The sequence below is a fragment of the Psychroflexus salis genome, assembly GCF_014640175.1.
GTDB classification, from domain to species: Bacteria; Bacteroidota; Bacteroidia; order Flavobacteriales; family Flavobacteriaceae; genus Psychroflexus; species Psychroflexus salis.
Window position 1 is genome coordinate 1 of record NZ_BMGL01000001.1, and the last position, 115,343, is coordinate 115,343.

General features: G+C 33.1%; 97 protein-coding genes. 40 read left to right on the top strand and 57 right to left on the bottom strand.

What is annotated here, in order from left to right:
* Positions 1-2,666, bottom strand: a 2,666-nt coding sequence (locus IEV63_RS00005) for a choice-of-anchor L domain-containing protein (protein ID WP_188404702.1), incomplete at its 3' end; no start/stop codon positions are given.
* Between the two features lie 74 nt (positions 2,667-2,740).
* On the opposite strand from IEV63_RS00005, the gene IEV63_RS00010 reads away from it, so the two are divergent.
* Positions 2,741-3,652, top strand: coding sequence for a NifU family protein (locus tag IEV63_RS00010; RefSeq protein WP_188404703.1), 912 nt, complete (start codon positions 2,741-2,743; stop codon positions 3,650-3,652).
* Between the two features lie 10 nt (positions 3,653-3,662).
* Here the strand turns inward: IEV63_RS00010 and IEV63_RS00015 are convergent, their stop codons facing one another.
* Positions 3,663-3,830: a hypothetical protein gene (locus IEV63_RS00015; protein ID WP_188404704.1), complete on the bottom strand. Its 168-nt coding sequence runs from the start codon at positions 3,828-3,830 to the stop codon at positions 3,663-3,665.
* A gap of 290 nt (positions 3,831-4,120) precedes the next feature.
* Here IEV63_RS00015 and IEV63_RS00020 point away from each other — a divergent pair, with 290 nt between their 5' ends.
* The 3 genes from IEV63_RS00020 to mptB are packed head-to-tail and all read left to right on the top strand — an operon-like array spanning position 4,121 to position 7,719.
* The gene (locus tag IEV63_RS00020; protein ID WP_229737132.1) at positions 4,121-4,837 is read left to right on the top strand and encodes a glycosyltransferase family 2 protein; all 717 of its coding nucleotides are present in this window, start codon (positions 4,121-4,123) and stop codon (positions 4,835-4,837) included.
* A complete protein-coding gene (locus IEV63_RS00025; RefSeq protein ID WP_188404705.1) occupies positions 4,837-6,300 on the top strand; it encodes a cellulose synthase family protein in 1,464 nt (487 codons plus the stop codon). The genes IEV63_RS00020 and IEV63_RS00025 overlap by 1 nt, the downstream gene beginning before the upstream one ends.
* A 48-nt stretch (positions 6,301-6,348) precedes the next feature.
* A complete protein-coding gene (gene mptB / locus IEV63_RS00030) occupies positions 6,349-7,719 on the top strand; it encodes a polyprenol phosphomannose-dependent alpha 1,6 mannosyltransferase MptB (protein ID WP_188404706.1) in 1,371 nt (456 codons plus the stop codon).
* Here mptB and IEV63_RS00035 read toward each other — a convergent pair.
* Positions 7,671-7,922 carry a hypothetical protein gene (locus IEV63_RS00035; protein WP_188404707.1) on the bottom strand — a complete coding sequence of 84 codons (252 nt, stop codon included), beginning with the start codon at positions 7,920-7,922 and terminating at the stop codon, positions 7,671-7,673. The two genes, mptB and IEV63_RS00035, sit on opposite strands and share 49 nt — an antisense overlap.
* The gene (locus IEV63_RS00040) at positions 7,923-11,444 is read right to left on the bottom strand and encodes a T9SS type A sorting domain-containing protein (RefSeq protein WP_188404708.1); all 3,522 of its coding nucleotides are present in this window, start codon (positions 11,442-11,444) and stop codon (positions 7,923-7,925) included. It abuts the gene before it with no gap.
* Positions 11,445-11,711: 267 nt separating this feature from the next.
* Between IEV63_RS00040 and IEV63_RS00045 the strand changes: the two genes are divergently transcribed.
* The 3 genes from IEV63_RS00045 to IEV63_RS00055 all read left to right on the top strand — a co-directional run bounded on the left by IEV63_RS00045 (position 11,712) and on the right by IEV63_RS00055 (position 14,222).
* The gene (locus tag IEV63_RS00045; protein ID WP_188404709.1) at positions 11,712-12,290 is read left to right on the top strand and encodes a YceI family protein; all 579 of its coding nucleotides are present in this window, start codon (positions 11,712-11,714) and stop codon (positions 12,288-12,290) included.
* An 11-nt stretch (positions 12,291-12,301) separates the two neighbouring features.
* A complete protein-coding gene (locus tag IEV63_RS00050; RefSeq protein ID WP_188404710.1) occupies positions 12,302-13,561 on the top strand; it encodes a hypothetical protein in 1,260 nt (419 codons plus the stop codon).
* Between the two features lie 94 nt (positions 13,562-13,655).
* Positions 13,656-14,222 carry a YceI family protein gene (locus IEV63_RS00055; RefSeq protein ID WP_188404711.1) on the top strand — a complete coding sequence of 189 codons (567 nt, stop codon included), beginning with the start codon at positions 13,656-13,658 and terminating at the stop codon, positions 14,220-14,222.
* Here the strand turns inward: IEV63_RS00055 and dnaE are convergent.
* Complete coding sequence (gene dnaE / locus IEV63_RS00060) at positions 14,215-18,591, bottom strand: DNA polymerase III subunit alpha (RefSeq protein ID WP_188404712.1); 4,377 nt, start codon at positions 18,589-18,591, stop codon at positions 14,215-14,217. The genes IEV63_RS00055 and dnaE overlap by 8 nt on opposite strands.
* 247 nt (positions 18,592-18,838) lie before the next feature.
* On the opposite strand from dnaE, the gene IEV63_RS00065 reads away from it, so the two are divergent.
* Positions 18,839-20,017, top strand: coding sequence for a glycosyltransferase family 4 protein (locus IEV63_RS00065; protein WP_188404713.1), 1,179 nt, complete (start codon positions 18,839-18,841; stop codon positions 20,015-20,017).
* A gap of 1 nt (position 20,018) precedes the next feature.
* Here IEV63_RS00065 and IEV63_RS00070 read toward each other — a convergent pair whose 3' ends face one another.
* From IEV63_RS00070 to purN, 16 genes are all read right to left on the bottom strand, one after another.
* A complete protein-coding gene (locus IEV63_RS00070; protein ID WP_188404714.1) occupies positions 20,019-21,380 on the bottom strand; it encodes an exopolysaccharide biosynthesis polyprenyl glycosylphosphotransferase in 1,362 nt (453 codons plus the stop codon).
* 6 nt (positions 21,381-21,386) lie between these two features.
* Entirely contained in the window at positions 21,387-22,373 is a 987-nt protein-coding gene (locus IEV63_RS00075; RefSeq protein WP_188404715.1) for a UDP-glucuronic acid decarboxylase family protein, read from the bottom strand.
* 77 nt (positions 22,374-22,450) lie between these two features.
* Complete coding sequence (locus IEV63_RS00080; protein ID WP_188404716.1) at positions 22,451-23,758, bottom strand: UDP-glucose dehydrogenase family protein; 1,308 nt, start codon at positions 23,756-23,758, stop codon at positions 22,451-22,453.
* A gap of 113 nt (positions 23,759-23,871) precedes the next feature.
* Positions 23,872-24,624, bottom strand: coding sequence for a WecB/TagA/CpsF family glycosyltransferase (locus IEV63_RS00085; RefSeq protein WP_188404717.1), 753 nt, complete (start codon positions 24,622-24,624; stop codon positions 23,872-23,874).
* The gene (locus tag IEV63_RS00090; RefSeq protein ID WP_188404718.1) at positions 24,621-25,391 is read right to left on the bottom strand and encodes a hypothetical protein; all 771 of its coding nucleotides are present in this window, start codon (positions 25,389-25,391) and stop codon (positions 24,621-24,623) included. Before IEV63_RS00090 ends, IEV63_RS00085 begins: the two co-directional genes overlap by 4 nt.
* Before the next feature lie 370 nt (positions 25,392-25,761).
* On the bottom strand, positions 25,762-27,027 hold the full coding sequence (locus IEV63_RS00095; RefSeq protein WP_188404719.1) for an O-antigen ligase family protein: 1,266 nt from the start codon (positions 27,025-27,027) through the stop codon (positions 25,762-25,764).
* A complete protein-coding gene (locus IEV63_RS00100) occupies positions 27,014-28,258 on the bottom strand; it encodes an O-antigen ligase family protein (protein WP_229737133.1) in 1,245 nt (414 codons plus the stop codon). The genes IEV63_RS00095 and IEV63_RS00100 overlap by 14 nt, the downstream gene beginning before the upstream one ends.
* A 34-nt stretch (positions 28,259-28,292) precedes the next feature.
* Positions 28,293-29,084, bottom strand: a complete 792-nt coding sequence (locus IEV63_RS00105) for a heparin lyase I family protein (RefSeq protein WP_188404721.1) — start codon at positions 29,082-29,084, stop codon at positions 28,293-28,295.
* 46 nt (positions 29,085-29,130) lie between these two features.
* Positions 29,131-30,252 (bottom strand): glycosyltransferase family 4 protein, encoded by a 1,122-nt coding sequence (locus IEV63_RS00110; protein WP_188404722.1) that lies wholly within the window; start codon positions 30,250-30,252, stop codon positions 29,131-29,133.
* A 49-nt stretch (positions 30,253-30,301) separates the two neighbouring features.
* Complete coding sequence (locus IEV63_RS00115) at positions 30,302-31,243, bottom strand: sulfotransferase family protein (protein ID WP_188404723.1); 942 nt, start codon at positions 31,241-31,243, stop codon at positions 30,302-30,304.
* A 1-nt stretch (position 31,244) separates the two neighbouring features.
* Positions 31,245-32,564: a flippase gene (locus tag IEV63_RS00120; RefSeq protein WP_188404724.1), complete on the bottom strand. Its 1,320-nt coding sequence runs from the start codon at positions 32,562-32,564 to the stop codon at positions 31,245-31,247.
* Between the two features lie 30 nt (positions 32,565-32,594).
* Positions 32,595-33,560, bottom strand: coding sequence for a hypothetical protein (locus IEV63_RS00125; RefSeq protein ID WP_188404725.1), 966 nt, complete (start codon positions 33,558-33,560; stop codon positions 32,595-32,597).
* Between the two features lie 119 nt (positions 33,561-33,679).
* Positions 33,680-35,578: an amidophosphoribosyltransferase gene (locus IEV63_RS00130; RefSeq protein WP_188404726.1), complete on the bottom strand. Its 1,899-nt coding sequence runs from the start codon at positions 35,576-35,578 to the stop codon at positions 33,680-33,682.
* Between the two features lie 43 nt (positions 35,579-35,621).
* Positions 35,622-36,554: a PfkB family carbohydrate kinase gene (locus tag IEV63_RS00135; RefSeq protein ID WP_188404727.1), complete on the bottom strand. Its 933-nt coding sequence runs from the start codon at positions 36,552-36,554 to the stop codon at positions 35,622-35,624.
* A gap of 60 nt (positions 36,555-36,614) precedes the next feature.
* Positions 36,615-37,229, bottom strand: coding sequence for a ribonuclease H1 domain-containing protein (locus IEV63_RS00140; protein WP_188404728.1), 615 nt, complete (start codon positions 37,227-37,229; stop codon positions 36,615-36,617).
* Positions 37,230-37,232: 3 nt separating this feature from the next.
* A complete protein-coding gene (gene purN, locus IEV63_RS00145; protein ID WP_188404729.1) occupies positions 37,233-37,820 on the bottom strand; it encodes a phosphoribosylglycinamide formyltransferase in 588 nt (195 codons plus the stop codon).
* Positions 37,821-37,978: 158 nt separating this feature from the next.
* Between purN and IEV63_RS00150 the strand changes: the two genes are divergently transcribed.
* From IEV63_RS00150 to IEV63_RS00175, 6 genes are all read left to right on the top strand, one after another.
* Positions 37,979-38,215, top strand: coding sequence for an acyl carrier protein (locus IEV63_RS00150; RefSeq protein WP_188404730.1), 237 nt, complete (start codon positions 37,979-37,981; stop codon positions 38,213-38,215).
* A 15-nt stretch (positions 38,216-38,230) separates the two neighbouring features.
* Positions 38,231-39,484, top strand: a complete 1,254-nt coding sequence (gene fabF, locus IEV63_RS00155) for a beta-ketoacyl-ACP synthase II (RefSeq protein WP_188404731.1) — start codon at positions 38,231-38,233, stop codon at positions 39,482-39,484.
* A gap of 30 nt (positions 39,485-39,514) precedes the next feature.
* Entirely contained in the window at positions 39,515-40,225 is a 711-nt protein-coding gene (rnc, locus tag IEV63_RS00160) for a ribonuclease III (RefSeq protein WP_373283692.1), read from the top strand.
* Positions 40,226-40,282: 57 nt separating this feature from the next.
* A complete protein-coding gene (locus IEV63_RS00165; RefSeq protein WP_188404733.1) occupies positions 40,283-40,777 on the top strand; it encodes an IPExxxVDY family protein in 495 nt (164 codons plus the stop codon).
* Entirely contained in the window at positions 40,777-42,207 is a 1,431-nt protein-coding gene (gene pyk, locus IEV63_RS00170) for a pyruvate kinase (RefSeq protein WP_188404734.1), read from the top strand. Before IEV63_RS00165 ends, pyk begins: the two co-directional genes overlap by 1 nt.
* A 73-nt stretch (positions 42,208-42,280) precedes the next feature.
* The gene (locus IEV63_RS00175; protein WP_188404735.1) at positions 42,281-43,690 is read left to right on the top strand and encodes an alpha/beta hydrolase family protein; all 1,410 of its coding nucleotides are present in this window, start codon (positions 42,281-42,283) and stop codon (positions 43,688-43,690) included.
* A gap of 49 nt (positions 43,691-43,739) precedes the next feature.
* On the opposite strand, the gene IEV63_RS00180 is transcribed toward IEV63_RS00175, so the two are convergent.
* From IEV63_RS00180 to IEV63_RS00210, 7 genes are read right to left on the bottom strand one after another with little or no spacing between them, the layout of a single operon-like run.
* On the bottom strand, positions 43,740-44,951 hold the full coding sequence (locus IEV63_RS00180; protein ID WP_188404736.1) for a murein hydrolase activator EnvC family protein: 1,212 nt from the start codon (positions 44,949-44,951) through the stop codon (positions 43,740-43,742).
* Entirely contained in the window at positions 44,951-45,727 is a 777-nt protein-coding gene (gene lolB1, locus IEV63_RS00185) for a lipoprotein insertase outer membrane protein LolB1 (protein ID WP_188404737.1), read from the bottom strand. Before lolB1 ends, IEV63_RS00180 begins: the two co-directional genes overlap by 1 nt.
* Positions 45,714-47,093: a tetratricopeptide repeat protein gene (locus IEV63_RS00190; protein WP_188404738.1), complete on the bottom strand. Its 1,380-nt coding sequence runs from the start codon at positions 47,091-47,093 to the stop codon at positions 45,714-45,716. The genes lolB1 and IEV63_RS00190 overlap by 14 nt, the downstream gene beginning before the upstream one ends.
* Positions 47,094-47,098: 5 nt before the next feature.
* Positions 47,099-48,112: a sugar phosphate nucleotidyltransferase gene (locus IEV63_RS00195; protein ID WP_188404739.1), complete on the bottom strand. Its 1,014-nt coding sequence runs from the start codon at positions 48,110-48,112 to the stop codon at positions 47,099-47,101.
* 12 nt (positions 48,113-48,124) lie between these two features.
* Positions 48,125-48,757, bottom strand: a complete 633-nt coding sequence (locus IEV63_RS00200) for a hypothetical protein (protein ID WP_188404740.1) — start codon at positions 48,755-48,757, stop codon at positions 48,125-48,127.
* Between the two features lie 10 nt (positions 48,758-48,767).
* Positions 48,768-49,199, bottom strand: a complete 432-nt coding sequence (dut, locus tag IEV63_RS00205) for a dUTP diphosphatase (protein WP_188404741.1) — start codon at positions 49,197-49,199, stop codon at positions 48,768-48,770.
* Positions 49,189-50,655 carry an oligosaccharide flippase family protein gene (locus tag IEV63_RS00210; protein ID WP_188404742.1) on the bottom strand — a complete coding sequence of 489 codons (1,467 nt, stop codon included), beginning with the start codon at positions 50,653-50,655 and terminating at the stop codon, positions 49,189-49,191. Before IEV63_RS00210 ends, dut begins: the two co-directional genes overlap by 11 nt.
* A 345-nt stretch (positions 50,656-51,000) precedes the next feature.
* Between IEV63_RS00210 and amaB the strand changes: the two genes are divergently transcribed.
* The 4 genes from amaB (at position 51,001) to accC (ending at position 55,670) form a co-directional block, all read left to right on the top strand.
* Positions 51,001-52,554, top strand: coding sequence for an L-piperidine-6-carboxylate dehydrogenase (gene amaB, locus IEV63_RS00215; RefSeq protein WP_188404743.1), 1,554 nt, complete (start codon positions 51,001-51,003; stop codon positions 52,552-52,554).
* A gap of 190 nt (positions 52,555-52,744) precedes the next feature.
* Positions 52,745-53,749 carry a beta-ketoacyl-ACP synthase III gene (locus tag IEV63_RS00220; RefSeq protein ID WP_188404744.1) on the top strand — a complete coding sequence of 335 codons (1,005 nt, stop codon included), beginning with the start codon at positions 52,745-52,747 and terminating at the stop codon, positions 53,747-53,749.
* 11 nt (positions 53,750-53,760) lie between these two features.
* Entirely contained in the window at positions 53,761-54,267 is a 507-nt protein-coding gene (gene accB, locus IEV63_RS00225; protein ID WP_188404745.1) for an acetyl-CoA carboxylase biotin carboxyl carrier protein, read from the top strand.
* Between the two features lie 44 nt (positions 54,268-54,311).
* The gene (accC, locus tag IEV63_RS00230) at positions 54,312-55,670 is read left to right on the top strand and encodes an acetyl-CoA carboxylase biotin carboxylase subunit (protein ID WP_188404746.1); all 1,359 of its coding nucleotides are present in this window, start codon (positions 54,312-54,314) and stop codon (positions 55,668-55,670) included.
* Between the two features lie 128 nt (positions 55,671-55,798).
* Here accC and IEV63_RS00235 read toward each other — a convergent pair whose 3' ends face one another.
* The 4 genes from IEV63_RS00235 to IEV63_RS00250 all read right to left on the bottom strand — a co-directional run bounded on the left by IEV63_RS00235 (position 55,799) and on the right by IEV63_RS00250 (position 63,820).
* Positions 55,799-56,182 carry a TraR/DksA family transcriptional regulator gene (locus tag IEV63_RS00235; RefSeq protein ID WP_188404747.1) on the bottom strand — a complete coding sequence of 128 codons (384 nt, stop codon included), beginning with the start codon at positions 56,180-56,182 and terminating at the stop codon, positions 55,799-55,801.
* A 5-nt stretch (positions 56,183-56,187) separates the two neighbouring features.
* Positions 56,188-59,997, bottom strand: a complete 3,810-nt coding sequence (ileS, locus tag IEV63_RS00240; protein ID WP_188404748.1) for an isoleucine--tRNA ligase — start codon at positions 59,995-59,997, stop codon at positions 56,188-56,190.
* A gap of 573 nt (positions 59,998-60,570) precedes the next feature.
* A complete protein-coding gene (locus IEV63_RS00245) occupies positions 60,571-60,786 on the bottom strand; it encodes a hypothetical protein (protein WP_188404749.1) in 216 nt (71 codons plus the stop codon).
* Between the two features lie 52 nt (positions 60,787-60,838).
* Positions 60,839-63,820, bottom strand: a complete 2,982-nt coding sequence (locus IEV63_RS00250; RefSeq protein ID WP_229737134.1) for a T9SS type A sorting domain-containing protein — start codon at positions 63,818-63,820, stop codon at positions 60,839-60,841.
* 250 nt (positions 63,821-64,070) lie between these two features.
* On the opposite strand from IEV63_RS00250, the gene IEV63_RS00255 reads away from it, so the two are divergent.
* Positions 64,071-64,937, top strand: coding sequence for a ChaN family lipoprotein (locus tag IEV63_RS00255; RefSeq protein ID WP_188404751.1), 867 nt, complete (start codon positions 64,071-64,073; stop codon positions 64,935-64,937).
* 1 nt (position 64,938) lies between these two features.
* Positions 64,939-65,718 (top strand): amidohydrolase, encoded by a 780-nt coding sequence (locus IEV63_RS00260; protein WP_188404752.1) that lies wholly within the window; start codon positions 64,939-64,941, stop codon positions 65,716-65,718.
* A 12-nt stretch (positions 65,719-65,730) separates the two neighbouring features.
* Here IEV63_RS00260 and IEV63_RS00265 read toward each other — a convergent pair whose 3' ends face one another.
* The 8 genes from IEV63_RS00265 to IEV63_RS00300 form a co-directional block, all read right to left on the bottom strand.
* Positions 65,731-67,356, bottom strand: a complete 1,626-nt coding sequence (locus tag IEV63_RS00265; protein ID WP_188404753.1) for an Ig-like domain-containing domain — start codon at positions 67,354-67,356, stop codon at positions 65,731-65,733.
* Positions 67,356-68,627, bottom strand: a complete 1,272-nt coding sequence (gene serS / locus IEV63_RS00270) for a serine--tRNA ligase (protein ID WP_188404754.1) — start codon at positions 68,625-68,627, stop codon at positions 67,356-67,358. Before serS ends, IEV63_RS00265 begins: the two co-directional genes overlap by 1 nt.
* Positions 68,628-68,719: 92 nt before the next feature.
* Entirely contained in the window at positions 68,720-69,115 is a 396-nt protein-coding gene (locus IEV63_RS00275) for an HIT family protein (RefSeq protein WP_188404755.1), read from the bottom strand.
* Positions 69,116-69,118: 3 nt separating this feature from the next.
* Entirely contained in the window at positions 69,119-69,643 is a 525-nt protein-coding gene (locus tag IEV63_RS00280) for an outer membrane protein (protein WP_188404756.1), read from the bottom strand.
* 89 nt (positions 69,644-69,732) lie between these two features.
* The gene (locus tag IEV63_RS00285) at positions 69,733-70,242 is read right to left on the bottom strand and encodes a hypothetical protein (protein WP_188404757.1); all 510 of its coding nucleotides are present in this window, start codon (positions 70,240-70,242) and stop codon (positions 69,733-69,735) included.
* A gap of 12 nt (positions 70,243-70,254) precedes the next feature.
* A complete protein-coding gene (locus IEV63_RS00290; protein ID WP_188404758.1) occupies positions 70,255-73,065 on the bottom strand; it encodes a S9 family peptidase in 2,811 nt (936 codons plus the stop codon).
* A 2-nt stretch (positions 73,066-73,067) separates the two neighbouring features.
* Positions 73,068-73,544 carry a nuclear transport factor 2 family protein gene (locus IEV63_RS00295; protein ID WP_188404759.1) on the bottom strand — a complete coding sequence of 159 codons (477 nt, stop codon included), beginning with the start codon at positions 73,542-73,544 and terminating at the stop codon, positions 73,068-73,070.
* Between the two features lie 14 nt (positions 73,545-73,558).
* Complete coding sequence (locus IEV63_RS00300; RefSeq protein ID WP_188404760.1) at positions 73,559-74,050, bottom strand: hypothetical protein; 492 nt, start codon at positions 74,048-74,050, stop codon at positions 73,559-73,561.
* Between the two features lie 189 nt (positions 74,051-74,239).
* Here IEV63_RS00300 and IEV63_RS00305 point away from each other — a divergent pair, with 189 nt between their 5' ends.
* Together IEV63_RS00305 and IEV63_RS00310 are read left to right on the top strand one after the other, a co-directional pair.
* A complete protein-coding gene (locus IEV63_RS00305; protein ID WP_188404761.1) occupies positions 74,240-75,196 on the top strand; it encodes an NAD-dependent epimerase/dehydratase family protein in 957 nt (318 codons plus the stop codon).
* Positions 75,197-75,256: 60 nt separating this feature from the next.
* Complete coding sequence (locus tag IEV63_RS00310; protein ID WP_188404762.1) at positions 75,257-75,676, top strand: CBS domain-containing protein; 420 nt, start codon at positions 75,257-75,259, stop codon at positions 75,674-75,676.
* Positions 75,677-75,843: 167 nt separating this feature from the next.
* Here the strand turns inward: IEV63_RS00310 and IEV63_RS00315 are convergent, their stop codons facing one another.
* Positions 75,844-78,114 carry a T9SS type A sorting domain-containing protein gene (locus tag IEV63_RS00315; RefSeq protein WP_188404763.1) on the bottom strand — a complete coding sequence of 757 codons (2,271 nt, stop codon included), beginning with the start codon at positions 78,112-78,114 and terminating at the stop codon, positions 75,844-75,846.
* Between the two features lie 162 nt (positions 78,115-78,276).
* Between IEV63_RS00315 and IEV63_RS00320 the strand changes: the two genes are divergently transcribed.
* Genes IEV63_RS00320 through tsaB form a run of 6 tightly spaced genes read left to right on the top strand, consistent with a single transcriptional unit; the run spans position 78,277 to position 84,793 of the window.
* On the top strand, positions 78,277-78,978 hold the full coding sequence (locus tag IEV63_RS00320) for an ABC transporter ATP-binding protein (RefSeq protein ID WP_188404764.1): 702 nt from the start codon (positions 78,277-78,279) through the stop codon (positions 78,976-78,978).
* Positions 78,971-80,212 (top strand): ABC transporter permease, encoded by a 1,242-nt coding sequence (locus tag IEV63_RS00325; RefSeq protein ID WP_188404765.1) that lies wholly within the window; start codon positions 78,971-78,973, stop codon positions 80,210-80,212. Before IEV63_RS00320 ends, IEV63_RS00325 begins: the two co-directional genes overlap by 8 nt.
* Position 80,213: 1 nt before the next feature.
* Complete coding sequence (locus IEV63_RS00330) at positions 80,214-81,473, top strand: ABC transporter permease (protein WP_188404766.1); 1,260 nt, start codon at positions 80,214-80,216, stop codon at positions 81,471-81,473.
* Between the two features lie 30 nt (positions 81,474-81,503).
* A complete protein-coding gene (locus tag IEV63_RS00335) occupies positions 81,504-82,628 on the top strand; it encodes an efflux RND transporter periplasmic adaptor subunit (RefSeq protein WP_188404767.1) in 1,125 nt (374 codons plus the stop codon).
* A gap of 26 nt (positions 82,629-82,654) precedes the next feature.
* On the top strand, positions 82,655-84,100 hold the full coding sequence (locus tag IEV63_RS00340; RefSeq protein WP_188404768.1) for a TolC family protein: 1,446 nt from the start codon (positions 82,655-82,657) through the stop codon (positions 84,098-84,100).
* Between the two features lie 15 nt (positions 84,101-84,115).
* Positions 84,116-84,793 (top strand): tRNA (adenosine(37)-N6)-threonylcarbamoyltransferase complex dimerization subunit type 1 TsaB, encoded by a 678-nt coding sequence (gene tsaB, locus IEV63_RS00345; RefSeq protein WP_188404769.1) that lies wholly within the window; start codon positions 84,116-84,118, stop codon positions 84,791-84,793.
* 72 nt (positions 84,794-84,865) lie between these two features.
* Here the strand turns inward: tsaB and IEV63_RS00350 are convergent, their stop codons facing one another.
* Positions 84,866-85,705, bottom strand: coding sequence for a mechanosensitive ion channel family protein (locus tag IEV63_RS00350; protein WP_188404770.1), 840 nt, complete (start codon positions 85,703-85,705; stop codon positions 84,866-84,868).
* A 37-nt stretch (positions 85,706-85,742) separates the two neighbouring features.
* Positions 85,743-87,806, bottom strand: a complete 2,064-nt coding sequence (gene metG / locus IEV63_RS00355; protein ID WP_188404771.1) for a methionine--tRNA ligase — start codon at positions 87,804-87,806, stop codon at positions 85,743-85,745.
* Between the two features lie 213 nt (positions 87,807-88,019).
* Between metG and hemE the strand changes: the two genes are divergently transcribed.
* Genes hemE through IEV63_RS00370 form a run of 3 tightly spaced genes read left to right on the top strand, consistent with a single transcriptional unit; the run spans position 88,020 to position 90,367 of the window.
* A complete protein-coding gene (gene hemE, locus IEV63_RS00360; protein ID WP_188404772.1) occupies positions 88,020-89,045 on the top strand; it encodes a uroporphyrinogen decarboxylase in 1,026 nt (341 codons plus the stop codon).
* Between the two features lie 17 nt (positions 89,046-89,062).
* The gene (locus tag IEV63_RS00365) at positions 89,063-89,452 is read left to right on the top strand and encodes a hypothetical protein (RefSeq protein ID WP_188404773.1); all 390 of its coding nucleotides are present in this window, start codon (positions 89,063-89,065) and stop codon (positions 89,450-89,452) included.
* A 57-nt stretch (positions 89,453-89,509) separates the two neighbouring features.
* Positions 89,510-90,367, top strand: a complete 858-nt coding sequence (locus IEV63_RS00370) for an HAEPLYID family protein (RefSeq protein ID WP_188404774.1) — start codon at positions 89,510-89,512, stop codon at positions 90,365-90,367.
* Here IEV63_RS00370 and IEV63_RS00375 read toward each other — a convergent pair.
* Positions 90,364-91,722, bottom strand: coding sequence for a short-chain fatty acid transporter (locus tag IEV63_RS00375; protein WP_229737135.1), 1,359 nt, complete (start codon positions 91,720-91,722; stop codon positions 90,364-90,366). The two genes, IEV63_RS00370 and IEV63_RS00375, sit on opposite strands and share 4 nt — an antisense overlap.
* Before the next feature lie 123 nt (positions 91,723-91,845).
* Here IEV63_RS00375 and IEV63_RS00380 point away from each other — a divergent pair, with 123 nt between their 5' ends.
* The 6 genes from IEV63_RS00380 (at position 91,846) to gltX (ending at position 99,707) form a co-directional block, all read left to right on the top strand.
* The gene (locus tag IEV63_RS00380) at positions 91,846-93,627 is read left to right on the top strand and encodes a chloride channel protein (RefSeq protein WP_188404925.1); all 1,782 of its coding nucleotides are present in this window, start codon (positions 91,846-91,848) and stop codon (positions 93,625-93,627) included.
* Between the two features lie 3 nt (positions 93,628-93,630).
* The gene (locus IEV63_RS00385) at positions 93,631-93,873 is read left to right on the top strand and encodes a hypothetical protein (RefSeq protein WP_188404776.1); all 243 of its coding nucleotides are present in this window, start codon (positions 93,631-93,633) and stop codon (positions 93,871-93,873) included.
* Positions 93,874-94,173: 300 nt separating this feature from the next.
* Positions 94,174-94,371, top strand: coding sequence for a cold-shock protein (locus IEV63_RS00390; protein ID WP_188404777.1), 198 nt, complete (start codon positions 94,174-94,176; stop codon positions 94,369-94,371).
* 179 nt (positions 94,372-94,550) lie between these two features.
* Entirely contained in the window at positions 94,551-95,153 is a 603-nt protein-coding gene (locus IEV63_RS00395) for a DUF3109 family protein (protein ID WP_188404778.1), read from the top strand.
* A gap of 795 nt (positions 95,154-95,948) precedes the next feature.
* Positions 95,949-98,033, top strand: coding sequence for a peptidylprolyl isomerase (locus IEV63_RS00400; protein ID WP_188404779.1), 2,085 nt, complete (start codon positions 95,949-95,951; stop codon positions 98,031-98,033).
* A gap of 156 nt (positions 98,034-98,189) precedes the next feature.
* The gene (gene gltX / locus IEV63_RS00405) at positions 98,190-99,707 is read left to right on the top strand and encodes a glutamate--tRNA ligase (RefSeq protein ID WP_188404780.1); all 1,518 of its coding nucleotides are present in this window, start codon (positions 98,190-98,192) and stop codon (positions 99,705-99,707) included.
* Positions 99,708-99,935: 228 nt separating this feature from the next.
* Here the strand turns inward: gltX and atpG are convergent, their stop codons facing one another.
* From atpG to porW, 10 genes are all read right to left on the bottom strand, one after another.
* Entirely contained in the window at positions 99,936-100,808 is an 873-nt protein-coding gene (atpG, locus tag IEV63_RS00410) for an ATP synthase F1 subunit gamma (RefSeq protein ID WP_188404781.1), read from the bottom strand.
* 33 nt (positions 100,809-100,841) lie between these two features.
* Positions 100,842-102,422 (bottom strand): F0F1 ATP synthase subunit alpha, encoded by a 1,581-nt coding sequence (atpA, locus tag IEV63_RS00415; RefSeq protein WP_188404782.1) that lies wholly within the window; start codon positions 102,420-102,422, stop codon positions 100,842-100,844.
* A 36-nt stretch (positions 102,423-102,458) separates the two neighbouring features.
* Entirely contained in the window at positions 102,459-102,992 is a 534-nt protein-coding gene (gene atpH, locus IEV63_RS00420; protein WP_188404783.1) for an ATP synthase F1 subunit delta, read from the bottom strand.
* Between the two features lie 9 nt (positions 102,993-103,001).
* On the bottom strand, positions 103,002-103,496 hold the full coding sequence (locus tag IEV63_RS00425) for a F0F1 ATP synthase subunit B (protein ID WP_188404784.1): 495 nt from the start codon (positions 103,494-103,496) through the stop codon (positions 103,002-103,004).
* 76 nt (positions 103,497-103,572) lie between these two features.
* Positions 103,573-103,797: an ATP synthase F0 subunit C gene (gene atpE, locus IEV63_RS00430; RefSeq protein WP_188404785.1), complete on the bottom strand. Its 225-nt coding sequence runs from the start codon at positions 103,795-103,797 to the stop codon at positions 103,573-103,575.
* Between the two features lie 30 nt (positions 103,798-103,827).
* On the bottom strand, positions 103,828-104,928 hold the full coding sequence (gene atpB / locus IEV63_RS00435) for a F0F1 ATP synthase subunit A (protein WP_373283694.1): 1,101 nt from the start codon (positions 104,926-104,928) through the stop codon (positions 103,828-103,830).
* A 137-nt stretch (positions 104,929-105,065) separates the two neighbouring features.
* Positions 105,066-105,455, bottom strand: coding sequence for a hypothetical protein (locus IEV63_RS00440; RefSeq protein ID WP_188404786.1), 390 nt, complete (start codon positions 105,453-105,455; stop codon positions 105,066-105,068).
* A 1-nt stretch (position 105,456) separates the two neighbouring features.
* Entirely contained in the window at positions 105,457-105,699 is a 243-nt protein-coding gene (locus tag IEV63_RS13045) for an AtpZ/AtpI family protein (protein WP_188404787.1), read from the bottom strand.
* A complete protein-coding gene (locus tag IEV63_RS00450) occupies positions 105,647-106,069 on the bottom strand; it encodes a bactofilin family protein (RefSeq protein WP_188404788.1) in 423 nt (140 codons plus the stop codon). The genes IEV63_RS13045 and IEV63_RS00450 overlap by 53 nt, the downstream gene beginning before the upstream one ends.
* Positions 106,070-106,072: 3 nt before the next feature.
* A complete protein-coding gene (porW, locus tag IEV63_RS00455) occupies positions 106,073-108,634 on the bottom strand; it encodes a type IX secretion system periplasmic lipoprotein PorW/SprE (protein ID WP_444544426.1) in 2,562 nt (853 codons plus the stop codon).
* Between the two features lie 512 nt (positions 108,635-109,146).
* Here porW and IEV63_RS00460 point away from each other — a divergent pair.
* Complete coding sequence (locus IEV63_RS00460) at positions 109,147-111,171, top strand: thioredoxin domain-containing protein (protein ID WP_188404790.1); 2,025 nt, start codon at positions 109,147-109,149, stop codon at positions 111,169-111,171.
* A 212-nt stretch (positions 111,172-111,383) separates the two neighbouring features.
* Here IEV63_RS00460 and IEV63_RS00465 read toward each other — a convergent pair whose 3' ends face one another.
* Positions 111,384-112,448 (bottom strand): isoaspartyl peptidase/L-asparaginase family protein, encoded by a 1,065-nt coding sequence (locus IEV63_RS00465; RefSeq protein ID WP_188404791.1) that lies wholly within the window; start codon positions 112,446-112,448, stop codon positions 111,384-111,386.
* 141 nt (positions 112,449-112,589) lie between these two features.
* On the opposite strand from IEV63_RS00465, the gene IEV63_RS00470 reads away from it, so the two are divergent.
* Positions 112,590-113,162, top strand: coding sequence for a MarC family protein (locus IEV63_RS00470; protein ID WP_188404792.1), 573 nt, complete (start codon positions 112,590-112,592; stop codon positions 113,160-113,162).
* Between the two features lies 1 nt (position 113,163).
* A complete protein-coding gene (locus tag IEV63_RS00475; protein WP_188404793.1) occupies positions 113,164-113,373 on the top strand; it encodes a hypothetical protein in 210 nt (69 codons plus the stop codon).
* Positions 113,374-113,459: 86 nt separating this feature from the next.
* Here IEV63_RS00475 and IEV63_RS00480 read toward each other — a convergent pair whose 3' ends face one another.
* Positions 113,460-113,735, bottom strand: coding sequence for a F0F1 ATP synthase subunit delta/epsilon (locus IEV63_RS00480; protein ID WP_188404794.1), 276 nt, complete (start codon positions 113,733-113,735; stop codon positions 113,460-113,462).
* A 15-nt stretch (positions 113,736-113,750) separates the two neighbouring features.
* Positions 113,751-115,259 (bottom strand): F0F1 ATP synthase subunit beta, encoded by a 1,509-nt coding sequence (gene atpD / locus IEV63_RS00485; protein ID WP_188404795.1) that lies wholly within the window; start codon positions 115,257-115,259, stop codon positions 113,751-113,753.
* Between the last annotated feature and the right edge of the window lie 84 nt (positions 115,260-115,343).

Sequence of the window (115,343 nt, forward strand, 5' to 3'; positions counted from 1 at the left end):
AAGTAACTAATGCTGTAATCTGAAGCTTCTTGGTTGGCACCCAATACCAAGCCGTTTTGCTGGGTTAAGTTAAATACGCCTTCGCCAGTGTCACCGATTTCACATTCTTCGATTAGGGGGAGTGGGTTGGCAACAATAACGTTATACTGAAATATATTAAAACTAGCGATATCAAAACAATCTTCACTTCCTGTATTCTCAGCACGTAAATATATAGTCTGCTCATCAACTCCATTAGGCAAGGTGTAGTTGTTTGGAATTAAAATTGGGTTTTCTCCTGCTTCGGCATCTACTTCGGTTGAGTGGTAAGAAACATTAACAATATTGGGATCCTGAACTCCTATAGAAATTGCATCATTTTCAGTTAAATCGAAAATTTGAGTAGGTAGTGTAAAATCGCCACAATTGGTAAGATTAGTTAATTGATTGTCTTGTATTTCAGGTTCTTCAAAGAAGATGATTTCAAAACTATCTATAGCCGGGCCTTGTCTTTCTCCAGAAATGTTTTCATTTACTCTAACCCAAATTTCTTGCACAAAATTACCTGGTGGAATTGGAAATATTTCTGGGTTTTGAATTGGATCGACAAAATCGATAGCATCTTGTTCAGAATCAAAATAATGAGCTTCCATATTCAAATCAGCTAGCGATGAAGCATCATTTGGAATAGGTTGCCCTAAACCATTGTGGATTAAGTAATCAAAAGGGTCAATTTCTAATAAACCGTTTTCTAATTCTCCTCCTTCACCACAAAAAGTAATGTTTGGAAATGGAAATGGATCATCCGGATTAGCACTAGGTTCACCATAATTAGCAGTAGGTAGGAACTCTACAACAATTGAATCTTCATCATCACAACCGCCATCTCCACCAACAAAAACAGTATATGTTCCTGTTTCAGTAGCGTTATAAGAAGCATCATTAGCACCATCAATAAGGTTACCGTCTAAAAACCAATCGATTTCAATATCACAATTGGTGTCTAAAACTCCTCCAAAAACAGTTAACTCTTGTTCTTCACCATATGGCAATACAAAATCTGTTTCTACAGTAATATCATCACCTAAATCAGCACCAATATTAAACGAACCACCTTCAATAAACACAAAAGAATTCAATATTGAATCATTCCAATCGGCTATCATTAGTTTCATGGTGTAGGTTTGACAAGGAACTACATTAAAAGAAGCAGTTAATAAATTAGTTTCTCCATTTAAACTATGATATGGTGGATCTAATTGGTTGAAAAATTGTGAGTAAAAGGAACCTCCTAAAGAATTAGCACCACAATTAAAACTAGGTGGACCAGGATGAATATTAGTAGCTGTTGTAGGAACCAAAAAACCATCTGGCGAAAAAGTTGCCACATTTAAACCACCTAAGTCTTGACTTTGTATAGCCGTATTAGGATTAGCATCATGGTCATAATCATTTATATTGTTAATACCAGGACCTGAGACAATAAAAGCGAAGGGGTCAGCATACGTACAGGGATAGTTTGAAGTATATTCTTGCGAAGCATAAATATAGTTAAAACTTACTTCACTTTCAAAAGAACTAAATTCAAACTCTATAACTGTTGGATCATTTACGTTATTTGTAGGGTTACCTCCAACGGTAGCTAGAAGCTGTTCATTGGGTGCTCCACCAGGCTCACCCCATCCATTTTCAAATCCAAAGTCTCCAACTATTTCACCAATACCAGCGCTACCAATTACTAAACCTTCTTCAAAAGGAAAATTACTACAACCTCTTGTAAAATAGCCAATACTACTTCCATTAGGAGAGCTAACGGGTGATGTTATATTATTTACATTAGCACAGTCGCCACCGCCAACCATTACATCTTCAATTAATTCTTGAAGTGTAAACTGATCGTCCTGAACACTGACTGACAATTCATTGGTACCGATTATAAAGCTAAAACCAACGGGATCTGATTCACAGAAGAATTCATCTGTTACGATTAATGTACCTTGGTAAAGACCTGGCGTGTTAAATGCTTGAGATGGATCAATACCAGTTAGTGTAGTCGAACCATTATTAGGTTCTTCTATTTCCCAAGTAAATGTAAGCTCATCATTTGGAGTACCATTAGAAGCATTTGCATCTGCATTAAACGTAATGCCTTCGTTTTGTGGGAAAGTTAGAGCATCTGAACCTGGTTCTGAACAAATATTATCAGCTTCGATACTAACTACAATGGCTTCTATATCTTGGCATGGTTCACGACAATCTATTGTTGCTGTAAAATTCACATCAAAAGATGGTGGTACAAATCCAGCCTGATAAACAATGGTTATACAACCTGAAGTGTTGCTTTCGGTTGCAGAAACAAAGCCTCCGTTGGGTAAATTTCCTGGTAATGAATACAAAACTGGTGAACTAATATTATCTCCATCATAAATAGTGAATTCTTGGGTTAAGTTGCCCCCTGGGATATTAAATTCTGTAAAATCAATTGTACTCAATAATCCGTCTTCATCAGGACAAATAACCAATGTATGATTCATGTTTCCAATTTGGCCATCATCATTATTTACGGTGAGTGAACCCTCACAAGTAGTAATTGCATCTACTTGTTCTAATTCTAACCAATTGTAATCCTGACTGTAAACAGTTAGTGTAAAAAACACTATAAATAAAAGTGAAAATTTCTTTAACATAGACTTATTATTTCGTGCGTAAATATATTCAAAGTATTGAGTTTCTTTTCCTATTTTTGAAAAAAATTACTTGAATGAAGACCTATACATTTGAAATACAAACTACAAATAATCCATCCATTATAAAATTTGTAGCCAACGACTTCCTAGTGAACCACCAAAGTTTCGAATTCAATAATATTGAAGATGCAAAGCCTTCGCCTTTAGGACAAAAATTATTTCATTTACCATTTGTAAAAAGGGTTTATATTTCTCAAAATTTTATTGCTATAGATAAATACAATATTGTAGAATGGAGCGATGTACAAAAAGAAGTTTTAAAAACCATCCAAACTTTTATAAACAATGGTGGTCAAATTATTGAAGAAACTGAAGCGCCCAATAAAGTACCGGTTACTGTTTATGCAGAAAGTACGCCCAATCCTTCGGTTTTAAAATTTGTAGCTAATAAAAAGCTTGTTTTACAGTCTATTGAATTTAAAAGTATTGAAGAAGCTAAAATAGCTCCACTAGCAGAGCAATTATTTCATTTTCCATTTGTAAAAGAAGTATTTATGGACAGTAATTACGTTTCTGTACAGAAATATGATATTGTAGAGTGGGAAGATGTTACTACCGAAATTCGTGAATTTATAAAGAAATTTATTGAGTCTGGTAAAGAAGCTGTTAACCAGCAAGCAGTTCAAAAACAAGCAGAAAAAGCCCAAAGTAATTCAACTAACAACTCATCTTTTGAAGATTTAGACGATATATCTCAGCAGATTGTTAGCATTTTAGATGAGTATGTTAAGCCCGCCGTTGCTAGTGATGGTGGAAATATTGTATTTGAATCGTACAACGAAGAAGCTAAAGAAGTAAAAGTAATTTTACAAGGCGCTTGTAGCGGATGCCCATCATCGACAATGACTTTAAAAAACGGTATTGAAACCATGCTAAAAGATATGCTACATGGAAAAGTAAACCATGTGGTTGCAATTAATGGGTAAGTAACTTCCCTTAGTAAGTGTTTTTATCTACTCCACACTGTTCCAAGTATATATAAATTTCTGAGTTGAGCGTTTCGCTTGATCCTTCAGGTTCTAAAGTAATTTCAAATGCTTCTGAAGTTGGAATATTTTTAATTTCAAAAAGTTTAGTTTCAGACAAAGCAAAACCATCAATCACGCCAATACTTGAAAGAGTGGGCGGCTTTATTAACTAAGACCTAGTACTCCATCATGCGGTTCGGGCAAAGCTTGCAATTCTAAATAAGCAGTTTGCGATTTTTCACTTAAAAAACTTTCGCAAATGCATCATAAAACCAAAAAAACATTGTTTAGAATGACCTAGTTGTGTTTCTAATAGTTATGTAAAAAGAGTGAGATGGTTCATTTTGAAATGTAAATTTTATACAAATCATTCGACTGTACTGTTTAGTAAACTACTTTTGCAACACAAAGAACAATAGATTCATATTGAAAAAAGACTCCCAAAAAATCACTTCAGAAATAATAAATGTAATTATTCCTGCTTTTAACGAGGCAGGTTCAATAGCAAAAGTAATACATGCTATTCCTAATTTTGTTGAAGAAATTATTGTAGTAAATAATGGCTCCACTGATGCCACAGCCACTGTTGCTAAGCAAGCTGGAGCTAGCGTTCTTACTGAAAAACAAAAAGGCTATGGCTATGCTTGTTTAAAAGGAATGGAATATATAGCAAGTAAAACTAAACTTCCTGATATTATTGTTTTTTTAGATGGAGATTTTAGCGATTATCCAGAACAAATGCCTGAATTATTAGTACCTATTCTGAATAAAAACTACGATTTTGTGATTGGTGCAAGAAAAAAACAATTGCGTGAAAAAGGAAGCATGACTTTTCCTCAAATTTTTGGAAATTGGTTGGCTACTTTTTTAATGAAGCTATTGTATAAAGCAAAATTTACCGATTTGGGTCCATTTCGAGCAATTAAGTATGAAAAATTACTTTTGCTAAATATGCAAGACAAGACCTATGGATGGACTATTGAAATGCAACTAAAAGCTTTAAAACATCAATTAAAACACAGAGAAGTTCCTGTAAAATATCGGAACCGAATCGGTGTTTCTAAAGTTTCAGGAACGCTTAAAGGTGCTGTAATGGCCGGTGTAAAAATTTTAGGTTGGATTTTTAAATACCGTTTAAAATAATGGAGTTAATAATCATCATTCTTTACAGCTTTTTGTTGTTTATTATCTTTGCATATAGTTTGATACAATTAAATTTGCTTTTTAATTTTCTAAAATGGAAGAAAAGTAAAAAAGTAAAATCACCCAAGTTTGATTTTACAAAACCTGATGAAATTCCCGTTGTAAGCATTCAATTGCCTATCTACAACGAAAAACAAGTGGCAAGACGATTAATCACTCAAATTTGCCAATTAAACTATCCAAAAGACAAATTAGAAATTCAGGTTTTAGATGATTCTACCGATGCTTCTGCTCAAAAAAATAAAGCATTGGTTGAAGCTTTTCAGCAAAAAGGTATCGATATAATTTACCTTCATCGAAAAAACCGAGTTGGTTTTAAAGCTGGTGCACTAAAGGAAGGTCTCGCTGTAGCCAAAGGAGAATTCATCGCTATTTTTGATGCAGACTTTCTTCCTAAACAAGATTGGTTGTACAAGACTGTTCCTTATTTTAAGGATGAAAAAATTGGCGTTGTTCAAACCCGCTGGGGACACTTAAATAAAGATTATTCGTTACTAACAAAAATTCAAGCTTTTGCTTTAGATTTTCATTTTGTGTTAGAACAAGTGGGAAGAAATTTTAGAAATCACTTTATTAACTTCAATGGAACAGCAGGAATTTGGCGAAAAAAATGCATTTTGGATGCTGGAAATTGGCAAGGTGATACGTTAACCGAAGATTTAGACCTTAGTTACCGAGCCCAATTAAAAAATTGGAAGTTTAAATATTTGTTAGATGTGATAACTCCTGCTGAGTTGCCTGTTGTAATCCATGCCGCTCGTTCGCAACAATTTAGATGGAACAAAGGTGCAGCAGAAAATTTTCAGAAAAATTACAGCTATGTATTGAAACAAAAAGATGTAAAATGGGTAACCAAAATCCATGCTTTTTTTCATTTACTCAATAGTAGCTTATTTGCCGTGGTTTTGGCTTTAGCTTTATTAAGTGTTCCTATTTTGCTCATTAAAGCAAATTCAGCTGCATATCATGTTTTGTTTTATATCATTGCATTTTTCGGTTTAAGCACGCTAGTTTTTATTTTAGTCTATGCGTTCACATATCGAAAAATCGAAGGTAAAAAAGCTTCCGTTTGGAAATTTGCAGGCTTGTTTTTTAGTTTTTTTTCCATTGCTATGGGCATGTCGGTAAATAACACCAAAGCGGTTATAGAAGGTCATTTTGGAAAAAAATCTGGTTTTGTGCGTACCCCAAAATTCAACAGCGTTGAAAACAAAAAAATTCATATTAAAACAAAAAGAAATTTATCTTGGGAGAACGGAATTGAATTTATCTTGATGGTATATTTTGCTTTTGGAATTTATAGCGCATTTCAACTAAATGAATTTGGTTTACTGCCTTTTCATTTAATGTTGTTTTTTGGCTTTAGCTTTGTTTGGTACAAAAGTGTTTTTAAGATGAGTTAATTCGATTTCAAATAAGCGAAAAATTATTTTACACTGAGAATATATAAGATGCTAGCTAACAAAACTTTTAATTACCTGCTTGTTTTTATTTCCGCTTTGCTGTATTTGTATTTTGCTTATTTCTTAAATAGAAGCGATTTTTACCTGCTTCTAGGTTTGTACAGTGTTTTATTTCTAATTTTAACTAATTTATTAAAAAATGCGGATTTAAATTTTAAGCAGCTTACTTACATTTCAATTGTATTTTATGCTTTGTTTTTGTTTAGCACTCCTAATCTTTCTCAGGATTTTTATCGCTTTATTTGGGATGGTAGAATGCTCGCCAATGGAATAAGTCCTTATCTATTTACACCCAACGAAATTTTAAAGCAAAATCCAGAAATAATTCCACAAGCTCAAGATTTAGTAAATGGAATGCAGAATTTAAATGCAAGTCATTATTCTAATTATCCACCTGTTAGCCAGTGGATTTATGTGTTGGCTGCTGCAATCGCACCAAAATCTATTCTTGGAGCAACAATCGTAATGCGAATTATACTCATTTTGGCAAATGTTGGTATACTGTATTTTGGCAAAAAAATATTAGGCCATCTAAACTTACCACTTAACAACATTTTTTGGTTCAGCTTAAATCCCTTAATTATTTTAGAGCTTGTTGGAAATCTTCATTACGAAGGTTTAATGTTGCTTTTCTTATTGGCTGCTATCTACTTTATTCTAAAACAAAAAACAAGAATTGCAGCTTTATTTTTTGGACTTTCGGTCGCAACTAAATTGCTTCCGCTGGTATTACTTCCTATTTTTTATCGATTTTTTTCGCAGAACCATAAACCAACTTCTATTTTTAGAAATAAAAATTTGCTTCAATTTATCCAATTTACAGCGCTAAGTATATTTGTTTTTATACTTAGTTTTTGGGGTCTAATTGAAGAGCATTTTTTTAAAAATTTTTCAAGCAGCATCGCTTTATGGTTTGGTACATTTGAGTTTAATGCTAGTTTTTACTACCTGTTTAGATGGATTGGCTTCCAATTAGTAGGCTGGAATACCATTGCAACACTTTCAAAAATAGGTTCTGTTTCCATTTTTATTTACATTTTATATTTGGCTTTTTTAAAGAAAACTTCATCTCAAAAAGCAATTTTTCAGCTTTTATTATTTGGGGTAAGTTTTTATTTTTTGTTTTCAACTACTGTTCATCCTTGGTATATAGCCACACCTTTATTGTTGAGTGTTTTTACGCGTTTTAAATTTTTAATTGTTTGGTCCTTTACGGTAATATTGAGTTATGCAGCCTATCAAAATGAGATTTATACCGAAAAAATAGGTTTAATTGCTTTGGAATATACCTTAGTACTAGGGTATTTAATTTATGATTTGTTGTGCTTGAAAAAGAAAAAATCTGTTTTTTTAAAATAAAAATAAGCTAAGCTAATGCCCAATAAAATAAATAATAAAGAGTAATCTAAAGCCATTTCTGGAACATCTTTAACCAAGGCACCATCTCCTCCATCTCCAGGTGGTTCGGGTGGGTTAGCAGAACCCGGAGTCTGAAAAGAATAAGCAAAGCTACACAACAAAAAGCTTGCTAAAAACAAAAATATAAATCTGTTGTTTTTCACTTATTCTTTTATTAATTGATAATTAAAAACAGTTTTCTCGCTGCTAATTTGAAGTATAAATATTCCTGTAGAAAATGAACTTAAATCAATTTTAAAAGAATTTGAATTCACTTCTTTTTGTTTAGGCATTAGTGCTCTCCCTAACACATCGTATATTGTTACGTGAATATGTTCTCCATTTTGGAAATGATGTTGAACCCAAACTTCTTCATTTACAACTGGATTAGGATAAATTTTTATTTGCTTTTGAATTTCAGCAATACTTGACAATGGAATTTCTTCTAAAATAAGTTGAAACCGCTCAGTTGAAATACTTTCAGGAATACTGGCGTCTACACTGAAGTTATGCGTATAAACTTCATCATTTTCTACTTCATACATTTCATTCAAATAAGCATCTTTTAAATGAATCTGCTGTGTTTCTAGATTACTTAGGTTAATTGTTAGCTGGTAATCTTCTAATTGATAATTTCCAGTAAATAACTGAATTGTATCATTTTCAACCAAAGGTTTCTTTTCAATAGCCAACCAATTATTCGGTTTTTTTATCGCGATATATTCAGCATTGTTCCATAGTTTTTTCGCATCTTCAAAACTGACTTCATCGGTATAATTTTGACCAAATACAATTCGAGTTGCATCGATAATAGAAGGTGAATTTTCTTCAGCTAAGCGTATATAAATTTCAGATGTGTTTGAAATAGAAAAAGTTTCAACATTGGTTATGTCTTCTGTTTTATGACTTTCTTCAAAAGTTATGGAAGAAGTGGCTGCAGAAGTTTCCATAAAAAAAGCTTGCCCTGGTTGAAGCCGTTCATTTGCATTTGAAGCAGGCGTTGTTAATACAGGATTTTCGGTTAAATCGATAGTTGTGTAACCGCCGGTAGCTCCTATATTCGGATCCCAGATGTACATAAAATTTGTGTTTAAACCAGTTGTGTTTATGGTTTTTACATCTACCTGTGCTTGGTACGGATTGCCAATTAAAGCAAATTCTTCGGCAGCAGTTGGCATAGTTGAAGATTGAATTGTAAAAGTGCCTATTTCTGGGCCTCCAAAGTTTCTAAGAATTGTTGCTCCTCCTTGGGCTTCATTCGAATTTAAATTAGTTGACCGATCGCCTCGAACCATTAAAGCATATGCTTTTCCAGCTTCCAAATTAGTTGCATTGGTATTTGGAATGGCCGACCATTCTTGTGTTATGTTATTCCAAGTAAACATCGAAGGATTTCCAGTTAAGGTCGCATCAAAACCATTTGCCCCCGAAGTGGAGCCAGTTATATGTGTTCCATATCCAGAATTGGGGTTTTCATTATCTGTTGGATAATTGGTACCCAAATTATTTACCCCTTCTTGCCAATTAGCTCTAATATTATCGGTTGAATTTACAGGCGAAGAAACGTATCTAAACGAACGGTTTACATCAGAGAAATAGCGTTCAGTCCGAATATTTCCTGTAATACTACCACCCAAAACTTCTGGAATTATAGCTGTTTTTAATGCAGAACTTTTAAAAGTTAAATTTCCATTAGACGAAAAAGTCCCATTTTTTAAAATGAATTTATTGTGAATATTCAATGTGTCAGTAATTGTTATCCCTCCACTTCCATCCATTTCAAATTCAGCTAAAGCATTTGCATTGACAGGGCTTTGAAGAAACTTTAAAGTTCCTGCTGAAGCATTGGTGGAGTTAAAAACAATTCTAGAATCAACTGAAGCTTTTAGAGCAGAATTATTATTAAAAACCACACTTGTATTGGTTGAATTACCAATTTGCAATACATTTCCATTTAAATTTAGAATGGCTTCATCAGACATTTGTAAGCCATCTCCATTTCCCGAAATAATAATATCTTGGTTTAAAGTTACTTCTCCAGCTGTTTTAGCGATAATTAAAAAAGGAATTTCAAATTCAGTTGCTGTATTGAATTGTTGATTTTCACTTCCTTCAAAAAAAAGAGCACGGCCATTATCTTGAAATACGCCATTATTAGTAAAATCTCCGAATACTTTTAAGTCGCCACCTGATAAATTAGATAAAGAAATTTGTCCATTATTTAAAACATTTCCTCCAACAACCAGAGATCCAGTCATATCATCACTCCCAAAATCCATGAGCAAAAAACTACCTGCATTAATAGTTAAATTAGCTTTCATGATGGCATCAAACTCTTTCCGTTCAAAACCTAAATTTACCGCTGTATTATTTTGAAGTATTACATTACTTGGTGTCCCTTGACCTTGTGGGTCTTCAGGATCAACATTACTCCATTCAGAGCGTCTTTGATAAGGCGTGGTTGGACTGCTTCCCGAATTGTAAATTAAAGTAGAGTTCGCAGTATAAATTGGTGAATTGGTATTCACAAAACTACCAGAATTTAAAGTCAAGCTTCCGTTAATTGTACAAGTAGTTCCAAATGAAACACCGCCCGTATTTAGCACTACATCGTTTAAGCTAAGTGTTCCAAAAATAGAGCCATTGCCTAAAAAGTTTAAGGTTCCGTTGTTGGCATTAAAAGTTCCATTATTAATTAAACTGCCATTGTTTCGAATGTTTAAAGTTTCTGCATCCGAAAAATTTAAAGAAGCTCCAGATTCAATTTCAACATTACTCGCTTCTCGGTCATCGGTCAAATTTAAGTCATGCGCTACAATTACATCAGCGTCATTTGGTGGAACAACCCCAGCTCGCCATGAAGAAGCTGTGCCCCAATTAGTAGCACTAGATTTTGTTATGTATTCTGAACGAACAGTGTAAGAGTAATTTGAGCCTGTGTTGTTGTCTGAGTTTATAGTGTAAAAATCAGAATTACTTCCTGAAATTGAAAGTGGATTATTTGAAGCATCTGTGCCAGAAGTGAAAACATAGTAGTCAATTTCTGCACCAGCTATATTTATAGTTGAAGGAATGGTAGCTGTATAACTAGTTCCAGAACCTGTCATATTTACAACTGTTGAAGAATTAAAATTATCAGTAGAATAACGTAAATAAACAGCTTGACCAGCGTTTAAAGTGGCATTTAAACTAGCCGTAATGCTTACATCTTCTCCAAAAAAAATATCGCCATTGGCTTGTGACTGGCTAACACTTGAAACTGTTCTTATATCTCCTTGAACTTCAAAAAATATTAAGGCTAATGGACTGGGTGGATTTCCACCTGCTCTTGTTTTAAATACATAATTGTAATTAACATCTGCGTTTTCTATTTGAAATGCATTAAAGTCTCGCTTAGCATATGCTGTAAATTCTTGTCCAATTATCATAATTACACCGTCAACATCTGGACCCCATTGATCTTCGTTATTATCCCAACAAGTTACTAGTCTAAAAAACTTATCTCCATTTAAATTATTTGGCTGAAAAACACCAATTCTTGAACCGCCAGCTCCATCTGTAAAGCAAATTCTATTAGTAGGATTATTCCACCCATCAGTAAATCCATCACCCAGAATTGCATTTTGCCCATGCAAACCAAATTGCATACACATCATCATCCCGAAAAGCATCAAAATTAACTTCATCTAAACCAAATTGCTGGTTAAAGCTAATTATAATTTCATAAATAAAAAACAATACGAATAGTAAATCAGCATTGTTTTAGCAATAAAAATAAGTTATTAACAACTACATCGTTTTCGATTTCAATAATTCTCATTTTTCACATTTTCAATTTATTAGAAGACTTAAAGTAAACTCTAGAATATAGTTTATATTCCTGATGAATGTCATTTAAAAAACAGAATTCCCTAGGTAGTTTTGCTTCAACAAATCTTAATAAATTTTGTAATATGAAAAGTACATATCGGATACAGAAAACTTGGATCATCATCTTTTTTATGACTATTGGATTAGCTCTACAGGCACAAGAAAAATTCAATTTTACTAATCACAAAATTTTAATCGAAGGAACTTCAAATATCCACGATTGGGAAATGGAAGTAGAAGAAGCAGATGGCTTCATTGAAATGAAAATGGAAAATGACAAGCTTAATATTTCAAATATTTCATTAACAATTCCTATAAAATCTATGAAAAGTGGAAAAGGAAAAATGGATAGTAATACGTATGAAGCTTTAAAAGAAGAAAAAAATCCTAACATTACTTTTTCGTTTCTTGAAGCTACACAACTTGAAAAAACAGGGAATTTTACCTATACAGCAAACCTAAAAGGAAACTTAAGCATTGCAGGAAATACGCAAGTGGTAAGCATTCCTGTAGAAATCGATAATAACCAAACCAGCCTAGTAGCAAACTACACAATTACTATGACCGACTTTGGTGTAGACCCACCAACAGCTATGTTTGGTACAATTAAAACAGGTGATGCTGTAAACATCAACTTTAATCTAAACTACAATAAACAATAAACAACAAACACATGAAAACGATTTTAAAAACCTTCGTAATTATTTTAGCTCTTGGTTTATTTAATCAAGGATTTGCTCAAAAGAGAGATTTAGACAACTACCGTTTACCAGATAAACGAGGAATTAATGTTTTTGAAGCTCCAAAGGATACTGTTTCAACTTTTGATGGTTTGCAAGTGCGAATTGGTGGTGCATCTACTCTTCAATTTCAAGCTTTAGATCACTCCAATAGTGGTGGTGAGCCACTAGTTGAGTTAGAGAGTAACTTTAATTTAGCCACTGCAAACTTAGATTTAGATGTTGTACTTGCAGATGGTGTACGCATGCACTTAAGAACTTACTTGTCTTCAAGACACCACCCAGAACCTTATGTAAAAGGCGGTTACATTCAAATTGACAAATTAGATTTTGTTAAAGAAGGGTTTATGGAAGACCTAATGCAATACGTAACTGTAAAATTTGGACACATGGAAAACAACTATGGCGATGCGCACTTTAGAAGATCAGATAATGCTCAAGCTATGTATAATCCATTTATAGGAAACTACTTAATGGATTCCTTTACTACCGAAGTTGGTGGTGAGATTTACTATCGTAGAAATGGCTGGATAGGTATGATTGGTGCTACCAATGGTAAATTAAACCAAAGCGTTGTAGATGTACCCACAAGTCCTTCGGTAATTGCTAAAGTTGGCTTCGACAAACAACTAAATCAAGACTTAAGAACACGATTAACCGCTTCTATTTACAATTCTGCACGAAGTGCGAAAAACTTCTTATATGATGGCGACAGAGCAGGTTCTCGATACTATTTTGTAATGGAAGGCCCAGATGCGAGTTCGGCTGGAAACTTTAGATCAGGTAGAGTAAATCCTGGCTTCGGAACACAAGTTACCGCTATAATGGTTAACCCTTTTGTGAAATACAAAGGATTCGAACTCTTCGGACTTTATGAAAATTCTTCTGGTGAAGGATTTGGACCTAATCCAGAAAACAGAACCTACAACCATTATGCAGCAGAAACTATTTACAGATTTGGAGCTACAGAAGATTTCTACTTAGGTGCACGTTATAGCTATGTTAATGGAGAAGAAACAAGTGGAGACATAGAAATTGACCGTATACAATTGGGTGCAGGATGGTTTATGACTAAAAATATTTTAGCCAAAATAGAATATGTAAGCCAAAACTATTCAGGATACCCTACTGGCAGCATTTTAGATGATGGAAACTTTGATGGAATTAGCCTAGAAGCCGTAATTAGTTTCTAATATTTTAAAGAAAAGGCTTTATGGGTTTTATTTAACCTGTAAAGCCTTATTTTATGTAATAAAAATTAAACTAACAACCTATAAACTCAGGATTATGAAATCATATATTATGCTTCTTTTGAGTTTTTTAATGTTATCTGCTTTTTCAAAATTAGCTTATCGAACCATCAATTTAGAAATAAAAGATAAAAGTAAAATAAGCATTAAGGGCACTTCTAATGTAAATTCATTTGAGTGTTTTTACGAGAACCATATTGAACTAAAAAATAAGCGTATTGAATTATTAGCAAACAACAATAATTTTAAGTTAGTAAACGCTATGCTTCACCTTAAAGCAAATGCATTTGATTGTGGCGGTAAGAGAATTAATAGTGATTTTAAAAATTTATTAAAAACAGAACAATTCCCACAAATCAACATTAAAGTAAAATCTATTACTCAGCAGCAAAATACATATTTTGCCAATGTTGATGTTGAAATTGCAGGCCAAACCAAAGCTTATCAATTTAAGGTACTCAGTCCAGATCAATTTCATTACACTAGCGATTTAATAATTAACATCTCCGACTTTGAGCTAGAAAGCCCAAAGAAATTAATGGGATTAATTAAAGTAGATGAGCTTATCGATATCAACTTTGATTTATTTGTTAGCCTTAATTAAGTTTAAAAGCTACGTCTAGCTTTTTAAGTTCGTTTAATAAGTCTTTACAAATTTTAATTTTTTGATTTTTACTTGGCATGGATAACTCTAAACTTTGTTTTTTATCAACAATTTTAAATTGTAATCGCTTATCACCTTCAAAAGATTTGCAAGTCTGGTTCAACAAGTTTATTTTTTCATCTTGAACATGATTTAAACTTAACATTAAAGTGAGTTTTTTTGAGAACTCTTCCATAATATCTCTTAAAGGTCTTATTGAATTTACTTTAACCCTTGGTGGACTTGCTTTCCCTGAATCTTTGTTAATATAGACCTTATTAACACATTTTATAAAAAGGAAGCCATCGACAATCATTAAATGTCTAAACTTTAAATAATCTTCACCAAACAAGAAAAAATCGTAAGAATTTTTATAATCTTCTAGGGTAAATTTACCGTAACCTCGTCCATTCTTACTTACACTATGGTTTACATCGGTAACTACACCTGCAACAGAAAGGTCTTTATTATGTTTTTCTTCATCAAATAAATCTGATAAATTATTTTTACAGAAATACCGCATTTCGTATTTAAAATCGTCTAGCGGGTGGCCTGAAATAAAAATTCCAACTACTTCTTTTTCAGCTTTTAATTTTTTCATGGTTGGCCATGGGTCGCAAGGTGGAATTTCAGGTTCTGGAATTTGCACTTCGCTAGCTTCACCAAATAAACTTACTTGAGCAGAATTCTTAGATTCTTGGTATCGAGCTGCAAATTTTACTACTTTTTCTAAAAAATTGAGTTCTCCTTCTGTTATATGAAAGTATTGAGCCCGATGTGTATTAGGAAAGCCATCAAAAGAACCAGCAAGTGCTAGACTTTCAAAAGCTTTTTTATTAGCAGCCCGTAAATCAATTCGTTTGGCCATATCGAAAATGGAATAATAAGGTCCATCTTTTTTTCGATTTTCTACAATAGTGTTAACAGCGCCACCACCAACTCCTTTTACTGCGCCCATACCAAAACGTACCGCGTTATCTTTGTTAACAGAGAATTTATAGTAAGATTCATTTACATCGGGACCTAAAACTTCTAAGCCCATTCGTCGACATTCTTCCATAAAAAAGGTTACTTTTTTAATATCGTTCATGTTATTAGAAAGTACAGCAGCCATATACTCAGCTGGATAATGTGCTTTAAGGTAAGCAGTTTGGTATGCTATCCAAGCATAACAAGTGGAGTGCGATTTATTAAAAGCATAACTAGCAAAAGCTTCCCAATCTTTCCAGATTTTTTCTAATTTGTCTTCTGGGTGTCCGTTGTCTTTTGCTTGACCAATGAATTTAGGTTTCAATTTAGCCAAGACATCTTTTAACTTTTTACCCATGGCTTTTCGCAACACATCGGCTTCACCTTTAGTAAAATTGGCTAATTTTTGCGAAAGCAACATTACCTGCTCTTGGTAGACCGTTATTCCGTAGGTTTCTTCTAGGTATTCCTGCATTTCAGGTAAATCGTAGGTAATTTCCTGGTCGCCATGTTTCCGTTTAATGAAATCAGGGATATATTCCATTGGTCCTGGTCTGTACAAGGCGTTCATGGCAATTAAATCTTCAAACACAGTTGGTTTTAAATCCTTCATGTGTTTTTGCATTCCGGGCGATTCATACTGAAAAATCCCAACCGTTTCTCCACGTTGGAAAAGTTCGTAGGTTTTCTCATCATCCAGCGGAAAAGTTTCTGGATCTAAATCTACATTATGTCTTGCTTTTACAATTTCGACCGTATCTTTGATTAAGGTAAGTGTTTTTAAACCTAAGAAGTCCATTTTAAGTAAACCTGCACTCTCTACCACCGAGTTATCGAATTGGGTAACATACAAATCGGAATCTTTTGCCGTAGCAACGGGAACAAATTTGGTAATATCGTCTGGCGTAATAATAACACCACAGGCATGAATTCCAGTATTTCTTACTGAACCTTCTAAAATTCGAGCTTGATTTACAGTTTCTGCTTCAGGCGAATCTCCTTCAGAAATACCGATAAGCTCGTAAACTTTGGTTAAATCTTCAGATCGAAACTTTTCTTTTAATTCTTTTTCTTCTTTACCGAAGATTTTGCTCAATTTGGACATATCAGGAACCAACTTCGCAATTCGGTCGGCTTCATATAAAGGCAAATCCAGCACACGAGCAGTATCTCGAATAGCAGATTTAGCAGCCATGGTTCCGTAGGTAATGATTTGTGCTACTTGGTTGGCTCCGTATTTTTCAATTACATAATCCATTACTTTACTTCGACCTTCATCGTCAAAATCAATATCGATATCCGGCATACTTACTCGCTCTGGATTTAAGAAACGCTCAAAAAGTAAATCGTATTGAATAGGATCGATATTAGTGATTTTTAAGCAAAATGCCACAGCACTTCCCGCAGCAGAACCTCGTCCAGGCCCAACCGAAACTCCCATTTTTCTAGCTTCACGAATAAAGTCTTCTACAATTAGAAAATAACCTGGATAGCCTGTGTTGGCAATTACAGAAAGTTCAAAGTTTAGCCTTTCTTCTATTTCGGGAGTAATTTCTTTGTAGCGTTCTTTAGCTCCCTGAAAAGTTAAATGTTTTAAATAAGCATTCTCACCCCGTTTACCATTATCCTTTTTATCTTCTGGGTCTAAAAATTCTTCAGGAATACTAAATGCGGGTAATAAAACATCTCTTGCTAAATCGAAAGCTTCAATTTTATTAGCTACTTCTTCGGTATTGGATATAGCTTCTGGCAAATCGTTAAATAGCTGCTTCATTTGCTCTTTGGTCTTGAAGTAGTATTCATCATTTGGTAAACCATACCTAAAGCCACGACCGCGACCTTTAGGAGTGGCTTGTTTTTCTCCATCTTTTACACATAGTAAAATATCATGTGCGTTGGCGTCTTCTTGTTCTGCGTAATAGGTGTTGTTGGTTGCAATTAATTTTACATCGTGCTTATTGGCTAAGCGAATCAAGGTTTCGTTGGCTCGGTCTTCATCTTCTTGACCGTGGCGCATAATTTCGATGTAGAAATCTTCACCAAAAGTGGTTTTCCACCAAATTAGTGCTTCTTCGGCTTGCTTTTCGCCAAGATTCAAGATTTTATTGGCAATCTCACCGTAGGTATTACCTGACAAAACAATAATATCTTTTTTGTATTCTTCAATAATTTTTTTATCGATTCTAGGCACATAATAAAAGCCTTTGGTAAAACCTAGCGAAGACATTTTGGCCAAATTGTGGTAGCCATTTTTATTTTTGGCCAAAAGAACCGTTTGGTAACCATTATCTTTTTGCGATTTATTGGTGTGGTCTTCACAAACAAAAAATTCGCATCCAATAATGGGTTTAATGGGAAGAATCTCAGGTTCTTCTCCTTTTTCTTGCGCTTCTTTTGCAGTGGCTTCAGCAGCTTTATTATGATTATTAGCAGCCGTAACAAAATGAAATGCGCCCATCATATTGGCGTGATCCGTTAATGCAACAGCTGGCATTTTGGCTTTTGCTGCTGAACTCACTAAATCTTGCACCGACATGGTAGACTGTAAAATGGAAAATTGGCTGTGGTTATGTAAATGAACAAAACTGGTTTGCGCTAAAACTTGTTTGTTTTTCTGAAGCTCTTCTGTAGTTGGTGCATCTTGTTCAGGTTGTTGTTGCTTTTGTAGTTTAGCCGATTCCTTTTTTAAGTTGATGTGTTGTAAACCAACTGGTTGAATTGGACTAAGGTTCTTTTCTTTAAAACTTTCAATATATCCTGCATCTTGTTGAAGCTTTTTTAGACTAAAACTTCCAATTCTAATTAATTCTAAAAAACAACGTGTGGTTGCTTCTACATCTGCTGTAGCATTGTGGGCTTCGTTAAAAGCTTCATTAAAAAGATGTAGATGTAATTCCGTTAAAGTAGGAAGTTTCATTTTTCCACCTTTTCCACCAGGAATTTGACAAAGCTGAGCCGTAGTTTCAGTACAGGTATCCAAAACAGGAAGTCCCGTCATGGGCGTTTGCATCTGTAAACGGAAAAATTCTGCTCCAGTAACATTTATATCAAATCCAACATTTTGCCCAACTACAAATTTAGCTTGTTGTAAAGCTGAATTGAATTGAAAAAGGGCTTCTTCTAAAGGCACTCCATTTTCTTCTGCCAAAGCCGTAGAAATACCGTGAATACGTTCAGCATCGAAAGGAATATCGAAACCTTCAGGTTGGATTAAAAAATCCTTGGCTTCCATTAAATTACCCCACTGATCGTGCAATTGCCATGCAATTTGAATAACTCTTGGCCAGTTATCAGTATCACTTATAGGGGCTTTGAAGCGTTTGGGTAAACCAGTAGTTTCGGTATCAAAAATTAAGTACATCTAGGAAAGTATTTGCATCAAAAATACTAAAAATGTGTTCTTAGATTTGCTAAAAATGAATTTTATCGAAGTGCAAATCTAACTTTAACAACTGTGCTATATATCTTACAGGATTCAATAAAATTAATAGTTAGAATTAAAGGAATGCGAAGAATTATAACTCTGAACGTTCTTAATTATTAAAAATAGAGCTAGAAAATAAGTTGTTAATCAAACTTAATTTACATTTGTTTTGAAATATAAGTATATGTCAAGCAATAAACTACTCATAATAACTAGTTATTTTCCACCTGAATCAGGAGCTGCTTCGAATCGCATCTTTTCACTAGCAGAGAAATTAAGTGAAAAAAATTATGACCCACATGTAGTTACTCCACTCCCTAACTATCCTGTAGGTAAAATCTTTAATGAGTACAAAAACAGGTTTATCGTTAATGAGTTTTATAAAACCATAAAGACAACTCGTTTATTTATTTTAGCAAGTAATTCAACTAACAAATACATTCGTTTATTTTCAATTTTAAGTTATTCATTTATTTTGTTTTTCTATGTTATATTTAAACCACTACCCAAGAAAGTTATTATCCAATGCTCCCCTTTAATTGTAGGTTTTTTTGCAAGTTTTGCTTGCCGTTTAAAACAAAAAGAAATAATCCTCAATGTGTCAGACATTTGGCCACTTGCAGGATTAGAAATGGGTATTTTAAATAAAGGGACTTATTACAATTTACTAGAAAAACTTGAACATTTTATTTACAAAAGCGCGAACAAAATTATAGGACAATCTAACGAAATATTAATGCATGTTTCATCGAAGACGTCCTCTAAGAATAAAACATTTTTTTTGTATAGAAATTTTCCAAAATTTGAAATTCCAAAACATAAGGAAAGTAAAAGTATACATAAAAAAAAGTTTGTTTATGCAGGTTTAATAGGAATAGCACAAGGTATTGAACAAATTTGCAGTCATATAGAATTTCCAGAAAATATTGAATTTCATATTTATGGGGATGGCCCAAATGCTAATGAATTAAAAGAAGTAATTAAGAACAAGAAACAGGTTTATTACCACGGAAACCTAAATAGAGACTTGCTGCACCAAACTCTAATTGAATATGATTTCACCTTAATTCCATTAAAAAATAGAATTTATGGTTCTGTTCCTTCAAAAATATTTGAGTTTTCTAAATTAGGCTTACCCATTTTATTTTTCTCAAGCGGAGAAGGTGCCGATATTGTAGAAAGTCACAAGTTGGGGATTGCGCAAAGGGAAATTAATTTTGAAGAACTACAACAGAAAATAATAGCTATAAGTGAAGGAGATATTATTTTACCGAATAAAATTAAGGTACGGGATATAGCAAATAAAGACTTTGATTTAGATCAGCAATTTAAGGCTTTTGAAGAGTTTTGTTTAATAGACTAATTTAATACGCTTTTCGGTCGCCACGAATAGCATTTACTATGGTTAAAAAAATAATTTTTGCATCCAGTAAAATCGACCAATTTTCTAAGTAGAAAATGTCAAATTTTACACGATTAATAATATCATGGTCTGTTTCTACTTCTCCACGAAAACCACTTACTTGTGCTAAGCCTGTTATGCCTGGTTTAATAAAATGTCGCACCATAAATTTATCGATTCGTTCTGCGTACATATGGGTGTGACTTACCATGTGTGGACGTGGACCAACAACAGACATTTCACCTAAAAAGACATTAAAAAACTGAGGTAATTCATCTATACTCGTTTTACGCAAATATCTTCCAACTGTTGTAATACGAACATCGTTTTTACGAACTTGATGTATGTCTGCTTCAGGATTAGGCTTCATCGACCTATATTTATAACAGTAAAATTCTTTATAATCTAGACCGTTCCTTTTTTGTTTAAAAAAAACAGGACCTTTGGACTCTAACTTAATGATAATTGCTAAAATTGGGGTTAACCAAGACAAAACACATATTATAACCAAGCTGGAGACAATTATGTCGAATACCCGTTTTAAGTAAAGGTTAATGGGTTCTTCAATCGGTATTGTTCGTAGAGATAAAATAGGCAAATAGCCGTAATAATCAATCTTTAGTCGCTTGGCATAAATATCCCGATTGTCGGGTAAGAATTTTAATACTTTTAAGTTATTATCTGAAAAATCGATAATTTCACTAATACTTTCATCGTCTAAATCTGAAGTAGAGCAATAAATCTCATCGATATCTTCGTGTATGATATAATCAAAACAATTTTGTAGCTCAGGTTTTTGTGCAACAATATCCTGAACAGAAAACTGCTTCATGAATTTATAACCAAATTCTGGGTTAGCTATAAAAAACTCTTTGAGTTGGTTGGATTTTGCTGAATCTCCAATAATTACAGTTCGCCTATAATTTCTTCCAAAAACACTTCGGTATTTTTTTAGAAATAAATAAGTGCCTAATTTGAATAAAAAAATTAAAAGAAAAATTCTTCCTAAGTAGTTGAAAATTTCTTGCGATGCATATTCAGTATAGGAAAACACCTTGAAATAAAAAAACACAACCAATGTAAACACTACAAATTGGGTTACTGCCAAAGAAATAATACGCAGAGTTTTAGTAAAACGGTATACCTCGTAATAGTCTGTTTTAATAGAAATAATAATCCAAGAAAAAACAGCATATAAACTAAAAAAAGCCCATTGTTTTGAGTCGAAACTAAAAGCATATGCTAAAAGAATTAATATAGTCCAATCTACAACAAAAGTTAATGGCCGTAAATAACCTGAATATCTACCTACTTTACTCCCCATATAATTTTATCGCATTATATGTTTACTAAAATCTTTGTGTTCGCTTTTTCTCAATTCTTCATCGGTTAAGCTTTTAAAGTAATCGTATGTAATTTTCATTCCTTCTGCACGATTTACTTTTGGCTCCCAACCTAAAATTTCTTTTGCTCTTGAAATGTCTGGCTGTCTTTGCATAGGATCGTCTTTAGGCAAAGGTTTATAAATAATTTTTTGGTCTGTTCCTGTTAATTTTATAATTTCTTCAGCAAAGTCTTTGATAGTAATTTCGTGCGGATTTCCAATGTTTACTGGCTCTGCATAATCACTCAACAGCAGTTTATAAATACCATCTACTTGGTCGTCTACATAACAAAATGAACGTGTTTGATCTCCTTCTCCAAATACCGTTAAATCTTCCCCACGCAATGCTTGACCTATAAATGCAGGAATTACTCGACCATCGTTTAATCGCATTCTTGGTCCGTAGGTATTAAAAATCCTAACAATTCTTGTTTCTAAACCGTGAAAGCGGTGATATGCCATGGTAATAGACTCTTGAAAACGTTTAGCTTCGTCGTAAACACCACGAGGGCCAATGGTATTTACATTTCCGTAGTATTCTTCAGTTTGTGGGTGAACCAAAGGATCTCCATACACTTCTGATGTACTTGCAATTAAAATTCGGGCATTTTTTTCTTTTGCCAATCCTAATAAATTATGAGTTCCTAACGAACCAACTTTTAAGGTCTGAATTGGAATTTTTAAATAATCGATTGGACTTGCGGGTGATGCAAAATGAAGTATATAATCTAATTGACCAGCTACATGTACAAATTTTGAAACATCATGATGATAGAATTCAAAGTTTTCATTTTTAAACAAATGATTTATATTTTTTAAATCGCCAGTTATTAAGTTATCCATTCCAACCACCCGATAGCCTTCAGCTATAAATTTATCACACAAATGTGATCCTAGAAATCCTGCCGCTCCTGTAATTAATATTCTTTTCATTTGCTTAAGTTTAAATGTAAAAAAGCTTTTATAGATGAATTAGTAACACCTATAAAAGCTTTTATAGTATTGTGTTTTTAAACTGATTTTCTTCCGATTGATAAATAATGGAAGTCTAATTCTTTTAATTCTTCAGTGGTATATAAATTTCTTCCGTCGAAAATAACAGGCTCAGATAGCTGTTTTTTCAGTTTAGTAAAATCAGGTGTTCTAAAAATACTCCATTCTGTACAAATTAATAAGGCATTTGCTCCTTCAGTAGCTTGGTACATATTTTCGCAAAAAGTAACTTTATCGCCATACTTTCGCTTAACATTTTCCATGGCTTCGGGGTCGAATGCTTTTACTTTTGCGCCAGCTTCAAGTAATAAATCAATCATATACAAAGCTGGAGCCTCACGGATATCGTCAGTTTCTGGTTTAAATGCTAACCCCCAAACTGCGATGGTTTTCCCTTTTAAATCGTCTTTAAAATAGCCTTCCATTTTAGGGAATAGTTTGGTTTTTTGTTGTTCGTTTATATCTACTACAGCTTCTAAAATTTTAAAGCTAAAATTAGCATCTTTCCCTGATTTGTGTAAAGCTTTTACATCTTTTGGAAAGCAAGAGCCGCCATATCCAATACCCGGAAATAAGAAACGTTTTCCAATTCGAGAATCGGTTCCCATACCAATACGGACATGATCTACATCTGCACCGACTAATTCGCAATAATTAGCTACTTCGTTCATAAAAGTAATCTTGGTAGCTAAAAATGAATTGGCGGCATATTTAGTTAGTTCTGCAGACTTTTCGTCCATTACTAAAATTGGATTTCCTGAGCGCACGTAAGGTTTGTATAAACGTTGCATGATTTCAGCTGCTTTTTTGCTTTTGGTACCAATAACGATGCGTTCGGGTTTTAAAAAATCATCTACTGCAAAACCTTCACGTAAAAATTCTGGATTAGACACCACATCGAATTCTGCTTTTGCAGTTTTAGCGATGGTTGCTCTAACTTTTTCGGCTGTTCCTACAGGAACGGTACTTTTATCTACAATAACTTTATAATCGGTAATGTAATCTCCAATTTCTTTAGCCACGCCTAACACATAAGATAAATCGGCTGAACCATCTTCATCTTCTGGCGTAGGTAAGGCGAGAAAAATGACTTCGCCATGGTCTAAACCAGCTTTTAAATCGGTGGTAAAAGTTAGTCGATTAGCTTCTATGTTTCGGTCGAAAAGCACATCGAGATGTGGTTCGTAAATGGGAACAATTCCATTGCGCATTTTTTGCACTTTTTCGGCATTGTTATCTACACAAACTATTTCGTTTCCTGTTTCGGCTAGACAAGTTCCTGTTACAAGGCCTACATAGCCTGTTCCTACTACGGTTATTTTCATAAGCTTAGTCTTTAAGTATCAATTTAAATTGAAGTAAATTAGTTAGTATAAAATAATATCCAAATGTAGTTGTTCTGTTAAGTATTTGCAAATGAAGCTTACTAAACTTGCTTTTATTTATGTGAAGGGAAGAATTTTTCTTTTAAAACGAGATAAATAAATTTAGAATTTCCAATTAAGTAGCGTTTCCACATGCGTTTTGGTTCTTGTAAAAATCGATAAAACCATTCTAAACCTGCATTTTGCATCCATTGGGGTGCGCGCTTGGTTTTGCCTGCAAACACATCGAAACTTCCGCCAACGCCCATTATAAAATTTACGTCTTGCAAAGCATCTCTATGTTTGTAAAGAAAGTTTTCTTTTTTAGGCGATGGCATTGCTACGAATAACATTTGCGGCTTGGCTTCTTTGATTTTTTGAACGATTAGTTCTTCTTCATTTTCTTTAAAGTATCCATTTCTAAAGCCTGCAATAATGTTACTTTCAAATGTAGCTTTGTATTTTTTTACAAGTGTTTCAATCACTTCTTGAGTAGCTCCAAATAAGTAAATTTTGTAGTGATTTAGAGCTGCCATTTCAACACAGGCCTTCATTAAATCTACGCCTGCCACGCGTTCTTTTAATGGCTGGTTTAAAAAGCGAGATGCCCAAACCACAGCTTGGCCATCTGCATTGATTAAATCTGCACTGTTTACACTCTCAGACAACTCTGCATCTTTATGCATTTTTGCAATTTTACCTGCATTAACTACCGTATGATGCAGTTGTTTCTTTTCGATAATATGTTGCTGAATACATATTAAGGTTTCTTGAAAACTTAGGTTGTGGATGCTTGTTTGTATAATGTTTATGGAAGGTATACTCATTTTTGTTTTAAATTACCTTTTAAAAAAATTTGCTGTAAAATTAGAATAAATATGGCAATTGATGCGCTTTCAAAAAAGTTTCCTGCTAGTAAAACTATTAAAGAAAGAATTCCTACAAATAAAGCATTTTCCAGTTTAATTTGAAATGAAAAGAAAAATTTAGTAAACACATAAAAGTAAAAAATACCACCTATAATTCCCCAAAAGTAGAAAACATCTATGAATCCCAATTGTGAGCGAGTGTTAAAGTCTGAAACTCCTCCAAATAAATAATTCAAAATTGACCAATTTTCTTTAATATAAGGCAGAGTTACTTCAATTAATAAGTCATTTCTAAATGATAAAATAGAGCTCAGCAGACCTTTTTCTTCTCTTATAAGGTTAAAATCACCTGTTAAATAAAAATAATAATAAAAAAGGCTTGTAGCTGTAACTAGCAGCAAACTAATAAAGATATACTTAACTTGAATAGATAGTTTATTCGATATAGCAAAAGCTAGGGTAAAAATTAAAAATAAACTTAAGTATATAGCTTTAGTTCCAACCAGTAATGAAGAACACAAAATAACAATAGTTATTATTATTTCAGTCCAAGATGATATGTTTTTATGTTTATAATATGCGTAAATAAAAAAAATAATGTACGCATAACTAGATGCAGCAGATGTTACAAATAGACCATTGTATCCAAATCGATAAATATAGGTTGACAAAAAATTGATATCAAACGCAAAACCTACAAAAATTAAAACAGCATTAAAAAGCATAATTAATGCGAAGGTTTGTAAAAAAATACGACGAGAATTGTGGGAAAGCGGATAAAGATAAACCAATACTAAAAAAACTAATGTTACAAAAAACCTTCCAAAACTTTTTAGGCTATTAATTTCTATACCTTTTGAAACAGAGAAGTGCCCAACTAAAAAAACTAAAAATAAAACAATTAACCAAAGGGTATTCTTTTTTGATTTTAAATAAATAAAATAAAATGCTACAATTACAAAAAAGAGTTTTGTTATTTGAGTAAGTAAAATTTTAGTATCAAACACTTCAAAAAAAAGCTTGTAAAATGCTTCTGTGAAAAAGAACATAATTAATACAAAAGTTGGCCAATAAATACTCAATAAAAATTTAAACCTATCCACTTATATTTTTATTAAAGGTTGTGTATGTAAAAACTACCGAAAAGAAAGCAATGAAAACTATTCCTGAATTATTATTAAAAATGTTTTCGAAAAGGGATGAAAAAAATAATGAAATAAAAAAAAATGCTCCAAGAAAGGATTTAGATTTTAATGCATAAAAAATATTGATAATTAAAAAATGAATAAAGATTAAAAAACCAAATATACCAAACTCAAGAAAATAACTTATAAATTGACTATGTGCTCCATATTGTTTATCTGCTGCTAATTTCATATTCCTTTTATTATACTCACTTACAAGATGGTATTTTTCTGTTCCCGCACCATAGCCAAAAAAAGGTTTATCTTTTATCAAATCTATAGCTACTTTCCATCTTGAAAGTCTTGAATCTTGTTTGTTTATTAGGTTTTTCTGATTAAAATCTTCAGAAGTTAAATCCCAATAAGTTTCTTTAGTCATACGATATCCAATATATGTCTTACTTAAAATTCCTAAAGTTGATAATATTAATATTAAGCTAATTACAATCAAAAAGATTCCATTTTTATGATTATTTTTATAGCTTTTGTTTAAAGTTTGCACGAGAGAAACCAAGAACAATAACATTGCTAAGGCATAAATTATTCTTGATGCTAAAAATAGTATGGTTATTAGAATTACTAGTTTAAAAATTATTAATAGACACAAATTCTTTAAAGGCTTTTCTATTATTATATAAGCTAAAGAAAGTGAAATAAACAACCCTAAGTAAGTTGGGTGTATATCTAATGGGGCAGTAAAATGAAAACCAGTGTGAAAATAATCTAGTATGCTTTTATCAAAAACCCACGCTTTATTTAAATTATAATGCATGATTACTAAATTCACCAGTAAATAAAAAGATGATAAAAAAGCACCTAATGTAAGAGCATTTAAACTATACTTTTTAATCTTTACTAAAACTTTTGGATGTAACCAAAAGAAAAATAATGGCAAAAACACAAACCAAACTTTTTTTCCTAAAGATTTGAAAGTTAAATAATCATCAGTAGTAAATAAAAAGCTAATAGAAGTAAGAATAAAAAATAATATTGGTGTCAGTAAAACTATTTTTTTTTGAAAAACAATTTGACAATAAGTATTAGGGTTTGAAGTAATTCTCAAAAGCGTAAATACGATAACTACACCTAAAAAGATTGATGCCAATTTTGGATTTAAGCAAATTAAAAGCGCATAAATAGAAACACTAGAATAAAAAAACAGATTAATTTGTTTCATTGTAGATGTTTTTCTTGAACATTATAGCAAAAGTAAGGCCTATAAAAATAGCAGCTAATCCTGAACTAAATACGTGTCCCGCAGTAGATGAAATTGCAACTAAAATAAATAACATTAAATTTACAAAAGATGCATAATTGAATTTTGGTGACTTTGCTAATCTTTTAGATTGTTTCCACAAATAAATAATAAGCCCGATAAATATTAACAAACCAATGAAACCAAAAGCAAAAAATATATCAATGAAATCAATTTCAATAATTGAGCTTCCATTTTTAGTTTCAAAAGTAGATTGACCAACACCTATCAATTTTTCTAGCCAATTATAATCATTAATATAAACTTGAACTGCATCAATTAAAAATGTATTCCTGTTACTAAGCAAGAAAGTTATAAAATCAAGTTTTTCATAGAAATACACTACTCGAATATAAAGTTCTGTTCTTTTAATATATTCCCACGATACAACTAATAAAGATGGTATTAAAATTAGAATAGCGATTGAAGCAAAAATAAATTTGTTAAGGGATGTTTTCAAACTTATTCTTTTTATTGGTATTAAAAAAAAAATCAATAAAATTCCAAATAATGCAGTTTTTGACCCAATACCTAAAGCTGTTATAAAGCTTAGTAAAAAAGTAAAAAAGTAATTTATTTTAAAGTTTTTAACCCATAAATTTTTTGCTAAAAAAGCAGACATAATAAGCAACAACACAGATATTTCATTTCCAGCATAGAAAAAACCTTTGCTACCTATATTACCATAATTATACATTGGATAGCCAAAACCAACATATTTAAGCAATATGCTAGCACATGTTAAATAAAAAGAAAACGCTACCAGAACATTGATTTTTTTATGCAAAAAAACATTATTAGACTTATATATTGTTGCAAAAAAAACAAAACTCAAAATAGGTGTAGTATATCTGAATATTTTAATAATATCTTTTGTTATAATCGAAAATTGATAAGTTTTAAAAAGCTGATAAATGGTTGGTATAAAGAGTAAACTTATTAACAGGAAAAAAAAGTTCACAAATAACGGCTTAGTAAACAATCTAAATAAGATTAAGAAAATAATGAACAATTTGTAAGCTTGGCCAACTGTAATTGGCAAACTAACAACTTTAGTAATCAATACTCCATTAAGCATATCGATTGGAATCAAAAGAAACATCAACAATATTATGTAATAATCTAAGTTGATACTTAATGTTTTATTGTGCAACTTGATATCTAGCATTTTTTAAAATTAAAATGATTTAATTTTTACATTCTGTTAATATATATTCAAAATTATCTATTAAAACTGAAATAGTATCATTACTCTTATTATTTCCATATAGTCCTAGTTTAAAATAGTTAGGGACACTATTATACATGTTTGGCCCAAAGATTTTATGCTCTTTATTTTCTTTATTTTTAATTAAAAATGAGTCATTTATTTTAGGTTTTGAATATGCTGTTTTTTGAGTACCCCAGAGAACTTCATTTTCAAAGGTATACCATTGGTTGGGTTTTAATGTCTTTTGATAAGGAATATGTCTCATTTCATATTTATTTTTGTTAGCTAAGCCATATGCATAAACTAAGGAATAATTATTATCTGGACTTAATTGTACATAAAGATGTATAGGTGGCTTTGTAAGCATACCATAATTTTTCCAATTTAGATTTTTTGGTGGTTTATCATGCCATTGGTGTAACATTACCCAGTCTTGTTCTTTTTTTTTGGAAAAAAAATCAGGCTTAAATAAAAATTTATATGAATATTTAACCTTTAAACCAATAGTGTCTTTGGTCTTTAAAGTAAATTCACTACGTTTCCCGCTAGAAATATAATCATCGGGGTATAATTGAAACTTAATCACTTTATTTTTTGGATTCTTCGGATCAGAAATAATTTTATAATTTTTGTCACTTGTTGTTTGTGACCTATTCCAAATTGTATCTACAATATTAAAATCATCTTTTACTTGTTGAATAACTTTATGATTATCACAAGAAATGATGATTAAAATTGATAAATAACAAATCAATGATTTAAAATTCATAGTTATTACTCTAAAAATCATGCAGATGTAATTGTTTATAATTAAATTAAATTTCATTTAGAATTTCAATTTCAAACTCTATGGTATTATTATAATTCATTTCTAACATTTTTTTACTAGCTTTTTTAGTTAATTGGGCAAATAAAACTTCGTCGATAGTATATTTTTCAATTAACAATGCTAGGCGCCTAGCTGTTTTACCCAATATACCAGTTTTTTCATGAATTATAAACTCAGGTTTTGCTGTATTTAGTGTAGCTACTCCTAACAACCCACAAGACATTGCTTCAAGAATTGTTAAGCCTTGCGAATCTTGTCTTGTAGTTGATAAAAACACACCATGATTTCTGTACTCTTCCAGCATTTCTTTAGGTTGAAGAAACCGTTCAATAATTTGTATTCTTTGACTAAGATTTTTCTTTTTAATTATTTTTTTATATTCACCTAAATACTTTCCTTGACCATATAAAGTTAATGTATATTTTTTGGGTAAATATTCCATAACTTCTATGGTTTTTTCTATATCGTAAACCTTTGATGAAAAAGATCGAATACTTAGTAAATTATATCTGTATTGACTTACGTCTTGATAACTATAAAAGTCTGTTTCTATTCCATTAGGAATAAAAACAGGATTAATAATTTTTAATTTCAAATTTCTTTGCATCTCCTTATGCATCCATTTTGATGGGAAAATAAATCTACCTAAAGCTATCGATTGTGAAGTTTGAACGAAATTTTTAATTTTAGGAATGACCCAAAAATCTTTTTTAATCCATTTTAAAGATTCGGCAATACTATAATTATATTCATAACTTCTGGCTGAATACTTTTGAACTTCGTTGCCATGTACATACATACAGAACGGAATTTTTTTCTGTATTGTTTTTTGGTAAATTAGCCACCCATCTTTATTTTGAAATGGATAAATATTTAACAAATGGAAATAAAGAACATTAAAGTTACCTAACACAGAAACAATTTTTTGATTGGTTAGTTGTTGTACTACTACCCCGTCATAGATATATGTTTTATTAAAATTACTACAAACCAAAATCTGTATATCTACTCCTAATTGAAGCATATACTTAACTCTTTGGTGTACAAACATGTGATTGTAGGGCTGAGAGCTATTTGGATACTTTGATGTGATTATAGCAAGTTTCATCGAAATATTTATATAAGCCTTATGAATAGTTTAATTAATAAACTAAAATTTAGTGCTTTGCTTTTACTCTTTTTTCTATTTCTTGTATTTGATTAGTATTTAAGCTTAATTTCCATTTACCAATACTATTTGTATTTAACGGCTCGCTTATATTTTTATGGTGTTTATGTATTTCTACATCACCTAATTTTACTTCTGTTTTCCAAAATTCTAACATTTTAGTTTTAAAATCTATACCTAAAAAATCACTTACAACAACAAGCGTGTCTTTAGGATTTGTTACTAAATTTTCATATTTAATTTCTAGTATTTGTTTATGGTCTAGTGTATTCTTTAATATATTTATTTTTCTTTCGCATATATTATGGTAATCAATCGCTTGGTCCAAATCTTTATAGATATTACTTTTTAATGCAGATGCTATAGCATCTTTGGGTTCTCGGTTCATCAATATATATTTAGCATTAGGAAAAACTTTAACTAATTTATCAATAAACCTTAAATTAACAGGTGTTTTATCTCCCCACCTTAAATGTTTATTATGCTTTTGAAATGAATAGTCTTTATAAATCTCATTAATTATGCTTGATAATGTCTGTTCTTTTAAATGTAATTTTCTTGCATTTTTTTTGGCATTATTTAATTGAATGCCCCAAGTATGAAATTCTGGGTAAGCTTCAAACTCACCAATTATAATATTTACCAACTCGTTCCAAGGTAAAAAATTATATATTTTAAAAAGTTTAATTAAGCGTGGTAATACATAAGATTCTGGAGGGATTGAAACATCACCTCCTGAAACTAACATAGACCTCAATAAAGTATTACCAGACCTGCCGTAACCTACAATAAAAAAAGGCTCCTTAAAAGAATGCTTATCAGTTAGTTTTTTTCTAAAAAAAAATAACTGATAAAAAATAAGTTTTATTTTCAGCAGTAAGCTAACTAAATAAAGAGGTGTAAAGTATTTTAATCTTTCTTGAAAAGTCATGTTATTTAGTATCTCTTTTAAATGGATTAAAATACGAAGTAATATTTAAGTATAATTTTAAATAAATAGCTCCACCTAAATTCCAGAATGCCATACTTATAACGGTTGCAATTGCAGCACCAACACCACCATAAATAGGAGTTAAAGCAAAAGTAAGCATAAGGTTTATCACTAATGCAACCAACACAATATTTTGATATATTTTTTGTTTGCCAGTCATTTGCAAAATCACCCCAACAGAACCAGAAAAAGAATTAATTAATTGTCCAAAACAAAAAACAATTAGGATAGTAGCTCCAGCAAGAAATTCAATCCCAAACATTCCCAACAAAATATCTTTTAAAAGGATTATGGCAATAATGACAAAGGAGCTAATTAAAAAATTTAATTTAGTAGAAAAAGAAATTAATCTTTTATAGTTTTTTGAATTATTTGTTAAGTAATCTTTTGCTATTTTAGGAGCTAATATAGCATTTATGGCTTCAAGTGAAAAACTAGCTAATGTTGCTACTTTTAAACTAACATTGTAAATGCCTATTTCAGAATCGTCTTCATAAATCCCCATAACGAAAGTGTCCATCCAACCCAATAAAATTAATATTGAAGATGAAAACATCATTGGTATTCCGCTGAACATAAAACTCCATGAATTTACCTTGCTTCTTTTTTGTTTTTTTTTAATTTGAGAAGAAACTAATAAAAAACTGCATATAGCACTAAGCAAAACAGCAAAAAAATGAGCTTGTACTGTTATAATTGGGTCTTGAGTGATTAAGTAAAGTATAGATAAAATTAATAAAGAGAACAAAAACCTAGCTGGATTATAAAAAAAAGCAAAGGATTTTGTGTGTTTTTTTGCTCTTAAATACCCTGCACTTATATGGTTTACAGACCATAATGGAATTGCTGCTAAAACCCATGGAAGATAAGGTAATAGTTGTGGCTTAGGAACTTCAAAAATTTGAAAAACTAGCTCGTACCGAAATGAAAAAATTAAAAGAGACAATACACTACTAAAAACAAAAGATTTGAGAACAGATTTATAAAACAATCCTGAATCTTTATCATTTTCATTATCTGAGAAAAACTTAAGAATATTAGTATCCAAACCTAGTTTTCCTACAACACTTACTATCATAAATATAGAAAAACTAAAAGCAACAACACCATATATATTTGCACCAAATTTTAGAGTTATAAATAAAGTAAATAAGTAACCTACTATTGTACCTCCTACCTTTAGCAATAAAAATGAAAAACCTTTTGTAAGGATTTCTTTAAAATCAGCATCTTGAAAGGCTTTTTTAAATTTTGTGATCAAATTAATGTTTTCGTTTTTTATTTTTTTCCATTAAGCATAAACAGATAGTTTTCTAACTAGGTGTTTTGTTAAAAAAACCAAACAATAAAACAGTACAAATACAACTGGAATTATTCTAAATGAAAAATTATATGATCTATCCATAATAGCCGTTGTTTTATCAACTAAAGCAACTACATTTTTTTCTTTAGCAAGCCTATCTAGTAAGTCGAAATCGGAAGCAAAAAGAGCTCTTTTTCTATTAATTAATTCACTAACTTCTTGCGAAGCTGAAAAACTTATACCTTGTTGAGTTAATTGTGAATTGGGTTTTTTTTGAACATAAGCAATAACAGAATCAATCTGTTTTCGCATTAACTCATTTTCTTCTAACTGCTCTTCAATCCTTTTGTATATAACGTCACTTTGTTTTTGATAAAATAAATTAGAATTTATATAATCAAAAAACTGCGAACTTATTATTTCATTATCATCTTCTCCTTCGACAAGTATTCTTATTTTGTGTTGTGTATAATTAATTTTATTGATGTCTTCTTCAAAAAAAGAAGTATTACCATTTTCAACAAATAAAACCTTAAAAGTTTCTTGAATTTCTTCAGACTCGCTTACTAATCCATAAACATCAACAACAGGTTCAATTTCTAATCCCTTTACTTTTTTATAATTAACCCCAAAAACATCTTGGAGGTAGATGGTATCAGCACTTTCAATTTTTTTATTGATTGCATTTACCTTATCGTAAACATATTGAGTACTCTTGTAGTTTGGCTCTATCAAGAGTTCGTTTAAATATATTTTTTCTGCAGTTTTAGCCAAATATAAGCCTACTGCAATTCCTATTACACCAACAATAATTAATCTAAACTTATGCTTCCAGAAAAACTGAACTACATTGACTATCCCTTTTAAAACAGACTTAACTAAGGACTTTATTTTATCGAACAAAACTCCCAAGTCGATTTCTTCATTAGCTTGGGTAGGTGTATTTTCGGCCATATTTGATTTTTTTACAGCGGCAAATTTAACTTTATTTTAATGAAAACGCATGCTTCTAATTAATAGTATATTAAAAAGCAGAAAGGTTGCGCTGAAGCTTGTTAATATTAATAAGTAAATTAATATGAACGGTCTTTTTTACCTTCCACAAAATTCATAAAAGCTTGATTTACTACGCGGTTACCACCTGGGGTTGGATAATCTCCTGTAAAATACCAATCGCCTAAGTTTTTAGGGCAAGCTTCATGTAATTTTTCTACAGTTTGGTATATTACCTTAAGTTCAGCATTTAAGCCTTCTTCGCTTAACAAATCAGCTATTTTATCTGAAATTTCTTCGTTGGTAAAAGGAGCATAAATTTCTTTAACAAAATTTTGAATTTCTACTGAAGGCAATTCTTTTTGCAATAGACATTTTTGGTACACTTCTTCAATTAAATGCGATTTGTTGTTTTCTTTTAGCAAATGTATTGCTGCCTGAAAAGCTACAAAATCTTCTAATCGAGCCATGTCAATTCCATAACAATCAGGATATCTAATTTGTGGTGCAGAAGAAACAATAATTATTTTTTTAGGCTGTAGCCTGTCTAACATCTTTAATATACTCTTTTTTAAAGTAGTTCCTCGAACAATGCTATCGTCTATAATTACAAGATTATCTGTAGGTTTTACCACTCCGTAGGTTACGTCGTACACGTGAGCAACCAAGTCGTCTCGACTAGAATCTTCGGTAATAAATGTTCTTAATTTAGCATCTTTTACTGCAATTTTTTCGGTACGTAGTCTAAGCGATAAAATCTCGTTTAAACGCTCGTCGGTAAGCGAAGATTTTTCTGCTAAAATAGCCTCGTTTTTTTGTCGGCTTAATTCATCTTGAGCAGCTTCAACCATGCCATAAAATGAAGTTTCTGCTGTATTAGGTATATAAGAGAATACGGTATTTAAAGTATCGTAATTTATGGCTTCCAAGACATCGGGCATTAATAATTTACCTAATTTTTTACGTTCCTTATAAATTTCAGCATCACTACCACGCGAAAAATAAATTCGCTCAAAAGAACAAGCTTTGCGTTCGATGGGCTCAATAATTTTTTTAATGTAAGTTGAACCATCTTTTCGGGTAATTAATGCGTGTCCTGGCTCTAATTCTATTACATCTTTAAAAGCAACATTAAATGCAGTTTGTATAACGGGCCGCTCCGATGCTACTACTACTACTTCGTCGTCTTTATAGTAATATGCTGGTCTTATTCCTGCTGGATCGCGCAAAACAAAACTATCTCCATGACCTAGCATACCAGCCATTACATAACCACCATCCCAATCTTTAGACGATTTTTTAAGAATTTTATGCACCTTTATCTGTTCTATAATATGCGGCGATGCTTGTTTTTTGTTGAAGCCTTCGGACTTCAATTTTTTGTATAATTTACGAACTTCTGAATCTAAAAAGTGTCCGATTTTTTCCATTACTGTAATGGTGTCGGCTTTTTCTTTAGGATGCTGCCCTAAGTCTACTAAATTATCAAAAAGCTCGTTAACATTGGTCATGTTAAAGTTGCCAGCTAAAATTAAGTTTCGGTGCATCCAATTGTTTTGTCGTAAAAAAGGATGAACGCTTTCTATGCTATTTTTACCATAAGTTCCATACCGCACATGACCTAAAAAAACTTCGCCAATGTAGGGCAAATTTTGTTTTTGAAGCTCCAAGTCGTCGTTGTATTCAGGATGAAGTTTCAAGGCTGAATTAATGCGTTCGTTAATTTTAGCAAAAATATCTTGTATGGGTTGGGCTTCGTTAGATCGTACTCGACTAATATAACGCGTTCCTGGCTTCATATTGAGTTTAATACTAGCTAAACCAGCGCCATCCTGACCACGGTTATGTTGCTTTTCTAACATTAAATACATTTTATTAATGCCGTAAAACGCAGTGCCATATTTTTCTTTGTAAAAACTAAGTGGCTTTTGTAATCTTAATAATGCTATTCCACATTCGTGTTTAATTGCGTCGCTCATGGTACATAAAGGTAAAAAAAAGCCCCAAATTTTGGGGCAGGATTTATTTTGTTAAGTTAATTTCAAATTGAGTTAAAGCTTTAAAATGCTTTAAACGCTCTTTCGATTCTTTTTTATCTAGGTTTTGCATACGTTCAGTTCCAAATTTCTCAACACAAAAAGATGCTAAATTTGATCCGTAAATTACCGCGTTTTTCATGTTTTCAAAACTAATATCTTTGGAGTTAGCCAAATAACCCGCAAATCCACCAGCAAAAGTATCGCCTGCTCCAGTTGGATCAAATACTTCTTCTAAAGGGAGTGCTGGCGCAAAAAACATTTCTTCGTTATGAAATAGCAAAGCACCATGTTCTCCTTTTTTTATAACTACATGGTCTGGCCCCATATTACGAATTACGCGAGCAGCCTTAACCAGTGAATATTCGCCAGAAAGCTGTCTAGCTTCTTCATCGTTAATGGTAATTACATCTACTTTAGCAATTACTTTTTTTAATAAATTTAATGTGGTATCCATCCAAAAATTCATAGTATCTAAAACTACTAATTTAGGATTTTTTATCTGTTCTAAAACACTTAATTGAACTGCAGGATGTAAATTTCCAAGCATAACAATTTCAGCATTTTGAAATTGCGCTGGAACCTTGGGCTGAAAGTCGGCTAATACATTTAGTTGTGTATCTAAAGTATCTCTAGTATTCATATCGTTATGATAACGACCACTCCAAAAAAATGTTTTCCCTCCTTTAACAATTTCTAAACCATCAAGGTTAATCCCGTTTTGTGTAAGCAAATCTAAATTTGCTTGCGGGAAGTCGTCTCCTACAACAGAAACAATTCCTGCGTCTACTTTTTTAAATTGTGCAGCAGCTAAACCAATATAGGTTGCAGCACCACCAAGAATTTTTTCGGTTTTACCAAAAGGAGTTTCAATGGCATCGAAAGCCACAGTACCTACAATTAATAATTGATGAGACATGAATTTATTTTTTTGCAAATATAGGTTTTTAGATACTACTTATACAATGAATTTAGAATCTTACTTCCTTCCAAAATCAGCTGGAATTTCGCCCCATTTTTTGGTTTCCCATTTTAGTATAGGTGTAGAAAATGAGTTTAGTTTTAACCAATTCTCTGCACGTTGAATAAGCTCAAAAAGCTTTTCATTTTTGGCATTTTGCTTCAATTTAGTTTTACATTTTTTTTGCTTCACCCAAGAAATGGCTATTTTAGAGTCAGAATAAATCGAAATATTGTATTTTTTTTGTTTCACCAATGCCAAAGCATGAACCAATGCCAGAAATTCGCCAATATTATTAGTTCCTTGTTGAAAAGGCCCTTTTTTAAAAAGCACTTGTTTTGTTTTGGTTACTACGCCCTGATATTCCATTTTACCAGGATTCCCGCTACAAGCCGCATCTACCGCAATAGAATTAAAATCTATTTCATTTAAATAAGTTGGGTTAATCTGCCCCTCTTCTTTCTTAAATCCAAAATAACCCATATTAAAGGCTTCTTTAGCTTCAACTAGACTTTTAAAAGATTTGTATTTTGCCTGGGGATAGTTTGTAATATACTTTTTACACTCCTGCCAAGAATTATAAATTCCAGGCTCAAAACCTTCCCAAACTACATAGTATTTTTGTTTCGCCATACATTAGTTTTCTTCCAATAATTGCTGAATTACTTTTGGATAATGACGATATTCTAAAATGTGGATTTTATCTCGTAAGCTTCGTAAAGTATCATTCGGCTCTACTTCTACAGTTTCTTGGAAGATTATTTTCCCCTTATCGTAAACTTCATTTACATAATGAATAGTTATACCTGAATTATTTTCATTATTATCTAAAACAGCTTTATGTACACGATCGCCGTACATACCTTTGCCGCCGTAGTTAGGCAATAATGCAGGATGGATATTAATTATTTTCTCTGAAAAGTGAGCTATAATAGATTTAGGTATTTTCCACAAAAATCCTGCTAAAACAATAAGTTCAGGATTAATATCTATTAGTAGTTGAAGTACCTCGTCACTTTCCTGAAAACTGTATTTATCAAATTGTACTGCTTGTACACCATGTAAATGCGCTTTTTCTAAAACTTCGGCTTTTGGATTATTCGAAAAAACATGCGTAACCGCCATAGAAGAGTCTACACGTTCAAAATAGTTGATAATATTTTCGGCATTGGTTCCTGTTCCCGATGCAAAAATCACAATTTTTTGGGTTTTTATTCTATTCATTCTCAATTAGGTTAGGAAAAATAAACTTAAAATTATTAGGTTGTTAGTGCGTTTATTCAGTAAATTTAATTATTTTTAATCACATTTTTGGTATTAAAACTTGTTTTCAACTAAAAGTTTTTATTTTTGCCAACTGTATAAACTTAAAAATAATAATCATGTCAGACATTGCATCAAGAGTAAAAGCCATTATCGTTGATAAATTAGGAGTAGACGAAAATGAAGTAGTAAGCGAAGCTAGCTTTACAAACGACTTAGGTGCGGATTCTTTAGATACCGTAGAACTTATTATGGAATTCGAAAAAGAATTTGATATCCAAATACCAGACGACCAAGCTGAAAATATCGCAACAGTAGGTCAAGCAACTTCTTACATAGAAGAAGCAAAAAAATAATTAATTTTTAATTTCATGGAGTTAAAGCGAGTTGTTGTTACAGGCATGGGTGCGCTCACGCCAATAGGTAATAATTTAAACGATTACTGGGAGAGTCTTGCCGCAGGCAAAAGTGGCTCTGCTCCTATTACGTATTACAATACGGAAAAGTTTAAAACAAAATTCGCATGTGAAATTAAAAATTTCAACACGGAAGACTTTTTCGACAGGAAAGAAGTTCGGCGTTTAGACAAATTTGCACAATATGCAATGGTCGCTGCAGATGAAGCTATTTTAGATTCTAAATTAAATTTAGATGTAGTAGATAAATATCGTGTAGGAGTAATTTGGGGCGCTGGCATTGGTGGTTTAGAAACTTTTCAAAACGAAGTAATATCGTACGCAAAAGGAGATGGAACACCAAGGTTCAATCCTTTTTTTATTCCTAAAATGATAGCCGATATTGCCCCTGGTAATATCTCTATTAAACACGGTTTTATGGGGCCGAATTATACAACGGTTTCAGCGTGTGCATCTTCAGCAAATGCAATGATCGATGCTTTAAATTCCATACGTTTAGGTCATACCGATGTTGTAGTTACTGGCGGAAGCGAAGCAGCTGTAACCGAAGCTGGAATGGGAGGATTTAATTCCATGCACGCATTATCGACCAGAAACGAAAGCCCGGAAACCGCATCGCGCCCATTTGATGCTACTCGAGATGGTTTTGTTCTTGGCGAAGGAGCAGGCGCTTTAGTACTCGAAGAATACGAACACGCAAAAGCAAGAGGGGCTAAAATTTATGCCGAAGTTGCGGGTGGTGGACTATCTTCTGATGCTTACCACATGACAGCTCCACATCCAGACGGAATTGGTGTAATTGCTGTTATGAAAAATTGCTTACAAAATGCAGGTTTACAACCAGAAGATGTTGATGCCATCAATACACATGGCACGTCAACTCCGTTAGGCGATGTTGCAGAACTAAAAGCAATTAAAGAAGTTTTTGGAAATCATGCTAAAAACATCAATATAAATTCAACTAAATCAATGACGGGGCATTTGTTAGGTGCTGCTGGTGCAGTAGAAGCTATCGCTTCTATATTAGCAATGAATAATAGTTTGGTTCCACCTACCATTAACCACGAAGTTGCAGACGAAAATATTGATCCTGAATTAAACCTAACCTTAAATAAAGCTCAAAAAAGAAACTTAAATGTTGTAATGAGCAATACCTTTGGTTTTGGTGGACATAACGCTTGTGTAGTATTCAAAAAATTAGTAGAATAATATTACTAAATGAGCTTTTTTAAAAAAATAATGAAATCCCGTTCTGAGAAGGACGGGATTATTTATGAAAAACTAAATGCAGTTATGGGTTTTAAACCCAAAAACTTAAGTATTTACGAAAAGGCTTTTATACATTCTTCCGCTAAAAAAAAAGATAGCTTCGGAAACAATGTAAATTATGAACGATTAGAATTTTTAGGCGATTCTATCCTTGGAGCTATTATTTCTTGCTATCTTTTTGACGAAGCACCACATGGCGATGAAGGCTATTTAACCAAAATGCGATCGAAAATTGTAAGTAGAAAAAACCTGAACTTATTAGGCGAAAACTTAGGATTAATCGATTTGTTAGTGTCTAAAGTAGACCATAAACATGTAGGCACAAACATACATGGCAATTTATTTGAAGCCTTAATCGGTGCTATTTATTTAGACCGAGGTTATAAATTTTGCGAAACTTTTATTTATTCAAAAATAATTGAACCGCACGTAGACCTAAAAAAATTAGAAGGAAAAATAATTAGTTATAAAAGTCTAATTATTGAATGGTGCCAAAAAATGCATTACAATTTTGAGTATCATGTAGCTGAAGAAGATGGAGTAGATGGATTAAAATATTTTGAAATTCGACTTTGTATTAACAACGAAAACATAGCGAAAGCTAGAGAAGTTTCAAAGAAAAAGGCAGAAGAGAAAGCATCGAGAAGAGCTTATTATGCGTTACAAAACTATATTAATTAAAAAATATTTTTTTACTAGTTAATATCTACGTACTTTTAAATTTGATTTTTTAACAAAATGAAAAAGAACAAGTTGGTACTAGAGCAGGTAGTAAGCACTGATTTTTTGTTAATAGGTATAAATGCTTCAACTGAAATGTATCAATTAGCCTATTATATCAACAAAAAAGTTAATATCAACTTTAAAAGAGCAGAGCGCGATATCGATTTTTATTATGCTAATGCAATTGCATTGTACCAATGGTACGAGTATTATTCAAAAGACTTACAAAGCAAAGTATATTTTGTTGCTAATAAATCTTATAGCAAAGAAACAAACATGAATTCTACAGGAAATTTATTTGCTGAAAATAATAAAGAAGAACTTAAACTAAGGTATTTAATTCCTGAATTTAAAAACGTAGATTATTTTATAAAAGTGGAAGAAACAACCTTAGACCAAATAAATTATAAGAGTTTATTGTTTCAACTCAATACTATAAAACAAATATCTACTGCTTATCAAATTGACATTCAAAAACTTAAAACACCAGAAAACTTAATATTTTATTAATGGACAAACTAAAAAAAACTAAAATTGTTGCAACCTTAGGACCAGCTACTTCAGACAAGTCTGTATTGCGTGAAATGCTAGAAGAAGGAGCCAATATATTCAGAATCAACTTTTCGCATGCAGATTACGATGATGTTCGAGAACGCGTAAAAATGATTCGTGAATTGAATGAAGAATATGGGCTAAATGCAGGAATTCTAGCAGACTTGCAAGGACCTAAACTTCGTGTAGGCAAGATGAAAGAAGATGTAATGGTTAGTAAAGGCGATACCATTACCTTTAAAACTGGAAAAGAATTTGAAGGCGATGCCAACCAAGTATACATGAATTATGAAACTTTTCCACAAGATGTAAATCCTGGCGAACGTATTTTGTTAGACGATGGAAAACTAATTTTTGAAGTTGTTGCTACCAATCGTAAAGATGCAGTAGAAACAAAAGTTGTACAAGGCGGGCCTTTAAAATCTAGAAAAGGGGTTAACTTGCCCAATACTAAAATTTCACTTCCTGCACTTACCGAAAAAGATGTAAAAGATGCAAAATTTGCTTGCGAACTGGAAGTTGATTGGATTGCTTTGTCTTTTGTTCGCTATGCTAGCGACTTAAAGATACTCCAAAAACTAATTAAAAAACATAGCAAGTATAAAATACCAATTGTTGCAAAAATTGAAAAGCCAGAAGGCGTTACCAATATCGATAAAATTATTGCATATTGTGATGGATTAATGGTTGCCCGAGGCGATTTAGGTGTAGAAGTTCCAGCTCACGAAGTTCCACTAATTCAGAAAAAATTAGTGCTTAAAGCAAAAGAAGCTAGAATTCCTGTAATTATTGCCACCCAAATGATGGAAACAATGATTACAAGCCTTACGCCTACTCGAGCAGAAGTAAACGATGTAGCTAATTCAGTAATGGATGGTGCAGACGCTGTAATGCTTAGTGGAGAAACTTCTGTTGGAAAATACCCAGTGCAAGTAATTCAAAAAATGAGTCAAGTAATTAAAAGTGTAGAAAACTCACCTTTAATTCGTGTCCCACAGCAAGCCCCTCATATTCGTACCAAACGCTATATTACCAAATCAGTTTGTTACCATGCTGCAGTTATGGCAAACGAAATTAAGGCTAAGTCCATTTGTACTTTAACCAATAGTGGCTATACTGCATTTCAAATTTCGGCATGGAGACCCGACTCTAATGTTCTAGCTTTTACTTCTAACAAACGCATCTTGACACAGCTTAGTTTACTTTGGGGAGTAAATGCCTTTTTTTACGATAAGTTTAGTAGTACAGACGAGACGATAAAAGATGTAAATGAAATTGCTAAAAAGCATGGTTTTGTAAATGCTGGAGATTTCTCCATAAACCTTGCTGCTATGCCAATTGAAGATAAAGGCATGGTAAATACCTTGCGAATTTCTGAGATAGAATAGCACAACAGATTTTTGTAAAAGGCGAATACAAGTTTCAAAGAATTAGTGTACTTTTAAGCTAAATTACACAAGCATGAAACTTCGTATTCGCCTTTTTTTATTATTCAGTATTGTTTACACTACTTCTTTGTTTGCACAAATTGAAGGCACTTGGTACGCAAATTTAAATGCAGCTGGCATCAATATTCCTTTGGTGTTTAACTTCGAAAAAACTTCTAATAATAAGTGGAATGGAACTTTAGATAGCCCTAATCAACAAATGTTCGATTTACAACTCGATCTTGTGCAGTTTAAAAACGACAGCCTACAGCTAAAAGCAAATGCTTTAGGGATATATTATAAAGGAAAGAAAAACAGTAAAGCCATTAATGGTGTGTTTAAGCAAGGCATGTTTAAAGCAGAATTAGCGCTAACACGTGAGCAAAAAAAACCAGAAGAAAAGAAATTAAATAGACCACAGGAACCCAAACCACCTTTTCCTTATACGGAAGAAACTATTCAATTTCTAAATAAAAAAGACAGTATTACCTTAGCTGGCACACTTACCTACCCCAAAAACAAAAGTAATTATCCAATTGTAGTGATGATTTCGGGAAGTGGTGCGCAAGATCGAAATTCTGAAATACTAGGGCATAAACCATTTTGGGTAGCAGCCGATTATTTAACTAGAAACGGAATTGGTGTTTTACGATTTGATGATCGTGGTACAGCTGAATCTGAAGGAGATTTTAGTAAAGCAACTTCTTTAGATTTTATGGAAGACGCCTATGCTGCAGTTCAGTTTTTAAAAGATGACCTTCGATTTAAACATACGGCAATTGGTTTGTATGGACATAGCGAAGGTGGCATGATTGCTCCACTTTTAGCAAACACTTACACCAACAAAGTAGATTTTTTAGTGCTATTAGCAGCTCCAGCGGTTGCAATTACAGATTTAATGTTAAAGCAACAAGAACTCGTAAGTCTAGCAAGTGGTATTGATGATGAAGAGATTAAAATAAATGCGAAAATTAATAGTGGAGCCTACCAACTTATAACTCAATTTGAAGCTACTGAAAACTCTTCGCTGCAAAATGAGTTACAAAATTACTTTACCAAAGTTACAGAAGAGTATCCGCAAATTGGCGCAAGCATGGGCTTAAGCAATCAGCGTTATATTATAAGTATGGTAAGTGCTTATACAAATCCTTGGATGGTTTACTTTTTGAAATACAAACCAAAAGAACACTTAAAAAATTTAAAGCTTCCTGTTTTAGCTCTATTCGCAGAAAATGATTTGCAAGTTTCTGCCCAAGAAAATTCAACAAAAATGAAAGAATTGATTCTTGGTAAAAATCCAAAAAATGAAGTAAAAACCTTTAGCAATAAGAATCACTTATTTCAAAATTCAGAGACTGGAAATATTGCAGAATATGCCGAAATTGAAGAAACTATTTCTACAGAAGTACTGCAAAAAATAGCATCCTGGGTAAAATCCTTATAAAAAATGTATAAGCTAAAATTTTGCTGCTTTTAATTTCCCTATAAACCAACTACATTTTAGCAATCCAATCTGCAGGATTGAGTTTGGTTTCATTTTTAGTAAGCATGAAGGTAAGTACATTTTTACCTGTAGACGGGTCTTTACCAACTTTACCTAATATTTCTCCAGCCTTAACCTTTTGATTCGGCTTTACCGAAAGATTAACTAGGTTTTTGTAAACACATAAATAATTTCCATGCCTTACAAATACAATAGGATTGGCTCCACGGACTAAGAAAATTTTGGAGACTTCGCCTTCAAAAATAGATTGAGCTTCTGCACCATCTTCAGTCTCTATGCGAATACCATTACTAATGACCTCTAAGGTATTTACAATATGGCTTTTGTTTACACCAAAACGCATGGTTAGCAAACCGCGTTCAACTGGCCAAGGTAATTTTCCTTTGTTCTGTTCAAAATTTTTAGCCAATGCTTGACCTGCAGGAGTTAGCTTATAAACCGAACTTGAAGTAGAGCCACGCTTTTTGTTTTCTGCGGCAATAGCTTCTTTAATTAGACGGTCTATTTCTTTTTCTATTCGAGCAATTTCTTTTTGCTTTTGTTTTATTTCCTTGATGTATTTTTTTTCGTCTTGCCTAATTTCAGCAATTAAGGCTTCTTGTTCTTTCTTATCGTTAATAAGCTCGTTTTTCACTATTCTATTTTGAGCTAAAACAGCTTCTTTATTCTTTTTTTGTTGAAATAACTCTTCATTTAGCTTTTCTAAGTCAGCTGTTTTCTCATTAATTAACCTACCTTGTTTTTCTCGGTACTCAGCATGTTGTTGCATATACTGCATACGTTTGTAGGCTTGCTGAAAACTTTCGGAAGAGAATAAAAACATAATTCTGTTTTGTTCAGAACGGTTTTCGTAAGCCTTTATAATCATTTTAGCGTATTCAGATTTAATGAGCTTTAACTCTTCTCTAAGTGCATTGATTTTATTTGTGTTTTGGTTTATTTTGGCAGTAAGTAAATTAGCTTCTTGATTATTTATTTTAATAAGTTTTTCGGTTACTCGAACTTGTTCTTCAAGATAATTAACTTGGTCTAGTAAGGAGCTTTCTTCTTTGTTTGTAGCTTTTAAAATTTGATTAATTTGTTGTATTTCTTTTTCAACTGAACGACGCTGAGCTTCTAATTGGCTTTGAGTTTGCGCACTTACATACCCACTAAAGCACATTATAATTATTAGGTTTAAAATGATTTTACAGCTTTTCATCAAAATAATATTTCTTCGTAGTTAGATGGAATTTCGAACGGAAAACTTAATTCTTCATCTACGCTAATGTTTCGGTAATTTAAACTAAGTTTAATCATTTCATCTTTTCGTTTGGCTAAAATATTAATTTCCTTTGGAAAAGGGCTTTTATTAAGTTCTTTAAAAGCAGCATAATTTACACTTAAAAAATCTACTTGGTTATTATGTTTTACCAACTGCTCTTCTAAGCTAAAGTTTTGGGTGTTAATTCTTGCTTGCTGAGTTAAAAATGAATTGATTTGGTGTGTAAAAACAAAAGCGTTCTCTTCTACTTGTGTTTTACTTTTAGAGGCTTTTAATGGATAAACACTTTGGGCAAATAACAAATTTTGCAAACCATTAAAGTCAATTTCTACACCAAGCAATTCACTTATTAGTCGAAAATCTCCATCAAAATACTGGTTATTTATTTTTTCGTAAAATTGAACCCGTTGTGGTGTGATTTTTAATTTAGCAACCGTAAAGAATCCTATTGCCTTTGCGCTCATCCAAATGGTTTTATCCTTTTCTATACGGTAAGTAATATTAATGCTTTGGGAGTAATTAGCATCTTGATAAGATGCTTTAATTTTTCCATTAATGGTTTTAAAGCTTGGTGCTAATTCGTTATGAATAGCAATAGCTGCTTTTGCATTTTTAGCTGTTAAACCATCTTCTGCAATAAATTTTTTGGGTCCACAAGATAATAATATCGTGATTATAAAAATGATTAACACCTTGTTTTTACTGCATTTCATCTAATTCTATTTTTGTTTTTTTTGCCTGATTCTTATAAGATTCTGCTTTATCGGCTTGTTGTATTTTTGCATATGCTTGGCTTATTAAGTTTAAACTATCTACTTGCAGTTGCGATACTTCAAATACATAGTCTAAGCCTTCTTGTAAAACTGAAATTGCAGCTTCATATTGTGTTAATTCGAATAAAACCCTGCCTTTTAAATAATAAAAAACTGCTTGCGAAGGAAAAACTTCTAAAGCATTTTTTGAAGATTGTAGCGCTTCTTGAAGTTGATTCTGCTTCAATTGAAGAAAAATAACTTTTTGTTGCAAATCGAAACTATTAGGCTGATCGTTTAATGCTTTTTGGTAAAACTCTAATGCTTTTTCAGGGTCGCGTTGTAAGTAAAAATTTGCTTTTTCTTCATTACTGGCTGCATTTTCACCTTCATCTATAGCAATATTTAGAACTCTAATAAATTCGTCTTGATAATTAGGGTTTTGGTCTACAAAAACTTTTAAAGATTGTACCAACTGGGTTTTAGCTTCTTCGCCAATAGCATTGTTAGCAAATACTTTTTTACTGTAGGCAAAAGCTTCAATAGGCTGATTTAACTCTAAATAGACCATGCTAAAAATAAAAGGTAATTCGTCTTGTAGTGGATTAACTTCTTCTAATTTATGAGCAATTTTTAAAATTTCACTAAAGTTTTCTTCAAGTTTATAAAAACTAATGAGTCTAAAGTAAGCATCTTCACTTAATGGATGTTCTGCTATTCTTTTCTTGTAATATACAATTGCTTCTTTGTAATTAGATGTGCTTTTATATACGGCATCTCGAAAATTATCTGTCAGTTTAGAAAAACCTTTTTTTTGTTCAAAGTCTTCAATTTGTTTAATGGCAAGCTTATATTTTTTGGCGAGTAATAAAACTTCCATATATTCTACATCTAAATCTATTCCTTTACTGCGTAAACGATGTAAAACTTCGGCCGCCTGATCGTATTTTTTTTGATCTTTATAATTTTGAAATAAGAGCAACTGCACATCAATTTTAGGTTGTGCTTTTAAAAGTTCTATGGCCTTTACGTAATTGGTTTCTGCCGACGATAAGCGATTTAAAGCTTCTTGGTTTTTAGCCATTTCGACATAAATAACAGCTTCATTTTCGTTAATACTCACACATTGCGTTAGGGTTTCGATAGCCTTTTCATGTTTTTCGATAGCCCTAAGCTTGATAGCTGTAAAAAATAATTCTTGAAATTTATCGGTAACATTTCCTAAATCGTTTTCTTGAACAACTTGCTTTTCGGATAAATCTTGTGCATGTGCATAGGTTGTGCTAAAAAGCACAAACAAAATCCAAAAAACAAGTTTATAGTTCATAAAGTTTATTCTAATGCAGAGTAGTCGCCGATACTTATGCTGGTAAATTTACCATTAAATTTAGCAAAATTACCAATCATAGAATTAGTTAAGTTTGCATTTTGAATGAACGCATCTTCTTGAATAAGTGAATTTTTAATTTCAGAATTTTCAATAATGCTTCCTTTTCCAACCGAAACATTCGGACCTATTTTGGTATTCTTTAAAACCACATTTTCGCCAATATAGCATGGTGGAATAATCTTGCTATTTTCATTGGTATGCCTTGGATTAATTAAAACTTCGGCATCTTCTCTTTTAATGAAGTTTAGCATTCTGGAGTTGGTTTCTACCGTTACATTTTTGTTACCACAATCCATCCACTCATCTACTTGTCCTGGTTTAAAAACAGCTCCGTCGGATTTCATTTTTTCAATTCCATCGTTAATTTGGTACTCCCCACCACGAAGTATATTTTCATCTAACACATCTTGTAGTTTTTGTTTTAAAACAGCAACATCTTTAAAGTAGTAAATACCAATTACTGCTAAATCTGAAACAAACTCACTAGGTTTTTCTACCAAATCGGTTATTTTTCCCTCTTGGTTCATTTTTACCACACCATAAGCGCTTGGATTTTCAACTTGTTTTACCCAAATAACAGCATCGGCTGATTTATCTAAATTAAAATCAGCTTTAAAAAGTGTATCCGCATAAGCTACAACCGCAGGTCCTGATAAGGATTCTTGTGCACACATAATTGCGTGACCTGTTCCAAGTGGTTCATCTTGAAAGTAAATACTAGCTTTAGCCCCTAAATCTTCTGCTATTTTAGTTAAATCTTTCTCTACTTGATCGCCAAAATCTTTGCCGATTACAAAAGCAACTTCATCTAAAGGTTCGTTTAATACTTTGGCAATATCTTCAACCAAACGTTGAACGATAGGTTTTCCTGCAATAGGAATTAATGGTTTTGGAACGGTTAAAGTATGTGGTCTAAGTCGTGAGCCACGACCTGCCATAGGTACAATTATTTTCATGATTGAGTTATTTTATTTTAAAAATCCTAGTTTTTTTATGTTTTTATGTTGTTCGACAATATCTTCTGGAAATTCAGCTTTTATTAGCCAATTTACATCAAATCCATTGTGAATAGCAGTCATCATTAAATTATGGTTATCGCCAATTGATTTTCCCAATTCCTTCAATTTATCTTTTACGTCAAACAATTCATCGGGATGTAATTTATGAGCTAAAATGGAAATTTTAAAAGCCCTAGCAATTATATCGACTAAAAGCTTTCTGGCATTGTTTGGTGTAGATTCTACTATTTTATTATGGTTGCGTTTTATAACTTGATTTAACATTGCGCAATGCAAAACAACTTCTCCAAATTTATCTTTGGTTACTTTTACATTTTCATTAATTACTCCACTTACATAACGAATATTCATAAATAAACGTCCTGAAGAAAAATCAGAACGAGAACTCATTTGTTTTACATCTTCTAGTACCTCAGACATTATTTTTGCTCTTTGCTCTTCTATGCTTAAATTATTTACAAGTTTAAACTCTAGTTGTTTAGCTAAGTTTATGTCCTTTTTAAGCAAAAGCAAAAGCAATTTATCTTTTTCCTTAGCAGGCAATTGGCTAGTGGCTTCTTTAAATTTATTGGTAAATTTCATACTTTAAGCTTTAGTTCCCCGTACTTCCAAAGCCCCCTTCTCCACGGGAAGTAGCATTTAATTCTTGCACTTCAAACCATTCGGCTTGTTCGTGCTGAGCAATGACGAGTTGAGCAATACGATCGCCATTTTGGATTGTAAAATTTTCTGGAGACAAATTAATTAAAATAACACCTATCTCGCCACGGTAATCAGCATCGATGGTGCCAGGCGAATTTAAGACCGTAATCCCTTTTTTTAGAGCTAAGCCGCTCCTTGGTCTAACTTGTGCTTCAAAACCTTTAGGAAGCTCAATAAACAAACCCGTTTTTACCAAAACACGCTCTAAACTTTTTAAGTGAATAGCTTCATTTAAATTGGCTCTTAGATCAACTCCAGCGGATTGTGAAGTTTCATAAGCTGGAAGTGGATGAGAAGATTGGTTAACTATCTTAATTTTCATTTTTATCCATTTTAAAAATATGTATTATTTCCTGTTTTTCGAACACATAAACTAAAGATGAAAAAACAAGAATAAAGCCGATTCCTATATAGTAATTCCCGCTAAATACATAAAACGAAAGTACGGAAAATAAGATGGAAACGCTAAGGTAAGTTATAATTTTACCCATGGCATAAGGTACGGCATAGTGTTTTTTCCCTATAAAATAAGATAAAACGGCCATGCTAGCATAAGCAAATAATGTAGCTATTGCCGAACCTACATAACCAATTTTTGGAATTAACCAAAGATTTAAAACAATAGTACTGATGGCTCCAAAACTAGAGATATAGGCGCCATATTTTGTTTTATCGGTTACTTTATACCAAACTGAAAAATTATGATACATGCCTAAAAATAGGTTGGCTACCAAAATGATAGGAACAATTTGCATAGCTTCCCAATAACTTTCATCGCGGATAATCAGTTTCTTTAAAGGGTCGATAAACACAAGAACTACCAACAGGATGGCTGCACCGACAATTAAAAAATATTTGGTAATTAAAGCATAGGCTTTTTTAGGATTTTTACTGGATGCATGGCTAAAAAAGAAAGGTTCGATTCCCAATCGAAATGCAGTTGCAAACAAAGTGATAAACATACCCAATTTGTAACAGGCTGAGTAAATACCGATTTGTTCTTTGGCGATATTTGCGGGTAATATGCGTTCAAGAAGTAAACGGTCCATTACTTCGTTGATAGAAAAAGCAACTCCGGCTACTAAAATTGGCAAAGCATACTTCATCATGCTTTTCCAAAGTTGCTTATCGAAGCTCCATTTCAATTTTCTGAAAAACCCAGAAAGCAGAAGCAAAGTAGTAGTACTAGCTACAAAAAGAGACCAAAAGATGTACTCTACTTCATAGTTTGGAATGTAGATAGCTTCTAAAAAAAGGTACCTACCCACAAGTTTTGGTAAAAGATAAATTAAGAAAACGTTCAAGCCTAAATTGATGCTTACATTAATGATTTTGATCACAGTAAATTGAAGCGGTTTATTATTGGCGCGCAACCATGCAAATGGGATAATGGCTAAAACATCGAAAGCTAAGATCCAAATAACCAATTGAAGAATTTTAGCTTTAATTTGCGTAAAGCTTTGTATCTGTTCAAATAAAAGAAAGCCTATGCAAACAAAAGCTACAGTAGTAAAAATAATAGACCAATTGGCAGTTTGGGTAACTTTAGCTTTATCTCTTTCCTTATTGTAAAACCGAAAAAATGCAGTTTCCATGCCATAAGTTAAAATTACATTGAAGATAACAAAGTAGGCAAACACAATAGAATATTCCCCAAAGGAAGTATTGGCAAGAATTCCTGTATAAAATGGCACCAAAATTACCGATAGCATACGAGGTACAACAGAAGCTACGCCATAAAGAAAAGTATTTTGAAAAAGTTGTTTATAAACTCCCAAGTTTATTTTGGTTTAGATTGGTAAATTTATAAAATAAACTAGGTTTACAAACTATTAATCTAAATTGAATAAAAGGAACAAGCTTATATTTCAACTCAAATTTTATGCAAAAGGGATGGAAGTGATTAGCCTGCAATGCGAAAAACTATACAAACTTGTTTTTGCAGAGCGACCAAAGAAGCTCCTGCAAAGGCTTAGTTTTTAAGTTTTACAAATGAAGCCTAAAAACGAACAGCCCGACCTGTTGTTTTTCGACAGGATTTGCCCTTAAAAAATCAAAAACTCATCTAAAATTTAGTATTTTCGCAAGAATTGTTTGAATTAATTTAAAAAACACAAATTTACATGAGTGATATAGCTAAAAAATTCGGAATTGATAAAGCTTTAGAAGAATTGGGTATTTCAAAAATGAATGCAGGATCTTCAACTGGAACTGACTTTTTTGCCCATGGTGAAGAAATAAAATCCTACTCGCCTGTAGATGGCGCCTATATTGGAAGCGTAAAAGCAACCACCAAAGAAGATTACGAAAAAGTAGCTTCAACAGCTTTTAAAGGTTTTAAAGAATGGAGAAAATTACCTGCACCGCAGCGTGGCGAAGTGGTAAGACAATTTAACGATGAATTACGAAGATTGAAAGCTCCCCTTGGAAAATTGGTTTCTTATGAAATGGGAAAATCCTATCAAGAAGGTTTAGGCGAAGTGCAAGAAATGATAGATATCTGCGATTTTGCAGTAGGCTTATCAAGACAATTGCACGGTTTAACGATGCATTCGGAACGACCTGGACACAGAATGTACGAACAATACCACCCTTTAGGAGTTGTAGGTGTAATTTCTGCTTTTAACTTTCCAGTAGCTGTTTGGTCATGGAATACTGCATTAGCTTGGGTTTGTGGCGATGCTTGTATTTGGAAAGGTTCAGAAAAAACACCATTAACATCGGTTGCTTGTCAAAAAATTGCGGCTCGTGTTTTTGAACAAAATGGAGTTCCTGCAGGAATTTCGTCTTTAGTAACTGGAGATTATAAAGTAGGCGAATACATGACAAGTGACGAGCGTTTGCCGTTAATTTCTGCAACTGGATCTACCAGAATGGGGAAAATTGTTGCACAAGATGTAGCAAAACGCTTAGGAAAAACTTTATTAGAATTAGGCGGAAATAACGCCATTATTGTAACTCCAGATGCGGATATTAAAAACACTGTAATCGGTGCTGTTTTTGGAGCAGTTGGAACCTGTGGGCAACGTTGTACATCTACAAGACGTTTAATTGTACATGAAGATGTTTATGACAAAGTTAAAACAGCAATTGTAGATGCTTATAAGCAAATTAGAATTGGAAATCCGTTAGATGAAAACAACCATGTTGGACCGTTAATTGATAAAGATGCAGTACAAAATTACCTTGCTGCTTTAGAAAAGGTAAAGCAAGAAGGCGGAAATGTTTTAGTTGAAGGTGGCGTGTTAGAAGGCGAAGGCTACGAAAGCGGATGCTACGTAAAACCAGCTATAGCTGAAGCTGAAAACCATTTTGAAATTGTACAACATGAAACTTTTGCTCCTGTTTTATACATTATGAAGTATTCGGGAAGTATCGAAAACGCGATGGATATGCAAAATGGAGTAAGACAAGGACTTTCTTCTGCAATTATGACCAATAATTTGCGTGAAGCTGAATATTTCTTATCTGTGGAAGGTTCAGATTGTGGTATTGCGAATGTAAATATTGGAACTTCTGGCGCCGAAATTGGCGGTGCCTTTGGTGGAGAAAAAGATACAGGTGGAGGAAGAGAATCGGGTTCTGATGCTTGGAAAATTTATATGCGTAGACAAACCAACACCATTAATTACACAACCGAATTACCTTTAGCGCAAGGAATAAAATTTGATTTATAAGAAATTAAATTCGTTGTAATTATTACTAAAAGCCTAAAAATAAAAGGTTTTGCTATAAAACAGCAAAACCTTTTATTATGCGTGTTCAGTAAATCTTAGCTTAGATTTTTGAATACGAAATAAAAAAACTTACTTTGCGTAATATTTAGCTTTTAATTCAAGATAAAACTTGAATTGCAAATACAATTCTATGAATAAAATTAATGCAGCTATTACCGCTGTTGGCGCTTATGTTCCTGAAGACATTTTAACCAACAAAATGTTAGAAGAAATGGTTGAAACCAACGACGAATGGATTACCAGCCGAACAGGAATTAAAGAAAGAAGAGTTTTAAAAGACCCTAATAAAGGAACTTCGTACTTAGGCATACAAGCTAGTAAAGACTTAATTCAAAAATCTGGTATCGATCCAGAAGAAATTGACCTTGTTATTTTTGCCACAGCAACACCCGATTTACCTGTTGCATCTACTGCAGCGTATACAGCTTCTCAAATTGGAGCAGTAAATGCTTTTTCTTACGATCTGCAGGCCGCATGTTCTAGTTTTTTATATGGCATGTCTACTGCAGCAGCATACATAGAATCGGGTAGATATAAGAAAATCCTATTAATCGGAGCCGATAAAATGTCTTCTATTATAGACTATAAAGACCGTGCAACTTGTATTATTTTTGGCGATGGTGCTGGCGCAGTTCTTTTTGAACCCAATACAGAAGGTTTAGGTTTACAGGATGAAATACTCCGTACAGACGGTATTGGCCGTAATTTCTTAAAAATAGATGCAGGTGGCTCATTGTTACCCGCTTCGGAAGAAACTGTTAAAAACAAACAACACTACGTATACCAAGATGGAAAAACCGTATTTAAATTTGCGGTTTCCAATATGGCCGACGTAAGTGAGCAAATTATGCAAAGAAACAATTTAAGTGGCGACGATGTAAATTGGCTAGTACCACATCAAGCCAATAAACGTATTGTAGATGCTACTGCTAAACGAATGAATTTAGATGCTGATAAAGTACTTATGAATATAGAGCGTTATGGAAATACAACTTCTGCAACGCTTCCTTTATTATTAAGCGATTTTGAACAACAATTGAAAAAAGGAGATAATGTAATATTTGCCGCATTTGGTGGTGGATTCACTTGGGGATCTATTTATTTAAAATGGGCTTATAATTCAAAAAACAACTAAACATTGAAACTATGGATTTAAAAGAAATTCAAAACCTGATTAAATTTGTAGCTAAGTCTGGGACTAGTGAAGTACGTTTAGAAATGGACGATGTAAAGATTACCATTAAAAACGAAAAAGAAAGCAAAGGTGAAAACCAAACTGTAATTCACCAAATGCCTATGCAACAGCCGCAAATGCAGCAGATGCCACAGCAACAACTTGCACCACAGCCTCAAGCACAAGCACCTGCTTCTCCCGAAGCTGGAGAAACAAAACAAGAAGGAGAAAACGACAAGTATATTACAGTAAAATCTCCCATAATTGGAACTTTTTATCGCAAACCTTCGCCAGACAAGCCTGTTTTTGTTGAAGTTGGATCTAGCATTAGTGAAGGCGACGTACTTTGTACCATTGAAGCTATGAAACTTTTTAATGAAATTGAAAGTGAAGTTTCTGGAAAGGTTGTAAAAGTCTTGGTTGACGATTCTACTCCAGTAGAATTTGATCAACCTTTATTTTTAATAGACCCATCTTAAAAGAGCTTGCCTAAAAGGTATGCTTTAACTTAAAACAAAAACTTATGTTTAAGAAAATTCTCATTGCAAATCGAGGAGAAATTGCGCTTAGGGTAATTCGTACATGCAAAGAAATGGGCATAAAAACTGTAGCCGTTTACTCTACAGCAGATAAAGAAAGCCTTCATGTACGTTTTGCAGACGAAGCAGTTTGTATAGGGCCAGCTCCTAGTAGCGAATCGTATTTAAAAATTCCACATATCATAGCAGCAGCAGAAATTACAAATGCAGATGCTATACATCCCGGTTATGGATTTTTATCTGAAAACGCAAATTTTTCAAAAATATGTAAGGAACACGATATAAAATTTATTGGTGCTTCGCATGATATGATTGAAAAAATGGGAGATAAAGCAACGGCAAAAGCCACCATGAAAGCTGCCGGTGTTCCTTGTGTTCCAGGATCTGAAGGAATTTTAAAAGATTTTGAAGATTGTTTAAAAACCGCTAAAAAAATCGGTTTCCCTGTTATGCTTAAAGCTACTGCAGGTGGTGGCGGGAAAGGAATGCGAGCCGTTTGGAGCGAAGACAAGTTAGAAAATGCTTGGGAATCGGCAAGACAAGAAGCAAAAGCTGGTTTTGGAAATGACGGTATGTATATGGAGAAACTGATTGAAGAACCAAGACATATCGAAATTCAAATTGTAGGCGACCAAACTGGAAAAGCCTGCCATTTATCCGAAAGAGATTGTTCTGTTCAACGTAGGCATCAAAAACTTACTGAAGAAACACCTTCTCCATTTATGACGGATGAGTTACGTGAAGAAATGGGTAATGCAGCCGTAAAAGCAGCCGAATATATTAAATATGAAGGTGCTGGAACTGTTGAATTTTTGGTAGATAAACACCGAAAATTCTACTTTATGGAAATGAATACCCGAATACAAGTTGAGCATCCTATTACCGAAATGGTAGTAGACCACGACCTTATTCGTGAACAAATATTAGTAGCTGCAGGTGTTCCTATTTCTGGTAAAAATTATTATCCTAAATTACATAGCATCGAATGTAGAATTAATGCAGAAGATCCTTACAATAACTTTAGACCTTCGCCAGGTAAGATTGTAAATCTACACACACCAGGTGGTCATGGAGTTCGTTTAGATACGCATGTATATAGCGGATATATAATACCACCAAACTATGATTCTATGGTAGCTAAATTAATTACTACTGCACAAACACGACAAGAAGCTATACATAAAATGAAACGCGCATTAGACGAGTTTGTAGTTGAAGGGGTAAAAACTACAATTCCATTTCATAGACAACTAATGGATCATCCAGATTATTTAGCTGGCAACTATACTACTAAATTTATGGAAGATTTCGTACTTGAAGCTGAAGTGGAAGAAGAAGACTAAATTTAAAATTTTATACAATCAAAAGCCGTTTTAGTTATCTAAAACGGCTTTTGATTTTTAATTAGAAAAATATCTAAAATTTTTCGAAATTTTCTAATTCCAATATAACAGATAATTAACTATTAAAATTATCCCTGATTATTTTTAGCTTCTATGCTTAAAGTAGCATGTGGAACAAGCTTTAAACGTTCTTTGTTTATCAATTTTCCTGTAACACGACAAATTCCGTAAGTTTTGTTTTCTATACGAATAAGCGCATTTTTCAAATCGCGAATAAATTTTCCTTGACGAATAGCTAAGGCAGAATTGGCTTCTTTACTTAAAGTATTACTGCCATCGTCGAAAGATTTAAATGTAGGAGCTGTGTCTTCAGTATCGTTAGAACTTCCATTTTTGAAAGCTTCTTGGTATAATTTCAATTGCTTTTCAGCTTTTTCAATTTTGTCTTCAATTAGTGCTTTAAACTCCGCTAAATGTTCGTCGCTATATCTCTCTTTGATTGTTGATTGCATGATTTTTAATTTTTTTTCATTTGAAGAACTGTGCTCACATCATCGAATTCAATGACAGTTCCTTGATTAATTTGGTTGCTAAATATAAGCTTTGCTGTTAAAGTTTCAGCCATAATATAGTTTAAATTTTCATTAACAGCTGTTTTTAACTTTTTATTTTCTTGTAAGGTAATGATTACTTGGTCAGTAACATCAAAACCACTTTCCTTTCTAATATTCTGAATGCGATTTATCAATTCTCTTGCAATACCCTCATTAATAAGTTCTTCGTTTAATGTAATGTCTAAAGCAACTGTAATTCCGTTTGCAGAAGCCACTAACCAACCTTCTATGTCTTCTGAAGTAATTTCAACCTCATCGAGTTGTATAGTAGTAGGCTTATTGTTCACATCAATTTCAATTTCTCCTTGCTGTTCTATTTTTTTAATAGCATCTGCATCGAATTGCTGAATGGCTTGAACCGCAAATTTCATTTCTTTGCCAAATCGTGGACCTAAAACTTTAAAATTAGGTTTAATGCTTTTTACTAATATACCTGATGCATCATCTAAAAACTCAATTTCTTTTACATTAACTTCAGCCTTAATTAAATCTGCAACTGCGGCAATTTCTTCTCGTGTTTGCTCATCTAAAACAGGAATCATAATTCGCTGTAAAGGCTGGCGTACTTTAATCATTTCTTTTTTTCTTAGCGACAAAACTAAAGATGAAATGCTTTGTGCTTTTTGCATTTTACGCTCTAAACTTTTATTGATAAATGCTTCATTAGCCAATGGAAAATTAGCTAAGTGCACACTTTCTTCAGCTTTAACCGATGTGTTTTTAGTTAAATCTTTATACAATTGATCTGCAAAAAATGGGGCTACAGGAGCAGAAAGTTCTGCTACTGTTTTTAAACATGTAAATAGTGTTTGATAAGCAGAAATTTTATCTGCTTTGTAATCGCCTTTCCAAAATCGTCTTCTACACAAACGCACATACCAATTGCTTAAGTTTTCTTGCACAAATTCTGAGATAGCTCGTGTAGCTTTCGTAGGCTCATAATCATCATAAAAATGATCTACATGTTGAATAAGTGTATTTAATTCAGATAAAATCCACTGATCGATTTCTGGTCTCTCCTTTAGAGCTATTTCGTTTTCTGCATAACTAAACTCATCAATGTTTGCATACAATGCAAAAAAGGAATACGTATTGTATAAAGTACCAAAGAATTTTCGCTGTACTTCTGCTATTCCTGCTAAATCAAATTTTAAATTATCCCATGGATTAGCATTACTAATCATATACCAACGCGTTGCATCTGGACCGTAGGTTTTTAAAGTTTCAAAAGGATTAACAGCATTTCCTAATCGTTTGGACATTTTTTGTCCATTTTTATCTAAAACCAATCCGTTAGAAACTACATTTTTATAAGCTACCCGATCAAAAACCATGGTTGCTATAGCATGCAAAGTATAAAACCAACCCCGTGTTTGGTCTACGCCTTCTGCAATAAAATCGGCTTGAAAGCCCCCCAGCCCCCTAAGGGGAGACTTATCAAGCTTATCTTTAATCTTTTTTAGGACTGCTTCTGTTTCATTTATAACTTCTTTATTTGAAAAGCGAATGACATTTAAGTCAAAGTTCTCTTTCAAAAATTGACTCCTAAATTCATCATTTTTTCTAATCTCTGGATCATTATGATAACCTCCGTCAACTTCAACAATCAATTTTCTATCCAAACAAACGAAATCTGCTATGTATTCATCAATAATATGTTCTCTTCTAAATTTATAACCAGAAAGCTTCTTTCCTCTTAAAAACTCCCATAAAGTTTTTTCTGCTTGATTGGGATTTTTTTTTCTGTTTTGAGCTTTTTCCTTTAAAAATTTATAAGAAGACTTACGAGCTGTCTGATATCTTGGAGAAACAAGTCCCCCTTTGGGGGATTTAGGGGGCATCTCGAATGGGTAATGCCACTGCGCGTAAGGCATAGAACCTGAATCGAACCAAACATCGATTAAATCGGCTTCGCGCTTCATGGGTTTTCCATCTTCAGAAACTAAGGTAATTTCGTCGACTACATTTTTGTGTAAATCTACTTGAGCGTAATTTTCGTCACTCATATTACCTACTTCAAATTCTGCGTAGGGATCTTCTTGCATTAAACCAGCTGCAATGGATTTTTGTATTTCCTTTTTCAATTCTTCAATCGAACCGATTATTTTTTCTACTTTTCCATCTTCTGTTCGCCAAATTGGTAAAGGAATTCCCCAATAACGAGACCTCGATAAATTCCAATCGTTGGCATTGGCTAACCAGTTTCCAAAACGACCTTCGCCAGTAGATTTAGGTTTCCAATTAATATTGGTATTTAAATCGTGCATTCGGTCTTTAAAATCGGTTACTTTAATAAACCAAGAATCTAGTGGATAGTACAAAATAGGCTTATCTGTTCTCCAGCAATTAGGATACGAGTGCACGTATTTTTCTACATGGAATGCTTTATTTTCTTCTTTTAGTTTAATGGCTAATTCAACATCGATAGATTTTTCTGGAGCTTCGCCTTCTGGGTAATATTCATTTTTTACATATTTACCGGAGAATTCGTCCATTTCTGGTCTAAATTTTCCTTTTAAATCAACTAAAGGAACAAGATTGTCATTTTCGTCTTTTACCAACATACCTGGCACTTCAGGTTTAGCCTGTTTTGCTACTTGTGCGTCGTCTGCACCAAAAGTAGGTGCTGTATGTACAATTCCAGTTCCATCTTCGGTAGTAACAAAATCGCCTAATATAACGCGAAATGCATTTTCAGGATGATGATAAGGTTGAGCAAAATCGAGTAATTGTTCGTAACGAGCTTCAGCTAATTCTTTTCCTTTAAAAGTTTGTACTATAAAATAAGGAATCTTTTTATCTGCTTTTTGATAAGCTTTTACATCTTCTAAACTGTCTACTGCTTTAAACTTTTTATGAAATTGCTTTTTAATTAAATTCTTGGCAACTACAACATGGATGGGCTCAAAAGTGTATTGATTGTAAGTTGAAACCAATACATAATCGATTTTTGGTCCAACTGTTAATGCTGTATTACTTGGTAAAGTCCATGGTGTGGTGGTCCAAGCAATAAAGAAAACATCTCCTTGTACTGATTGGAGTGATGTGGGTAAACTTTCTTTTACAGCTTTAAATTGAGCAGTAACTGTTGTATCGGTTACGTCTTGGTAGGTGCCAGGTTGGTTTAACTCGTGCGAGCTTAAACCTGTTCCCGCTTTAGGAGAATACGGCTGAATGGTATAGCCTTTGTAAATTAAACCTTTTTTGTAAATTTCTGAAAGTAACCACCAAACACTTTCCATGTACTTAGATGTATAGGTAACATAGGGATTGTCCATATCAACCCAGTATCCAATTTTTTCAGTTAATTCGTTCCATACGTCGGTATAACGCATTACAGCTTCTTTACAAGCTTTGTTATAATCTGCAATTGAAATTTTTGTGCCAATATCTTCTTTGGTGATGCCTAATTCTTTTTCAACACCCAATTCTACCGGCAAACCATGTGTATCCCAGCCTGCTTTTCGTTTTACATGAAAACCTTTCTGGGTTTTATAACGACAAAATATATCTTTAATGCTACGTGCCATAACATGGTGAATACCAGGTTGGCCGTTGGCCGATGGAGGGCCTTCAAAAAAAACAAAAGGAGTTTCGCCTTCTCGCGAATCCATACTTTTTTGAAAGATTGCATTCTTCTTCCAATCTTCTCCAACTTTGTTAGCAGTTTCTGTTAAGTCTAAAGCTTTATATTCAGTAAATTTCTTTGTCATTTTCACTTGATTTCAAATGCGTTGCGAAATTAAGGAAAATTGCAAAATTGGCGAGTTTCAAGAGCGAAAATAAGCATTTGATTAATAAAATAATTTAGAATTAGACAAAAAGGAGTAAAACAGCTGCTGTTATTGGTATAATACACAATAAATAATTAATACAGAACATTATTTTAAATGCATCCGATACTTACGGAACCTTAAAACACCTATCAGTAAAAGGATGGTAAGTTGGTATTATCTATTTGAGTTTTAAATAGCGAAATCATATAGTCAAAATGTTATAAGTTGCTACAAAAAAAATATTTTGAACAGCATTTTATAGTTAAAAAGATAATTTCATTGGACTTTAGAAAAATGGTGTTACTTCAATTAAAGTTATACAGCTAAAATTTATCTTTAAAAATAGTTCATTGGTTATTTATTTTGAAAATGAATTTACCAATTGATTAAACTTCCAAATTATAAAACTTTTGAAACTGGACTTTAAGCTTATGAAGCTAAAACTTTTTTGTATAAAAAACCCCACTTCGATTTGAAGCGGGGTTTTTTTGATTATATAAAGTGTATGATTTATTTCTTAAACTTACGGTATCCGAAAAAAGAACCTATAACTAAACCTAAAGTTACTAAAGCACTAATTGGAGCTTGTGGCACATCATCAACCGAGTCATCAAATCCCAGAGCATCTTCAAAAGATTGGCCAAAACTTAGCTGTGTAGTAATTAACAAGCACACTAAAATGGCGATGCTAAAGTATTTTGGATATTTATTTTTAAGATTATTCATGATTAGAATTTAATATTATTAGTTAGTATTTTAAACAAATGTAGCATAAAATTTATAATTTAATGAATTTAGCTATTTGATTTTTAGACCTTATATCTAATTTTAAGAAATAAATACCCGATTTTAAGTCAGTTGCATCAATTGGGTAGCTTTTATCTTCCGTAAAAGTAGCTGTTGTTTGCATTACTTGTCTTCCTAAAACATCGTACACTTCTATTTTTAAATCTGTTTCACTTAATGAATTTGATACAGAGATATTGATTTGATCTTTTACTGGATTTGGGTGTATACGCATATCTTCAACCAAGTTAAAATCTTCATTACTTAGCGTAACATTTCCGAATACCAATTCGAAGCGCAAAATATCAAGGCTTTCTTGAATATTAGCATCGGCTGTAAATTCAATTTCAGTATTACCAAGTTGAATAGGAATCAACTCTCCAGTATAATTATCTTTTAAAAATAATTCATCATCAGTATTGAAATTCTGTACATTGAAAGTAAAGGTATACGATGCTGTTGAAAGATTATTCAACAAAAACGGAATGTTCTCTCCTATTTGCGGTAAAGCTCTATTTTCGATGGAAAACAATTGGTTTGAATTTACACTGGCTAAATTGATACCTGGATTCCCCATTTTGGAAGCATCTAAGGCATCTACTGCATTATTACCATTTTCAGTAAAACGTAAACCAAATGCATCTTCTTCAGTAAAGCCATTGTTCAACTTATCGGTTTTATAAATACGCATATTTACAAAAGCTGGTACATTTTCTCCAACGGAAAAAACTTGGGTTTGAGAACCAGAAGTGGCTTTATCGTCTTCATTAAATTCTATACTAAAATCTGAACCTGTTGTATCGTTTTGCATAAATACAGCTTGTCCAGGTCTTAAAAATTCATCTGCATCTGAGCTAGATGGGTCTGGCACTCCACTAGGAAGAGCTATCGTTACAAAACCACCAGCAACACCTAAAGAAGGATCCCAGTAATAAGCAGAATTTGTGTTCACAGCAGCTCCATAGGTAAGATTATTTAAGTGTACAACCGCTTGGTAAGGATTCCCAATGAAAGTAAAATTTCCAAAAAAATTAGATGTCGTAACTGAATGATTCCCTGTATGTAGTGTTCCTGTTGCACTTAAAGTTACATCGTTAGCATTTGCACCATTATCAGATAAACTTACGCCTCGGTCTCCACGGACAAATAAGCGATAAGGTTGACCTGCTACAATACCTTGTGTAGTTGAAGCAATTGGGGTCCAAGCACTTGTGGTAACTTGATCTTGTATTGAATGATCAAAAGTAAACATCGATGGATTATTGGTACCTGAAGCATCAAATCCATTACTTGCACCACCAGCGCCCGTTATATGCGTATCTTGTTGCCAAGCATCAGCAATGTTTACATTGCCAACAGGCGAAGCTAAAAAGCGAAATGCTCGTGCATCATCACTTCGTTTTGGTATAAATCGCTCAGTGGTGATGTTTCCTGTTACAGTTCCAGAAAAGTTGGCTAATTGACCAGAACCAGATGCGTCGCTTTGAAAGACTAAATCTCCATTGTTTATAATATTTCCCACTAAGTCTAAAATTCCTGAAGAAGTTATATTTAAAGTAGCTCCTAATGCTACTTCTAGGTTATTAGCTACTAAAGTTCCTGTTACATCAATGCTTCCATCAGCAATTAAAATATTATCGGTGGCAGTTGAACTCCCAACAGGATCTGATGGTGACCATGCGCCGCTTTCGTAAGTGAAATCTGGAATTGCTGTAAAAGAATTCCATTTAAAGTTATCAATTGCTGTTTGACCGCCGCTGGAACCTTGTTTAAACTCTATTGTGAATGTACCTGTCTCATTAACTGAAATTTGTCCTGAGTTCTTAGTTACACCTTGTTCAGAAGAGGAAGTAACAGTTGTTACTAAAGAACCATTTACGTAAACTTCTAAATTAACATCCGTGCTAAAAGCTTGTTGATAATCAAACTCAAATACAGAAATACCTCCACTAATTGATGAGTTTAAGGTAGCAGCAGAATTGTTTTGTAAAGTTACTGTTTCAGCATCTATATTTATATCTCCTCTTGCATTTACATAATTCCAAGTATTACCAGCAATTCCAGCAAAATTCCCATATTTATATGTACCTGATGTTTCAGGATAATTTACAAAAGTTTCTTCGTTATCATAGTTTATTGGTTCTGGTGTAACTTCACCTTCTAGGCTAACTGTTATATCTGAAGCTCCACCACCAGATACAGTAATATCATCAGAGTACAAATTGATTGTTAAGCCTGATTTCAATCTCACAAAAATATCAGTAGCTGTTCCGTCAAAAGATGCAAGTGTTATTGAATTAGAATAGGTACCAGAAACTGTTTCGGCTATCTCGAAATCTGAAGAAACAGGCACAGAAACAGTAACATCTGAACCATCTAAGTCAGTTCCAGATAAACTAAATGATTGTGGAATGGACGGGCCACTGTCTACTTCATAATCTAAATTAGTTAAACTAGCTTGATCTGAAATAAAAACACCGCCTGCGGGACTTGTGTATGTTACATCAAAATTGTCAATATAGATTCTATTAGAACTACTACCATCTCTTTGAAAAAACTCAACTTCAGTGGTAGCAGAAATACCGTCTATTGTATATGTGTTTCCTGCAACCATATTTACTTGCGCACCACTATCAACTGTATAAGCAGCAGGACCAGTTGTTCCAGAAGCGTTAACAATTATTTTAGTAATGGTGACTCCATTATTTGCATAAACTTTAATAGAACCACCTTTTGTAGCATTTTGATAAAGCCTTAATTGATTACTAAAAATCCCTGGATTTGATGTTCCAGAATTTTTAAATGACCCAAATCCAATATTAGAATCTAGTGAAATACCTGGAGAGTTTTCATTGAGTCCACTTTCAGCACCAACAGATGCAAAATCATAAGATGTTGTTACCTGCCCCCAACCAACAAAAACAAAAAAACTCAATAAACTAAATAAATAAAATCTTAAGTGCTTTTTCATCATATAATTGTTTTAGTTTTTCAAAACTAATGAATGTTAACGAGTTACAAAAAAGCATAGGTTATATTTATGTTATTTTAAAATTAAGAAAGAGTTGTTTTTTAGAGAAAAGACGAAGGAACCAAGAACTAAGAAATAAGACAAAAAGATGAAAGGACGAAAAAGACCTAATTGAAAAGACTAAAACATAGACGTTATCGTTTTGAATGATTAAATTCAAATTTTTGTATCTTTCAATTCTAAAAATAAGGCTATGCAACTTCGGTATTTATTGGTGTTCGTCTTTTGTATTGGTTTTGTGAATGCTGGTTTTTCACAAAAAAAACAGGCTTACCAACTCTACAAAGCCAATGGTAAAAAAACCAAGTATAAACGCATGCTGAAAAAAGCACCTACGGCCGATGTGGTTTTGTTTGGTGAGTTTCATAACAATCCCATTAGTCATTGGCTTCAATTGGAATTGATTCAGGATTTACACCAAAATGAAATTCAGTTGAGTTTAGGTGCCGAAATGTTTGAAGCTGACAATCAGAGTGCTTTAAACCAATATCTAGCAGGAGAACTTAATTTTAAAAATTTCAAAGAAAAAGTCCGATTATGGCCAAATTATGCAACCGATTATGCGCCGCTTGTCGATTTTGCTAAACAACATCAAATTGCATTTACTGCAAGCAATATTCCAAGGCGATTTGCTAGTAAAGTTTACAAAGAAGGGGGTTTTAGAGCTCTGGATTCTTTAAGCACAGAAGAAAAAAATTGGATGGCTCCCTTGCCTATTCCATTTAATATTGAGCTGAAATCGTATCAAGATATGTTAGCTATGATGGGCGACCACGCTACCGAAGATATTGTAAAAGCACAAGCCATTAAAGATGCTAGTATGGCGCATTTCATTTTAGCCAACCAAGAAAAAGATAAATTGTTTGTGCATTTTAATGGGGCTTATCATTCTAATTATTACGAAGGTATTGTTTGGTATTTACAAACCTATCAGGCAGATGTAGAAATTATGACCATTACCACGGTTGAACAGGAAGATATAAGTGAGTTAGAAGAAATTCATAAAAACATAGCCGACTTTATTATTTGTGTTCCAGCAACAATGACGAAAACTTATTGATATGCAAAATTTACAATTAGCGATTTTACAAGCCGATTTAGCTTGGGAAAACCCTAAAGAAAATTTAGCTTACTTTACCAAAGAAATTTTAAATTTACCTGAAAAAGTAGATGTAATTGTGCTTCCAGAGATGTTTACTACTGGCTTTAGCATGAATGCTGAAGTACTTGCAGAACCAACAAATGGCAAAAGCCTATCTTGGATGGTGAACATGGCTAAGGAAAAACAAGCTTGTGTTACTGGAAGTTTAATTGTTGAAGAAAAAGGAAACTATTACAACCGTTTATATTGGGTTTATCCAGATGAAACTTTTAAAACCTACGACAAAAAACACTTGTTTAGTTTGGCCAAAGAAGAAGAAACCTACACCGCTGGAAATGAAAAATTGATTGTTAATTACAAAGGTTGGAGGTTTTGCCCTTTAATTTGTTACGATTTGCGCTTTCCGGTTTGGGCAAGAAATACCGAAAATTACGATGTTTTACTTTACGTAGCAAATTGGCCCGAAATAAGAACTTCGGCCTGGAATGCTTTACTTAAAGCACGCGCCATCGAAAATATGTGTTATTGTGTTGGAGTTAACCGCGTAGGAAAAGATGGTAACAATTATCCGTATAGTGGACATTCTGCTGTTTACGACGCGTTAGGAAACCAACTCACTAAAAGCGAAAATCATCATCAAGTTTTTACAGAAGTGCATAAGTTGGATTATGAAGTGCTCCAAAAAACAAGAGATAAACTCGGATTTTTAAAAGATCGAGATGGGTTTCAACTAATATAAAAAGCCTAAAAACTAATCGGGTAGTGAAATAACATGCGAGTCGTCCCAATTGGCTCTTATTTTTATAGATTGGGTGCTGTAGTCTACCATTTCGGGCTGTATATTTTGTAAATAATTACCCGAATCCCATTTTAAGTTTTCATTTTCATCGTAAACTACCCGAACGTAATATTCGCCAGGGTTAAGGTAATTGAATTCAAAAATTTGAGCATTTTCTGAAAACTGTTCGTATTTCACTACATCTTTATCGTTAATAAGCTGAACTAAAATTGGAAAGCTTTTTATATTTTGTAAAGTCAGCACTAAATTTCCATAATCTGAATATTTTTTAGTCTTCACTTTTATATTTAAGGTATCATTAATTTCATCAAAAAAGCTGGTTACTCCACCGGGTAAAACTTGCAATTCGTAGGTTTTATCTTCTTCTTTTTCAAATTCTACTTCTAATTGGTTGGTATAGGTTTTTAAATCGAGTTTAAAATCAACTGCAACAGAATCTTTGGTATTCATTAGCATCATGCTGTCTTTTTCAAACTTTGCTAAAGGAACATTTGCCGATATTTTTATAGGATTTTTAAAGTAAATGCTTCCTTTGGGTTCGTGTGTAATTTTTAAGGAATCGGGAGCTTCTAATTCTTTAGGATACAATGTAAGTGTATCCAATTGTTTTTCATTCTTAAACACAAATACCAAAGAATCTTTTTCGGCAGCAGGCTTAAACCAATAATTTAAAGTGTCGGCATCGTTTTCTTTAACAACTTGGTAAGCAAAATCCGTAGGTTTTTCACCTAGTAATTCTATGCTATAATTCTTTTCATTAACTACACCACGATAGCCAAAAATCAATTTGTTTAAATTATCTTGTTTAGGTCGCTCAGCTCTAAATTCTTGTTCTTCTTTAAAAACACTCAGCTGAAAAAATTGCTCATTATCTCGGGGCAAAACAATGGTATCTTGCAAAAAACCAATTTGGTCTTGCGCAGCTTCAAATTTGTAATTGTTGTTTTTATCTGAAATAGCTATCAATTTATATTGACCCGCTTTCATGTTTTCTAGCTGAAAGGTGTTAGTTGAATCTTGGGTGTACGAAATATAAGTTGGCAACTTTTGAAACACCACAGAGTCGGAGTAAGCTGTGTCCAATTCATATAACATTACCGAAATGAATTCGTCTGCAATTCGTTTTTCGGGTTGGTAAAGTTTTCCTTCAATAGAAAGTGAATCGAGGTAGCTTCCAGTAGAAAAAACATATTTATAAAATGGAAATGTATTGCCTTCGTTATTATCTTCAATACTCGTTCCAAAGTTAATGGTATAAGTGGTTTCCTTTTGAAGCGAATCTAAGTTAAATTTAATCGAAATGTACTTAGAAGCCAATCCCATGGGCATAATTTCAGGCCGAGGCTGAATGGGTGGCGAAAAAATAATTTGGTTTCTAGCGTCTTTTAATTTAATGTACTCATCAAAATTGATGCGCAATTCTTCAGCTTGAAATAAATTTGAAAAATTCGGTGGACGTTCAGTAACAATTTTAGGCGGATCTTCGTCTATGGGTCCGCCATCTGGTCTGCCGCGTTGCGCGCAAGCATACACCAAAAGCGAAAAAAACAATAGGGCTAAAAATCCACGGATTCTCATTAGTTAATGATATCAAATCCGGTGTATGGCACTAAAACTTCAGGAATTTTTATGCCTTCGGGTGTTTGGTAATTTTCTAAAATTCCGGCTAAAACTCTGGGCAAAGCCAAGGCACTTCCGTTTAAAGTGTGCACTAAATGTTTCTTTTTGTCTTTGGTTTTATATCTAATTTTTAAGCGATTAGCCTGAAAAGTTTCAAAATTAGAAACCGAAGAAATCTCTAACCAACGCTCTTGCGCGGTAGAAAATATTTCAAAATCGTAAGTAAGCGCCGATGTAAAACCTAAATCTCCACCACATAAACGTAAAATACGATAAGGCAGTTTCAACTCTCGCAAAATTTCTTTTACGTGAGCCACCATATCGTCTAAAACTTGGTAGGAATCTTCAGGCTTAACTAGGCTTACGATTTCTACCTTATCAAATTGGTGCAAACGATTTAATCCGCGAACGTGTGCACCATAAGAACCTGCTTCACGGCGAAAACAGGGTGTGTAACCTGTGCATTTTATTGGCAACTGATCTTCGGTTAATAAATCGTCTCGAAAAATATTGGTTACTGGAACTTCGGCAGTGGGAATTAAATATAAATCATCTTCCGTTACATGATACATTTGACCTTCTTTATCGGGCAATTGACCCGTGCCAAATCCAGATGCTGCATTTACCAAATGCGGTACTTGGTATTCGGTGTATCCAGCTTGTGTATTTTTATCTAAAAAATAAGTGATTAAAGCCCGTTGTAATCGCGCGCCTTTTCCTTTATAAACGGGAAAACCAGCGCCGGTAATTTTATTGCCCAATTCAAAATCGATAAGGTCGTATTTTTGGGCTAATTCCCAGTGCGGGAGTGCTTTTTTATCCAGCTTAGGAATTTCGCCTTCACCAAAAATCGTTTCATTATCGTCTTCAGAGTTTCCAGCAGGAACACTTGAGTGGGGAACATTAGGAATACTAAACAACAACTCAACTAAAGTTTTGTTTACCGCATCCATTTCTGTTGAAATTTGCTTGGTTTTTAACTTTATACCCGCAGTTTTTTCTTTTAGAATATTTGCTTTTTGTTGTTCACCATTTTTAAAAAGCATTCCAATTTCTTTGGAAAGCTGATTAGATTCTGCTAAAATCTGGTCTAATTCGGTTTGCATATTTCGGCGTTGTTCGTCCAATTGAAGCACTTCTGGAAGAACTTTTGAAGCATCGAAGTTTCGTTTTTGAAAAGCTTCTTGGTATGCAGCTAAATGCTGTTTAATATTTTTTACTTCTAACATGTGGCAAGATTCGTTGTAATGTTGAAAGCCGCAAAGTTAACAAAAGCATTTTGTTTGTACAGCTATTTTGGCTTAGTAAAAATTCTAGTAAATTATACGGTATAATTAGCTGCAACTTGATATGCCAATTCGCTTAATTGCTCGTTATTCATTTCTACTTTGTGTTGAAATGTCATTTCCTTCATGTCGTTCAACGGTATTAAATGCACATGCACATGCGGAACTTCTAAACCTACAACTGCCATACCTATGCGTTTGCAAGCAATGGTTTTTTCTAAGGCATGAGCTACTTTTTTAGAAAATTTCATCAAATTGATGTAGGCGGCTTCATCTAAATCAAAAATTTTATTTACTTCTTTTTTAGGAATGCATAAAGTGTGTCCTTTTGCATTGGGGTTAATGTCTAAAAAGGCTAAAAAGTCTTCATTTTCGGCAATTTTATGGGCTGGTATTTCACCATTGATAATTTTAGTAAATAAGCTTGGCATAGGTTAAAAGTTTGTGAGAATTCCTAAATTAAATACGGCTTGGTTTAAATCGTTTATAATGTATTTAGATTCTGCAAATAAAAACAAGTTGTTCGATATGGCATAACGCAATCCACCACCAAGATTTGCACCGACACCTGAATCTTGCAATTCAAAAAAGTCGATTTCATCGGAGCTAAATCCATCTACATCGTTATTTACTTCAGTATAATTGAAACCAGCCAAAGCATATATTTGTAAATTTTTAATGTACACATCGAAGGTATAATGCACATCTGCATTAAATAAAATCATGTTGGTTGTAGCTTCAGAAAATTCATTATTACCAAAATTAAGATCCTGTTTTTTAGGCAAAAAGGCAACCACTTCTGGTACTAAAGAAAAATTCTCATTAATAATAATTACGCCGCGTAATCCTGCTCCAACACTTTCTATTTCTGTTCCATAAACCGCGCTAACACCTAACTGATTTTGCGAAAAACCAAAGCTAGCTAACAATATACTAATTCCTAAAATTATATTTTTCATATAGTAAAAGTAAAGATTATTTAATGAGCTAAAAAATTATCTAAAAACACTAACTTAATTTTAATACTACTCTTAAAGTGAAAGCCAATTTAAAAATGAAAGCTCGTTCCCACTCCTACCGATGAATAATTTGGGAAACGAGTATCAGTATACATTTTTTGATAATACACAAAAAATGAAAGTCGTCCTGAGTTAAACCCAACTTTGGGTTGGTAATAAACTCCACCTTCAATATCGTCTAAACCAGTGCTGTAACCTAGATCTAACCCAAAGTAAATACTCGAACCAAAATGAAGCTTACCAGCGACACCCGCACGAAAAAAACCTGCATCGGGCAAGGCCAAATTTAAAGAACTGCTAGATAATTGTTGTTCTCCATTAAAGTTAATGTATCCGCCTGTAAGACCTAAATTTAATATTTCGGCAACATTTATAAAGTAATAGCTAAAGTCTATTCCGTACACTAAATTTACTGGATCTTCAATATCTTCTGTAGGAATGCCTAAATGCACACTAGCTTCTAAGCCATTTTGCGCTTTAGTTTGTACAAAGGGAAATGTAAGTAAACTTAAAAATAAAGCAATTGTGGTAATTTTCATGTGTAGTATATTTTATTTGTCTGTTAAATCGTAACCTAAATCTTTTGCTTTTTTAATTCTAGGCAAACCTTGTTTCATCCAAACAGGTTGGGCTTCGTCTTTTAAAAAGTGATCAAAAAACTGCATCATTCTTATGGACAAATCTTGTTTGTTTTTCATTTTCCGCAAATTGTGCGCTTCGTTGTTATACACCAATAACCAAGCAGGTTTTTGCAAACGCCTTAAACCCATAAAAAATTCGATTCCCTGGTAATAGGGTACAGCTCCGTCGGCATCATTATGCATAATTAAAACAGGGGTAGTTATTTCGGGAATACCAAATAAAGGAGAATTCTCTATGTATAAGTCTACATCTTCCCAAAGTGTTGTACCGATTCTACTTTGCGTGCGTTCGTATTGAAACTGTCTACTTAATCCTGAAGCCCAACGAATTCCGCCATAAGCAGAAGTCATATTACTTACGGGTGCGCCACTTCCCGCAGCTGCAAATTTATCGGTTTTGGTAATAAGATGTGCTACTTGATAACCGCCCCAAGATTGACCCTGAATGGCAAGTTTATCTGAGTCTACATAAGGTAATTTTTCCATAGCTTCCACTCCCGACAAAATACAATTTTCTGCACTTGCGCCGGGTTTTCCTTGTTGATAAACAATGTCAGGCACAAAAACCAAATAATCATTACTTACTAAATAACTCATATTTACAATCGATGCGCTGGGTTGTGGTGAAATATAGCGGTGTAAATTATCACTGCGTTTTTCATAAAAATAAGTAATCATGGGATATTTTTTGCTTTCATCGAAATTTTCGGGTTTATACAACAAGCCTTGCAATTTAGTTCCATCGTAAGCTTCCCAATTTACCAATTCAACATTTCCCCATAAAAAATCCTGTTGTTGTGGATTTATATGGGTAATTTGTTCATGTTTTTGGTTTGAATTCAACACATAAACATCTGGATATTTTTTAAAATCTTGTTTTCTAAAAACGAGTTGTTCTGCTGCTTCTGCTTTTGCTAAACCGATTAATGAATGTGCATCTTTCTTCACCAACACACGAATTTCTTTATTGTTTTTTAAACTGAATAAAGCTTCTTGTTTGGTATATTTTCCGAAAGAAGTTAAAAGCAATTCGTTTTGATAATAACTAGCTAAGTTAGGGTCTTCAGGATCTAATTGCAGTGTTCGAAGTTGCTCAAAATGAGCTCTTCCGTTCGTTAACTTTTCAGGCTGTTTATTACCTGATAAATCTAATTGCCAAACATCAAACTCATCGTAAACTAGGGCTTCATTATTTGCAGTAAAGCCACCAAAACCGTAAGCTCTAGGTGCACTTGGCGTATCGTTTTCTTCATCAAAAAAATTGATAGCTAAATCCTTTGTAAGACTCTTTTTTTCTTGACTCGCCAAGTTTACACTCCACCAATTTTTATCATCGGTATTATAATAGAGTGCAAATTTTCCATCTGGTGACAAATAAGGTCTTTGTGCTAAAGCTTCAAGTACAATGGTTTTTTCTCCTGTTTCAGCATTTACAAGGTACCAATCGGTTAACCAAGGATAACTCCAAGAACGTTGTAAACGGTAAGCTTCATCGGTGTAGCCTAAGATCCATTTTTGTTGTTTGTCTTTATCAAAATAAATACCATCTAATTGCTTATCTTGAAGATGGACTAGTCGATTTTCAGCTAAATTATAATACGAAACAAAAGCTTCATTTTCTAGCTGTTTAGCTCTTGCTTTTTGCTCAGGCTGAATGCGCTGATCTTTATACGTCCAAACATCTACTTCTGGTATTTCATCTTTTAGTAAAGTGGTATCTATTTTAAAATCGGGGATGGGTTTTGAATAAAAATACAAACGCTCTTCATTTTCTGAAAAACTTGGCTTTTGATAGGTGCTCACCTGCCAATTTTCACGCAAATTAAAACCCGTTGTATCGGTTACTTGTGTGATTAACTTTTGATTGAAATGCAATAACTCATACTGAAGTGAATCTTTTTCAGTAGAATCTTTTGCCGCGTAGAAAGCAAGATTTTCCCCTGTATTTGATGCACTTACCTTCTGATAACGGTAATACGAAGAATCGATTACTTCTTCTTTTAAATTAGAAATATCGTACTTAAAAATGCCTAAGGCTGCTTTTTTCTTGCCTTTTGTTTTGGTAAAATAAAAGTGGTTTGCACTTTTAGGTAGTTCAATTTCATCAACTTGAAAAACACTGTCTCTTTGTTGGGTTGATAGATTATAAACAATAGCATAATCTGCTTTTTCGTTGAGTGGTGTTTTTTCTTCTTCTTTCTTTTTTTTCTTCTTCCTTCTTTTTTTTAAAGTGTTCTCTTGCTTGGCTTTTTGCTTTTTGTCTTTATATTTTTCTATAACTACCCAAGCTTCAGCTTCTTCGGGAATGTGAAACTTTTTTACCGCTTCGATGCTATCGATCAATGTTTGTTTTTCTACACTGAAAATTTTCAATTTAGGTTTGGTCTGCTTTTCTTTTTTTACTTCTCGCTTTTTTTGGTTGCGGATGCTATCGTAATGCGGTTGTTCTAAAAACACAATAAACTTTTCGTCCTGTGTAATTTGTGCATCAGTTCCATTAAAAAATTGTTTCGAAAAGTTTTTAGTAAGCAAATCGATTTGTAAGTAGCCATTACTCCTTCCTGTAGTAGTTTTAACTTCATTCAGCAAAATGTTGCCTTTTGCGCTTATTTTGGTTTCTGAAATGCGTTTCCATAAATCGTAATCATCATGTGTAATTGCTCTTTTTTCTTGTGAAAATGCAATAGAACATAGGCTAAAAAAGAAAAGGAAATACTTCATAATTAATGATCTAATAATTCGGTTAAGCTTAATTGGTCTGCCTTATTTTTTAATTTTGCTACTTCTTTAGCTAATTCATTCGGGACAATTAGCGATAGTACGTAATGCTGAATTTTCCACTGGTTATTTTCAAGAATTAAAACACCAGAACCTCGGCAAACGCCAAGATGATTCGAGTTTAAAACTTCATCGAACCAAGCTGTTTTTCCATCAGAGCTAATTTCGATATTACGTTGAACGGGAATAAACTCCCAAGCGGGAGCACTATTAAAATGGGTTTTTGCAAAGGTTTTAAAATCGTTTACCGACCAGCGTTCACTGGCATCGGTCCCCACAAAATAGGCATCTTCTGTAAAGTGTGAAAAATAAGATTCGAAGTTGGCAGCTGCAGCAGCTTCATGCCATTGATTTAGCTGTTGGTCTACATTCTGTTGCGCCACAGCAAAACTAAGTTGCAAAAGAAAAAAAAGACTAGCCATATATTTTAAGCTCATTATAAATTTAGATTAGGCATTTCGATAAATGCTTCATTTAATTGAATATTCAAATTGTAAAAATCCACTGGAACTTCGTTGGCTGTTTTAAACAACTTATCGTAATCTATGTGTTGTTTTTTAGCTAATTGATTTAAAACACTCACTTTGGTATGCAATACTTTAATCCGAGACTCAATGGGTTTAATCCTAAACGCTTTAGGCACCGTCTTCAATAAAGAATCGCTCACTCTTAAAATACTCGGTGCATTTGTAATTACATCGTTTAAACTGTAAGCTTTCATTCGTTTTATTTCGCTTTCCATGGCTACGTAAATCATCCATTTTTCAACTACTGCTTCAGCTTTAAGGCTTAGTTTTATTTCTTGTTCAGGATATTTTATGTTTCGACTTAAAACACTGTCTTGCTTTCGAGTTAAACTATTTTGCTGATTTTCATTTTCTGTTGTTTTAGTGTCTTCACAAGCTAATAACAGACTGAGCATGAACATGAAAAGAAAATATATTTGAAATTTAGCAAACAACTTCATGGAATAGGAATTTTAGGCTAATTTAAAACATTCTAAAAACTTACATCACAAAACATTCAAAATTAAGTATTAAACATATTTTAGGCGGAATTTTAAGAATTTATCATTAATAAGTCCTATTATCTGTATTTTTGTAGAAAATAAAAATTAATGAAGCCAAGGATTTTAATAATAGGTGCTTGTGGTCAAATAGGAAGTGAACTTACTTTAGCACTTCGAGAAAAGCATGGTAATGATCATGTAATTGCGAGCGATATACGAGAAGGAAATCAAAGTTTTATAAACTCTGGTCCATTTGAAATACTCGATGCTACTAACTACGATGCTTTAGAAGATATCGTTTTACATTATGATGTAAATGAAATTTATTTGATGGCTGCAATGCTTAGTGGCACCGCAGAAAAGTTTCCAATGAAAGCTTGGAACTTAAATATGAATACGCTTTTTAATGTGCTTCAATTAGCGAAAGACAAAAAAATAAATAAAGTATTTTGGCCTTCAAGTATAGCCGTATTTGGGCCCACTACTCCGAAAGAACATACACCACAACAAACCATAATGGAACCTTCTACAGTTTATGGCATTAGCAAGCAAACAGGAGAACGTTGGTGCGATTATTACCACAAACGCTATGGTGTAGATGTAAGAAGTATTCGGTATCCAGGATTAATAAGCTACAAAACACCGCCAGGTGGTGGCACTACAGATTATGCTATCGAGATTTTTCATGAAGCTATTCGTGAAAAAAAATATACTTCTTTTTTAAGTGAGAACACTGCTCTGCCAATGATGTACATGGAAGATGCTATTCGAGCAACAATAGCAATTATGGAAGCACCAAATACAAATATTAAAATTCGATCTTCGTATAATTTAGGTGGAATTAGTTTTACACCTAAAGAAATTGCCGCAGAAATACAAAAGCATATTCCAGAGTTTAGCATTAATTATAATACTGACTTTAGACAAGCAATTGCTGACTCTTGGCCTTGTAGCATTAATGATGAAAATGCTTTTTTAGATTGGAATTGGAAGCATCAATTTGAATTGAAAGACATTGTAAAATCTATGCTTAATGGCATAAACAAGTTGAGTACAACTGATTAATATCATTGTTTTAAATTCATGTTTTTTGAATATTTGTGTTGAAAACAAATACCTAAGACCATGAAACCAAGCGTTCCCGTATCGAAAATAATGACCAAAAATTTAGTAAAGTTAAATGTAAAAGACACACTTACTAAAGCAGAATCCTTATTTAAAAAGCATAAAATAAGACATATTCCTGTTGTTGAAGGAAGTAAAATTATCGGCATGTTAAGTTATACCGATTTACTCAGGATTTCGTTTGCTGATGCTACTAACGATGATGGCAACGAAGTAGAAACCACTATTTACGATATGTTTTCTTTAGAACAAGTAATGACTAGTCAAATAATATCTTTACAAATTAATAATCATGTAAAAGATGCTGCAGAAATTTTTACTAAAGCAGAATTTCATGCCCTACCTGTATTAGATGAAGATAAACTAGTAGGTATTGTAACAACTACAGATGTAATTAAGTACATGTTGAAGCATTACTAGTAGTTTGAATTACTTTTTTTATCTCTCTAATACCAAGGGATTCTTAATATTCATATCGATATTATACATCCAAATTAGTACTATAAATATATATTTCTATAAAACAAAGAAAGCCCAGCAATATTGCAAGGCTTTCTTTGTTAAATAACACAAAATTGGTTGGTTGTTTAATGTACAATTAATTTTTGGGTAGTAGTTACTTTTGTTTCTGCATCGGTTAATTTTACTAAATAAATACCCGCATTTACTTGATTTAAATTGATAGTTGTTTCGTTTAAACCAGCGGTTCCTTTTGTAATTAACTTTCCTGTTATATTAAAAACTCTGAAATCTATTTGATTTGCTGATGTGTTTGAAATATAAACAGTCCCATTAGTTGGATTAGGGTATAATTTCACACTGTTATTCAGTTCAAAAGTATCCTGACTTAGTGTAATAAAATTATTAAAGTTTACCGATTCTGAAGATTCAAAATCACCTCCACTTATAATAACCTCACCCGTATTGGTTTCTAAGCTGTAGCTACCATTTCCAAATCCACAACAAATACCATCTCCAAATTCATCAAAAATGGTAAAGGTGTAACAGTCATCATTATTTAGGTTAATAGTTTGATTAAATGGATTATCACCACTACCATATGGACCACCACTTTGAACTACTGCACCAGAAGAGTTGGTTACTTCCCAAGTAGTTTCACCCGGATAATTATCAAAGTTAATGCTAAGCTCTATGTCATTTCCAACCGATTCTGCTACTTCAAAACTAGTAATAGACTGGTTGTTATTTAGGTTTTCGTCGCCTGCTAAATCTACATCAACTGTAAATTCATTCTCTTCAACTTGTAGGCTATATTCAGGCACGATTAAAATTTCTATTTCACCTGGCAAAAGTGTTCCACTCCAGTTAATTGTTATTGGAGCGTCGTTGTTAAAAGCATAATCTACATTTAATGCAGTAATGCTGTTGTTACCTGCATTAATTAACACAATTTCTGGGCTAACACTATCAGCACATACTTCATCTAATCCATTAACGCTAACTGAAACATCGGTATCAAGTAATTCCATTGCTGGAAAAGAATCTAAAGTAGTTTGTCCTGTGTTATTAGGGTCTAGCCAGTTACTTAATCGTGAGCTATTGGTAGTTCCAAAATTCCAAGAAGTTGCAAAGCGACCGTAAAAATCTGATTGACCATTGTTGGATGTGCCTGAACAAGCAGCACCTCCACCAGCTAATTGCCCAATAATTCTTCCATTTTGGTCGAATAATGCAGAACCTGACGAACCTGGTTCGGTAACTCCATCTTCCCAATTATTAACCAGCCACATTTGCATTGACGGATCTCCATTAAAACCGATTACTCCTTGCGTTGCGCCATCATTATCGCGACAAATTTTCATAATATCTCCACTCGGGTGATGAATCCCTACTTCAAAATCTGGGTTAGTATTACTTCGATCCCAACCAGCCCAAACTAAATCCCAAGCATCTGGTAAATTAGGTGTAATTTCTAGTAAAGCCATATCAGACTTTGTATTGCTAGCTCTTAATATGGCTCCACTTGCTGTCTGATTAAAGGTTCCATTTTGAGAATTATTAAAAGATGCGCAAACAGGATTTGGACTCGTCCAATTAAAACGGAAAGCCCAGCTTCCAACACCGCCACCCAAACAATGATTTGCTGTTAAAAAGTATTGAGCTCCGTTATTAGCAGTATTGTTTATTAAAGTACCTGTACAAAAACCACTTCCTCCAACTACCGTCATAGCAACTGATTTTTTTAGATGGTTTTTTAAATCTTCATAATCATCGCCAATAGGACAATCTACATCTAAATTACAATCTCCAGAATCGTTTATTGCTTTTTGAATACTTTCATTTTCTGTATACGAACGGTAACCATGTACTACTTGACTAATGTTTAAATCGCCCTGTCCTAGGTGTGCTTTTGGCTCTAAATATTCTATGGTAACTTCTTCACCTTCAACTAACCAAGAACCAAAAACTTTTTCATCGGTATTTTGGGTATGTGTATAAGCACCCAATAAATCGGTTCTTTCTTTGTTATAAAAATAAAGCTTTCCTCCTTGTGGGATATAAAACTTATCGAAAATGAAATTTAATGTTTTTGCTCCTTCAGATTTAAAACTAATTAACCAAATTCGGTCTCCACTGGGTAAGGTTTCCCACACTCCTGCATTATCTAAACCGTAACTTACAGAATGTTCATAACCAAATCGCCATGGAATATCATCGCGTTGATCATTTATTTCATCTTCATTTTGCAATTTTTTTAAATCAAATTCAGGAAGTTGTATAGGGTTTACACCTTCAACACCAAGCTTCCAACTTATTGGTTTTCCTTCATTTGTAACCTGCGCCCAAGAAAAAGTAACTGTAAGCGCAAAAATTATGGTAAATAAATTTTTATACATGTTATATTTTTTTTTGCAATCTAATCTAATGATTTCAAAAAACGAAATCAGTTTAGATTTTAACATTAACAAATCTGTATTTACAAAAGATTAACAGTTTAAATTTATTAAAAGCTTGTAACAAAAACACTTCCGAACAGTCTTATAAATAAAGTTATCTTTATGATTGATATTAAAGACTTACACAAATCCTACAAAATAGGCAAAAACTCCTTACATGTACTAAAGGGAATTAATTTTAACGTAAAAGAAGGAGAATTAGTTTCAATCATGGGTTCATCAGGTTCTGGAAAATCTACACTTCTTAATATTTTAGGCATTTTAGATGAAGCTGATTCCGGAAGTTATCACTTAGATGGTGTTCCGATCAAAAATTTAAATGAACGCATAGCGGCAAATTACAGAAATAAATTTTTAGGTTTTATTTTTCAATCTTTTAACTTAATCAATTACAAGTCGGCTTTAGATAATGTTGCTTTACCTTTATATTACCAAGGTATTTCTAGAGGCGAACGCAATGATAGAGCCATGAGTTATCTTGAAAAAGTTGGCTTAGCAGAATGGGCAGAACATAAACCCAACGAACTTTCGGGTGGACAAAAACAACGTGTTGCTATAGCTAGAGCTCTAGCTAGCCATCCAAAAGTATTACTTGCAGACGAATTAACAGGAGCATTAGATACAAAAACTTCTTACGAAATAATGGATTTAATTCAGCAAATTAATGACGAAGGCAAAACCATATTAGTTGTAACTCACGAAGAAGATATAGCACAAATGACAAAACGTATTGTACATTTAAAAGATGGTGTCATAATTAAAGACGAAAAAGTAGAACAAGTAAGAGCGCTTGAGCATGTTTAGTCTAGAACGTTGGCAAGAAATATTTGAAACCATTAGTAAAAATAAACTCCGTACTTTTTTAACAGGAGTTTCGGTTGCATCTGGTATTTTTATATTGATTATATTATTAGGAGTTAGTGAAGGCATGCAAAATGGAATTGAAAAACAGTTTCAAAATGATGCCTCTAACATTATTAATATTTATCCTGGAACAACTACCCTAGAATATAAAGGCTTAAATCCAGGAAGAAGGATACAGTTTACCAACGAAGATTACGAACTTGCCTTAAGCGGAAAAGAAAAAGTAGAATACAAGTCTGCAGATTACCAAATTTGGAGCCGATTAATTTCTTACAAAAAAGAATTTGGCAGCTATCGAATTCAAGGTGTAATGCCCGATTTTCAATATTTAGAAAATGCTTCAATTATAGAAGGACGATACATCAATGAAACTGATTTAAATCAACTAGAAAAGCATATTGTAATTGGGAATCGTGTAAAAAAAGATTTGTTTAAAGATGAATCATCACTTGGTAAATATGTAAGTTTAGGAGGATTAAATTTCAAAGTAGTTGGCGTTTACACCGATCCTGGGGGCGACCGAGAAGAAGCAAGAGTTTACATTCCTATTACAACAGCACAGGTTGTGTTTGGTGCTGGAAATAACATACGTTCTATGGGTTTCACCTTACCTAAAATAGATAATTATGATGAAGCACTAGCCGAGTCTAACCAATTTACTGCTGAAATTGAACGCCAATTAAAAGCAAAGCTTTTAGTTAACCCTTTAGATACAAGCGGAATATACATTAGCAACAACATTGAAAACACTAAAGAAATTTACTTACTCATCTCTTCTATGAAGCTATTTTTCTGGTTTGTAGGTATCGCCACTTTATTAGCAGGAATTATAGGGGTGAGTAATATTATGCTAATTATTGTAAAAGAGCGCACCAAAGAAATTGGTATTAGAAAAGCTTTAGGTGCCAAACCCATGTCTATAGTTGGAATGGTTTTACACGAATCCATTTTTGTAACTGCATTTTCGGGAATAATGGGTTTAATTTTTGCACTGGGTTTACTAGAATTTTTTGGCCCAATGATAGAACTAGACTTTTTAGTAAACCCTTCAGTAAATTTCAATATTGCATTAAGCACAGTCATTATTTTAATTGTAGCAGGAGCAATTGCTGGATTTTTTCCAGCTTGGCGTGGCGCCAAAATTAAACCTATAGATGCCTTAAGAGACGAATAATATGTTTAGTAGAGACAAATGGAATGAAGTTATCGAATCCTTATCGTCTAATTTATTTAGAACGGTACTTACTGCTTTTGGTGTATTTTGGGGAATTTTCATCTTAGTAATTTTACTTGCTGCTGGAAATGGTTTAGAAAATGGGGTGAAACAAATTTTCTCAGGCATTTCATCCAATTCTATGTTTATGTGGACACAAACCGCATCAAAACCTTACGATGGACTTCCTAAAGGAAGACGCTACAACTTTGATTTAGACGATGTAACTGCTATAAAGCAAAAAGTAAATGGTTTAAAATACGTTTCACCTAGAAATCAACTTGGTGGTTTTGGGGGCGACAACAATGTAGTTCGAGGTTTAAAAAATGGGGCTTTTAATGTGTATGGAGACTATCCAGATATACAAGAACAAGAACCTATGAAAATTTTAAGGGGCCGATTCATCAATCAAAATGACATAGAAAATAAACGAAAAGTTGCTGTAATTGGTGAAGGAGTTTTAAAAGAACTTTATAAAATTGATGAAAATCCGCTGGGGACTTATATTAAAATTCAGAGTGTAAATTTTATGGTGATTGGTGTTTACAAAAAACGCGGTTTTGGTGGCGGAAATGCAGAAGAAGACCAAAAACAAATTTACACTCCATTCACAGCCTTTTCGCAAGCTTTTAATTATGGCGAAGTTGTAGGATGGATGGCCATAACAGCTAAAGATAATTTTTCAATTACCAACTTAAAGGAAAACATTTTCGACATTATAAAAATAAATCATCGCATTCATCCAGAAGATGACCGTGCTATCGGGAATTTTGATTTATACGAACAATTTTCTAAAATTCAAGGTTTATTTATCGCTTTAAATGCAGTAGCTTATTTTGTGGGAATTTTAATCTTAATCTCTGGTGTAATTGGAATAAGCAACATTATGTTAATTGTTGTAAAAGAACGCACTAACGAAATTGGTGTACGTCGTGCATTGGGAGCAACACCTTGGAATATTCGCGGACAAGTTTTGTTCGAATCTGTATTTTTAACTCTAGTTGCTGGAATGGCAGGAATTGTATTTGCAACGGGCATTTTATCAATTATAAATAAAGTTCTCCCGAAAGATAGCGACATTCCTTTTGTTAACCCTAGTGTAGACTTACCAACCGTAGTAACAGCCTTAATTATACTTGTAATCGCTGGATTATTTGCAGGCTTTATACCAGCACAAAATGCCATAAAAATAAAACCTGTAGATGCCTTAAGAACTGAATAAAAATCATAAGATCTAATAACAAATAACACAATGAAAAAAGCGCTAACTATTATTGTTCTATTAATTATAGTATTCCTATTTGGGGGATCCTTGTATTATCTGTATCAAAAAAACCAAGAAAGCCCAGAAGTATTTAAAACAGAACGAGCTTCTAAAGAAACCATTATTAAAAAAACGGTGGCTACCGGAACACTAATTCCTAGAGAAGAAGTAGAAGTAAAACCTAACATTTCTGGTATTGTAGACAAACTTCTAGTAAAACCAGGCGATACTGTTCAAGTTGGCGATTTAGTAGCCCAATTAAAAGTGGTTCCAAACATCAACAATTTAAACTCAGCCAAAAACCAATTAAGACAAGCAAAAATTAACTTGAACAACGAAAAGAAGATTTTTAATCGTCAAAAAGAATTGTTTGAAAAAGGAGTAATTTCTGCAAATGACTACGATTTAGCACAAAACTCTTTCGCTAATGCAGAACAAAACGTGCTAGCCGCCGAAGAAAATTTTGAAATCATTCAAACTGGAACTTCAAAAGATGCAGGAAATGCAGCAACTACAGAAATTAAAGCCCGTATTTCGGGTATGGTTTTAAGCGTTCCTATTAAAGTTGGAAACCAAGTAATTGAAGCCAATAACTTTAATGAAGGAACAACTATTGCTACCATTGCTAAGGTAGACGATATGATTTTTGAAGGCAAAGTAGACGAATCTGAAGTAGGCAAAATTAAAGAAAATCTTCCTTTAGAAATTACTGTGGGTGCAATCGAAAACACTACTTTCGATGCTGTTTTAGATTATATTGCACCGCAAGGAATTGAAGAAAATGGAGCTGTTCAATTCGAAATTGAAGGCAGCTTAAAAGAAACTAAAGGTATTTTTATACGCGCAGGTTTAAGTGCAAACGCATCTATTATTTTAGAAAAACAAGAAGATGTTTTAGCCATAAAAGAAGCTTTAGTGCAATTTGATAAAGAAACCAAAGCTCCATTTGTAGAAGTTGAAGTTGGCGATCAAAAATTTGAACGTCGTGATATTGAATTAGGCCTAAGCGATGGGATTAATGTTCAAATAAAATCTGGAATAGATGAAAATGACAACATAAAAGTTTGGAATAAAGTAGAAGAACCTATTTCACAAGGCCGAAGAAGAAGATAAGTTGCATCTACACAAATTTTAATCCTATGAAAATTATATATAATTTTATTCTTACAGCATTTCTATTAGCAACTAGCTCAACTTTTTATGCACAAGAAACACCACAAAAATGGACATTAGAAGCTTGTATACAACACGCTCTCGAAAACAATATTAGCGTAAAACAAACGCAATTAGATGTAGAAAACGCGGATATTGATATAAAAGAAGCGATTGGCAATTATTTGCCTACCTTGAATGTTGGTGCCAACAACCAATGGGTGTCTGGTTTAACCCAAAACATTACAACTGGTATTTTAGAGCAGCAAGTAAATCGTAACTTCTCGGTTAACGCAACGTCTAGCGTACCTATTTTTAATGGATTAGCTAACTTACGGCAGTTTGAACGTGCAAAAATTAATCGCTTAGCCAGCACATACAACCTCAACCAAATTAAGGATGATATTTCTTTAGCTGTAGCTAACTCCTATTTGCAAGTATTGGTTAGCAAGCAAAGCCTTATTGTTCTAGAAGAACAAAATAAAGTAACCCAAGAACAATTAAAACAAACGCAAGCCTTGGTTGATGTTGGTTCAATTCCTGAAGGAGAAATACTAGAAATTAGAGCTCAAAATGCAGATGAATTAAGACAAATTGCTATTGCGCAAAACGATGTACAGGTTAGCTTAATTGGTCTCGCTCAAAATCTATTAATTAAAGATTACGAAAATTTTGATATTGCAGACGAAGATTACGACATTCCTATCACTGAAATTTTAGAAAAAACTCCATCTGAAATTATTGAAAAAGCAAAACAAGAACGCTACGAAATTTTGGTAGCCGAACAAGATGTAGAATTAGCACAAAAAGATTTAGAATTAGCTAAAAGTCAATATTACCCTAGTTTAAATGCCTTCTTTAACTTCAACTCTAGAGAATCGAACAGAGAAAATGTAATTTCTAGTGGAATCGACCCAAACAATCCGACTGAGACTATTGGTATTGTGCAAAACACAGGAGACGAAGTAGTTCGTCCTAATTTCTTGCTAGAAACCGTAAGTGCTGACCCGTTTTTCGATCAATTAGAAAACAATTATGGTTACGCTTTTGGATTACAATTAAACATTCCTGTATTTAATGGATTTTCTGTACGAAATCAAGTAGCTAGAAGTCGAATTAACGTAGAACGAAGCGAATTTCAATTAGAACAAATTGAATTGAATTTAGAATCGAATGTTTATCAGGCTTATTTAGATGCACAAGGCGCCGCAAAAGCATATGAAGCAGCTTTACAGGCAGTAGAATCGCAACAAACTGCTTTTGATTATGCACAAGAGCGTTTCGAAGTGGGTATTTCTAACGGCTTTGAATTTACCCAATCTAAATTTAGATTAACCAATGCAGAAAACCAATTAATCCAAGCGAAATATAATTTTATTTTTCAAATAAAAGTATTAGAATTATTTTTTGGTATTCGCCCTGTTGAATATTAACCCGAAACAAAAAATTTGGCAAACATACTTCACATAGAAAGTGCAACAACTAATTGTTCTGTAGCTTTATCGAACAAGGGAAGTGTACTTGCTTTAAAAGAAATCAATTCGGCTAATTACAGTCATGCTGAAAATTTGCATGCGTTTATTGAAGCCGTTTTAGGAGAAGCTGAAATACATATGCACCAACTCGATGCAGTTTCAATTAGCAAAGGACCTGGTTCATATACAGGTTTACGTATTGGAGTTTCGGCTGCTAAAGGTTTAGCTTTTGGCTTACAAATTCCCTTAATTTCTGTAGGAACTCTCCAAGCTTTGGCGCTTCAACTTAAAGTAAAATCTGGTTTAATTATACCTATGCTAGATGCCAGAAGAATGGAAGCTTACACACAGGTTTTTTCAGCTGAACATGAATATTTAAGCCCTGTTGAAGCCACAATTTTAGTATCAAATTCATTTGAAGCTTTTTTAGCCAAAAACAAAGTGAGTTTTATAGGTTCTGCAGCTTCCAAATTTGAAGAAATATGTTTGCATCCCAATGCTAGTTTTTATACATCTTTAGTACCTTCAGCTAAGGAACAAGCCAAAATTGCATTTCAGAAATTTCAACAAGAAAAATTTGAAGATACGGCATATTTTGAACCCTTTTATTTAAAGGATTTTGTTGCAGGAAAACCTAAAAAACTTGTTTAAAATTAATTAGTTTAAATAAAAAAAGCTGCTTCAATTAATTGGAGCAGCTTTTTTTATTAAATATAGATAAATCTAGTTTTCTTTATCCATATTGTATAAGTGTACATCGCGTTGTGGGAATGGGAAAGAAACACCATTGGCTTCTAATTCGGTTTTCAATTTTTCAATAAAATCGAAATGTAAGTCCCAAAAATCTGATGTTTTGGCCCAAAAACGAACAGATAAATCTACCGAATTATCACCTAATCCAGTTACAACAACAACTGGTGCAGGGTCTTTTAAAGTGCGTTTATCTTTATTTAAAATGTCTAATAACACTTCTTTAGCTTTCTGTATATCACTATCGTAAGAAATTCCTACAGGAACCACATCTCTACGCGTTGGCTCGTAACTGTAGTTAGTTACTTTATTGTTTGATAACTGACCGTTAGGTATAACAATACGCTGATTGTTAATTGTAGTTATTTTTGTGTAAAAAATACTGATTTCTGTAACTGTTCCAGATTCTCCTTGAGCATCGATAAAATCACCTACTTTAAAAGGCTTCAATACAATAATTAAAACACCGCCTGCAAAGTTAGAAAGCGATCCTTGAAGTGCTAAACCAATTGCTAAACCAGCGGCGGCCAGTATAGCAGCAAAAGAAGTAGTTTCTATACCAAGCTCTGTTATAACAGCAATAATAAGTAGAATTTTCAAAGCGATGTTAATAATGCTAATGGCAAAACCACGAACGCCAGGATCTACTTCACGCTTTTCCATAACTTTCTTAACTCTTCCGGTAATAAACTTAATTGCCCACCAACCCAAGATTAGTGTTATCAAAGCACCTACAACACTAGGCAAATAATCAATTAAAGTCTGAAGTCCTTCTTTGGCAAATGTTGATAAATTTTCTACTGATTCATTCATTTTAGTTAATTTGTTTAGTTAGTTACAATTAGCAATATTAAGAAATAATTTTACCATTTTTAACATCATTTTTATCCGTATTCAAAAAAATTAATTTTCCATCGGTGTTTTCTGTCATTAAAATCATGCCTTCGCTAAGTACACCTCTTAATTTAACAGGCTTTAAATTAACAACTACGGCTACTTTTTTTCCAAGAATTTCATCTGGAGTATAGTGCTCAGCTATGCCAGAAACTACACTTCGTATATCGATGCCTGTGTCTACTTTTAGATGCAAAAGTTTTTTGGCTTTTGCAATTTTTTCGGCAGAAACAATAGTTCCTACACGCATATCTAATTTAGTGAAGTCTTCAAAATCGACTTCTTCCTTGGCAGGTTCGATTGCAGTAACTTCTTCAGCATTTTCTTTTTTGATAGCTTCTAATTTATCGAGTTGCGTTTGCATTTCGACATCTTCAACTTTAGTAAAAAGCAATTCAGCTTGATTTATTTGATGGCCTTCTTGGAGTAAGTCTTCAGCTTCAGCTAAATCATTCCAATAAATTTTACCCATTTGATCTTGATTTAGCATTTGGCGTAATTTCTCGCTAGTAAAAGGCAAGAATGGTTCTGCAATTACAGCTAAAGCTGATGCAATTTGTAAACCAACATACATTATGGTAGCTGTTCGCTCTGGGTCTGTTTTAGCTTTTTTCCATGGCTCTTCATCTGCTAAATACTTATTTCCTAAGCGCGCTAAATTCATCATTTCAGCTTGCGCTTCTCTAAAACGGTATTTTTCTATAGAGTTCCCAATTGTAGTTGTAAATTTTTTAATTTCCTGAAGTACGCTAATATCAATGGCTTCAAAATTAGTTTTAGTTGGAACTTTTCCAGCATAATATTTATTGGTTAAGACCACTACTCTATTTATAAAATTACCAAAAATACCGACCAATTCAGAATTGTTTCTAGTTTGAAAATCCTTCCAAGTAAAGTCGTTGTCTTTCGTTTCTGGTGCGTTAGCGGTTAAGCAATAGCGTAAAACATCTTCTTTCCCAGGAAAATCTTCTAAATATTCGTGCAACCACACTGCCCAATTTTTTGAAGTTGAAAGTTTTTGTCCTTCTAAATTTAAAAACTCGTTAGCAGGCACATTATCGGGTAAAATATAACTGCCTTCAGCTTTCAACATTACGGGGAAAATAATGCAATGAAACACAATATTATCTTTTCCTATAAAGTGAACCAGTTTAGTTTCTTCGTCTTTCCAGTAAGGCTCCCAATCTTTATTTTCGCGTTTTGCCCATTCTTTTGATGCAGAAATATATCCAATAGGCGCATCAAACCAAACATACAACACTTTTCCTTCGGCTCCTTCAACCGGAACGGGAATTCCCCAGTCCAAATCGCGAGTTACTGCTCTAGGACGTAAACCATCGTCTATCCAAGATTTACATTGCCCATAAACATTGGGTTTCCAATCTATTTTATGGTCTTCTACAATCCATTTTTGTAACCAATTACTGTATTGATCTAGCGGTAAATACCAATGTTTGGTTTGTTTGGTAATGGGTTTGTTTCCAGTAATGGCCGAAACTGGATTTATGAGTTCATTAGCACTAAGCGAAGTTCCACATTTTTCGCACTGATCGCCATAAGCTTCTTCTTTGCCACACTTTGGACACGTTCCCGTTACAAATCGATCGGCTAAAAACTGTTTAGCTTCTTCATCATACAACTGCTCAGAAGTTTCTTCAACAAATTTGTTGTTTTTGTATAAATTTTTAAAGAATGATGTAGCCGTTTCGTGATGTACTTTTGCAGAAGTTCTGGAGTAATTATCGAATCGAATTCCGAAATCTACAAAAGATTTTTTAATAATTCCGTTGTATTTATCAACCACATCCTGTGGCGAAACTCCTTCTTTTTTGGCTTTTATAGTAATAGGCACACCGTGTTCGTCGCTTCCACATACAAAAAGCACATCTTCTCCTTTTAGTTTTAAATAGCGTGCATAAATATCTGCAGGAATATACACGCCAGCTAAGTGACCAATATGAATTGGACCGTTGGTGTAAGGCAAAGCCGCAGTTATAGTATAACGTTTGGGTTGATTCATGTTCAAAATTTATGGCGCAAAGGTAGGTATTTTTTAAGATTGTGCATATGCAAGATATGGCTAGCTTGGTGAATTAGATGAAATGTGTAAAAACATTTCTTTGAAAGTTAATCTTGAATAAATAAGTAAAATTTAGAAAAACAATTTTGCCAAAGCATTAAGTAAAAACCGTTTAAATTAAGCTAAATTTGCAAACTGAATTAAATGCAAATTATGTTTAAGAACGATTTATTTTTACGCGCTTTAAATGGTGAAACGGTAGAGCGACCACCAGTTTGGATGATGCGTCAAGCTGGAAGATATCTACCCGACTTTATGAAGTTGAAAGAAAAATATGATTTTTTTACACGTTGCCAAACTCCAGAGCTAGCTACCGAAATAACCGTAATGCCCATACACCAAGTAGGAACCGATGCTGCCATTTTATTCAGTGACATATTGGTTATTCCACAAGCTATGCAAATTGAAGTAGAAATGAGACCTGGTATTGGCCCATGGTTACCCAACCCAATTCGCAATAAAAAAGCGGTTGACCAAGTGGTTATTCCAGATGTTTATGAAGAATTAAACTACGTTTTTGAAGCTATAAAAATGACCAAAAAGGAATTGAATAACGAAGTTCCTTTAATTGGTTTTGCAGGTTCTCCTTGGACTATTTTGTGTTACTGTGTGCAGGGCCAAGGCTCTAAAAACTTCGATAAAGCCAAAGAATTTTGTTTTACCCAACCCGAATTGGCGCACCAATTATTGCAAAAAATAACCGACACCACGATAGCTTATTTAAAAGCAAAAGTTGAAGCTGGAGTAGATGCTGTACAAGTCTTCGACTCATGGGGCGGAATGCTTTCGCCAACCGATTATCAGCTTTTTTCTTGGAAATATATGCAGCAAATTATCGATGCTTTAAAAGATGAAATTCCAGTTATTGCCTTTGGTAAAGGCTGCTGGTTTGCTTTAGACACCATGGCTAAATCGGGTGCTGCTGCTTTAGGAGTAGATTGGACCTGTTCTGCAAAAAATGCTCGCTATTTAACCGGTGGAAACATAACTTTACAAGGTAATTTCGATCCTTCTCGATTATTTTCTCGACCTGCTGAAATCACCAAAATGGTGCATCAAATGATTGATGAGTTTGGTAAAGACAAATACATCGTGAATTTAGGACATGGGATTCTGCCTAATATTCCCGTTGAAAATGCCAAAGCTTTTGTAGATGCCGTTAAATCTTATAAAAGCTAAATTAGTTAAATTCAAAAATGAAACTTCAACATTTTAGAAATACAACTTTTACAAAACTCTTCTGGGGTTTTATAGGATTGTATTTTCTAAACATTGGTGTAGATACTTCCGATATTAACTCCAATTTAATTCCAGAAGACCTTTCGCTTAACGAACAGGAAAGTATTGTAGAAATCATAGTTGAAAAAGTTTTTAACTACGGTAATGTAATTAAGGAACAAGATGATGAAGACACAGAAGATTATAGCAAAAAAAGAGTTTCTAAAATAGATTTAAGCCCTCTTAAAAATGAATTTAATGAAGATGTTTTAATAATTTTCTTAACATTTAAAAATAATTTTAACTCTTGTAAATCCAGTTTATCTGAAGCTCATTATTATCTAGAGAAGCCACCCCCCAAAGTTTAATTTATTACGCCGTTTTTTAAAACTATCTTAATAACAAATTTTAATAAATTAAACTACATGGAGTCTAAATCTATTTGGGTAATTGTTTGTGTACAATTACTCGCAATTACATTATATGCGCAAGAATATAAATCTATTAAAGACAGCCTTTATATCGATGAAATAGAAGCTAAAAATGAAACTGTAAAAATTCTTCACGCCGAACCACTTTATATCGATTTAATTCGAGACTTAGGCGCTCGAAAAGGAGAAAAAGAATGGAATGTAGGCCTTAGCTTAACCGATAATTTACAATTTGATGCCTACGAAGCACTAGTAGAGTACGAATGGGCACCAATTAACCGACTAGGTTTAGAAGTAGAATTACCATTTACTTTTTACAGCCCTTTAAACGGAACTGCTAATTCAAATTTACCTTCTAACCGCTTAAATAGCCTAAAAATTGCTGGTCAATGGTCTTTTTATGTAAATGAAAAAATTGCCACTTCGATGGCTGTAGGCTACATAAACGAATTTATATTTAATGATTTTGGTAACTTTGGTAAACCACTTATTAATGGGAATGTTTATAATCCTTTTTTGATTGCTGCAAAACGCTGGGGAAATAATTTTCATTCGCTATTATATACAGGGCCTAGGATTGAACAAAATTTTAGCAACAATCGATTTAGAACCAGTTATGAAGCCAATACCAGTTTTCATTATATGATTACGGGTACGCGAAATTTTATTGGTGTTGAATTTAATAAAGAAATTTATAAAACTGATTTTGATATGACAATAAGACCTCAACTTCGGGTTGGTATTGCTGAAAATTTATTAATCGGAATTGTTGCCGGTATTCCCATTAATAGAGAAAACGAAAGGCTAAGCTCATTTTTACGACTTATTTGGGAACCTAAGCATAAGTTTTAAAAAACAAAATACAATGAAGTCATAAAAATTAAACTACCAACAATAAATATCAATAAGGTATAAGGAAAAATTTCGTGGGCTTTTAATTTTGTAATTGCTAATAAAGGTAATGCCCAAAAGGGTTGGAGCATGTTAGTTATTTGGTCTCCATAAGCTAGAGCCATAATCATTTTAGGTAAGTCAACCCCTAATTTTAATGCAGACTCTATGGCTATAGGACCTTGCACAGCCCATTGTCCGCCACCACTAGGCACAAAAATATTAACTAATCCTGCACTAAAAAAAGTAAGAATTGGTAAGAACTCTTCGTTGGCAAAATTACTAAACAAATTAGCAATTTCTGATACTAAACCACTGTCTTTCATTATTCCCATAATACCAAAATAAAGTGGAAATTGAATTAAAATTCCACCAGCCCCACGAATAGCTTTTGCTAAGGCCTGCTTAAATTGAAATATGCTTGTGTGTAAAATAAAACCTAAACCAAGCATTAAAAAATTAAGCATATTAGGAGTTAATTGTAATTTTTTTAAATCGCTACTATATTGAACAACAAAAGCTAAAATTAACAAAATCCCAAATCCAATACCAACCCACGGAGAAGATTCTAAGCCATGTATAGTCGTAGATGATACTTGATTTTCTTCGGCTACAAATCGGCTTTTTAGGTTTATTTCATCAGCTTGTTTCTGCTTAGCTAACCACCAAAAAAACAATGGTATTAATAGTAATAAAGTTGTAAAAACAATTAAATTTTCAAGACTAAAAATAGTTTGCGATGTAGATACATAAGTAGGTAGGTTACTGCCAATTGCTTGCCATTTTTCATCAGCAAATAAACTTGGCAAGTGGTTTATTTCGGCTACTTTTAAAGGAGCAGATCCGCTCATGCCGCCGTGCCATGCCATCATACCGACATAACCAGCAGCTCCTAAAAGTGGGTAATTTAAAGTAAAGCCCTCAACAACTGATTTTTCTCCAATTTTACGTACCAATAAAGCACCAAATATGAGACACAACCCCCAATTAAAAAAAGAGACAACCAATGTAAAAAAACTAACCCAAATAACTGCTGTTGTTGTATTGTAAATAAATCCAGTTAAGAAATTTAAGAGTTTCTGCACAGGTTTACTTAAAGCTAAAATATGGCCTAAAACCAAAATAAACATCATTTGGTAGGCAAATACCAACAGCGCTTCATTCCAAATTCCGTTTTCCCAATAACTTAAAATAGCTATAAAATGGTTTTCATCTGTTGGTGGTGAAGTAAATATTAAAGCTAAAACTATGCTTAATAGGGTTAACAATATAGCAAGTGCAAAAGGTGTAGGGAGTAATTTTTCTAGCTTCTTCATAAGGCATAAATGCAATTCCATTCAAATTTAATAACTAAAAAAACATGAAACAGACTTCTTCTAAATTTTTCAATGAAATTAAATAAAAACGTACTTTTGAAGCTTCAAAAAACAAAGCAAACCATGTTGAAATCTGCTAAAATTAATCTGCATTTACTTCGATTAAAAAACAGGTATTTTAGTCAACAACAGTTTCTAATTTTTTTAAGTGTTCTTATTGGTTTTACTTCGGGCTTAGTGGCCGTTATTCTTAAAAACTTAAGTTATTTTATTCAACAATTACTGAAAGGAAAATACTTAGCAACCTACCATAATTCCTACTATTTTATTTTTCCATTATTAGGTTTAGCTTTGGTTTATATAATAACCAATTACGTATATAAACGCCAAGTTGGCCAAGGAATAGTAGTTACTTTGTATGCTATTTCTCGTAAAAAAGGGATTTTAGAACGTTTTCAAAATTACGCATCCTTTATTACGGCTCCTTTAACCGTTGGTTTTGGTGGTTCAGTAGGTTTGGAAGCGCCAACGGTAGTTACAGGCGCATCTTTAGGCTCTAGATTATCGCGCTATTTTAAAATGAACCAAGCAGCACGAACACTTTTAATTGGCTGTGCTGCTGCTGCTGCTATGTCCAGCATATTTAAAGCACCTATTGCAGGAATAATTTTCGCCATAGAAATTTTTAGTTTAGACTTGACATTGGTTTCTATGATTCCCTTACTTACGGCTTCTGTTTCAGCTATATTAACATCTTATTTCTTCTTTGGTAATGACATTATTTTAAATACAGTTTTAGAAGACGAATTTAATATATCAGATGTTGGGTTTTATATATTTTTAGGCTTGTTCTCCGCTTTTGTCTCCTTGTATTTTTCGAAATTATATTTTGGGATTTTTAAGCTGTTTAAAAAAATAAACAGCAAATGGGTACGCATGCTAGTTGGTGGTGTAATTTTAGGAATACTCATTTTTATTGCCCCTGCTTTATACGGAGAAGGTTACGACGTTATTAATGCTTTGTTACAGCAAGAATACAAGTTAGCCTTAGGTAATAATTTTTTTAATACATATTTAAACCAACAGTTATATGTAATTTTATTTTTGGTAATTGTTTTTATATTTAAATCTATTGCAACTTCTGTTACTATTGCTGCAGGCGGTGTTGGTGGGATTTTTGCTCCAGTTTTATTTATGGGCAGCGCCATGGGCAATGCTTTTGCACTTATGGTAAATACTTTAGGGTTTAAACAGATATCGGTTACTAATTTTACTTTGGTTGGTATGGCTGGTTTAATGGCTGGAATTATGCATGCTCCGTTAACGGCCATTTTCCTTATTGCTGAAATTACTAGTGGTTATGGTTTGTTTATACCCTTAATGATTACAGCTGGAATTTCGTTTTTTATTACATCTCAGTTTCAACCACATTCGGTATATACTATTGAGTTAGCTCAACGTGGAGATTTATTAACGCATAACAAAGACCAAAGTGTTTTAACCTTAATGGACATTAGGCAAGAAATTGAAACAAATTTTATCCCTTTAAATATCAATTATAATTTAGGTGAAATTGTGAACAAAGGAGTAATAAATTCATCTAGAAATATCTTTCCTGTTGTCGATAAAAACAATATATTTAAAGGTGTAGTTTTGCTGGACGATATCCGCACTATTATGTTCGATCAAAAATTATATGAAGAAGTACAGTTAATAGATATCATGCAACAAGCACCAGAAATAATCGATTTAAAAAATTGTACGATGAAGGACATCATGCAAAAATTTCAAAACAGAAATGCATGGAATTTACCAGTTGTTGAAGATGGGACTTACAAAGGTTTTGTTTCTAAATCAAAACTACTTACTGCATACCGACAAAAATTAATTGAATTAAGTGTGTAAATTATGAAACTTAGCATTAAAATACTTTTTTACATCATTATATTAAGCATAGGAACTGGAACTTATTTTCATTTTGAAGGCGAATTAAGACTAAGTGAAGTTATAATTGGTATTTCGGTACTCGCAGCGGTATTTATATTAATGCCTTTATTTTTAATACACCGCTGGAAAGGAAAAAAATTAAGCGATTACACCCTAACTAAAGAAAATCTGGATAAAATGAGAAATAAAGGTGTAGATAAATAACATTTTTTCACTGCTGTGTAAAGAAAAAATTACAGCCGAAGGTTCATAGCTAAAGACTAGTTGGATTTGTCGCGCTTTAAAGTAAAATTAAAAATTACTTCAAGCCAGTTAATGCAATAAGCTTAGTGCTTTATTTAATTTAAACTAATCTGTAGAGTTATAATTACTGATTTTGATCAGCAAAATCGATATAACTTTCTCTAAATCAATATTTTTTTTTAAAATAAACATACATAATAGTTGCAGCATTTATATATTGTGTATGTTTGCATTATATTTAAATTATATTATTATTACATTATGGAAGGTACAGTAAAATTTTTCAATGAGTCTAAAGGTTATGGATTCATTACAAACGAAGAAACCGGACAGGATATCTTTGTTCACGTAACAGGATTGAATGGCGAAAACATCGCAGAAGGTGACCGCGTAGAGTACAATGAACAAGAAGGAAGAAAAGGAATGAACGCTACAGATGTACGCGTGATTTTAGAATAACATATATTATTTTATTTCAAGCCTTACAAAGCGCTCTTCAAAAGAAGGGCGCTTTTTTTATACACAAGATTAAACACAAGTCCTATATTTGCAATGCCGTTTGCTAATTAAAAATCTTGCAGCAATGCCAAAACAAATAAGCTGCAGCATAAATAAGATATTCAAATTGCTATAACCTGATGTTTCAAATAAAAAATACTTTAGTTTCTGAAGAGATTCTTGAAAACGATTTTACTTGTAATCTTTCTGCATGTAAAGGCGAATGTTGTGTAGCTGGTGAAGCTGGTGCACCTGTTACAGCTGAAGAAGCTAATAAATTAGAAGAAGTTTACGAAAAAGTAAAACCTTATATGCGTAAAGAAGGCATTTTAGCTGTAGAAGAACAAGGTAAATATGTAAATTCTGCATTCGATGCTAACGAACTTGAAACACCATTGGTAAACGGAAAAGAATGTGCCTATGTTCGCTTTGATGATAAAGGTACCGCATTATGTGCTATTGAATCGGCTTACCGAGATAAAAAAATTGATTTCAAAAAACCTATTTCTTGTGCTTTGTATCCCATTCGTATACAAAAATTATCATCCTTTGAAGCTGTAAATTACGATCGTTGGGATATTTGCACTCCAGCATGTAGCTTGGGTAAAGAATTACAAATGCCCGTTTATAAATTTACGAAAACGCCATTAATTGAAAAATTTGGAGAAAATTGGTATGCAGAGTTAGAGCTTGTTGCAAAAGAATATAAAAAATTCAAAAAAAGTAAACCCAATTTTAAATAAATTAGAATTGCACTTCAGTGCCAAGTGGCTCAACTTGATTACTCTTTAAATCGATAATTTTAAAATAATAGTTAAGTGCTTCTCTTTTATTAAAAAGTATAGCCGCTCTGTGCTTATCTGTAAACCTAAATAGTTTTTTTATACTTACGTTCTTGTAATTATGCTTAGATGCATAATTGCCTTCACCATTATCGATAATGTTTAATTAAACTCCTTTTGTTATTTTTTTACATGAAAACTTAGTTTTTTTTATTTATCGGACGAAGATAAACCATGCCTAATAGCATTTTCTACAAATAATTGAAGTAATAATGGTGGAATTTTAATTTGAGACAACAAAAATGTGCAGGAATTTCAAAAAGCACATTTATAGCAGTATAAGAAAGATGAAATTAATTTGCTATAAAAAAGAAATCCATCAATTTTAGGCATTTGTACATCTAAAAATACAGCATCAACATTCTTATTCTTAAATAGGAAATAGCAAACTCTGCATCAGTAAAACCCTTCAATACAATAACATCTTTTCAGAAGTTATTTAATTCTCAAACTAAGCTTTTAATTGCTTTGGCTTTATCGTTTGTAATTATAGTCTCCATCATATTTGTGAAAAATATACACCATATGCAAACAAAAATTAATACAACCAAAATGGGTTTGTATAACACGACAAAAAAATTGTATAATCAGGTACTTTTAAAGCATAAAAATCTAAGTTTCGCAATAAGTAAGCTAAAGTTTCATAATACAAAGATTTATCTTATTTTCGCCAACTGATTCAAATAAACATATAAAATGGCGATTTTAAGTAAGATAAGACAAAGAACTGTAGTGTTAATAGGAGTTATTGCACTTGCTTTGTTTGCATTTGTGCTTGCCGATGTTATAAACCAAGGTGGGTTTTCTGGAGAAAAGCAAACTTCAACCGTGGGTGTAATTGGCGATGAAAAAATTGAACAAGAAACTTTTGCAAGACAGGTTGAAAATTATCGAAACCAGCTAGGGGCTAATGCTTCAACTATGCGCGCAGTAAATCAAGTTTGGGATGCACAAGTAAACCAAACCATCCTAAAGCAAGAATTTGAAAAACTAGGCTTACAAGCTACTCGTGCTCAAATTTTAGACTACTTAGAAGACCAACTTGCGGGCAATCCAAGTTTTTCAAACGAAGACGGTTTATTTAGTGAAAGCAAAATGGTGGAATATGTAGCAAATATTAAAGAAACTAATTTACAAGAATACCAAGCTTGGCAAAAATATTTAGAAGATATTGAAGTACAGATTTTAACAGATTCGTACTACAATATGATTCAAGCTGGACTTAATGTTACTTTATTTGAAGCTGAACGAATCTATAAATTAAACAACGATAATTTAAATTTAGAATTTGCTTACGTTGCTTATGAAGATGCAGAAGATGTTAAAGTTAGCAAGTCAGACATTAAAGATTACATCAATAAAAACAAAGAACGCTTTAAGCAAGATGCTAAAGCAGATATCGAATATGTGTTTTTTGAAGAAGTACCTTCAAACGAAGATGATGCTAATGTACAAACCGCAGTAAAAACGCTAATGGGTGAATTTAAAACGACTTCAAACAATGAAGAGTTTATCAATCTCAATTCAGATTCACCTTACCAAGCTCGTTTCCAATTTGAGTACGATTTAAAATCAGATTTTAGCGAACAGTTATACAATTTAAATCAAGATGAAGTTTACGGTCCTTACAAAGAAAACGAAAGCTGGAAGTTAAGTAAGCTTATTGAAATAAAAACCATTGCAGATTCTGCAGATGTAAAGCATATTTTAATCACTTTTGAAGGTACAAGAGTAGACCCAGAAGTAACCCGAACTAAAGAAGAAGCAAAACAATTAGCCGATAGTTTGTTTAGCGAACTAAACAAAAACAAAGCTCAATACGCACAAATTGCCGAAACTTTTTCTGCAGATAAGCAAAGTGGTGCAAAGGGTGGTGAACTTGGAACACTTAAATTTGGAAATCTATTTGGAGGAGACAAAGAATTTAATGAAAAGGTTTTTACAGCTAAAAATGAAAGTTTACAAGTAATTGAATCAGATTTTGGATACCACATAGTACACGTATCTAACTTAACTGAACCTAAAAAGGCAGTTAAAATAGCTTCATTAAGCCAAAAGGTGCTACCTTCGGATAAAACATCAACAACTATTTACAGAGAAGCTTCTAACTTTTTACTAGATAGTAGAGAAAAAGATTTCGATGAATTAGCAAAAGAATATGGAGTAGATATTAAACCCATTAACGGCATAAAACAACTGGAAGAGCGCATTACTGGTTTAGGAGTACAAAGACCAATTGTAAAATGGGCATTCGAAAAAGATACAAAAGCCGGAAATACTGAGTTTTTTGAAATCACAGAAGGATTTGTAATTGCAAAACTTGTAAAACGAAATGAAAAAGGTTTACAATCTGTAGAACAAGCATCTGCTGCTGTCACTCCAATTTTAAAGAAAGAAAAACAAGCAAAAAATATAATAAGCAAGGCCAAAGCAAATTCCTTAGAAGATTTTACAACGCAATTTGGAGTAGATAAAAAAAGAGCTACTGCCGTTAATTTAGAAAGCCCTATGCTTACAGGAGTTGGCCAAGAACCAGCCGTGGTTGGTGCTGCTTTTGGACTAGAAGAAGGTACAACAAGCGCTCCAGTTAAAGGAGAAAAAGGCGTTTTTGTGGTAAAGCTACTTAAACGAAACGAAGCTCCAGCTTTGCCTTCTTACACAGGTATTGCTAAAAAAGAAACAGAAGAGCGATTAAAAAACATACGTGGTCAAAATTCTAAATTGCTTAAAGCACTTAAAGAAACAAGAGAGATTGAAGATAATCGTGCACGTTTTTATTAAAAAATTATTTTTCTAAATAGTATAAAAAACCCGTTCGAAAAGTTCGGGTTTTTTTAGTTCGTTACAGTTAGCTAAAATTATTTATATGGCAAGATCACACTGTTAATCATTAATAAGACCACATGCAATGCTTATCTTTGTAAAAAATACTAAAAAATGAATTCTAAAGTACGCGTACGTTTTGCTCCAAGTCCTACAGGTCCTTTGCATATTGGTGGTGTAAGAACAGCCTTATATAATTATCTTTTTGCTAAAAAGCACAAAGGCGACTTTATACTTCGCATTGAAGATACAGACCAAAGTAGATATGTTGCAGCTGCAGAAGATTATATAATTGAAAGTTTAAATTGGTGTAGAATACCATTTGATGAAGGCCCAGGGAAAGAAGGTAATTACGGACCTTATCGACAAAGTGAGCGCAAAGAATTATATCAAAAATATGCACAAGAATTAATTGAAAATGGAAATGCATATTATGCCTTCGATACACCCGAAGAACTCAATCAACTTAGAAGTGTATATGAGGCTAAAGGAGAAAAATTTAGCTACGGACCCACAACACGAAACGAACTTAATAACTCCTTACACCTTACTGCAGAAGACATTCAAGAGCGATTAAACAAGCAATTAGATTATGTAATTCGTTTTAAAACACCAGTAAATCGTTCGTTAAATTTTAAAGATGAAATACGAGGTTATATAGAAGTAGAAACTGATAATTTAGACGATAAGATTCTATTTAAAAGCGATGGAATGCCAACTTATCATTTAGCGAATATTGTAGACGATTACCTCATGGAGATTTCTCACGTAATTCGTGGAGAAGAATGGCTACCTTCTTTGCCTTTACATATTTTATTATACGAAGCTTTTGGTTGGAAAACTCCAAAATTTGCACACTTACCCTTAATTTTGAAGCCTTCGGGTAAAGGAAAGTTAAGTAAACGCGATGGCGATAAAGAAGGTTTTCCTGTGTTTCCATTAAATTGGAAAGACCCTCATACTGGAGAAACAGCTATAGGATATAGAGAAGAAAAATACTTGCCAGAAACGGTAATTAATATGCTTGCATTCCTTGGTTGGAACCCAGGTACTGACCAAGAGCTTTTTAAATTAGAAGAGTTAGTAGAAGCTTTTCAAATTAGCCAAGTAAATAAAGCTGGAGCAAAATTCGATATTCAAAAAACAAAATGGTTCCAGCAACAATACATGCACGAAGCTCCTATTGATTATTTAATACAAGAATTTTTACCTATTCTTCGCGAAAAGGGAATAGAAAAAAGTAATGCTTATATTGAAAATGTAATTGAAACTGTTAAAGAACGAGCCGTATTTGTTACAGATTTTTGGGAGCTAAGTTGGTTTTATTTTTCAGCACCTTCAGGCTTCGATAAAAAAGCTAGTACAAAAGCATGGAAAGAAGATACTGATTTATTAATGCAAGAATTAATAGTAGTTTTAGAAGAAATTAAAGATTTTTCTGAAGATAACTTAAAGGCAAAAGTAAAGCCATGGATTGAAGCTAAAGGCGTTGGATTTGGAAAAGTAATGCAACCCTTGCGTTTAGCTTTAGTTGGCGCTATGCGTGGACCTGATGTGTTTCATATTGCCAGTTCTGTAGGACAAACTGAATGCATAAATCGAATTCAATTTGCCATGAAAGAATTGGGCTAAATCAATTAACCTGAAATTGATCTTCTGAGTTTTTGAATATAAACACATATACTTAATCAAAAATGATAACAGAAGTTACTTACATTCTTTTTAAACATACTTAGAACATAATTTTATAAAAAAAGCTTCAGACTTATCTGAAGCTTTTTTTTATAAATAACATATATAAAGTTTGCTTGAAAGACGCAAGACTAAATATACGCAAGTCTTGCACAAAAACAAACAAGATTAATCGCTTAAAGCTTCTGCTCCAGCAACAATTTCTAGTATTTCGTTAGTAATAGCAGCCTGACGAGCTTTATTGTAAGACAATTTCAAGTCGTCTCTAAGCTCTTTTGCATTATCGGTTGCTTTGTGCATAGCAGTCATTCTCGCTCCGTGTTCTGATGCAATGGAATCGCGTAAAGCCTTAAACAATTGCATTTTTAAAGACTTAGGAATAAGTTCTTTAATAATCTCTTGTTTTTCTGGCTCAAAGATATAATCAACTTGAGAAGAATTAAAGTCAACCTCTTGTTGTTCTTGCTTAATGGGTAAAAAATCTTCCGTTAAAACAATTTGAGTACCGGCATTTTTAAAGTGGTTATAAATCAGAACAACTTGGTCGTAAGTCTCTGTTTCAAAATCGTTCATGATTTTTTCAGTAAACTCTGCCACTTCTTGGTAAGTTAATTTATTTACCATCTCTTCATTATGGTAATCAACTATATAACTTTTAGCATTTAATACTTCGTATGCTTTTTTCCCAATACATGCTAAGGAAATACTTTCATTTTTAAAGCGACCAGTAGCTAAGTTTTTAACTTGTTTTACAATATTAGAATTGAAAGCTCCAGCTAGGCCTTTATTAGAAGAAATAGCAATAATTAAAACGTTCTTTACATCTCTTTGAACGGTAAGCGGGCTATCGCTTTGGCCATCTAAAGATGCACTTAAATTTTGTAGAAGTTCTGTAAGCGTATCTGCATATGGACGCATTTTTGTAATTGCATCTTGAGCCTTACTCAACTTAGCAGCAGAAACCATTTTCATGGCACTTGTAATCTGCATAGTTGAACCTACCGAACTGATTCTATTTCTTAATTCTTTTAAATTTGCCATTACGCTACTTTTTTACAGGTAATAAGTAATCAATTATTCCGCATATTTAGATGCAGCTTCTTTAGCTACCTTCTCCAATACATCTGTAATTTCATCGGTAATTTTACCTGACTTTAATACATCTAGCTCTTTGCGATACTGTGCATCTAATAGAGACAAGTAATCTTTTTCGAAAGCTTTGATATCTTCAACAGGAACTTTGCGCATTAAGTTTTTAGTTCCAGCATAAATAACCGCAATTTGTTTTTCAACAGGATACGGGTCTGATTCTGCTTGTTTTAGAACTTCAACATTGCGTTTTCCTTTTTCAATCGTATTCATTGTAGCAGCATCTAAATCTGATCCAAATTTAGCAAAAGCTTCAAGTTCTCGATACTGAGCTTGATCTAACTTTAATGTTCCTGCTACTTTTTTCATAGACTTAATCTGAGCGGAACCACCCACACGAGATACAGAAATACCTACGTCGATAGCTGGGCGAACCCCTGAGTTAAATAAGTCTGAAGTTAAGAATATTTGTCCATCGGTAATCGAAATTACGTTTGTTGGAATATAAGCAGATACATCTCCTGCTTGCGTTTCGATAATTGGTAAAGCTGTTAACGATCCACCACCTTTTACTTTTCCTTTCAAAGATTCCGGTAAATCATTCATTTCAGCAGCAATTTTATCATCATTGATAATTTTTGCAGAACGTTCTAATAAACGAGAGTGTAAGTAAAACACATCGCCAGGATATGCCTCACGTCCTGGAGGTCTTCTAAGCAATAAAGAAACTTCACGGTAAGCAACAGCTTGTTTAGACAAATCATCGTAAATAATTAATGCAGGACGACCAGTATCTCTAAAATATTCGCCAATTGCAGCACCCGCCAAAGGAGCATAAACTTGCATTGGAGCTGGGTCTGATGCATTTGCAGCGACGATAGTTGTATACGCCAAGGCACCTTTATCTTCTAACAATTTAGCAATTCCTGCAACGGTAGATGCTTTTTGTCCTACTGCAACATAAATACAATAAACAGGCTCACCTGCATCGTAAAATTCTTTTTGGTTTAGAATGGTATCGATACAAACAGCTGTTTTTCCTGTCTGGCGATCGCCAATAACCAACTCACGTTGACCACGACCAACTGGTACCATAGCGTCTATCGATTTAATTCCAGTTTGCATAGGTTCTGTAACAGGCTCACGGTAGATTACCCCTGGAGCTTTTCTTTCGATGGGCATCTCGAAGGTTTCGCCTTCAATAGCACCTTTTCCATCGATAGGAGTTCCTAAAGTATTAACTACTCTACCTGAGATACCTTCTCCAACTTTAATAGAAGAAATTAATTTGGTACGTTTTACAACATCCCCTTCATTAACTCCAGATGATGAACCTAATAGAACAACACCAACGCTATCTGCTTCAAGGTTTAAAACCATTCCGCGTAAACCGCCTTCAAATTCTACTAATTCGCCGTATTGTACGTTAGTAAGTCCATATACATTGGCAATACCATCACCTACACGAAGTACTGTTCCTACTTCGTCTAAGGAAGCTTCTGATGTAAAACCAGATAATTGTTTTTTTAAAATTGCTGATATTTCAGCAGGTTTAATTTCTGCCATAACTTTTATATTAAATCGGTATGTTTACCTATAACTTTATTGATTAATTAATTCTCTTTTTAATTTTTGTAATTGTGTGGCAACACTTGCATCGTACTGGAAATCTTTAAGGTTTAAAACAAAACCACCTAGTAAATCTGGATTTACATGAGTAGATAATTCTGCTTCAGCACCTGTAAGTTCTTTTATTTTTGCTTGTATTTCCTTTTCTTGGTCTAAACTTAATGCTACAGCGGTTGTTACATCTGCATGTTGAATGTTGTTTGCAAGCTCAACTATTTCAACAAAAGATTGGGCTACTAAACCTAGTAGTTGAATCCTACGATTAACCGTAAGTACTTCCATTAATTTCAAGGATTGATCTTGTAAAGATTTAAAAACAGCCTGAACAACATCTAATTTTTTTTCGGCTTCAATAATTGGGCTTGCCAGCACCGTACGAAGCGACTTATGAGCAGCCATAGTTGCAACTATAAACTGCATATCTTCAAAGATAAGCTGAGTGCTCTGTTCCTCTTCAGAAATACTGAAAAGTGCTTTAGCATAACGATTTGCAGCAGATTTACTCATAATTAAGTATTAATTAAGTTCAACTTCCTTAAGCATTTTATCTACTAATGCTTTTTGTGATTGCTCATCTTTAAGTTCTGATTGAAGTACTTTTTCTGCAATTTTAACAGACAACAAACCTACTTGAGACTTCAGTTCTTTAATGGCCAATTTCTTTTCAGACTGGATAGTAGCCTGTGCTTTTAAAATCATTTCTGAAGATTTTTTGGCTGCTTCTTCGGTAGCCTCATCCATTAAACGCTTTTTCATAGTCTGAGCATCTCGCAATATCTGGTCGCGTTCTTCTCTAGCTTCATTTAGCATTTTCTTGTTATCTTCTTTCAGATTCATCATTTCTTCTTTAGCACGATCTGCAGCTTGAAGCGAATCATTGATTGTTTTCTCGCGCTCATCTACTGCCATCATAATGGGTTTCCAAGCAAATTTAGTTAAAAGAAAAACCAATATTAAAAAAACAATAATTTGCCAAAAAAACAATCCAAAATCTGGTGTTATTAGTTCCATATGTTAAGTCTTACTAATTTTTAATAATAACAATCATCTTTAGCCAATCGCTAAAGATGATTGTTAGTTTCATTTGTTAAACAGTTAAAACTCCTAAGAGAGCTGCAACTACTCCAAATAAGGCAACACCTTCTACAAGTGCTGCAGCAATAATCATTGCGGTTTGGATTTTTCCTGAAGCTTCTGGTTGGCGAGCGATAGCTTCCATGGCAGAACCACCGATTTTACCAACTCCAATACCAGCTCCTAGAACTGCCAATCCGGCTCCTAATGCTGCAATACCTACGTGTAATAATTCCATAACGAAAAAAATTAAAAATTAAAATTAAAATTAATGATGCTCATGCTCTTCTACTGCCATTCCAATAAATAGTGCCGATAACATCGTAAATATAAATGCTTGTAAAAAAGCAACTAGTAATTCCAAAACTGATATAAACAATGCAAATGGAACAGATATACCTGCAACTCCTGCATTCTCTAAAATAAATATTAAACCAATTAAACTCAATATAATGATATGTCCCGCAGTGATGTTAGCGAACAAACGAATCATTAATGCAATTGGCTTTATAAAAACACCTAAAACTTCAACTATAGCTAAAATAGGTTTTACCCAACCAGGAATACCTGGCATCCAAAAAACGTGTCTCCAATAATCTGAAGTACCGTTAATTAATATCAATGCTAAGGTAAATAAACCTAAAGCAATAGTAACTGAAATATTACCGGTAACATTTGCTGCACCTGGAAGTAAACCTAACAAGTTTGTTATCCATATAAAGAAGAAGACCGTAAGTAAGAAAGGCATAAAGCGCATAAACTTTTTCTCACCTATCTGTGGTCTTGCTATCTCATCTCTTACAAATAGAACTAATGTTTCCATCATATTATTAAATCCTGATGGCGCTTGATTAGATTTCTTATAATGCTTAGCTAATTTTCCAAAAATTAAAAACATTAAAATAACGCTTATAAATATAGCTGCAACATTTTTGGTAATCGATAAATCTAATGGTGCTATTCCATTTAATACGTGATGTTCTTCATCGAAGATAACTTCTGTTTCCCCTTCGTTTAATTTATATATGGTCTCGTGAGAATTGACAAAACGCATACCATTTTTTTCAACAATTTCCTTAGCTTCTGCATCGTGATGAAATTCACTAGACATAAAAGCAACTAAACCAGCATCCGTGTAAAGTATAACTGGTAATGGTAGTGTAACAGAAATTTCGTTATAATCAAAAAAATGCCACCCATGCGAATCGCCAATATGATGCATAATCATATCAGTAGGATTGAAATCTTTACTTGAGTCACTTTCACTAGAAAAGGAAAAAGATGTGGCTGTAACCAAAAACATAAAAGCAATAAAAAAATGCTTAAAACAATCTACTTTTAACATGGATTTCAATAGCTTAAATTTCATATAAAATTCGGTGCAAATGTATGTTTTTATAATATAAAAAAACACATTTTTTACAAAAAAAAAAAGCTTGCCTTATGCATCAAAAATAAGTGATTAGAAACGAAGTTAAACAAAAAATATAATAATAATGGAAAGCGTTAATTTTTTGAATAAATCGAATTTAATATACCGATGGCGGTAACAACTTCGTAAATCAAAAAAATAAAGTAGGGTAAGAAGAAAAACATAATAGCTGCAAAATTTGGTTTTGCATCTGCCATAAATCCAGGAAGTAAAAATAAAAAACTGGCTAAACCTTTTATAAGAATTAGACCCATAAAAGCAAATCCAACTTTATCCTTTGCGAAATCATGAACAAGTTTAAGCAATGCTACTACCGCAAAAGTACTTAACATAAAAAACAAAGCAATACCTTCTATAGCATTATAACTTGTAAAGTCTGTTGTTTGCGTTATTAATAAAAGCAGCAAATAAATAGCAAAGTTGGCAAATAAAAGCTGAATAGCCTGTTTCAAGTAAAAATTCATATTATTCTAGAAATCGTTTTAAAGCAATGATTACATGTGTTATGGCTACTGTAACACCTATTAAAGATAAGACTACCGTAAACCAAGGAAAAGAACTTGTGTGTTTTTGGTCTAAAAAAACACCTAGCCATATAGCTCCACCAATAATGATTGTCATCTGTAAAGCTAATCCCGTAAAAAAAGCCCAGTTTTTATGCGGTTTGTTCTTTTTTTCCGGTTTGTTTTTGTCTTTCTTTTTGTTCATTTAAGGATTTTACGGCACCTTTCATTTTACAAGATGCATTAAAAATAGCTCCAGGCTCAACGGCAAGTTTATCGGTAACTACCTTACCTTCTACTACTGCAGTAGACTTTAATGAAAGGGTAGCATTTACATTAATTTCTCCTGAGAATTTCCCTTCAAAATCAGCATATTCACATTGAATATTGCCTTCCACATAGCCTGTTTTACCAATTACAACTTTTCCAGCTGTAGTTATACTACCTTCTACTTTACCTTCTATTCGAAAACTTCCTTGCGAATCTATATCGCCTTTAAATGTAGTGCCTTGAGCAATTTTGTTTTGCTCTTTAGTTAAGTCTTCTGTTTGTTTGTCTTTCTTACTTCCTAACATGCCTTACTGTATTTTTAAATATTCATCGAGTCTTTTATGCATTTGTAAAATGCTATAATTTTCTTTTGAAATGGGAAAATAATCCCATTCTTTTAGAGCAACTTCGTTTTCAACTAACAACTCAGCCATTCCTTCGGTGCCAAGTTTACTTTTTAGTCCATGCAATAATACAAAATTATATGTATTGTTATAAATATCTACAGAAAGCTGGACTTGATCGTATGCTAGTTTTTGTAAACCTTCTTTTATTTGAAGTTTAATTTGCTCTAGCTCTTCTAATGGATAATCATCATTTTTGAAATAATATACTAACTTAAACTTATCTTGATTAGTATCGAGCTTAAATTTTGTATTTCGCATTGAACTAAGATCATTTATTAATTCTTGGGCTTTTTTGCCTTCCTTTGTTTGTGGATGGTCTAAAGCCAGCTGTTCTAGCGCTTCTTTATAGTCGGCAAATCCAAACATTCTACCGGTTACTTGTGCTTTTAATAATTTAAATTTAGGCAACATAGGGGTTGTTGTAAATTGGTTTTCCCAATATTGGCAAGCTTCCAAAAGACCGTTTAATTCCTGTTTTTGAAATTTCTTATATAATCTTGCGTATACACGGCTTGGGCTGTTTTCATCATCTCGAAGGCTTCTTGGATTTAAAAGAATTTCTGCATACCGAGAGTCGGGATGTTCATTAATAATATTTTGCTTCCAATAGTTTACTTGAGCTTCATTTTCTAAATTTCTATAAGCTAGATATAAGTTATACTTTGCGGGTAGGATTAATTTTTCGTCGGTCTTTTTAAATTCTAATAATCGAATAAATCGCTCTATTGCTAATTCGTTTTCTTTAAACTTCTCTTTATAGATTACCCCGAGTTGGAAATAGGCATAAGAGCGTTCTCCCGCTATACTATCTATTAGTTGTTCGTCGCTTGGAATTTCAGCAATATAAGTTTGTGGATCGAACTGTGGATCATTAAAAATTTCGCCTTCATCATCTTTATTGGTTTCTTGTTCGTCTCCGTTATTCGTCGCTTTTTTACCTTCTAATCGCCAGTTATCTGCTAATTCAATATCACCCCAAACTTTCTTAAACTTTGATTTACCACTAGAAATTTTAGCTTTGTTGTAAAAATAAAATTCTTCGCCTCCAGCATTAGTTTTCATCCCACCAGAATTAGCATTTGTTCCAAAACCACCGATTTGTGGAGCAGCTACATTTGCAAATCGTTCTTCTCTTTTTTGTTGTGCAAATAAACTTTTGGCTTCTTCTTTTAATCGGTCGGTATATTTTTCAAAAAAGACAAGACGTTGTGCATCATTCATTTCAACTAAATCTAAAATACTATCCGTTTCAGTTGCAATATCTTCATATTTTATTACTTCGTCTAAATTTTCTCTTTTCTTTTTAATCAACCTAAACTCGCGGGTGCTTTGGTCTAAGTTGGTCATTGTACTATCGTAGTAAAAACCAGCGGTTTTGTAAGATGCCTTATCGAAATATATTTCGGCTAAATTTAAATAATCTCGCGAACGCAAATACATACTTTCTGGCTGCTCTCGCAAAGATTTATCGTAATAACGAATAGCTAAATTAGTCGAATCGATTTTAAGGTAATGTTCGGCAAATTCGAAAAATAAATAATCTAAATAATCTCGGTTTTCCCAGTTTTCATCTAATTCTTGAAAATAAGTTTGTACATATGTACTATCTTGGGCTTGAAAATCTTTGTTTTTAAAAATCCCCATTAACGAATGCATCATGTAATCGCGTGGTGGTTTGCGTTTAAAATCAATAACACGCTTAAAATTGGCATTGGCTGAATCTTTATTTCCGATTTGGTTATACAACTGTGCAGTAATGTAAGTCCATCTCGCTTTTTCGTCGTAAGTTTCAACTAAGTTAGAAGCAAGTTGTAAAGGTTCTATTGCTGCATCATAATTTTCTAATTTAATCTGAATAGCAGCAATACTAGAGTAAATTTCAACTAAATCTTCAGGTAAAATTAACGAATTAGTGGATAAAATTTCTTGCAATTTTGCCAGTGCAATTTCATCATAATTGAGCCGCATATTGGTTTTTTGTAACCATATTTCGGCCCGTGTAATAATTTCAGAATCTGGATAATGATTAATAATAAAGTTAAAAGCATCTTTAGCAGGAATGTAACGCTGGTCGTAATAACGCGCAATACCTAATAACAAATAAGCTTCATCTACTTGAAAATTATACTCTCTACCTCCCATAAACATAGAATGTTTTTGGATGCCTTTGGTTGCTTTTAATTCTGCATTTCCAAAGTATTGATTTAAAGGTACCGTATCACTTCGTTCTGGCGGCAATGGCAACATTCGTTCAATGCTAAGCACATCGAAATAATTATCGGGTGTTTGCTGTTTTACATCTTGAATGCCCTTTTCAATCTCAATATTGCCATGGTACAAAATATTGTAGTAGGTGGTCATTGCATGAAAATTCCTATTCACAAATTTGTTTTTCTTTCGTGAACATCCAACAATTAACAACAAAAAAATTAATGATATAAGACCAAATTTATACTTCTGCATGCATTTTACTTGTGTATTGCTAACTCAAAAATTTAAGTATTAGTATAGCGTAAGCGCAAAAATAGGTTTATTATCTTAAAAACGAAGCAGAAGCCAAAAAATTCAAAAAGAAGCATTTTTTCTTACAAAAGATATTAGCGTGCTTGCTTCGGCAAGCTCAGCACAGATGTTTCAGTAGGCTCAGCAAAGCTGCTCTAGCTGACTAAACACAAGCGTTTCGAACCTTCAACATGCCTTGGGCAAAGCTACTTGGCACTAGCCACTATAAGAAAAGGAGACCAGACTTTCTTATCCATCTTACCAAATCTAACAAATAATATCATAAAGAAAGTTTTTAGTTTAGATGTATCGAAATGCTTAAAAACAAGATGGATTTTAAAGTATAACAGCTCAAGTTTTTCTATGTTTATAATTAAAACAAGTCTTTTTCTTTTAATTGGACACGAATGAAAAAGAAGTATTAATCTCACTACAATTTTTAAAGTGATTCTGTATTTTTACATAAAAAGAATATGGCGAATTCAGGAAACCAACTTCAGTTTGCAACGAGTCCATACCTACTTCAACACAAGGACAATCCTGTTCACTGGCGGGAATGGAACGAAGAAACCTTAGCTTTAGCAAAAGAAGAAAACAAAGTTTTGCTAATTAGCGTTGGCTATGCAGCTTGCCATTGGTGCCATGTCATGGCACACGAATCTTTTGAAGATAAAGATGTTGCTAAAATTATGAATGCACATTTTATTTGTATAAAAATCGATCGTGAAGAACGACCAGATATCGATCAAATTTATATGGATGCTGCACAAATTTTAACTGGTCGCGGGGGTTGGCCTTTAAATGCATTTGCCCTACCCAACGGGAAACCCTTTTATGCAGCCACTTATTTTCCAAAAGAAAACTGGAAAAAAGTATTAAAGAATATTGCAAAAGCCTATCGAGAAAATTATGATCAATTGGCTGAAACAGCAGAAAAATTAACAGCTGGAATTCAGGCATATGATGCCTATGAATTTGCTCCCGAAAAACCTACACCTGTTACAAAAAGCGATTACCAAGATATGTTGGTAGGATGGCAACAATATATCGACACCAAAAAAGGTGGTTTTAAAGGTGCTCCAAAATTTCCTATGCCTAATTCATGGCAATTTTTAATACAATACTACTATTTTACAAAAGAGCAATCTACTTTAGAAGCTTTAAATTTACATCTCGATGAAATGGCAAAAGGCGGAATTTACGATCAAATAGGTGGTGGTTTTGCTCGTTATGCGGTAGACAATCGTTGGTTTTTACCTCACTTCGAAAAAATGCTATACGATAATGCTCAACTGGTAAGTTTATATGCCAATGCTTATAAAATACTTCCTAAAAAACATTACCAATTGGTAATTGAAGAAAGCTTGAGTTTTATTGAAAGAGAACTAACCCATGAATCTGGAGGCTTTTATGCTTCATTAGACGCTGATAGTGAAGGAGAAGAAGGAAAATATTACATATGGGAAGAAGAAGAATTGCAAAAACTTATTGCTCCTAGAGATTGGGAATGGTTTAAAAAATATTACCAAATAAACAAAAAAGGAAATTGGGAAAATGGGAAAAACATTTTGTTTACAATCCAAAGCCCTAACCAATTTGCTAAAAGTGAAGGTTTTGAAGAATCCGATTTCATCAATAAACTTAATTTTTATAAACAAAAATTACTCAATGTACGATCTAAACGCGAACGGCCTGGCTTAGACGATAAAATTTTAACTTCGTGGAATGCACTTATGTTAAAGGCTTATGTAGATGCTGCAACTGCTTTACAAAATAAAAATTACTTGTTAAAAGCTGAAAAAAATGCTGACTTTTTGTTTCAGCATAGTTGGAATAAAAAAACCCTTTACAGAAACTTCAAAAACGGAAAAGCAAGTATTCCAGGGTTTTTAGATGATTACGCCTTACTAATTGAAGGGCTTTTAGCCTTATATCAGGTAAACTTTAATTTAAAGCACCTAAATTGGGCTAATGAATTAATTGAAATTTGTATTCGTGATTTATATGTAGAAAAAACAGGTTTGTTTGCATACACTTCAAAAAATAGCGAGCAACTAATTGCTGAAAAATTTGAAATGAACGACAATGTTATTCCTGCGGCAAATTCTTCTTTAGCGAAATCTCTTTTCCTTGCTGGCCATTTACTTACTGAAGAAAAATACATACATGCCAGTGAACAAATGTTGGCGCATGTTAAACAAAAAATATATAAATCTGGACCTTACTTTGCCAATTGGTCAATTTTGAGTGGCTGGCTAGCCAATTCATTTAAAGAGGTTGCAATTATGGGAAAAGATGCTGCACAACGCAATTTTGAATTGCAAAAAAACTACTTTGGCAATGCTGTTTTTTTAGGAGGGAACAAAGAAAATTTGGCTTTATTACAGGGCAAACTTCCTAAAAATAACAACAGCATATTTTATGTTTGCGAAAACAAAACCTGCCAGCAACCAACAAGCGATTTAAATGAAGCTATTAGGAAAATTATAGAACGCTAAGCTATGTAATTGTATAGTAGTAAAGACATCTATGCTTAAAGAAAATACAACACAGACTTTAATGGAATAACACATAAGATTACACAGAAATAGCATTAATGAATCTATTTTTTGAAATTGATCTATAAATAAAACTAATTTCTATACCTCTTAAATTATTTCCAATTCCTTAAATTTTCGGAATTTAAAGATGAGTCATACAAAATGTGCTACTAATTTTGCTGAAACATCCCTATTTTCAATTCACCATCCGCATTCATTTGGGCTCTGTACATCCCAGGTGTATTAAATTCCATTACAACATTCCCTAAATGGTCTATACCAACAATACCACCTCTACCACCTAAGTTGCTAAGTTTTTCTTGAATTACAATTTTAGAAGCTTGTTCCAAACTTAAGTTTTGGTATTGCATTAAAGCAGAAATATCGTAAGCAACCACGTTTCGTATAAAAAACTCACCATGTCCTGTCGCTGAAATTGCACAAGTAAGGTTATTGGCATAAGTACCAGCGCCGATAATCGGTGAGTCGCCAATGCGTCCATATTTTTTATTCGTCATTCCTCCTGTAGATGTGCCAGCCACCAAATTGCCTTCTTGGTCTAAAGCGACGCAGCCTACAGTACCGTATTTATTATTTTGAAGGAGTTCATCTTTAAAATAAAAAGCCGTTTGCTCACTTTCTTTGCTACGTTGCAAAGATGCTTTTTTACCATCGGTATGGAAATATTCGTTTTCTACTAATTCTATTCCCTGCATTTTTGCAAAAACTTCTGCTCCTTCTCCACTCAATAGCACATGTTCAGAATTTTCCATAACTTTAAACGCAAGGTTTATGGGGTTTTTTACCCTAGTTACACTAGCAACTGCCCCCGCATTTAAACTACCTCCATGCATAATGGAAGCATCTAATTCATTTATTCCGTCGGCATTAAAAACAGCTCCTTTTCCAGAATTAAACAAAGGGGAGTCTTCTAAAATATTAATCGTATGCATTACAGCTTCTTCTGCTTTACCGCCACTTGCCAAAATTTCATGACCAACACGAATCGCTTCTTCAAGTTTAAGTTCGTACATTTTTTGTAGTGAATCGCTCATGTTTACCTTGCGAATTACACCTGCACCACCATGTAATGCAATTCCAAATTTGGCAGGCTGTTGTTTTAATTCGTCTACGGTTTCTTGCTGATTAATAATTTGGTTTTGTACATCTTTTTGCTGCTCAACACAACTAAAGAATAAAAAACCGAATGTTAAGAAAAGATATACTGACTTCATAAAGAATATTTTTTTAAAGATAAGCCAAATCAATTAGCTAATAAAAGACTCTTCCTTAAAAAGTTTCAATTTATTAACATAACAAGTAGATTTTTAATTTATTTATAAAAGTACTTTTGCGCGCAATTTTAGCAAAAAGAAATGGAATTTAATTTGAAAGAGATTTTTACAGCTGGTATGATTTTATTTGCTGTAATAGATATAGTGGGTAGCGTGCCCATTATAGTAGATTTACGTAAAAAAGTAGGTCACGTACAAAGTGAAAAAGCCACCATTGTTGCCTGTGCTTTAATGATTGCTTTTTTATTTATTGGCGAGAGTATTTTAAATTTAATTGGTATCGATGTAAACTCGTTTGCAGTTGCTGGGGCTTTTATCTTGTTTTTTTTAGCCATTGAAATGATTTTAGGTATTCAACTTTATAAAGACGATGCTCCAGAAACAGCCGCCATCGTCCCTATTGCTTTTCCTTTAATTGCTGGAGCAGGAACCATGACCACACTATTATCGATGAAATCTGAATTTGAAACGCAAAACATTATTGCAGCGGTAGTTATTAATAGCATTATTGTATATGCCGTATTAAAGTCGACAAAATTAATTGAACGTGTATTAGGAAATCAAGGAATCGCTGTAATACGTAAAATATTTGGTGTAATTTTGTTAGCCATTGCTGTAAAATTGTTCACAGCTAATATTCAAAATTTATTTTAATATGAAGTATTTTATTTATTTCTTGATGCTTTTTGCAGTTGGCATGATGGTATTATCGGCAAGTTTAATCGATTTTAAGGAAGTATTTGGAGCAGAAAGTCAGTTTGGAAGTATTGGGTTTATGGCTTCATTTATTGTGCTAATTGTACTTGTTATTTTATTGGCTTCTAAGAAAGTTAAGGAAAAGTACGACCAAATCCATGCTGAATAAAAATCGCATTAAATTGAGTATTGCAAAGCATAAAAAAAGCCTAAGTAAATTCACTTAGGCTTTTTTTAAATATATAACTGTGTAAATTAATCGACAAGTACAATTACTTTATTTTGATTAAGCTCGACAACACCGCCATCGATAGGAAAGATTTTCTTTCCACCTTCATCTTTAAATAAGTCTTTTACATGGTCTGAAAGTTCAACATTACCCGCTAGTTTAATTCCACCTTTTTTCAAAACAGAAACAACAGGAGCGTGATTATTAAGCATCTGAAATTCTCCATTAACGCCTGGGACGCTAACTTCATTAACTTCGCCACTAAATAAAACTTGTTCTGGACTTACTATTTCTAAATGCATAGTTCGATTATAAAATTAGTTTTCAGCAAGCATTTTTTCACCAGCTTCAATCGCTTCTTCTATACTACCTTTTAAGTTAAAAGCTGCTTCAGGTAGGTGGTCTAATTCACCATCCATAATCATATTAAAGCCTTTAATGGTTTCTTTAATATCTACTAAAACACCTTTTAAACCTGTAAATTGTTCAGCTACATGAAAAGGCTGCGACAAGAAACGTTGTACACGTCTAGCTCTAGACACGGCAAGTTTATCTTCTTCAGACAACTCTTCCATTCCTAAAATAGCGATAATATCTTGTAATTCTTTATAACGTTGCAATAACTCTTTTACGCGTTGTGCACAATTGTAATGATCTTCTCCTAAGATTTCAGCTGTAAGAATACGCGAAGTAGAATCCAATGGGTCAACCGCTGGATAAATACCTAATTCGGCAATTTTTCTTGAAAGTACGGTAGTTGCATCTAAGTGAGAGAAAGTGGTTGCAGGTGCCGGGTCTGTTAAATCATCTGCTGGTACATAAACAGCTTGTACCGATGTAATCGATCCTTTTTTGGTTGAAGTAATTCTTTCTTGCATGGCACCCATTTCGGTAGCTAATGTAGGCTGATAACCAACGGCAGATGGCATACGACCTAGCAATGCAGAAACTTCTGAACCTGCTTGGGTAAAACGGAAAATATTATCGACAAAGAAAAGTACATCTTTTCCTTCTGCTTCTCCAGCTCCATCACGGAAGTATTCGGCAATTGTTAAACCAGAAAGGGCAACTCTTGCACGTGCACCAGGTGGCTCATTCATTTGTCCAAACACGAAAGTAGCTTTCGATTCTTTCATCATGTTCTTATCAACTTTCTTCAAGTCCCAGCCGCCTTCTTCCATAGAATGCATGAAGTCGTCTCCGTATTTTATAATACCAGATTCTAGCATTTCTCGGAGTAAGTCGTTTCCTTCTCTTGTACGTTCACCAACGCCAGCAAACACAGATAAACCACCGTGTCCCTTAGCAATGTTGTTAATTAATTCTTGTATTAATACGGTTTTACCAACTCCGGCACCACCGAACAATCCAATTTTACCTCCTTTTGCGTAAGGTTCAATTAAATCGATAACTTTAATTCCGGTAAATAAAACCTCAGTAGAAACCGATAAGTCTTCAAAATTTGGGGCTTCTCTGTGAATAGACATTCCGCTTTCGCCAGTTTTAGGCAAATCTCCTAATCCATCGATGGCATTTCCAGTTACATTAAATAAACGACCATAAATATCCTTGCCAATTGGCATTTGAATGGGGTTACCAGTAGCTACAACTTCTACACCACGACTCAAGCCATCTGCAGAATCCATAGCAATAGTTTTTACTGTGTTTTCTCCAACGTGAGATTGAACTTCTAAAACTACTTTTACACCGTCTGGACGAATTACTTCTAACGAATCGTAGATTTGTGGTAAGTCTTTTACATTGTCAAATTCAACATCGATTACAGGACCGATAATTTGAGCGATTTTACCTTTTATTTGAGACATTATCAATTAATTTTATTGAAAATTTTAATCAGAATTTCGAGTTGCAAATATATATCTTTTAAAAAAACTATAAACTCACTTTTT

Bases quoted from the DNA above. Each gene is read 5' to 3' on its own strand.
- fabF (WP_188404731.1), top strand. From the start codon at position 38,231: ATGGAGTTAAAGCGAGTTGTTGTTACAGGCATGGGTGCGCTCACGCCA.
- IEV63_RS00090 (WP_188404718.1), bottom strand. From the start codon at position 25,391: ATGCTTTTTAATGCTGTTTTAATTTTTGTAGGTTTTGCGTTTGATATC.
- IEV63_RS00425 (WP_188404784.1), bottom strand. From the start codon at position 103,496: ATGGAACTAATAACACCAGATTTTGGATTGTTTTTTTGGCAAATTATT.
- IEV63_RS00245 (WP_188404749.1), bottom strand. From the start codon at position 60,786: ATGAATAATCTTAAAAATAAATATCCAAAATACTTTAGCATCGCCATT.
- IEV63_RS00450 (WP_188404788.1), bottom strand. From the start codon at position 106,069: ATGTTAGGAAGTAAGAAAGACAAACAAACAGAAGACTTAACTAAAGAG.
- IEV63_RS00480 (WP_188404794.1), bottom strand. From the start codon at position 113,735: ATGCATTTAGAAATAGTAAGTCCAGAACAAGTTTTATTTAGTGGCGAA.
- atpG (WP_188404781.1), bottom strand. From the start codon at position 100,808: ATGGCAAATTTAAAAGAATTAAGAAATAGAATCAGTTCGGTAGGTTCA.
- IEV63_RS00295 (WP_188404759.1), bottom strand. From the start codon at position 73,544: ATGGCTAGTCTTTTTTTTCTTTTGCAACTTAGTTTTGCTGTGGCGCAA.
- IEV63_RS00320 (WP_188404764.1), top strand. From the start codon at position 78,277: ATGATTGATATTAAAGACTTACACAAATCCTACAAAATAGGCAAAAAC.
- IEV63_RS00050 (WP_188404710.1), top strand. From the start codon at position 12,302: ATGAAAACGATTTTAAAAACCTTCGTAATTATTTTAGCTCTTGGTTTA.
- IEV63_RS00255 (WP_188404751.1), top strand. From the start codon at position 64,071: ATGCAACTTCGGTATTTATTGGTGTTCGTCTTTTGTATTGGTTTTGTG.
- IEV63_RS00115 (WP_188404723.1), bottom strand. From the start codon at position 31,243: ATGACTTTTCAAGAAAGATTAAAATACTTTACACCTCTTTATTTAGTT.
- ileS (WP_188404748.1), bottom strand. From the start codon at position 59,997: ATGACAAAGAAATTTACTGAATATAAAGCTTTAGACTTAACAGAAACT.
- IEV63_RS00250 (WP_229737134.1), bottom strand. From the start codon at position 63,820: ATGATGAAAAAGCACTTAAGATTTTATTTATTTAGTTTATTGAGTTTT.
- IEV63_RS00175 (WP_188404735.1), top strand. From the start codon at position 42,281: ATGAAACTTCGTATTCGCCTTTTTTTATTATTCAGTATTGTTTACACT.
- IEV63_RS00385 (WP_188404776.1), top strand. From the start codon at position 93,631: ATGAAACTTAGCATTAAAATACTTTTTTACATCATTATATTAAGCATA.
- IEV63_RS00315 (WP_188404763.1), bottom strand. From the start codon at position 78,114: ATGTATAAAAATTTATTTACCATAATTTTTGCGCTTACAGTTACTTTT.
- IEV63_RS00290 (WP_188404758.1), bottom strand. From the start codon at position 73,065: ATGAAGTATTTCCTTTTCTTTTTTAGCCTATGTTCTATTGCATTTTCA.
- IEV63_RS00140 (WP_188404728.1), bottom strand. From the start codon at position 37,229: ATGGCGAAACAAAAATACTATGTAGTTTGGGAAGGTTTTGAGCCTGGA.
- IEV63_RS00180 (WP_188404736.1), bottom strand. From the start codon at position 44,951: ATGAAAAGCTGTAAAATCATTTTAAACCTAATAATTATAATGTGCTTT.
- IEV63_RS00340 (WP_188404768.1), top strand. From the start codon at position 82,655: ATGAAAATTATATATAATTTTATTCTTACAGCATTTCTATTAGCAACT.
- IEV63_RS00285 (WP_188404757.1), bottom strand. From the start codon at position 70,242: ATGAAAATTACCACAATTGCTTTATTTTTAAGTTTACTTACATTTCCC.
- IEV63_RS00305 (WP_188404761.1), top strand. From the start codon at position 74,240: ATGAAGCCAAGGATTTTAATAATAGGTGCTTGTGGTCAAATAGGAAGT.
- IEV63_RS00110 (WP_188404722.1), bottom strand. From the start codon at position 30,252: ATGAAACTTGCTATAATCACATCAAAGTATCCAAATAGCTCTCAGCCC.
- IEV63_RS00105 (WP_188404721.1), bottom strand. From the start codon at position 29,084: ATGAATTTTAAATCATTGATTTGTTATTTATCAATTTTAATCATCATT.
- IEV63_RS00150 (WP_188404730.1), top strand. From the start codon at position 37,979: ATGTCAGACATTGCATCAAGAGTAAAAGCCATTATCGTTGATAAATTA.
- IEV63_RS00470 (WP_188404792.1), top strand. From the start codon at position 112,590: ATGGAATTTAATTTGAAAGAGATTTTTACAGCTGGTATGATTTTATTT.
- pyk (WP_188404734.1), top strand. From the start codon at position 40,777: ATGGACAAACTAAAAAAAACTAAAATTGTTGCAACCTTAGGACCAGCT.
- IEV63_RS00380 (WP_188404925.1), top strand. From the start codon at position 91,846: ATGTTGAAATCTGCTAAAATTAATCTGCATTTACTTCGATTAAAAAAC.
- IEV63_RS00065 (WP_188404713.1), top strand. From the start codon at position 18,839: ATGTCAAGCAATAAACTACTCATAATAACTAGTTATTTTCCACCTGAA.
- metG (WP_188404771.1), bottom strand. From the start codon at position 87,806: ATGAATCAACCCAAACGTTATACTATAACTGCGGCTTTGCCTTACACC.
- IEV63_RS00235 (WP_188404747.1), bottom strand. From the start codon at position 56,182: ATGCAATCAACAATCAAAGAGAGATATAGCGACGAACATTTAGCGGAG.
- IEV63_RS00275 (WP_188404755.1), bottom strand. From the start codon at position 69,115: ATGCCAAGCTTATTTACTAAAATTATCAATGGTGAAATACCAGCCCAT.
- IEV63_RS00130 (WP_188404726.1), bottom strand. From the start codon at position 35,578: ATGAGCGACGCAATTAAACACGAATGTGGAATAGCATTATTAAGATTA.
- IEV63_RS00085 (WP_188404717.1), bottom strand. From the start codon at position 24,624: ATGAGTATACCTTCCATAAACATTATACAAACAAGCATCCACAACCTA.
- dnaE (WP_188404712.1), bottom strand. From the start codon at position 18,591: ATGTACTTAATTTTTGATACCGAAACTACTGGTTTACCCAAACGCTTC.
- accB (WP_188404745.1), top strand. From the start codon at position 53,761: ATGGATTTAAAAGAAATTCAAAACCTGATTAAATTTGTAGCTAAGTCT.
- IEV63_RS00070 (WP_188404714.1), bottom strand. From the start codon at position 21,380: ATGGGGAGTAAAGTAGGTAGATATTCAGGTTATTTACGGCCATTAACT.
- IEV63_RS00390 (WP_188404777.1), top strand. From the start codon at position 94,174: ATGGAAGGTACAGTAAAATTTTTCAATGAGTCTAAAGGTTATGGATTC.
- IEV63_RS00055 (WP_188404711.1), top strand. From the start codon at position 13,656: ATGAAATCATATATTATGCTTCTTTTGAGTTTTTTAATGTTATCTGCT.
- atpA (WP_188404782.1), bottom strand. From the start codon at position 102,422: ATGGCAGAAATTAAACCTGCTGAAATATCAGCAATTTTAAAAAAACAA.
- IEV63_RS00310 (WP_188404762.1), top strand. From the start codon at position 75,257: ATGAAACCAAGCGTTCCCGTATCGAAAATAATGACCAAAAATTTAGTA.
- purN (WP_188404729.1), bottom strand. From the start codon at position 37,820: ATGAATAGAATAAAAACCCAAAAAATTGTGATTTTTGCATCGGGAACA.
- IEV63_RS00300 (WP_188404760.1), bottom strand. From the start codon at position 74,050: ATGTTCATGCTCAGTCTGTTATTAGCTTGTGAAGACACTAAAACAACA.
- IEV63_RS00465 (WP_188404791.1), bottom strand. From the start codon at position 112,448: ATGAAGTCAGTATATCTTTTCTTAACATTCGGTTTTTTATTCTTTAGT.
- IEV63_RS00260 (WP_188404752.1), top strand. From the start codon at position 64,939: ATGCAAAATTTACAATTAGCGATTTTACAAGCCGATTTAGCTTGGGAA.
- atpE (WP_188404785.1), bottom strand. From the start codon at position 103,797: ATGGAATTATTACACGTAGGTATTGCAGCATTAGGAGCCGGATTGGCA.
- IEV63_RS00440 (WP_188404786.1), bottom strand. From the start codon at position 105,455: ATGAATTTTTACTTGAAACAGGCTATTCAGCTTTTATTTGCCAACTTT.
- dut (WP_188404741.1), bottom strand. From the start codon at position 49,199: ATGAAAATTAAGATAGTTAACCAATCTTCTCATCCACTTCCAGCTTAT.
- IEV63_RS00165 (WP_188404733.1), top strand. From the start codon at position 40,283: ATGAAAAAGAACAAGTTGGTACTAGAGCAGGTAGTAAGCACTGATTTT.
- IEV63_RS00280 (WP_188404756.1), bottom strand. From the start codon at position 69,643: ATGAAAAATATAATTTTAGGAATTAGTATATTGTTAGCTAGCTTTGGT.
- accC (WP_188404746.1), top strand. From the start codon at position 54,312: ATGTTTAAGAAAATTCTCATTGCAAATCGAGGAGAAATTGCGCTTAGG.
- IEV63_RS00045 (WP_188404709.1), top strand. From the start codon at position 11,712: ATGAAAAGTACATATCGGATACAGAAAACTTGGATCATCATCTTTTTT.
- IEV63_RS00375 (WP_229737135.1), bottom strand. From the start codon at position 91,722: ATGAAGAAGCTAGAAAAATTACTCCCTACACCTTTTGCACTTGCTATA.
- IEV63_RS00265 (WP_188404753.1), bottom strand. From the start codon at position 67,356: ATGAGAATCCGTGGATTTTTAGCCCTATTGTTTTTTTCGCTTTTGGTG.
- IEV63_RS00330 (WP_188404766.1), top strand. From the start codon at position 80,214: ATGTTTAGTAGAGACAAATGGAATGAAGTTATCGAATCCTTATCGTCT.
- rnc (WP_373283692.1), top strand. From the start codon at position 39,515: ATGAAATCCCGTTCTGAGAAGGACGGGATTATTTATGAAAAACTAAAT.
- IEV63_RS00195 (WP_188404739.1), bottom strand. From the start codon at position 48,112: ATGAAAATAATTGTACCTATGGCAGGTCGTGGCTCACGACTTAGACCA.
- hemE (WP_188404772.1), top strand. From the start codon at position 88,020: ATGTTTAAGAACGATTTATTTTTACGCGCTTTAAATGGTGAAACGGTA.
- IEV63_RS00400 (WP_188404779.1), top strand. From the start codon at position 95,949: ATGGCGATTTTAAGTAAGATAAGACAAAGAACTGTAGTGTTAATAGGA.
- IEV63_RS00335 (WP_188404767.1), top strand. From the start codon at position 81,504: ATGAAAAAAGCGCTAACTATTATTGTTCTATTAATTATAGTATTCCTA.
- IEV63_RS13045 (WP_188404787.1), bottom strand. From the start codon at position 105,699: ATGAACAAAAAGAAAGACAAAAACAAACCGGAAAAAAAGAACAAACCG.
- IEV63_RS00095 (WP_188404719.1), bottom strand. From the start codon at position 27,027: ATGAAACAAATTAATCTGTTTTTTTATTCTAGTGTTTCTATTTATGCG.
- atpD (WP_188404795.1), bottom strand. From the start codon at position 115,259: ATGTCTCAAATAAAAGGTAAAATCGCTCAAATTATCGGTCCTGTAATC.
- serS (WP_188404754.1), bottom strand. From the start codon at position 68,627: ATGTTAGAAGTAAAAAATATTAAACAGCATTTAGCTGCATACCAAGAA.
- IEV63_RS00190 (WP_188404738.1), bottom strand. From the start codon at position 47,093: ATGAACTATAAACTTGTTTTTTGGATTTTGTTTGTGCTTTTTAGCACA.
- IEV63_RS00365 (WP_188404773.1), top strand. From the start codon at position 89,063: ATGAAACTTCAACATTTTAGAAATACAACTTTTACAAAACTCTTCTGG.
- IEV63_RS00350 (WP_188404770.1), bottom strand. From the start codon at position 85,705: ATGAATGAATCAGTAGAAAATTTATCAACATTTGCCAAAGAAGGACTT.
- IEV63_RS00125 (WP_188404725.1), bottom strand. From the start codon at position 33,560: ATGGCCGAAAATACACCTACCCAAGCTAATGAAGAAATCGACTTGGGA.
- IEV63_RS00220 (WP_188404744.1), top strand. From the start codon at position 52,745: ATGAATAAAATTAATGCAGCTATTACCGCTGTTGGCGCTTATGTTCCT.
- IEV63_RS00080 (WP_188404716.1), bottom strand. From the start codon at position 23,758: ATGAAAATAACCGTAGTAGGAACAGGCTATGTAGGCCTTGTAACAGGA.
- lolB1 (WP_188404737.1), bottom strand. From the start codon at position 45,727: ATGAAATGCAGTAAAAACAAGGTGTTAATCATTTTTATAATCACGATA.
- gltX (WP_188404780.1), top strand. From the start codon at position 98,190: ATGAATTCTAAAGTACGCGTACGTTTTGCTCCAAGTCCTACAGGTCCT.
- IEV63_RS00135 (WP_188404727.1), bottom strand. From the start codon at position 36,554: ATGTCTCATCAATTATTAATTGTAGGTACTGTGGCTTTCGATGCCATT.
- IEV63_RS00010 (WP_188404703.1), top strand. From the start codon at position 2,741: ATGAAGACCTATACATTTGAAATACAAACTACAAATAATCCATCCATT.
- atpH (WP_188404783.1), bottom strand. From the start codon at position 102,992: ATGAGTAAATCTGCTGCAAATCGTTATGCTAAAGCACTTTTCAGTATT.
- IEV63_RS00475 (WP_188404793.1), top strand. From the start codon at position 113,164: ATGAAGTATTTTATTTATTTCTTGATGCTTTTTGCAGTTGGCATGATG.
- atpB (WP_373283694.1), bottom strand. From the start codon at position 104,928: ATGAAATTTAAGCTATTGAAATCCATGTTAAAAGTAGATTGTTTTAAG.
- IEV63_RS00395 (WP_188404778.1), top strand. From the start codon at position 94,551: ATGTTTCAAATAAAAAATACTTTAGTTTCTGAAGAGATTCTTGAAAAC.
- porW (WP_444544426.1), bottom strand. From the start codon at position 108,634: ATGCAGAAGTATAAATTTGGTCTTATATCATTAATTTTTTTGTTGTTA.
- amaB (WP_188404743.1), top strand. From the start codon at position 51,001: ATGAGTGATATAGCTAAAAAATTCGGAATTGATAAAGCTTTAGAAGAA.
- IEV63_RS00075 (WP_188404715.1), bottom strand. From the start codon at position 22,373: ATGAAAAGAATATTAATTACAGGAGCGGCAGGATTTCTAGGATCACAT.
- IEV63_RS00325 (WP_188404765.1), top strand. From the start codon at position 78,971: ATGTTTAGTCTAGAACGTTGGCAAGAAATATTTGAAACCATTAGTAAA.
- IEV63_RS00200 (WP_188404740.1), bottom strand. From the start codon at position 48,757: ATGAAATTTACCAATAAATTTAAAGAAGCCACTAGCCAATTGCCTGCT.
- IEV63_RS00025 (WP_188404705.1), top strand. From the start codon at position 4,837: ATGGAGTTAATAATCATCATTCTTTACAGCTTTTTGTTGTTTATTATC.
- mptB (WP_188404706.1), top strand. From the start codon at position 6,349: ATGCTAGCTAACAAAACTTTTAATTACCTGCTTGTTTTTATTTCCGCT.
- IEV63_RS00040 (WP_188404708.1), bottom strand. From the start codon at position 11,444: ATGAAGTTAATTTTGATGCTTTTCGGGATGATGATGTGTATGCAATTT.
- IEV63_RS00370 (WP_188404774.1), top strand. From the start codon at position 89,510: ATGGAGTCTAAATCTATTTGGGTAATTGTTTGTGTACAATTACTCGCA.
- IEV63_RS00460 (WP_188404790.1), top strand. From the start codon at position 109,147: ATGGCGAATTCAGGAAACCAACTTCAGTTTGCAACGAGTCCATACCTA.